The organism is Rhodococcus sp. 06-235-1A (assembly GCF_002258785.1).
GTDB lineage: Bacteria > Actinomycetota > Actinomycetes > Mycobacteriales > Mycobacteriaceae > Rhodococcoides.
The window spans coordinates 115343-230685 of the sequence record NZ_NOYI01000011.1 but is presented as its reverse complement, the minus strand read 5'-3'; the positions used below and the strand labels follow the sequence as shown (position 1 = coordinate 230685).

Genomic DNA, 115343 nt, shown 5'->3' with positions numbered 1-115343 from the left:
CGGGTACGCAGTGCCTCGCGGATCCCGATCTTCGCGGGCGGAACTGGCGAAGAGTTGGGGACCATCGCACGTGCCTCTCTCAGTGGTAGATGCTTGTTCATCGTATGCCCCTGACCGTCGAGTCGAGGCGTGCCAGAGCGTCCGACATCACGGCTTCGTCACCGCGGTTCTCGAGCAGCGCACCGGGGTCGGACAGGCTCTCACCCTCGGCCAACGTCAGAGCAGTGCGATCAACTCGGTCGAGCGGGTTGTTCGATAGCCATCGTTCGACGAGATCAGCAAGCGGCGTAGGCACACCGGGGGTGATGACGTCCAGCCGGGGCGCGTCAGGCCTGGTCTTTTCCAGCCACCGTCGGTACTCGTCCGATCGGCGGTCGACTTTGCCGTCGTCGAGCAGGGGCATGTCGACCCAACGGGACTCGGCAAAGTCACGCGGGTACGCCCCCGAGATGAGCCGATAGACCATTGCGCCCACTGACCACAGGTCGCACAGTGCCGTTTGATGGCCGAGTCCGCGCCCCGGGAGGATCTGTTCGATCGCGGCGTAGTTGTACGTGCCGGTGAAGGTGGAGTCCATGTCGGTGAACCCTGCTTGATCGAATGCGCGGGTCGCTCCGGCGATACCGAAGTCGGTGAGCACAGCGTGAGGTTCTCCATTGATCAAGTCGACAAGGACGTTGGCAGGCTTGATGTCGAGGTGCAGGAAGCCGGCGCGGTGCGTCACGAGCAGAGCTTCCAGCGTCTGGTGGATCAACTCCAGCAGTGGGAGTATCGGCACCTCGTTACCCCATCGGTCCTCCACGTACTTCTTCATATCGCCCAGCGGGTAGTGCCTCATGACGATGAACGGTCTCTCGGAATCGTCGTCCAGCTGCACGTCTTGTCCACTGACTATGTCGACGACATGGTGCCGACCCAACGGAATGAGCCGAGCGAGAACGTCGCGTTCGAGCCCTTTCAACGCTGGCTGCTTCGCCGGCGCAAACGCAGGATCGATTTTCCCGATCTTGGCTACGAAGTATTCCTCCCGAGTCGTTTGGTCTTCGTCCTCACGCTCTTTTCTGGTGCACAGCCAGAGGTCGTACCACCGTGTTCGAGCGTCCGGGAGTGGTTCCACGAGCTGGAATTTGTCCCCGTCAGTCGTTCGGAGGACGTATCCGGGTCCGACACCGTTCGTCGGTTCGGAGTCCGGGTCGACGAGTGTCTCCGGCTCGTCGAGAACATCGTCACGGGCGTTGGTCGGGGATTGCCAGCGCCCCCGAATGTCGTCGGCTTGTTTCTCGAAGACGTCGGTGAAGAACGCGCGGCGTTGATCGGCCGCGGGCTTCTTCCATCCCCTCTGCTTTTCCAGGAAGTGTGGAACAGCGTGCACAGAGTCGTTGATCTTCTCAGCCAGTTCGTTGTTCGCGTCGATGCTGTCCTTGCGGACCCGCGCGTCATGACCGGTGGTGCCGCCGACGAACTTCGCGGTCAACGGCACCAGATCGATGCTGGCGAGCACGATGAACAACAGGATGCGCACTGCCCAGATAGTGGTTCCGTGTTCTCCGGAGGCAAGTGAGGACAGCGCGACGATCCGACGCAGTAGCCCGTTCTGGCTGGTGTCAGCCGCGCTGGGTACCGGTACAGCGTTGACCTGTTCGCTGACCAGAATCTGTGCTTGGCATGTATCGATGGCCTGCTGTGTCAGGTCAGTGCTCGTCGGTCCTTGGCCGCACGCTTGCAACTGATCGGGAGTGAAGCCTGATGGTTTGAGTATCACCGTGTAGTCCTGGCGCGCAGCGACTGCTCGCTGAAGCGCTTCGTTTGCTCTCGCGACGGCTGCGGAGGCCTCTTGCCCTTCTGCGCCGAGCCCCGGGATGCCGGTTCCCGTCTCGCAGTCCGGTGCCGGGTTTGATTCGCACTTGAGCACGCGATTCGCGTCCTCGACCTGTTTCGTCGCGGCATCGACCGAGGCCGTGAGACGGTCGACGGCTGTGTTCGGGTACTCGATTTGCTCTTTGTACCTCTGCTCTGCCGATGCCTTGGCATCGAGCCGAGCCTGGTTGTACTCGTTCTGCTGCCGGACTGCTGCAGCATTGTTGTCTCGATCGACCTGCGCTGAGATCTCGTCGTCGAAAAGCGTCAGCTCAACGCCCTCGGCCATCAAGATCGCGATGCCCGCGGCGAGGAGGAAGCGCACGAAGAACAGGCTGAATTTGCTCTGCCACCGCGACGAGGTAAGCGGCCGGGAAACGATCAGGCGGTCGACGTTGAACACGACGATCGTCCACACCACTCCGATGGCAATCACCAGCGCCAGCGGCAGATTCGAGTAGCCAGTGGTAGCGAGCAGCACTGCGGAAATGCCTGAGATGATCGAGGTCACGATGACCGACATCCCCAGGCTGCAGTACCAGTTGAGCTCCGCTTTTTCCTTGATGTGCATCCAGTTGGCACCGCAGCAACCGAGTAGAAAGCGTGCGATGGGGCCGGGCCGAGTGATCGTGTCCGGTCGGGTGGGGGTTGTCATGGCCGTGGCCTTTCCGAATGCTGCTGAACGCCGACGGGATCGGCATCACGATGGTCGCAGGTGTTGAAGTAGCTAGAAGTCATCCGCGTCGGCCGCTCTGCACGAGAAACAACAGAGGTAGGAGATCCACGCTGACCAGAACGAGGAACAGTCCCACCACGACGAGCCAGACCGGGCCCGCGTTCTCGGAGTTCCACAGCAGGGATCCGAATGCCTCGAGGTGCGGGAGAAGCCCATTGCTTGAGCGCGTGGGTGGGTGCTCGAGGGTGAGTTGGTCGACGCTCGATTCGACCAGCAGCATGCCCTGACAGCGGTCGGAATCGTAGGGCGTCAACTCGGTCGTCTGTTTCGGGTAGCCGCACGTTGCAAGTTGGACTGCGTCAAAGGGGGCAGGCACTGGAAAGACGGTGTACTCGGCAAGCCGTCGCTGGGCCGAGGTGCGCTCAGCGATGACATCAGACAGTTCTTTGCTCGCCGACTCCGCCCTCGGGACCACCGACACGTTGCCTGTACCACTTGAGCAGTCGGGCGTCGTTCTCTCGCACAACGCTATTCGCCGGGCTTCGACCTCATGGATCTCGAGACCGGAGACTGCGTCCTGCAGGCTGTCTCGCATCTGCTCGGGTTGCGCCAGTTGCTCGGCGTACATCCTCGACGCGACATCGCGGTTGGCTTCTCGGCTGCGGTACCACTCGTTCAAGTCGTCTTGTTGATGCATCGCCACGTTCACCGCGACCTGAGAGCGAACCTCTTGCCCGAAGATCGCCATCCCGAACACCCAGGAACCCGTCCCGGCAGTGAGCACGCTCACGGACGCCATGACGGCCACACTGACGAGATGCGATCCGGTTCGTCGCGACCGCGCGAACACCGTGGACGCCACGGTCGCCACCACGAGGCGGCGATACGAAAAGTAGAGGGCGGCAACAACGACGCTGACGATCGATGCCCACACAGGACCCATGTCGGCAAGCCCTGCAATGATCGTCGCGCTGAGCGCGACGATCATTGTCGAGAACAAACCCGCTACTCCGACGCTCTGCAGCAGAGTCCATGTACCAACGGGCGCAGTACGTACGTACGTCGGGCCGGCGCACCACACGAGCGCCTGGGAGAAACGACTCGGCCCGTACTGGCCGCTCAATTCATCACCCCCTCGCTCGACTTCGCCGCCGACCGACCCGTCCGGATAGACCGTTGGCTCCTCGTCGTCGTAGGACGTCACGCTGCTTTCCCCGCTCATTGCGCTGCCCGATCGGTAGTCCGTAACTGCGGCCGACTATCGGCCATCCGCGCTGCGAGCACGGCGACACCCGAGCTGCGCTCGGACGCACGTGGGACACGCCGCGCTGCGATCGTCGGATGCTCGCAGCGCGCCTCGACAACACGGTTTGATCCACGAAGACGGATCAGATCGTCACAGCTGCAGTACAGTTCGGCGCTCACACCGACGCCGGAGGCAACGACCTGAACGACTCGAACGCCGGCAGCCCGGAGCGCGCGTGCAAGCGGTGCGAAGATGTGGTCCCCGGACGCGATGATCACCTCATCGTGTTGGTGAGCCACCCTCTCCACATCCACCGAATCGAGCAACGCGAGGTCCGCGGCATCCGGCGCGGACGTGACACCGATACGCCGAGCGTTCGCCGGGACGGCGAAGAATGCCGGCGCGGCATGTCGCCAGGCTGCGGCGACCGTAATCTGGTCACGCTCTCCGACGCCCACATCGGTGACGTAGTCCCCCCACCAGGCGGAGCATCGGACAGCGGAAACGTCGCCGGACACCATGTTCTCGATGTCGAGCAAGTGCAACCTGGATGGATCGATTCGGCTAGCCCGGTCGTCGCTCATGACTTCTCCGATCTCCGTCAGGACCCGCATATACGGGGTCTGACAATGATCAAACTGGAGGAGAGGCGACGACAACAGAATCGGTGCGTCCCCTTTGCCCGGGAACCATGAATGCAACTACAGAACAACTGTTTGGCCGATGTCAACGGCTCAAGCTCTGCACGCCGAGTCCCACGATATCTCGCGAGGTCGGTGGGGTAACCGCGTTTCCGCACATCCGAACATTTCGCTGCTTGGTTCCCCCGCGTAGAACGTACGTCGACGCGAATCCCATTGCTCCTTTGAGTTCCGTTACGTCGAGCATTCTCAACACAGGTCTTCGACAGCGATCGGTCGGCGTGTGGGCTTTCGATGGTGAGCAGCAGCTGGGACGACCAGGCCGTGGTGGTTGCCCGATGCGGTCACGGTGCAGAGAGCGTCGCTGACCGATCGTGCTGTCGAACCTCCGCCCCGTAGCTCTGCGATGAACGGGGTGATCACCGCGTGGTGGCGGCCGCCGGCGGACACGGTCGACAGCGCCTCTGACGTTCGATGATTCTTCGATTGGCCCCGTAACACCGACACGAAGGGCTCTAGTGCCGGGACCTGCCCCTCAGACGGCCGTGATCTTGCCGGCCGGTAGTCGAACAGCGTGCCGTCGCCTTCTCTCGCGTCCTCGGTCTGCGGCCGTGCCCAGTAGCGGTCGATGCCGGCCTGAATTCGTGCGATCGTTTTCGGCTTCAGGGGACGAGTGCGATCCCCTATTCGCTGGCCAGTCTTGGTCCAGTCGATGATGGTCGATGCAGGCAGCCAGTCGGGCTCGAGCACGGTATCGGCACACGCACGTGCGGGCATCGATAGGAGTACTGGCTGCGGTACTTGCCCACAGCCAGCGCTGGGTTCTTCCAGGCCTGCAGCGCACGCACGGGCCCGCAGCGAGAGCAGGTTGCCGGTGGACGGACCACGGTCTCGAAGTCAAGTGCCCGGTTGCCGGCCTTCCAGAAGCGGAGCTTGGTGTCCCGAAAGTCCAGGCAGATGAGGCGATGTTCGGAACCGAGGGCGTGCATCGCCGCGATCCATGGCCTGTAGAGAGGCCATGCGTAAATCTCGACGACGTTCCCGACGAAAACCAATTCGTATCGGTGGTACTCGGTGAACCGGACGACGTCCCACATCGTCGCCCTCGACCGCTGTACGGCCTCGGACGGCAGGTCGTCTGACAGTAACGAGATCTGCGCGGCGAGGCGTTTGTCGCCGCGAGCATTGGAGTGCCAGGTGCATTCAGGGCTGAACCATCCGATTGTCGTGCGCCTACCCGGCGCTCGGTTCGACATCGACAGGCCGGGTTTGTTCTGGCCTGCGCGAGCGCTGGCTCTGCAGGGTTGGCAAGTGTGGACGGCCGTGTGGAACATGCCGATGGACCAGCCGGCAGAGGAGCGCCAAGAGCTAGTGGACAGTGCCGTTGACCACTTCGTCGATCAGGTCGGTGGACTCCCCCATCTCGTGGTTGGCAAGTCGGTCGGCACCCTCGCCGCAGGATGGGTCGCTGACCACAGCGTTTCTGGCTCTGGACAACCGTCCACTTGCGCGTGTTAGTCATGCTGGAGAGGATGGCGTCGAGTACGGCCGACTTGAAAGCAAAGAGTGCCAAAGAGTTCACAGGAAGCTCGACTAGTACATCGAGCACGCACTCCGACACGTCGATCGCCGAGACCGTGGGTCTCCATAGGTCGGAATCCCCGCTCCGCCACGGACCCGCAGCTTCGGACCGAGTCAGGGACAACTGCATTCCCCAGCATGCGAACGCCGGGCTGATGCTACGCTGCGCGGCACGATCACGACGAGCCCCACATACGGCGTCGCGCAATTGCTTTGATGCGGGCCACCATGACCGGACTGAGTCCGCGACCGAACACGCTGCCGGGGTCGCGGTCGCGGTCGCGGTCGCGGTCGCGGTCGCGGTCGCGGTCGCGGTCGCGAATCATGACGATATCGCGGTAGAACTCTCGGGATGTCATGCCGAACCGGGCGCGGATGTCCTTGTCCGGTCCGCCGCCGTGGTTCACCCACCGCAACGCGTAGTCGATCATCGAGTGGTCGCGCTCGGAATACTCGGCTTTGGAGTTGCTGCCGGTGTTCGGTGATCTGAATTCGGGGCGTTCTGCCATCATTGTCACCCGTCGATCCCCTGTCGTCGATGATGGCCGGGCCGGGCCTTGCCAGGGCGGCAGTTCCTCAATCTATGTGAACTTCCTTACCCTGGCGTGCTCTCTACGTCCGTTGCTACTGGTACTCCGCCTTCCGCAGTCAGCGTAGCCACTGACAGTCCGAAGGCATCAACGATCGTTCCGATCGAGCCTGTCGAACCATACCGGCGAGGAAAGGTCAGGTTCCACGAAGGCGATCCAGGTGATGGATTCGGTGCTACGGCCCGACGACCTGGACCGGCCAAAGTGGCGGGCACCGGTTCTCGGGATCGGCTACAGCCCCGCCGAATCTACGACAGCAGATCTAATCGAGCAGCACCGTGAGGTTGCGTTTGACGACGAGGCGTATTCGCCGCCCCGCATTTCGCGGTGATCGCTGCGGCGTAGACCAAACCGCCCCGGCAGGAGTTGTGGGGCGCGCCAGCCAGGTCCGGTGGGCGCACGCGATGTATGTGGCAGGTGCGAAATCCATGCCGCGTCGAACTCGTAACCAGCAGCGCGCGTCCGGCCGCGTAAAGATGTCTTATCTGACATGGTCGGCGTGGAGGTTTCGTCTGCCGGACGGCACAACGTGCCAACTTGACGATGTTTTTTGTATGTGGGATATGCCCGCGAGCGTTCAGGTAATGGAGGTGATCAACAAGTGCGGCTTACCGGCCCGGTTTGGCATACGGCGGTCGCAAAGGAGCGAACTCAGCGCTCTTCAGCTTACGTACGCATATATATGCTATGTCACCTGTGAGGCGCTTGTTGATAGGACGATATCGAACCGTGCGGAAGTCCATCCGGACGCTATCGTTTCCCGACCACCAGGGGGAATTGAGTTGTTCGGCATTTCGATAAAATCGACAATGAGGGATTTACGCACACCGAAAACGCTATCCGTCTCCAGATATTTGTCGCCCTGCACGAAAATGTGAGTTGCCAGCGTTCTTTTTCCTGGGGCGGTCACCATGAAGTGCAAATGACTCGCCCGCATGGGAGAGCGACGCGTTGCTTCGAGTAACTGCCCTACCGGTCCGTCGCACGGGATCGGATACGGAGTAGGAGTCAAGCCCCAAAAACTATACCTGCCTTCATCATCCGCGAGCAGATGTGCGCGACCTGCTACACGTCGGTCGGGATACTGCACGTCGTACAGTCCGTTCTCGTCGGCTTCCCACACTTCGATTCGTGCGCCTGGAACAGGCGAGCCGTCCGTCGACGTGATTCGACCCTCTATCCAGCAAGGTCTCCCTGGTGCACCGCCGGAGATGTCACCACCAAGTTCTACGAGCGGGGAGTTTTCAACATAGAATGGACCGAAAACAGTTGCTTCGGTGGCACTACTATGGGCTTCGTTGTTCACCATGACAGTTTGCATGGATACTCCGAGGACATCGGAGAGTAGGATGAATTCTTGTCGATCGGAATCGGTAGCATGGCCGACCTCGGTAAGGAATTCGATAGCGACACGCCACTCTTTTTCAGTCAGCCGGACCTCGCGCACGAACTCGTGTAAGTGTCGAGTTAGCCTAGTCATCAAGAGTTTGAGTCGTGAATTTTGGGCATTATTGAAACTAGATAGTGCCGTCTGGGTCAATTGCGATTCGCGGCGTTGCTGTTCGTGGCCGTCTGAGTATTCTTGATTTGATTCGGTCACTGCAAAAATGCCTTTGCGGTCGGAGGTTTGCCTGACCAGGCGTGCGATAGAAGTGTTGTCAGGTCAGACACGGAAACTGGGCGTGGCGTCACGGCGGGAATGAGGCAAGCGATTTCGTTAGCAGCGCGCTCTATGTCGGACTTGGAGAACCCGATTTCGCGTAGATTGCGAGGCGCACCGATTTCGGATCTCAGCGATTCAAGACCCTCCAGCGCCGACGCGGCTTTTAACGCCGCTGCGATACGCGTTTCGGCCTCAGGCACAGCAGGACCGAGCAACGCCAACACGTAGGGTAATACCACCGCGTGGGTACTGGCGTGGGGAAGTCCATAGGTACCTCCCAGCAGATGACAGATCTTGTGATGTAGACCGGAACCGGCCGAGGAGAAGGCCGTGGCGGACAGGTAAGAACCGAGCATTGCGCTCTCCCTACCTGACCGTGACTTTCCGAGACTCTGTTTGATGTCAGGCAGTGCTTGGTTCAACAGATGTATCCCCTCAGCCGCCAGAGCATCAGCAATCGGGTTGACATTTGGCGACCACATCGAATCGACGCAGTGGGCTAGAGCGTTGAGACCGGACACCATTGACGTGTCGACCGGAAGCGACAACGTCAACTTTGGATCGTAGACAATGGTGGCGGGCAGTACGTTGATGTCCGTCCCGGTGCTCTTGCGCTCGCTGTCAGTGATTCCCCACATCGGTGTGGCTTCAGATCCGGCGTAGGTTGTCGGCACCGCAATTATCGTTGTGCAGGTTTCGAGCGCGATTGCTTTGGCCAAGCCGGTGCTCGATCCTCCGCCGATACTCACTATCAGGTCAATTTCGTGTTCTATCGCGGCGGCCGTTGCCGTGGTGACGTTCTGGCGGGGTACGTGCGGGGCGATGTCGTCCCACCGCAGTCTTATTTCGGGACCGGGCGTGAGCTGCCGCGAGCGAACCATGTCGCGTCCGCTGGCGACTATCATAATCGACTTGGCGTCGAGTCGAATGAATTCTTCTGCAAGATGCTGTTGGGCGTAACCCCATCCGAACAGAACTCGTTGCGGCTGGCTTGTGTACACGAATGCAGGCATCAGCGGACTACCAGGTTTTCATCGAGTTCGGCGTCGTATCCATAGAGCCATGCGTTTTGCAGGAGGGGGTCTGCGGTTTCGAGTCGCAAGTCGCGAAGCTGCTGATCGTGACCGTCGGGAAGGTGGTTCGTGTCTTTACGTGAACGGCTCAGTTCTTGAATCCTGGTGGTGCGAGGGCGGCGGATATTCTCGTAGTGGAACAGGGCTTGCTCCGGATCCGAGAGATTGCCGACCAGACAGTGAGCCAAGGCGGCCGCATCTTCGATAGCTTGGGCCGAGCCTTGCGCGAGAAATGGAAACATCGGGTGTGCGGCATCACCTAGGAGAGTCATCCGCTTGGTCGTCCACCGATCGAGTGGGGCTCGATCCAGCAATGCCCATCGGCCAGGATTTCTGACCGAGGAGATCAGGTCGATCAAACGTGGATCCCAACCGTCGAATTCTGCCAAGAATTCGTCGACAGTCGAGGTCGCATTCCAGTCTTCATCGAACATGCCCGCTGCGGGTGCGACGGCGATAATGTTTATCATCGAGCCGGCGGAAACAGGGTAGTGCACAAGATGGCGTCCTGGCCCGATCCATAGCGTTTGCACCGGCCGCCGGGTGAACATCGGAGCCTCCTGAGCCGGAACGAGGGCGCGAAATGCGCACAGTCCCGAGTATTCAGCCGGGGTCGGTGTGGCAATCAGTCCGCGGATGGTGGAGTGAATTCCATCTGCACCGACTACGATGTCTGCCTTCTCGAAGGAACCGTCCTGGAATCGCAATCGCAGCGCGTCACCTCGTTCTTCGACATCGATCAGTCGAGAGGACAACCGAATCATGTGGTCGGGTATGGCGTTTCGTAAAGTTTGAAGAAGGTCGGCTCGGTGGGTCACATACGACCGCTCGCCGTACAACTTGGCACAGCGGTCTGCCATGTTTTCCGCCGAGAGCACACGCCCGTCCTCCCATCGACGGAATTCCCAACCGATGTCGAGTGGGACAGCGCTGTCGAGAAAGATGTCGAAGACTCCTAGCCGCCGCAGCATTCGAGCGGAGTTCGGGGAGACAACCAGACCCGCTCCTACCTCGCCCAGATGCTTGGCCTGTTCGTACACCGTTGCTGTCAGGCCCACGCGGTGGAGAAAGGCGGCAGCAGCCAGTCCGCCGATTCCTCCTCCGACGATGGCGATCCGAGGGAAGTTGTTGGAAAGCTTCATGTTGCGGCAGGTCTTTCTGTGGGTGTTTCGGTTCAGCGCTGGCGCGGCGGACGACCGCCTGTCCGGACGAGCTGTCTGTGACCACGGGTCGATGTGGACTGGGAAGCGACGACAGATCAGCTCACTTCGATTGAAACGTGGCGCTTCATTCGAACAACATGCTGATTGTCATATCGGATAGTGACGGTCCTTAGAGGAAATCGTGATCCAGCGGAGCTCGGTAAATTCTTCGAGGGCCGCTTGAGAGCCGAATCGCCCGAAACCGCTGGCTTTGAGACCGCCGAAGGGCATTTGGGCTTCGTCATGTACCGTTGCGCCGTTGATGTGGCAGATGCCCGAGCGAATTCGAGAGGCTGTCTCGAGCGCCTTGCCGACATCGCGAGTGAAGAGCGCTGCAGCCAGTCCGTAGTCTGAGTCGTTGGCCGCGGCGATGGCCTCTTCGACGCCATCGATCTCAATGATCGGAGCAATTGGCCCGAAAGATTCTTCCGAGTAGATCCGAGCGGCTGAGGTGACGCCGGTCAGGACAGTCGGAGGATAGTAGAGGCCGTCCGGACACCCACCGGCAACCACAGTTGCTCCGTGATCGACCGCATCGTCGACGAGCCTTTGGACGGTTGCTACCGCACTCTCGTGCACGATAGGCCCGAGCTGAGTGGAGGGGTCTTCTGGATCACCGACGACCAACGCTTGGGCCCGCCGAACGAGTAGATCGGTGAATTCGGCCGAGATCGAGGAGTCGACAATCAGACGCTCTGTGGACATGCAGATCTGCCCCTGGTTCATGAATGCTCCGAACGAAGCAGCAGCCGCGGCCGCTTCGAGGTCGGCGTCGGCCAGGACGATGAACGGGGCCTTTCCTCCCAGTTCGAGTACCGTTCGCGTAAGATGCTTACCTGCCGTTTCGGCAATAACGCGGCCAACTTTGGTCGATCCGGTGAAGTTCACGCATCGAACTTCGGGATGAGCGATGAGTGCTTCGACAATGTCCGCGGCATCCTCGGGGGCATTTGTCACCAGGTTCGCGGCACCGGCCGGAATGCCGGCGTCGATCAGACAATCGATGATCGCTGCGTGGGTCGCGGGTGTCTCCTCCGATGCTTTGAGAACGACAGTGTTGCCATAGGCCAGCGGCATCGCGATCGCGCGAACGCCGAGGATGATCGGAGCGTTCCAGGGTGCGATGCCTACAACTACTCCGACCGGTTCGCGCACTGCTAGAGCGGTCAGGCCAGGTACATCCGACGGAATTATCTGTCCGACAGTCGAATACACCTGTGCTGCGGCCTCACGGAGCATTCTCGCGGCGAGGTTGACGTTGAAGTGGCACCACGCTGAAGCAGCACCCATCTCCTTACCCATCATCGATGCTATTGCGTCACGGCGGTATTCGAGCAGATCGGCCGCGTTCTCCAGAACTTTGCGTCTCTCAGCGGGCGCTGTGGCGGACCAACCGGGGGCAGCCGCGGCAGCTGCGTCGACAGCTCGCCGCGCGTCCTCCGAGCTCGCAGCAGCAACCCGCGAGATTGGTCGCCCGGTGAGGCGGCGGACTTTGACGGTGTAGCGATGGCCGGTCGGCTCAGAAGCAACGCCTGCAATGTGAAGTGGAATGTTCACCACGTCGTCTTGGGTGATCATGTTCAGGTCCTTGTCTGTGAAGGGTCTGCGCGATTCTTGGGTTCGGTTGGGAAAGCATTCCGGGCGGCTGTCGGGTGATCGTGGTGATCGATACCGGTGAGGAACGACGTTATGACAGCCGAGAGATCCTTGGGGTGACTGATGTTGGGCGAGTGGAGGCAGTCCATCCACTCCGTGGTGCAATTTTCGAGCACGCGCTCTAGATGTTCGGTCCATCCAGGATCGAGAAGTAAGTCGTCCGTTCCGGCCACCAGTAAGACTGGGGTCATACACCCGGAGAGGTGCACCGGCCAGAGGTCCGCCGGCCGGGGTTGCTGAAGTGGCGCTGGTATTTCCAATCCTGGTGATGCAAGAGCGCGGTAGTGGCCTGGTTCACTGGCCCAACGCAGGCGGTCGCCAAGGTGCCGCTCGGCGGCTGGGCCGGTCCCTACCAACAGCGCGACGATGCGTTGGAGGTCTTTCTCGGTTCCATCCCAGTGGCCCAAATTACTCATCGCGAGCGGCGTGCGCCACGGACCGCCGGTACCGGCCACACTGACCACCGACCGAATACGTTGAGATGTTGCGTACGTCGCCAGCATCCGCAGCGCCACCGATCCGCCGAACGAGTTGCCTATTACGTGCACTGGCTCCTCGATCCCGACTGCGTCGAGGAACTGGATCAGATGCTCGATCCGAAAATCATAGGGATTGCGGTCGAAGAACACCGTTTTGTCGGTCCCTCCGAAACCGAGCATGTCAGGTGCGATCACGTAGTGCGTTCGCGCCAGTGTAGGAATTGACGGACCCCACGTCACCGAACTGCACCCTCCCCATGCACCGTCGTGGAGTAACACCACCGGTACCGAGTGACGAGACCCTGCAGTCAAGAATCTGGTGGAGTAGCCAGCGACCGTACAATGTTGTTCGGTGGGAGCGAATCGTGCGTCAGCGTCATCGTGCGAATGTGGTTTCGGGTTGGACGCTTTCGACACATCGCTGGGCGTTGTCATCGGGTTCCTTTGATTGGCCTGATCGCGATCGCGCCTACGACCATGAAGACCGCTGCAGCGAAAAAGATGATCTGGAAATTTCCTTCCGGCGCACCGGGCACTTGTCCGGGATCGCCGGTTGCGAGCAGGACCGTGGCCAGTGCGGGAGCGAGGAGGCTTGGAGCGAGGCTGGCGACGGTGAACAGTCCCATATTCTTGCCTGCATCTTCATCGCCCTGAGGCAGGAGCTCCGATGCAAGCGCGAGGTCGACCGCGACATACGTACCTTTACCGAGACCGTATATCGCGACTCCGAGGAAGAACGCGGTCAGAGAGTGCGCAAGTCCGGCGACGACCATCCCTGTCGCAGCCACGAGCGCAGCAACGGTCACGAATGGTTTACGGATCTGAAGGCGATCCGACAACCAGCCGGCAAACAGGTTGCTGCCTATGCTCATTGCGTTTTCCAAGAGCAACACAGCGAACATTACCGTCGCGATATTCGTCGGATCTATTCCGACCCGAGCCAAGAGAAAATAGGCTTGGTATGTCAGCAGGAAAGTTACGCCCATGAAAACTGCTAGCCGGCTGATCCACATCCACCCGAAGTCCGGATATCGTCTCGGGCTGGTCCAGAAGCTGGATGCCAACTCCCTGACCGACAGCTTCGGCACGTTGTCGCTCGGTTGCTTCCTGTCGGGCAAGACGGCGCAGAGAGCAGCGACCGCGATTCCGGCAAGAACCATCGGGGCGAGAAATCCCCACGCGGGTGATTCAGGGTTGAGCGCGATCAACCCTGACCCAACCGTGGTGGCGGCGCTTTGTCCCATACCGATGAGGCCGCCGACCCTGCCACGCTGGCGAGCAGGTATCTTGTCTGGAAGTAGCGCCGTCACTGCCGCCAGCAGCGCTTGCATGCCGGACTGGGCTATGGTCCAGCCCACCACGACCATGACGAATTCGTCAGCGAGAGTGACTACCGTCAGGCCGACAGCACCTCCAACAATTCCGACGACCATCCACGGTCTGCGCCTACCGAATTTTGATCGAGTCCGGTCCGAGAGTCGACCGAAGATTGGGTTCGCGAAGATGGCCACGGCGGCACCCACAGCCGCCACGATACTGAGAGCGGTTCCTGCGCCGTCTGGATTCATCTCGCGGATCTTGAGGGCAAGAGTGATCGCCATCGGGGTCAGGATGGCGGTCCACGCGAAGAGGTTCGCGATTACGAAGATTGCAATCTGGGCGACACTCAGCTGCTCTGCGTCTTCTGCGTCCGGTCTTAGCGCCGACTCCTCGACCGGACCGAGTCCAGATGTGTCCTTCCGCAGCGGGCGCGCGTTCAACAGAAGATCGTTTGCAGTTGCTGGTACGCGGCGAGCCCTTCAGGACCGAGTTCTCGGCCGACTCCACTGTTCTTGAAACCGCCGAAAGGTGCGGCTAAGTCGGGTCGATAGTGATTGATGCCGATGGTTCCAGTTTGCACTCGATTCGCAACTGCACGACCGCGTTTGGGGTCGTTAGTCCATACCGACCCTCCCAATCCGTAGTCGGAGTCGTTCGCGATCCAGATCGCATCATCGTCGTCCGTGTACGAGACTATCGACAGGACGGGACCGAATATTTCTTCCTGTGCGATAGTGGACCGGTTGTCTACGTCCGCGAACACTGTCGGTTCGACGAACCAACCAGGTCCATCCCCGCGCGGACGACCGCCGCCAACCACCAACCGGGCCCCCTCCTCCTTGCCCTTTGCGATGTACCGTTCGACGCGGTCCCGGTGCGATCGAGAGACCATAGGTCCGATCTGTGTCTCGGGGTCGAGCGCGTCACCGACGCGCAAAGAGGATGCGAGAGTCGCGATGGCATCGACAACTTCGGCGTAGCGCGAGCGAGGTGCGAGAATTCGCGTCCCTAGAAAGCATGTCTGCCCGTTGTTGAACAGGGTCGCCGCGAAGAGTTCCTGACCGATCCGTTCCAAGTTCAGATCGGCGTCATCCAGGACGATAGCGGCAGATTTCCCACCCAACTCCAACGTCACCGGTCGTAGCAATCGGCCACAAACCTCTCCGATCGAACGACCCGCTGCGGTCGAACCGGTGAACGCGACTTTGTCGACGTCACGGTGGCCGACAAGGTAGGCGCCGGCCTCACGCCCGCCTGGAACGACGTTGACGACACCAGCCGGAATATCTGAGGCGTGAACGGCTTCTGCGAACAGCGCGGAGTCCAGGACTGTTTCGGGCGACGGCTTGATCACGAGAGTGCAACCAGCCGCCAGAGCCGGCGCGTACTTGAAAGCCGCCAGAGTCTGAGGAAAGTTCCATGGCGCGATAGCAGCGACAACGCCCACCGGCTGCCTTCGTACCACCACGGGCCCGTTGATTCCGTCACGGTCTTCCTCGACAGGCATCCGCTCAGCAAGATCGGCGTAATAACGCAAGACGCTCACCGGGTGCATGCCCTCAAGATGTCTGGATATCGAAATGGGCATTCCATTTTGGCTGCTGACTCGATGCGCCATGTTTTCGGCGCGCTGTTCCAGCTGGTCGGCGAGGCTTCGAAGCGCCAAAGCGCGTTGTGTAGGTGCCCATGTCGACCACCCGCTGTTGTTGTCGAAGGCCATGCGCGCCGCCGACACAGCCGCGTCGATGTCAGGTTCCGACGCCTCGGGGACCGATCCTATTTGAGCGCCCGTGCTGGCGTTGGTCACCTTGATTCGGGCCTCGGTGGACGGGGCCACCCACTCCCCACCGATCGACAACCGATCGTACGTGATCAACATTCAGAGCTCCTTGAATCTCGATTGTGCTGAGGCAGCGTCATTCCGCACTGAACGGCCCCCGTAGCGGCTCCGTGCGAACTGCGTCGACCTTGGTGATCTTGCCCGCGCTCAGTTGGTAGAAGACGACGTATCTACCTTCGTAGGACTGGCCTTCGGTGAGCGGTCCGATCGGAAGGTCGGGAGCATCAGTGTGGGCAGTGAATGTGCTGGTCAGATCGACCGAGAATCCAGATCCCTCGACGTCCACGCTGTGTAGGATCAATCGCTCGGTCACTTGGGCGAACATCTTCTCGTAGAAGGCCGCCACCTCTGCCTTTCCGCGCAATGTGACCGACGGTAGGACAAGTTCCACGTTCTCGGCGTAGAACTGCGTGAACAGTCCGATTTCTCCGTTGTTGAATGCCGCTGTATAGGCGAAAAACGCTCGTTTACCGGATGAATCCAGGCTGAGGGACGTGGGTCGTTCACTCACTCCGCGGCCAGGTGCCCAAACGGCAGCGCGGAGTGCTGCTATTTTTTTCCCGCGGATCTCGTAGAAATTGAAGAACTTCACTGTCAGAGATTCGTCCGCTCGGAGTGCCCCGAAAACGAACCCGGGCGAGTCGGTGACGGCTTGGAAATCCATATCGATTTCAGCGGCGACCTGACCCGCCGTCACCACGAGTTTTTGAGGACGCATCGTTTCCAGGATTCCGTCGTGCGTCCGATGCAAAAACGCCCGGACTTCCTCGCGACCGTGGAGAGTCATGCTGGACCCGGCGAAAAGGACGTCGTCGGTGAAGAATCGGTCGACGAGAACATCGTCGTCTCCAGAGTTGAACGCCTCCATGTAGGAGGCATAGTCGAAGAGTTCCTGGTCGAGCATGTCATCTCCTCGGGCCGGCGTCGGTAGCGGTTTCGGACGAGGCGATGGCAGTCGCAGGATCTGCGGGGGGCACAATCTCGGCCACATCGGACCAACTCGTGTGGTAGAGCGGCTTGAGCCGAACCGGTATCTTCAAGGTTGCCAGAGGCCCGCGGGAAATGTCCTGCGCATCGAATAGCAAAATGTCGGTGCGGCTTTCCGAGACTGTCGCCGCCTGAATGAGGAACCCTTCCCCTTCCTCGGCGCTCGACGATTGGGGTATGAAGCACGGTTCCTGCAAGATGGTTCTCGGGTCCTCTGCTTCCCATTCAGTCGTCGTTCCGCGGTCAAGGTCGACGTGCGCGAACTTGTTTCGTACGGGACCGTCGAGCTTGAGCATCCATCCGTGCCGATATTCGGACATCTGAACTCGGTCGTCGGTACGAGGGAACTCTGCGCCTTGGAAGTTACTCAGAACCTTCACATCCGAGAGTCGGTCGCTCTTCTTGCTCATGTCCACAGTCCATCGGGTCAGCTTGGCCTGGGCCGCAGCCGGGTCTATGGGCGTGCCGTCGTAGGGGGGAAAGAAAGGGAAGACCACGTCGTTTGCAACCGGCAGGTCGATGCTGACCCTCGTGCCATCGTTGAAGGCGTTCATGACATGCGAGGCGAACTGGTTGGGTGCGGTGAACCAGCGTAGATCTTCTGCGCTTCCGCCACGTGGGAGAACTCCGATGTAGACGTCTCGCTTCGGGTCCCAGCCAAAATGCTGCTGGCCAGAGAGCATTTCGTGCATGTCTCCGATGAGTGGGAAGATCGGGAATACTGCGTAGTCCCGGGTGACGCCGAAGTCGTGCATTTCGCTGTAGTAGGGTGCCTCGAACTTGACTTCGTGGGTGATCTTCCCTTCGGGGCTGATCTCGTAGTAGGCGATGTCTTTGGTCATCAGGCCTTTCGCACCGAAGCCGAAGGCAATCATCTGACCTGTTTCTGGGTCCTTCTTGGGGTGCGCAGTGAAGGTAGGGCTGTCGAGATCGCCTCCGAAGTCCCATTCTCCGAGGGTTTCCAGTGTTATCGGGTCCATAGCGATAGGGGGACTATCCTCCTTCAACGCGAGGAGCCTCCCGTTGTGGATCAACACGTTGGTGTTGGCGACGCCACGATTGGTGTTCTTGACCGTTTCGGAGTCCTGATGAGGCAGGCGATAGCCGCCGTACAACGCTTCGCCCGCCTCTCGTTCACGGTTCAGGCGCGGAGTCTGCACGTACTTTCGTGAGAAGTCCACTCGTCCGTGATCGAACCGAAGGGCCTGTACGACGCCGTCGCCGTTAAAAGGTACCGGTTCGGGGCAGCGGGGCGGATACTTTCGGTCCGGTCCAACTTGGTAGAAGACACCATTGATTTCGGGCGGAATCTCTCCGGCGACTTCGACGTCTTCGAGAAACATCTCGAAACGATTCGGCGCGTGTAGTTCGCGACCTACAGGTACGGAAGGGAATGTGACCATCGTGCAGCTCCTGGACCGTCAGGCGAAGTAATCGCCGTGGAAGTTGAATCCGATATGGTGCGGTGCTTGCGCGCGCGCGATCTCGGTGAATGTGTGTGCGTCGAGTACCAGCAGATACGACGTTTCGATGCGTGTGTCCAATACAACTGAGAGAATTACACCGTCGTCTTCTGCTGTCGCACCTGGGCGAGCAACGTAGACGGGCTCCCCTGGGAAGCATGCTGCCTCGGACCAAACCTTGTCATTCCCGGAGGTGACGTCAATTTTCACCAGCTGGTCGAACCATTTACTGTTCGGCGTTTCGTATGCGGTCGCGAAGGCGTAGCTGTACTCCAGTCCGTTACAGTGCGCGTAATTGATCCGAGGAAACTCGCAAAGGGACGCGGAGAGGGATTTCACCGTTACGTTTGGTTTGTCGAGCGAAACTGTGTATCGACGCAGTTCTCCATGGAAGCGGGGGTTGTGGTGGGGGTCTCGAAGCTTGTCGATCTGCAACGACCATATCGATGCAGGATCATTCATTGCTACTACGTCGACGTGTATCTCGCTTCCACTCTCGTACGCGTTGCAATGATGGAAGAAGAAGAACGGTTCAGCTTCGAATCGGCCGATCAGCTCTCCGTCGTGTCGGTTGACGACGATGAAATCAGTGACGCCGCCTGAATCCCACGAAAGCGATTCGACGCCTTTACCTGTACGTATGAACTTGGCAAGGTTCATACTCAGAGGTTGCGCGGTGAGAACTACGTAGTTTTCCGTGACGGCAAAGCTGTGCATGTAGCTTGCGGTGCCGCCGGTGGGCACCGAGGCAATCAGCTCTCGCTTCGTACTGTTCGGACCCCATTTGTGGATATTGTACGTCGATTTGAGCCCTACCTGAGTAAGGGTAGCGATCATGTCTCCCGATTCACGATCGTAATGTGCATGAGAGATCGGACCGTATTGTCCACTGACGTCCTCCTCGAACTTCATGGGCCCGAGGGTTCCTAATGTTTCCGGATCGAATTCCATTGGAATCGGAGTTTCCGTCAAGGCGAAGTAACGCTCGCCCATCCGAGTGACGTTGATGTTTGGATTATCACTATTGTCGTTTTCGACGAACAAAGACATGATCCGCTTACCCAGCGTCCGACAGGGATCCGTACCCATCGACATTGAGCGATGCAGTTCTTTGTCTTGACGTGTGCGCTTGTACACGTTCGTCTCCAAGAATTTGCTGGCGTACGACACGCGTCCGCCTTGGAAGCTGAAGCAGTTCAACATCGAAAGCCCGTCGAACCAGTGCCCCATGGTCTTGACCCCCGATTTACTCTGGTAATCGAGCAGTGCGGGGGTTACCCGAATCAGTCGACCGGTCAACCACTCGGGAATATCACCGTGCACCGGAATGCTGTCCACGCGAACTTCGTCTTCCATTGATGCGAAACCCTGACGATGGTCGGAAGAGGACGATGCGGTGTCGGTGCCGTTATGCGTACGGGTCTCGGCGGAAACCATGGCGTGCTCCTTAGGCGTAGCCCGAAAATGAAGGGGTCGAATGATGGGACCGCACGCTCAGGCCCTGCGTCAATCAGCTGGAGCGCCGCTGCAGAGCCATCGAGGTGCGGTTTCAACCCAGGTTGATACAGCGCCCGCGTGCCTCCAGGCCGAGCGATGGAATGTGATGTCGTTCACAACAAAAGTTCACAAAGTGATTTACATCACAGTCCATCAGGGATTGTGGAGTCGAGCAGCTTCTCCAGATTCGAGCTGAGTACGTCGAGGATCGCGTTGACTCCTGCGGCCGGCAGAGGTCCCAGTACGATCTCTTGGCGGGCGAGCGCGAGGGGTGCCATCTCTCCAGTGAGACGAGTACCGGCCGGCGACAGGCAGAAGTGTGCAGCGCTTTCGGCCGAGTCCACAGTTCGATCGATCAAACCACGGGTGAGCAATTGGTGCACAGCGCGGCTGACGCTGGCCTTATCTACGCCACACAGCCTTCCTAGCTCGGCAACTCCCTGCGATTCGGATTGAGAGTCGAGAACACGAAGGATGCGCAATTCTGTACGCCTGAGGCCGTACGGAACGCCAATGCCATTGTCTGTAGCTCGATTTGTCAGTTCAGCAAGCCTGCCCAGACGCACCATTACCAAGTGTGAGATACCGTGAGGGTGTGCGCCACTGGACCGGTCGATGAGGCGCGACAATGGCTTCGATTTCAAAGTCGTTGCCCCACGAGCGCCAAATCTCTTGTGTACCGCTTGAGGTGTCACACCGAGGGCTTTCGCGAGTTGCGTCCAGGTAGCTCCAGCATCAATTGCCGTCTCGATGGACTCATCGCGATATTGTTCAAACATCGGAATGCATTCCCGTAACAGTGCCCCGCGGACAGCAACCTCGGCGAGGGCAGCGTGGATGGTTTCGTTCTCGAAGGACTTCTTGGCGGTCCTCGAGCCTGAGTCTGTGGGACCGTCCGGTTCGCTCATACAAGCACCTCCTCATCCGAGCTGCGGTTCGGACGTCCCTGATCCGTCTCCATTGTGGCACCGCGATCGCTGACTGCACGGAGATTTAGGTCTGCGAAGTTGCGAATCAGACCAGGACATACCCCCGAGGTCATGGTGAAGTCTGCCTTTCCGCTGGTAAGAAGTAGATCTATCGGACGATAGGGTTGTCGTCCGAGGTGCCGGGTAGCGTCAGCGATGCTGGTGTGATCATGGGCACGTAGGAGCCCGGTCGCGAGTTCCGCAAGTCGCCCGTTCCGGACCCGGTACGGACACGTGATGCGTCGCCGCCGAACGTGACATCGCGGACGTAGCGGATCTTGTTCTCGATGCCTCGATGCGCGGGCATCCATTCCGCTTATCATTGTGGGAAGGGAAGCATCATGTCGAGGTCTTCTTCGAGATAGGCGAACTCGAAGGACTCCTTAGCCTTCGTTCTTTCACAGTGCGTCGCATTCTGGCGACTTGCCCGATGTGGGACAGTCGGACGCAGCGAGTACTTCGCCGTAGAGACCGCGAGGAGCGAGGCAATGGGTGTCAAATGCCATGCCGGCTGCGCGGCTCGTGTCCATACCCACTCGTCGAGCGTCTCCAGCTCAGACCACTCAACACGCGGCTATGCCGGCACTTGACGAGCTCCATCACCTGCATTTTCGTTGTCTAACGTTGATCGGCGTGTATCTGTCTGTACTGCCCGGCAAAAAAGATGAGTGGATCCGAATCTCCGAGATCGCAATGCCATGCAGTGGCCTCGGCGATGACTACATCGTGATCGCCAGCGATATGAACGGAACGCACTGAGCATTCGATCCAGGCCAGACCATCCGCAAGTGCCGGGTGCCCCATCGGAGTTCTCGTCCACGTAGAACAGGCGAATCGATCGTCGCATCGAGCAGAGAACGTTCGGGCAACACGTTCTTGGTCAGCGGCCAACAGCGACACGCAGAAACTGCCTATGCTCGCAATGGTGGCCCACGACGAGCTCGATCGCGCGGGACAGAACAGCAACATCGTCGGCGAGAGTGACACCGACGTCAGCGAGTTCACCGCGAACCCGCAGTCCTGGCCAGGACCGCCAGCGGTGATCAGCGCAACGCCGGTCGCATAGTTGCTCATGGCGGTTCGGAAGGACCGCTTCGGATCGATCTTGGTAATGGTGTCAGCCATGTGGGGATTCCCCGATTTCTGTTCGTATTGGATTGTCAAGCGTCGAGATGCGGCTTTCGACTGCGACCCAACTGGTTTCAGCTCCTCGCCGGAACGGGTTTCGTGTTGCGCGCCGTATCCGGCCGCGTTCACACGTCGCAGGGTTGTTGTCTACCTCAATACGCTCCGCTGTAACGCCTGAATTTCGCCCACTGAAACTCGCGTTGTGTCGACCGCAGCTGAACAGGACTATTCAAGGCCACACGAAAGGATTTACATGGACATCGAATTCGGAATCTTCGACTCGTTCGATCTGGGTACCGGCACCCCAGAGGCTGTGCTCGACGATCGCCTGAAACTTGCGGTAGAGGCGGAACGTTTGGGTATCGACCGCTATCACGTCACCGAACACCACGGCACGCCCTTGTCGGTTTGTCCGTCGCCGAACATATTCCTCTCGGCGCTGACGCAGAGAACTACGCGGATGCGGATAGGGGCGCTGGTGTATGTGCTTCCCGCCTACGATCCCGTCCGGCTTGCAGAGGAGCTCGCCGTGATCGACCAGCTATCTCATGGTCGCCTCGACTTCGGAGTCGGACGGGGGGTGTCGCCGTATGAACTCAAGTATCTGGGTGTCGATCCGGATATATCACTGCCGGTCTACGTCGAGACTCTCGCTGCGATCACCACTGCGTTCACCACAGGCCGCTTCAACCATCGTGGCCCCCACCTTCGAGACATCGACGTCGAGCTGCCTATGCTGCCCCGGCAGCGTCCCTATCCTCCACTGTGGTACGCGTCGAGTAACATTGCGACCGCTGAATGGGCGGGAAGCAATGCAGTCAATTTCGTCGGACGTTGGAACGACGGCGAATTTCTCAAAGGTGCCGAAACATATTGGTCGGCATGGAAATCACGGGACACCGAACTCGCACTCAATGCATCGTCAGACACTGTGCCCAGGGTCGGTATCAATCCGACACTCGTTATCGCGGGGACCGAGGAGGAAGCCAATGCACTGTTCATGCGCCATCAGACTCGGTTCCGAGAACATGTCGTCCTTCGGTGGCACGAAAACGACGATCACCGGGTCGACAACTTCGCAGACCCGGTGTTCGGCCTCAAATCGGGCAATGCAGTAGTCGGAACGGTTGATTCGGTCATCGAGCAACTTCTGATTCAGTTCTCGTCCGGAATGTTCAACTACTTGGAACCGATGATCTATTTCGGGGACATGGATTTCGCAGCATCGCTGCGTAATCTCGAGCTGTACTCACAAGAAGTCATTCCCGCGCTGAAAGCGCATCTCCAGTCCTACCTATCCGTTCCAAGCAGCAGGACCCCTGCGTAGTTGATTTGACGCAGCGGTCCGTCACGTCACGTCACGTCACGTCAGCGAAGCCTGAAGAATTTGGACGCTCGACTTGGGCAGCATGATCATGTCGAGATCCACCGAACTCGACGACGTTTGAACGAGTCGCTGCCCCCCAGAACTCCGGGGTGGCATAACAGTTCGAGTGCAGATCCGCGTGCAAACGATCAATGTTTCGTGTTCACTGTCTACACAACAGGGCTCGCATGAACTGCGCATGCCCGGATGTATAGAAGTGGTGGGAGACGAAGCATGACCGAGACATCTGGAACAGCAAGAACATTCGCGATCCTCGATCTATTTTTACGGTCGACGGACTCGTTGACCTTATCTGCAGTCAGTGAACTCACAGGCTTGCCTCGGCCCACCGCACACAGGTACCTGAAAGACCTGGTGTCTTGGGGCGGTCTCGATAAAACAGCGGACGGACGGTATCGCGTAGGACCTAAGATGTGGATGCTTGGATCCGTCAGTGATTGGGAGCGCTCGATCCGGCAGGAATCCCGCCCTCTAGTCTCTGCTCTGGCGCAAGGCCTTCATCAGGCTGTTGCGCTGACGACTCTTCATCAGAGCAAGATCGTTTGCGTAGATAGGGCATGGGGTTCCACTCCATCCATCTACCTGGTACAGCCGGGAGAGGAGGTACCGCTACCGCCCAGCAGTGCAGGGAGAATATTGCTGTCGGGGCTCGCTGAACCGCAGCTATCGGGGGCATTCAAAGAGCTGGACGAAACGTGCGCGGCGCGGGTAAGTTGCAATTCTTACACTGGTACCCCGACGCCAGTTTACGATTCGGAGAAACTTCGGACCATGGTCGACGAAGCTCGGGATAAAGGTTTCTCCATTGCAGCCGGAGAGCTTCGACCGGGACAGACTTCGTTGTCGGTGCTCGTCAATGTCCCCCGGATGGAAGTGAACCTTGCGCTGTCGTTACTGACTCCCACATGCAAGGAAGTCTCTGCAGTCAACTTTCTTCCTTACCTGAAAGACGCCGCAGCGGTCCTCGCAAAAAAGCTTGGCCGGCTCAGCAGGCAGTAAGCTCGAGCTGACCGCTTTGATGATGGCCACCGCCCGTCAGCATCTATGCGACCGCGCCCCCGGGACCACTGCGATGCTCTCGGTGGCCTCCACCGTCGGCATCGGAATCGGTTACCCCATCGCGAGACTGCTTGTTCAATTCAGCGGCGTACCCGCCGCCTACTTTCTCAGTCATCGTTTCCGTCGCAGCATTGATCGCAGCGTTCGTCGCACTCCCCATCCCAGCGCGTCCCCCATCCCAGCGCGTCTGCACCAGCAGAGAAAAAGTCGGTGAATGGACGGGAGCGCTACTTCTGTCAGGATCAAGGAACTCAAAGCCCAGGTCTCAACCGAGATCTCGCCGATCGCACGTCCGCACGAGATCTCCATCGTCCCCGAGCTTCCGAAGACTCGCTCCGGCAGGATCATGCGACGCCTGCTCCGCGACGTCGCCGAAGGACGCGAACTCGGCGACGTCTCCACCCTCGTCGACCCCAAGGTCTTCGAGTCCATCAAGAAAGGCCGCTGAACTGCCTCGAAAGTCGGCTTTATCGAGAAACCGAAGCAGTGTCAGTTCTTGGCTGCTTTGTACTCGCGGCGGCGGCGGTGCAGGATCGGTTCGGTGTACCCGTTGGGCTGGCTGGTGCCCTGGAAGATCACGTCGCTAGAACGCCTTGTACTCGGCCTTGTCGTAATCCGGTCCGGCGTGCTCACCGTGCCAGGCGTCGACCTTGCCCTGGATTTCATCGCGCACTCCGACGAGAGTCTTGTTCTTCGGAGCCAGATCGGTGATGACCGATTCGGCACCACTCCAGAACTTCTCGGGATCTACGCCGGTGCCCGGAAGTGCTTCGTTCTGCACGAAGTCGTACAGCACCTTGGCAACCTGAAGACCACCAACACGAACACATCCTGACACCTGTTGTTCTCCTCCGACTTTCGACGAGCTGGCCCGTACGAAACAGCACTTCGGCCCTGCTCCGAGTCTTTTCGATGCAGAGCCAAAGTGAAGACATGACTAGTTGGTGGCTGTCGTGGTGTCGGTATTCGACGTTTCTGCGACAACGGCGGCCACTGTGGTCACCGGTGGGGTTCTCCGGAGTAATTGGCGCAGGACAACAACGATAGCGAGCGCCACGATGGTTGCGATTGTCAGGAGTGCTATCGCGGAGGCAGGATCGCCTGTCCGGGACTCGGCGATGCCGAACAGATTCGGCCCGAAGAATCCACCGAGAAGCCCGATGGAGTTGATCATGGCCAAGCCTGCAGCCGACTGAACACCGCTTATTCGGCTCATGGCTACCGACCAGAGGACCGGGGCCGTACCGGTGACGAAGAACTGCATGACTGCGAGCGCGATCAGACTCACCACGTGACCGGAATTTGCGGCGACGAAGGTCGAGATAGCCGCGCCGACCATGGCCACTGCGACGAAGCGGATTGGGTTGCCGTACTGACGAAAGAGTCTGGGGTAGATCAGAACACCGATCAACGCACCGACCGCAGGAAGTCCGGAGATGGCACCGATGGCGAGAGTTCCCGACACTCCGGAGGCCTCGACAATGCTCGGCATGAAAAAAGTGATGCCGTACACGCAGAGTTGGGTGACGAAATAGATGACAGCGATCGAAAGCAGCACACCACTGGAGAACACCGATCCGAGCGCCTGTCGGACAGAGTGTTTTTCTTCACCGACGACGGTGGTCTTGGCGAGGAGTGCTTCCTTTTCGTCTTCGGTGAGCCAGCGAGCGTCCTTGGGGCCGTTGGGCAGGTAGAACCACAGGAAGAACCCGAACAGAATAGTGGGGATTCCTTCGAGCAGAAGCAGCCACTGCCAGCCGTAGAGACCCAGCGCGCCATCGAGGGTCATGATCGCACCACCGAGAGGGCTGCCGAACACGGTGGCAATCTGTGGGGCGACGAGAAGCATTCCGACAGCGACGGCGCGGTCTCGGGCTGCGAACCACAGCGTGAAGTAGAAAAGCATTCCGGGGTAGAAGCCGGCTTCGGCGACACCGAGCAGGAACCTCATGATGTAAAAGCTGGTTTCTCCTTGTACGAAAAGCGTCAGGGTCGAGATGAGACCCCAGGAGATGACGATGCGGCTGATCCATCGACGCGCACCAAATTTGTGCAACATCAGATTGCTGGGTATCTCGAGAACGCAATAGGCGATGAAGAACAGGCCCGCGCCGAAGCCGAACGCCGCGGCAGAGATTCCCAGGTCGGCATCGAGTCGCGTCTTGGCCAGGGCGATGTTCGTTCGATCGAGGAAATTCAACACGTAGGCGAACATCAGCACCGGGATGAGTCGGAACCACACCTTCTGGGTGGCTGACTTGTACAAACGCTCGATCGCGTCCAACGGAATCGGGGTGGTCATTCGAGGTCCTCTCGCGGGCGGAAGCATCCACAGGATTCGGCCGGTAGATGTGCTCGCATGTGACGTCGCTACCAACGGTCGTCACTGCGTGGTGTACGTCACGATATTGTGCGAGACTCCGCTGCGTGAGGGTATTTATTACCACTGTCGGGACGTACTCGGTAGTGATAACTGACTCCATATCGGCAATTTCTGACCGACGTCACCCGCGTGCTCAAACGGTCACATGCATTTCTAGGCAACTGAATGCAACTGCTCTCTTAATGAACTCATACACCCTTCAACCGGATTTGGTAGATAAAGTTGCTATGCACAACTGGCGGCGCACCTGCTTAGAGTGATCGGTATGTCGTGCGTCACAAGTTTCAGTAGTGAGTATCGACACCCATCGAGAGAATGAGGCTGTAGTGGATATTCGTCGGATCGTCACAGGTCACGACGCGGAGAAGGTGTCTGTGATCGCGGAGGACGACGTTCTCGAGCCCGTCGCGCCTGCGGCTCTCGCGGGACTCGATTTCTTCCCGATCTGGGCCACAGACCGCGAAGGTCGGCACGTCTCCCCGGACAGTGCCGGATCGGTACCTTACTGGCCCGAGTCGGGTGGTACCCGTTTCCTATTGGTGCGGTGGGCACCGTTGTCCGCGGTACCGGAACCGTCCGGTGATATCGACATGCTCAACGCTGACGCAGAGCGTCAGCTACCCGGCCTGATGGGAGCGTTCGAGCCCGAGAATCCAGGCTTTCACACCTCCGACTCCGTCGACTACGGACTGTGCCTCGAAGGCGAGATGTGGCTTCGGCTCGATAACGACACCGAGCAGAAGATCCTCCCCGGTACCTGTGTGGTTCAGCGAGGAACGCGGCACAAATGGGAGAACAGAAGCGAAAGCCCGGCGACCATGCTGTTCGTGCTAGTCGGGGCGGACCGCACCGGCGTACGAGCCAGTGTATGACGCGAAGCCGCCGGGCCGTCAGTTCGCCGGCGACGAGCCGAGGACACTGGTCAGGGAGTGCAGTCGGACTGCGACCTGTAGCGACAGAGCGTTGTCGGGTTGTTGCCACTGTTCGCCGATCACTGCGCTGACCCGGTCGAGTCGTTTGATCAGAGTGTTCATGTGGACGTGTAGCGCTTTGGAGGTTTTGGTGAGGTTCGCGGAGTTCTCGAAATAGGCCGCCAAGGTGCCGACGAGGTCGGTGCCGCGCCGGGTGTCGTAGTCGATCAGTTCGCCGATGTTGTCGGCGAGAAGAGTTGTCAGATCCTCGGCGCGGGCGGGGTCGAACAGCGTCGCATAGAGCCCAAGATGCGCGCTCGTCGTGCCGCGATCGTCGATTCCACTGGCGCGCAGGATTTTCAGGCACCGTGACGCGATGGTGAACGGCCGAGTCAGCGACTCGTTCAGTCCGGTGATCGGTGTCGCGCACACCAGGATGGGTTCGTGCAGCGTTGCCCGCAGACGCCGCTGAATGGCAGCTGCGGCACCGTCGAGGTCATCGGTGACGATCAGCATCGTCGCGACTCCGAAGTACTCCCCCGCCAGGCCGCTCCACTCCGCGGAAAAAGTATGCAGGCGTCGGGTCAAATCGAGGGATCGCCGCGAAACGCCTTCCGCAACCACGAGTGCTGTGAACATTTCCACCTGTACGTGTCGAGATGCCGCGCGGGCCGCCAGTTCGGCGGGGATGGGCCGCACCGTGGTAATCACCTCTGTGAGAAGTTCTCCTCGTACGCGTTCCTCGGCTTCGACCACCGCGTTCTGCTTGAGTGTCATCAGACCCAGGATCTGCGACGCCCGTTCGAGGGTGCGTTGTTCGACGGCGCTCGGGGTGTGCAGGTGAGAGAGAACCACCGCGCCGAGGTAGGTGTCACCGGCCAGAATCGCAACGAGACTGTGGAACTGCGGTAACGGAGCTGCGTCGCCGTCTTGAACTGTCGCGCATCGTCCGGTTCTGCGGCTATCGGACAGTGCGTCACTCAGGCCGTCGGACGGTGCATCGGCTTTGCCGCGCACATTGTCGGTGGTGACCAGCAGATGATCGTCCCGGTCGTAGATCGCGACGCGGCCTCCGAGAGACGCCACCAACAAGTGCGCTACTTCTCGCGCACCACCCCCGGTGAGTACGACTCGCGTCAAGGCCTCGTGGACGGCGGCGGAGCGCTCGATGGTGGCGTACGCGTCCTGTAGATCCTTGAGGGCCTGCGTGCTTTCCTCGTACAGGCGGGCGTTCTGCAGCGCGATCGCGGCGTGGTCTGCGAAAGCACTGAGCAGCGCGACCTCGTCAATGTCGAATGGTCGCTCGACTCGATCCGCGGCGTAGAGAATTCCGAACACTCGCGTTCCGTCGCGGAGCGGCACCCCCAGCAGCGCCACGATGCCCTCGGCTCGAAGTACAGCATCGAAGCCGGCGTCGTGCATCAGCGTGTCGTCCGTGAGGTAATTACGGACCCAGAACGCCGATTGACTTTCCACCACGCGCCCACCCACACCGGTGTTGCCCGGCACGTGAGCGGTCCTGAACTCCGGCGACAGTGACCCTTCGACTGCACGCAAAGTCAGTTGCGAGTGCGGATCATCGAACACCGACAGGTACGTCACGTCGGTGCCGACGAGTTCGTGAGCATGTCGCACGATCGACGACAGAACGGTGTCGACATCGCCGAGCGCGGTGAGAGCCCGTGCGGTGGCATACAGGCTTGCCAGTTCGCGTTCGCGGCGCTGGCGGTGCTCGACGGCTTCCGACATCGACTGAGTCGGATTCGAGGTTGCGATCGCCTCGGCAGCATTGGGGTCGTTGTGCTTACTTTCCACACCGCTGACGGTACAGAAGTGGTATTTCCCACCCTCATGGTTCGGGCAATGCAGCGGTACTTTTCGCTGACCCACAAAGTGTCTTACTTCACATTTGTTGTGTGGTGTGTTGCCAATCACGAGGCCCGAGGAGTTCACAGCATGAACAAGATTCGTATTCCGATCGCTGCCGCCGTCGCAGTGTCCTGCTTGATGCTCGCGGCGTGTGGCAGTTCCACCAACCCCAACGCAGCGACATCGAGCGAGTCGCAGGACGGACCGATCGTTATCGGTGCGGCCGTCGCGACCTCGGGCTTCATGACCTCGTTCGACGAACCGGACATGGCCGGGTTCAAGATCGCGATGGACGAGGTCAACGCAGCCGGCGGTATCGACGGACGACAGATCGAGCTCATCCAGGAAGACACCACCTCGACCGCGGCAGGAGCGAAGAAGGCCGCGGAGACGCTCATCGATCAGGGAGCACGGATTCTGCTGACCAGCGCAAACTTCGATGTCGGGTCCCCAGCCGGTATTGCAGCGCAAGACCAGGGCATCCTCAACGTCAGCATCGGTGCCGCATCCCCGAAGTACGGCGCGCAGGGAATCGGTCCTCAGGCATACACCGTGGCACCGGCGACCTACCTCGAAGGGGCAACGCTCGCGCAGCTTGCGAAGGAAAAAGGCTGGACCACCCCATTCCTGCTCGACGACAAGTCACTGGACTACTCCACCGAGGTCTGCCAAGGTTTCCGGGATCATGCCGCTGACCTGGGCCTGCAGACGCAGGAAGACTCGTTCAACAATTCCGACCAGTCGATCGCCTCGCAGATCACCAAGATCAAATCCTCCGGGGCCACCGCGATCGCACTGTGCTCCTACACCCCGGGCGGGGCCACTGCAGTACGCCAGCTCCGTGCTGCAGGCATCGATCTGCCGATCCTTTCCGGAATCGGCATGGCCGGCACCTACTGGCTCGACGCAGTCCCCGACCTGAGCAACTTCTACACCGCCTCCACCGCCTCGATATACGGGGACGACCCGAACCCGAAGGTCAACGACTTCATCACCGCGTTCACCGAGGCCACGGGCGCGGGACCGGCCACCGACGCCGCAGTGGGCGGGTACTCGGCCGGAGAGATGATCTTCGACGCCATCGAGAAGGCAGGCGGAAGCACCGACGGTGCGGCGCTGTCCGACCAACTGGACACTCTCACCGACGAGCCCCTGCTGGCGGGATCGACGACCTTCACCCCGGAACTGCACATACCGGCGGATCGCCCACTGGCGATCATCGAGTACACCGCAGGAAAACCCGCGTACACCGAGACCCTCCCCGTCGAGGGCACCGTCGATCTTCACCTCGGCAATTGACCATGATGAGCACCACCACCGGCTCGACCACCGAAGCCAGCAGTGCCAGCCTGGCTGTCCGCGACGTCAGCGTGACATTCTCCGGACTCAAGGCATTGTCCGGCGTCGACTTCGAGGTCGCGCCAGGAGAGCTCCTCGGCCTCATCGGACCCAACGGAGCAGGCAAGACCACCCTGGTCAACGTCATCAGCGGATTTCAACGACCCACCACCGGCTCGGTGCACCTCGGCGGAATCGACGCCACCACCATGTCTGCTACCCAACGAGCGCACAACGGCCTGGCACGGACCTTTCAAGGCGTGCGACTCTTCGATCACCTCACCGTCGAGGAGAACATCGAAGTTGCAGCCCTCAGCCGAGCAGGCCGAAAAAAGGCCCGCGCTCACGCGGCCGAGGCGCTCGCGGTGCTGGGACTGGCAGATCGGGCACACACCACGGCCGGAAGCCTGCCCTACGGCGACCAACGCCGCCTCGCCATCGCACGCTGCCTGGCGATGGAACCGCAGTTGATCCTGATGGACGAACCCGCAGCAGGACTCAATGAACACGAGACCATCGAACTCGGCGACGCCATCGACTCGATCCGTCGAACCCACAACCCGGCCATCGTGCTCATCGAACACGACGTGGCTCTGGTGATGCGTCTGAGTGACCGCATTCTTGTTCTAGCGCAGGGGGCACCGTTGGCGCTCGGTACACCGGCGCAGATCCGCGACAACCCCGAGGTCATCGCGGCGTATCTAGGAGTGGACGATGCTGAAAGTTGAGGACCTGTCCGTCACCTACGGACCCGTCGCCGCCGTGCGGGGAATCAGTTTCACCTGCGACGAAGGTGAAATCGTCACCATTGTCGGTGCCAACGGAGCAGGCAAATCAAGTGCTTTGCTTGCTGTGGCAGGCGGACTGCGCAGCGGGGTGAGCGGCACCGTCACCTTGAACGGCACCTCTCTTCTGGGCTTGGCACCGGAAACCCGCGTCGCACGCGGACTTGCCCTCGTACCCGAACGCCGCCGCATCCTGGCCAGCCTCACCGTGCGAGAGAACCTTCAGGTAGCCACGGCATCGCGCCGGAACAAACCCGCAGCCCACCGCCAGATCGGCGAGATGATGGATCGTTTCCCCATCCTCGCCTCCCGGGCCGGCGGACCGGCAGGGCTGCTGTCGGGCGGTGAACAGCAACAGCTGGCGATCGCCAGAGCGCTGCTCGCCAAACCCACGATCCTCTTGCTCGACGAACCTTCACTTGGTTTGGCACCCAAAGTGATCGACGACATCTTCGCGCTGCTTGCCGAGCTTCGACGGGATGGAATCGGAGTCGTTCTGGTCGAACAGAACGCCCGGCGCGCAGCGGCGATCGCAGACCGCGCACTGCTCCTGCGTCAAGGCTCCATCACGGCTGAAGAGGACCACAACCACGTCGGAGCTCTCGACGCCTACTTCGGGCTCTCCGCACACACCGAGGACCACCCCTGATGACAACGTTCGTTCAAAGCGGCATCGACGCGCTCAGCCTCGGTGCGCTCTACGCCCTGTTCTCGCTCAGCGTCGCAGTCATCTTCGGTGTCGCCAGAATCGTCAACTTCGCCAACGGCGAACTGATGACCGTCGCCGGATACACGATGGTCCTCGTCGTCGGCCTCTACTGGCCTATCGTGCTCGTGGCAGCGGTACTGGTGACAGTCCTTGCGGCGCTGGCCATGGACTCGCTGGTCTTCCGGTGGGTGCGAGCGGCACACCCGACCACCCTGCTCATCGTCTCGTTCGCCGTCAGCTACTTCATGCAGAACGGCGTTCTGATGATCGAAGGCAGTCGACCCAAAACACTCGACTTCGGCGCAGCACTGATCAACAGCATCTCCATCGGCGGCATCAGAGTCAGCGTGTTCAACCTGGTGACCATCGGTGCCACCGTCGTGATAGTTGCCACATTGACCCTGCTGTTCAACAAAACCGGCGTCGGACGCCAACTACGCGCCGCATCCGAAGACTTCGCTATGGCACGTCTGCTCGGAGTCAAAGCCAACCGCGTCATCGCCTACGCCTTCGCCATCAGCGGCACCCTGGCCGCAGTGGCCGGAGTCCTACTGACCGTGAGCACCGCCACCGTCACCCCCGACTTCGGCGTGCAACCGGTCATCATCGCCTTCATCGCAGTAGTGATCGGCGGCATCGGGTCCCTCTCCGGAGCAGCTCTCGGCGGCCTCCTGCTCGGCATCGTGACGGTAATACTGCAAACCGTGCTCCCGGATTCGCTCGAGGTCTACCGCGACGCGTTCGTCTTCGTCCTCGTCATCGCCATGCTGCTCGCCCGGCCCCAAGGTCTACTCCCCCCCGCCTTCGCGAAGGAACGTGTCTGATGAACACAGCTCAACTCGCCACCCGCCGGCTGACGAGCCGCATTTGGCCTGCCCTCGGTCTGTGCATCGGTGTGTCCGCCGTGTCCCTGGCCTTGGCCGGTCACAGCCCCGGCCTCGACCAAGTCCTCATCATCGCCCTGGTCAACCTCATCATGGTGGTGGGCCTGTCGGTGTTCGTCGGCAACTCCGGTGTCGTCTCGTTCGGCCAAGTGAGCTTCATGGCCATCGGTGCCTACATCTGCGGCATGTTCACCATCCCGCACATCGCCAAAGGCGTCATCATTCCGAATGCACCCTCCGTGTTCCAGAACACCACTCTGACAACGACGGTCGCGGTTCTGCTCGGAGGAGTGGTCGCCGCGATCGTGGCCTACATCGTCTCGATCCCCCTCATGCGCTTGACCGGAATCGGTGCCTCCATCGGCACCCTGGCGCTGCTGCTCATCGTGCACACATTCTTCGCAAACTGGAAACCCGGATCGAGCGGCGGCGGAAACCTCACCCGCATACCCACCGACACCAACGTCAACATGATGCTCGGGTGGGCACTGATCGCCATCATCGTTGCCTTCCTCTACCAACAAACCCGCTTCGGGCTGCGCGTGCGTGCGGCCCGCGAAGACGAAGTCGCCGCCCGGGCCGTCGGAATCAACGTTGCACGGGAACGCAGACTCGCCTTCACCCTCAGCGCGTTGATGTTCGGCATCGCCGGCGGCCTCTACGGCCACTCGGTCGGCAGCTTCTCAGCCAACGACTTCTTCCTGTCGGTCACCTTCATCACCCTCGCAATGCTCGTGTTCGGCGGAAGTAGAAGCCTGTTCGGTGCCGTAGCAGGAACAGCGGCGGTTTCAGCGGTCTCCTACGTCATCGAACAATGGCAAGGCGGTGGTGATGTTCTCGGACTGTCGATCAGCCTTCCCGCCGGCACACGCGAACTCGTCGTAGCCGCAGTCCTGATACTCGTCCTGCTGCTCCGGCCCGACGGCATCACCGGCGGCCGTGAACTACCCCTGCCCCGCATCGGCCCGTTCAAGCGACCACGCCCCGGACCCGTCGATTCGGTTCCACCCACCACCGCAGCAGCTACGCAATCCAGGCCCGTCGAACACTCGTGACTATCGACGCAAGGGGTGTGCGTAATTCACACCACGGAGTCCATCGAGGGTCAAAACTTTCCATCGCGCCAGGAGGCGCACGGTCGATATCGTGATCCAGAACACGACAGCAGAGTGAAGCGACGCAGACCATCGCGTCGCCACATCGAACGCCGCCAATCGAGAGGACACCATGAGCCAGTCCGGATTCTACGACCGACCCGACCACATCGAGGGACTCACGGTCGTCGTCGTCGGGGCAGGCTTGATGGGACACTCCATAGCCGGTGTCTTCGCTGCCGCCGGCGCGGCAGTGACAGTGTTCGATGCCTCCGAGCAAACCCTGCAACTGGTGCCCGAACGTGTACGGGCGCAACTGATCAACCTCGGACACGACGGCAACGCCGCAGACCGGATCCGTCTGGCATCGACGCTCGAGGACGCAGTGACCGGTGCCGACCTGGCCATCGAAGCAGTCCCGGAAATCCTCGAACTCAAGCAGAAACTGTTCGCCGACCTCGGAACACTCCTGCCTCGCGCTGTCCTCGCCACCAACACCTCGGTGTTCAAGATCAGCGACGTCGCACGCGACACGGTCGACCCGCAGCGCGTGGTAGGAACGCACTGGTTCAATCCGCCGCACCTGGTACCCCTGGTGGAGGTGGTGCACGGCGAGAGCACCGCGGTCGACACCGCACAATGGATCTTCGACATCCTCACCGGCGCAGGGAAAGTCCCCGTCCACGTCCGCAAGGACATCCCCGGGTTCATCGGCAACCGCCTCCAGCACGCAATGTGGCGAGAAGCGATCTCACTGGTCGCAGAAGGCGTGTGCGACGCCGAAACCGTCGACCTCGTAGCACGCAACAGTTTCGGACTTCGCCTAGCCGTAATGGGACCGCTGGAAAACGCAGACTACGTCGGACTCGACCTGGCCGCCGCGGTACACAACTACCTCTTCCCCAGTCTCAACAACGACGATCACGCTTCACCGCTGCTGTCCACACTCATCGCCGAGGGTCATTTGGGAGCGAAGACCGGATCCGGATTGCTCACCTGGACGCCGGAAAGCCGGCAAGCCGCCGCCGATCGGCTCGAACACCACCTCATCGCAGCCACGCACACCACGCATCCCTGAACCACCCCGCGACGAACACCGGAACCGGTCGAACACACAGCCCTGATCGGCTCCGGCGGCGAGCCGACCGAAAGGCGACCAGCTCATGACAACCACAACACCGAAACCCGATCGCTCTCAACCCATCTGGGCACCGGATCCTGATCAAGCGCGCGCCTCGACACTGGCCGACTTCTCCTCCTTCGCCGACGAACGCTTCGCCGCAGGCGTGAGAAACCCACTCGACTACACCGGCCTGTGGACGTGGTCGACAGAGCACATCGCCGACTTCTGGGAAGCAGTCTGGACCTTTTTCGGCATCCACTCCCACACCCCCTACACCAGCGCACTTACCGAAGAAACCATGCCCGGCGCGCAATGGTTCTCCGGATCCACCGTCAACTACGCCGAATACGCACTGACCAACGAACACACCGACTCACCCGCCCTGATCTGCATCCAGGAAGACGGGCGAGAAACCACCGTCACCTGGACCGAGCTGCGCTCACGCGTCGCCGCGCTGGCAGTGACCCTGCGTCAACACAATGTCACCAAGGGCGACCGCGTCGTCGGCTACCTTCCCCCCGGCCAACATGCCGTCATCGGATTCCTCGCTGCGGCCTCCATCGGCGCGATCTGGTCCCAATGCGCGCAGGACTTCGCCGCGACCGCGGTCATCGACCGGTTCGGACAACTCGAACCCACCGTCCTCGTCGCCGCAGACGGATACAGCTACAACGGACGCCACTACGACCGCCGCGACGAACTGGCCACGATTCGACGGGGTCTGCCCACCGTCGGACACACCATCGTCGTGGACCATCACACACCGGACGCCTTCGCCGGCGAGGAGTACACCGACGTCATCCGGTGGAACGAGGCCGTGGACTTCGACGCAGTTCCGAACTTCACCCCAGTTCCGTTCGATCACCCCCTGTGGGTTCTGTTCTCCTCTGGGACAACAGGATTACCCAAGGGCATCGTGCACAGTCACGGCGGAGTTCTGCTCTCGCTGTTGTCCCTACTCGGCCTGCACATGGATCTGCGGACCGGTGATCGACTGTTCTGGTACACCAGCACCAACTGGATGATGTGGAACGTCGTGGTGTCCTCACTACTGACCGGTGCCACCGCTGTCATCTACGACGGCAGCCCCACGTTCCCGGATGCCGGCACACTCTGGCGCATCGCAGACACCCACGACGTCACCTTTCTGGGCACCAGCCCCGGCCACCTGCAAGCATGCGAACGGGCGGCGCTGGTACCCAAGGACAACTTCGATCTGAGCTCCCTGCGCACCATCGGCTCGACCGGATCGACACTGCCGGCAGCGTCATACCACTGGGTCCACGACAACGTCGGTGCCCACATTCAGTTGTCCTCCACCACCGGGGGCACCGACGCCGTCACTGCATTCGCCTGCAGCGCGCCCACCACGCCGGTCTGGCCAGGAGAGCTCAGCGCCCGCGGCCTCGGTATCGCCATGGAGGCATGGGACGGCAACGGCCACCCGCTCATCGGTGAAGTCGGCGAACTCGTCATCACCAAACCAGTCCCCTCGATGCCGGTGTTCTTCTGGAACGACCCGGACGGGCAGCGCTACCACGACGCATACTTCGCTCACTATCCCGGCGTGTGGCGTCACGGAGACTGGGTTGCCATCACCACCGACGGAAGTGTGGTCATGAACGGACGTTCCGACTCCACACTCAACCGTCACGGCGTGCGGTTGGGAAGCTCCGAGATATACCAGGCAGTGGAGAAGCTTCCCCAGATCGTGGAATCGCTGATCGTCGGCGTCGACGAAAGCGAAGGCAGCTACTGGATGCCGCTGTTCGTCGTCCTCGCCGACGGCATCGAACTCGACGACAACCTTGTCACCGAAATCAGGACGATCATCCGCACCCAAGCATCGCCACGACACGTCCCGGACGAGGTCATCGCTGTGCGATCCCTCCCCCACACCCGCACGGGAAAGAAAATCGAAGTCCCCCTCAAACGCATCCTGCAGGGCGCAGCCCGCGACGACGTTCTCAGCATCGATTCGATCGATGACGCCGCTGCTGTTGACCAGTTCGTCACCCTCGGCAACGCTCGCCGCTCCGCACTCGCAACACCCACCACCCTGTAATCGAAAGGCACACCCGTGACACGAGAAGCAGTCATCGTCTCCACCGCTCGCACGCCGATCGGCAAGGCCTACCGCGGAGCCTTCAACAACACCTCACCACAGGAACTCGCCGCCCACGCAATCACCGCCGCGGTCGAACGTGCCGGCGTCGATCCAGCCGAAATCGACGACGTCGTACTGGGATGCGCCATGCAAGAAGGCGCATCCGGACTCAACATCGCACGCCAGGCAGCACTTCGAGCCTCGCTACCGGTGACCGTCCCCGGAATGACCATCGACCGCCAATGCTCGTCCGGGCTGATGGCCATCGCCACCGCAGCCAAGCAGATCATCGTCGACGGAATGGCAGTCGCGATCGGCGGCGGCGTCGAATCTATCTCCCTCGTCCAGAACGAGAACGCGAACACCTACCGTGCACGTGACCCCTGGTTGAGCGAGCACCTACCCCAGACCTACATGCCGATGCTCGAGACGGCCGAAATCGTCGCTCAACGATACGGAATCAGCCGCGACGCACAGGACCAATTCGCATGGCAATCCCAACACCGCACTGCTGCGGCTCAAGAAGCCGGCCGTTTCGACGCCGAAATCATTCCCACCACCGCCGTCCAGATCGTCACCGACACCGAATCCGGTACGACCACCGAGGAGTCGGTGACCCTCGAACTCGACGAAGGCAATCGGCCCTCCACCACTCTCGACGGACTGCGCACCCTGCGGACCGTCCTCGCAGACGGTGCCGTCACCGACCACGCGAGCGTCACTGCCGGCAATTCTTCTCAGCTCTCCGACGGGGCATCGGCGTCGGTACTCATGGACAGCGCAGAGGCCTCGCGCCGAGGGCTCGACGTTCTGGGAACCTACCGAGGTATGGCTGTCGCGGGGTGCAGTCCCGAAGAAATGGGTATCGGCCCGATCTTCGCCATACCCAAGCTCCTTCGACAGCACGGATTGAAGATCGACGACATCGACCTGTGGGAACTCAACGAAGCCTTCGCATCTCAAGCCCTGTACTGCCGCGACTTCCTCGGCATCGACCCCGAGCGCTTCAACGTCGATGGTGGCGCGATCTCGATCGGACACCCCTACGGTATGACGGGAGCCCGCGCTGTCGGGCACGCGTTGATCGAAGGCCGTCGACGCGGAAACAGATTCGTCGTGGTCACCATGTGCATCGGCGGCGGCATGGGGGCAGCAGGCCTGTTCGAAATTTGACACGTCGCCGGAACACGCGTCGGTACTGTACTGCAGCACAATATATTCGAGGAGAATACGGACGTGACGAGGGTCGGAGTCATCGGCGGCGGAACAATGGGAGCAGGTATCGCGGAAGTCGTAGCCCGGGCCGGCGATCCAGTTCTGGTGCTCGAACGAGGCACGGAGGCGGCGTCGGCAGCATCGCAGCGGATCGACACCTCGCTCGCCCGCGCGGTGAAAAGTGGGCGGCTCACCCGGGCCGCTGCGGCCGACGCCCGCAGCCTCGTCACGGTAACCCTGGACCTCGGCGAGTTCGCGGACCGTGACCTGGTGATAGAGGCCGCACCCGAAATCGAGCAGCTCAAAGTAGAATTCTTCACACGTCTGGACGGTATCGTCTCCGACACAACAATTCTGGCGACCAACACCTCCTCGATCCCGGTCATTCGCATCGCCAATGCGACATCTCGGCCCGAGCGTGTGGTCGGTGTCCACTTCTTCAACCCCGTCCCCATCCTTCCGCTTGTGGAGATAGTGGCGAGCTTGCGGACCTCAGCCGATATCATCGCGGACGTAACAGACTATGCCGCGAACCGTCTGGGCAAGAACGTAATTCGGTCGGGAGATCGCGCCGGATTCATCGTCAACGCTCTTTTGATGCCCTACCTCGTCTCGGCTATACGAATGCTCGAGTCGGGTTTCGCGACCGCAGACGACATCGATAGCGGCATGGTCAATGGCTGCGCGCACCCGATGGGCCCTCTTCGGCTCAGTGACACCGTCGGACTCGATGTTGTACTGGCTGTCACTGAGTCTCTCTACGAGGAATTCAAAGAACCCCAACATGCCGCGCCGCCGCTGCTGCGCAGGATGGTCGACGCCGGACGCCTGGGCCGCAAAAGTGGCCAAGGCTTCTACACCTACTGATCTGGACCGTCACGACACCGAGTGACCGACAAACTCCCGCGCTCACAGCCATTGGAGCTTAGAGAAGTCAACGATGGCGCGGCCCCAAAGCGTGGCGCTGCGGTGTGGGTGGTCAAGCTTTCAGATTCGATCGACTCGGCGGAGAACGGCTCGCTGTAGTCCGCAGATCGACCGATCGCGTCCCACTAGGTGCTTCCTCGATCTGACGTTGAGAGTGATATTGCGCCAGGTCCACCGCGTTCGCACCGACATGCTAAAAATTTCTTCGACTCTCCTTGCACGGCCTCCGCCTCCCGATGACATCGCGGAGGTGGTGCGTACTCGCCGGACCCCGCACGGTACGTCATCGGCCAGGTGATCTACGTCATCGGCGGTGCCGCATGAAGATCCTGGCGGCTGTGAGAAGACTGGGCATCTGCAGTGAAGGGTGGATGTGAGCGCGGCCTGGTTGGGACAAGTCTTCGTCACGTCGTCCATCATGGACGGCGGTCGAGGACCGGTTCCCGTCCGCCGAGCACACAGCACCTACCGGTAACGAATCGGTCCTACAATTCGCTGCACACACTGGGTTACGCACTTGGTCGACAGGGTGCTCGATACCCATGGTGCAGTCGATGACGTCTTTGACCACACGATATCCCCCCAGTTGGCTTAGACGGCCGAACGCGGCCAACCATGCGCACTCACTCACCGGCGGTCCCGGGAGCCCGCCTGCAGCGCGCTGTCCTACCAATCAGCCGACCTGTCTAGATAATCGTTGAATAGTAGCTGCTACCGTCGGTTACGTGCATAAAATTAGGGACATTCCCTGATTCGAACAGAGTGGCGGTGCATGTCATGAACATCTTGAAACAGATCACGCTCAACGGGGGCGAAGTCATATCGGACAGGTGGGAATGGCGAGGTGTACGCGCATTCGTGGCGCGTAACCGCGAACCCGGCGCTTTGGATGCATGGGCACGGGCGCAGGACTACCTCGCGGTAGCCGATGCCTTTGGTCTGTCGTGGCCCACGTCCTTCGATACCGTTTGCAGACGTCTCCGACGACTCGGCGACGAAAACCCGCACACTGTCGCCGAATACATCATGCTGGCGCAGCAAGTACTCGCTGCTGCTTGCAATGAGTATCGGATCTCGGCACACCGGGACGGTGGCGCACCCCGGCACGACCAGGTCTCACGTGTCTCGGCAGTGACGCCGGACGCCCTGCCGCAGCACTACGAGCTGCGCGACTGAGGCTGACAGAATCTCTAATAGACGACGACTTGGTTCTTGCCCCGGCGTTTCGCCTCGTACATTGCGGCGTCCGCTCGCGCGAGCAGGGCGTTAACCGCGGACTGTCGATTATTCGGATCCGGCGATCGACCGAGGTGTGCGACGCCGACGGAGACCGAAATCGGTGTACGCACAGATGCTTGACGCACCACTTCACACAGCCGCTCCGCAGCCGACACCGACGCACCACGAGTCATGACGAACACGGCCGCGAACTCTTCCCCGCCGAGCCTCGCTGTCACAGCTGGAGCCGGAAACACCGAGGCGATGCGTTCGGCAGTCAGTCTGATTACTTCGTCGCCGTGGCCGTGGCCGTGGCGATCGTTGATTTCCTTGAAATCGTCGAGATCGATCATTACGGCAGTGAGAATTGCCGACTCTGTCACGACAACACCATCCTCGATCCCGAAATACAATCCTCCGGTGGATGACTCGATCGCGGTGAACAGGCCCCGACGATTGCGAAGTCCCGTGAGCGAATCGTAAAAAGCGTTGGTTGCATCGCGCCGCAGGAGCAAGATCAGTGTCTGCGTCAACACCGGTGCCGCGAACAGCACCAGGAGGACAACGACAAAATACGCGTTAGCGTGGGCAGTATCCTCTGGCGCGGTGAACAACGCTGCCAAATACAGACGTAGGGACACCGCGAACGCCCACACCTGATGGATCAGCAATGCTTTCGGGCCATGAAATGCCGCAATATAACTGCCGACTACGCCCAGCAGAGCTGAACACGGCAATACCTTCACCGGGTCTTCGACGAGCGCCAACAACACTGCGGCCACTCCGACATCGGCGTAGACGATGAATGCAACCGATAGTGCCCACGCGGGCCAGGGACCGCGTACCCATAGTGCGCCCACTGCGAGGGTCGAGGCCGCAGCCATCACGACCACGATGCGACCGAGCGTGGTTGTGGCCAGATCTCCGGCACTCAGAACCGACACGCATACCAGTCCGTACATCCAGCACATGGCACCGATGAGAACCCGCGCAATACGCAAACCAGGAGCGGAGCGGAAATAGTCGACGATCCAATCGTAATCGATCGACTGCGACCACCATTGGATTAGGGACTTCACACGGAGGCTCTATCTTTCTGCTGTGACACAGTACAGCTGCCCCGGTCAGCTGCTGACGTGGTGCGATGTTGTGTTCAGTGCAGTGAACCACGACCACTGTTTGTTCTCCAAGCAACCGGCAGCATGTCGCTCGACCTCGGAGGACCGACACTCGCGGCTCGGACACCTGTGTCTCCCCTGTGGGTCTGTCCCGGTCGACCGGTCTCGGTCGAGGCGAAAAGCGAGGCGAGGGGCCCCAAGCTTCGTTCGGTGCCTCCACTGTTTCCCGTGAGCGAACTACCCTCCCTGCAAGCCCAACGGGCCCTCCGCGGCGATATCGCCCTTGATGCAAGCACCCCGGTTGATCCAGGGAAAGTCGGCGTGTCCGAATCTCACCTATACACCGGACATGCAACGGGGGTCAGTGTTTGCGTGGATTGGAGGCGAACCTGGATATGCCTCCGAGAACGGGCTTTCGGCCCGGGCTGTCACAGCTGCACTCAGACCTGCACCCGTTCCGCATTCAGTGATGGGGCCAGCATGTCTTTCAGGCCCTCTCCCTCGACGTCGAGGTTCGGAAGGGCGCGGTCGAGCCACTTCGGGAGCCACCACATCTTGTCTCCGACGATGGCCATGACGGCCGGGACGATCATCATTCGCACCAGGAATGCGTCGGCGAGAATTCCGACGGCCAAAGCAAATCCGATGGTCTTGATGATCACCTGGTCGGTCAGTGCGAAGCCCGCGAAGACGCCGAACATGATGATCGCGGCAGCGACGACGACACGCGCACTGTGTTGGAAGCCGATGATGACGGCTTGTCTCGCGGGGGTGCCGTGAACGTACGCCTCACGCATGCGGCTGACGAGGAACACCTCGTAGTCCATGGCGAGGCCGAACAAGATGCCGGTCAGCAGCAGCGGCAGGATGAATACGACGGGCGACTGGGTGTCGACGCCGATGAGGTTCGCCAGCCAGCCCCACTGGAACACCGCAACCGTGGCTCCGAGCGAGATTCCAACGGACAGCAGGAAGCCCAGAGCTGCTTTGAGTGGAACCAGAATGGAACGGAACACCAGCATCAGCAAGATGAAGGCGAGTCCGACGACCACCGCGAGGTACAGCGGAAACACCGAGGTCAACTCGTCGGCGATGTCGACTCCGACGGCGGTCTGGCCGGTGACGAGTACGCGTGCCCCGGTCTCGGTGGGCAGGTCGGACATGGTGTCGCGGATGGTCGAGACCAGTTCTTTGGTCGCAGCGTCCGAGGGAGCGCTGTTCGGGATGATCTGGATGGTGGTGAATCCGACGGCGGTGAGCTGAGGTTCCAGGACTTCCGCGGCGGGTGGGACAACTGCGGCGACGTCGGTTCCGATTCCCTGCAGCCGCTCGACGACGGTGTTCACCGCTGCAACGGGATTGGCTGCGTCGAGGGTGTCGACGACCACGACGAGGGGTCCGTTGGCGCCGGGTCCGAAGTTCTCGGCGATGGTGTCGAACGCGACGCGGTTGTCACTTCCGGTGGGGGCGGTGCCGTCGTCGGGAAGTGCCAATTGCATCGACGCGATGGGCAACGACACGACCGCTGCGACGAGGAGTCCGGCGACGAGGGCTGGCCACTTGAACTTGCTGACGCCTTCGACCCAACGCTGGCCGTTGGTACGTGCCGACGTGTCCTCGGGATCGATCGTCTTCAGTCCCTTGATCTTTCCGCCGAGAACTTTCTTCCCCGCGAAACCGAGGATCGCCGGTAGAAGAGTCAGTGCGACGAGTACGGCGATGAAGACCATGAAGGCGCCGCCGACGCCCATCTGGGTGAGGAAGCCGATGCCGCACACGGAGAGACCTGCCAGGGCGATGATGACGGTGAGGCCGGCGAAGATGACTGCCGAACCCGCGGTCCCGACGGCTTTGCCTGCGGCCTCTTCGAGCGAATGGCCCTGTTTCACTTCGCTTTGGTAGCGGGACATGATGAACAAGGCGTAGTCGATGCCGACAGCGAGACCGAGCATGGTGCCCAATGCCGATGTGACCGAGCTGAGTTCGACGAAGGCTCCCAGCACGGTGATTCCCATGATGCCGATCCCGACGCCGATGAGGGCGGTCAGTAGCGGCATGCCTGCGGCGACGAGCGAGCCGAAAGTGATGGCGAGGACGATGACTGCGACTCCGATGCCGATCAGTTCGCCGAGCGGAACCTCACCCACGGCAGTGACGGCGTCTCCACCGACTGCCACCGTCAGTCCGGCGTTCTCGCCTACGTCCTTGGCCTGCTCGAGTGCAGTTCTGTCTGCGTCGACGAGTTCGACTGCCGGCACGTCGTAGGTGACGGTGGCGTAGGCGGCCCGGCCGTTCTCGGAGATGGTTCCGGTGGTGAACGGATCCGCGACGCCGGCGACGTGCTCTGCCTGCGCGGCAGCGAGGGCGTCGCCGACGGTTGCCTGGTTGGCCGGGTCGGTCAGGGACTGTCCCTCGGGGGCCTCGAACACGATGCGGGCCGTGGCACCGTCGGCGGATTCACCGCTGCGTTCGGAGATCAGCGAGAACGCTTCGGTGGATTCGATGCCGTCGAGCTCGAAAGAGTCCGAGGTCTGGGTGTTCAGCGTGAATGCGCCCAGCACTCCGAGGAGCAGCAGTCCCACCCAGATTCCCGCGACGAGTTTGCGATGCAGGAAGGACCAGCGGCCCAGCCTGAACAATTGCCATGCCATGGGTGGCGCACCTTTCGATTGGAAGCGATCTCTGACTGAGAAGCGTAAACCTACTTGGTAGTGACTACTGCATTTAATCGCGTGACGGTGGTCACTACCGATTCGGTGTGGGCTGCTACATTGCTGCACATGGGGTTACGTGAAGTGCATGCCGCTCAAACGCGGGAGTTGATACTCGACGCTGCGTTCTCACTGTTCCTCGAGCGCGGATACGACAAAACGACTATGGAAGAGATCGCCGCAACCGCAGACATCGGCACGACGACGCTGTATCGCTACTACCCGAGCAAAGACCTTCTGGTCGTGGGACCGTTGGAGCTCAACGGGCAGATGGCGAACGAACTGCGGTCACGGCCGGACGACGAGCTGTTGGATACCGCTCTCGGACATGCTCTTCGGGTATTGCTGTTCACTCCTCGGGCGGGGGTCGAGAGGCTGTCGCAGATTCAGCGGGTTCTCGAAGCCACCCCGTCGTTGAAGGCGCGGTTGTTCGAGCAGTATGTCAACGAGCGAGTTCTGCTGGAGCAAGCTGTTGCGGAGCGTTTGGGGCGAGCACCGGACGATCTGTACTGCAAGGCGGCTGCTCGCATGACGACAATGGTGCTGGAATTGGTCAGTGAAGTCAGGCCAATGCGCGTGATGGGCGACGACCTGGCGTCTTTACCTCACATCATGAAAAACATGGAAACAATCATGCAACTGCTCGATGCGAACCCGCCGCCCTTTCCGCGCATCTGACTTCAGCTCGCTACGGGCCCTAATCGACCAACTCCATGCCACGTGGGTCAAATGTGTGCTGATACCGCATCACCAACACGGGGCAGAATAACGTCTGTGAGACGGATGGACTCGGGCCGTGGTTGCAGCGTTCTGCGATACGAGAGTGATGCCGGTGTGACGCAGGCCGTGGACGTGTAACCGGAAACAAGGACTGACCTCCGGCATGGCCGACGCAGCATCCGGAGACTCTAGTGCGGCGCGCCTGAAGTAGTTGGGCGATCGTATTTGGTTGAATTACTAATGCGCGCCGCACCGTTGTTGATTGCCGATCCCGACCGTGCCCAGCTCGAGAAGTGGGTGCGATCGACGACGGCGAAGGCCGGGTTGGTCCAGCGCGCGAGGATCGTTCTGCTGGCCGCCGATGGCGTGGCACATGCGGAGATCGCGCGGCGGTTCTCGATTTCGCGTCAGACGGTGATCAATTGGCGCGCGCGGTACGAGCAGTTCGGGGTCGACAGACTGTTCGATGAAGAGCGCTCGGGTCGGCTTCGCACCCTCGACCGCGAGAATTTGATCTCGGTGACGTTGACGCCGCCACCGGCGAAGTACGGCGTCACGCATGGAGTTCGAGATTGCTCGCCGATCATTTGAAGATCGGGCACGCTACCGTCGCGCGGGTGTGGCGGGAGCACGGCGTTCAGCCATGGCGCAGTGAGACATTCAAGTTCTCGACCGATCCGGAGTTGGTCGCGAAAGTCACCGACATCGTCGGCCTCTATCTCGAACCGCCCGAGAACGCGATCGTGTTGTGCGTGAATGAGAAGTCGCAGATTCAGGCGTTGGACCGCACCGCACCGACGTTGCCGATGCAGATCGGGATACCCGAGCGACAGACCCACGACTACGTCCGCAACAGCACGACGACACTGTTCGCGGCACTTGAGGTGGCGACCGGCAAGGTCACCGGAATCTGCAAACCGCGTCACCGTCATCAAGAATTTCTGGTGTTCCTCAAACACGTCGCGCGGGCTTACCCGGGTCAGGAGCTTCACTTGGTGATGGACAACTACGCCACGCACAAGAAGCAGGAGGTACGAGAGTGGCTAGCCGACAATCCGCGCATCACAGTGCATTTCACGCCCACTTCGGCGTCGTGGATGAATCTGGTGGAGGTCTGGTTCGGGATCATCGAACGACAAGCGATCCATCGCGGAACCTTCCGCAACGTCCGTGATCTCACCGCCAAGATTCGTGCGTTCATCAACGGCTGGAACCCACGCGCTCAGCCATTCGTCTGGACCAAAACTGCGGAGCAGATCTTGAAGAAGGCCAACCGCCCAACAACTTCAAACGCGGACCACTAGTGACATGACGCGGCCGATCTCTGAACGACTGGCACCTCATGCTGAAGCCCGATGGTCAGTGGCCTGCGGTGTCCACCCAGAGTGCACGCAGGCGTTCGGCCAGCCTCCTCGCTGCCGCAGTCGAATCGGAATCGATCTGAGAGGCCAGTGCCATTCCGACGGTGCAATCCGAACCGACCTCGACCACCTGTTCTACCATCGAGGGATGGGTTGGTCGCAGCAAATACGACCGACTGTGCGGCGTCCGCCACCGAACCCTGTACGCCCGCCGAAATCACGTCCCAGTACGGCCGGAACGGAGGTGGAAGCATCTCGACCTCCATCTCCGCAGCATTCGATGTCGCCGCACCTCCGGGATCGGCAGCGATCACCGAGATGCCGTTGACTTTCAATTTTTCAGCCAGATCGTTGGTGTGCACCAGATGCATCGCTTTCGCTCTGCCGGTGACGGCCATTCCGTAGTACGGGCCCACAGCATCGATATCGGCGAAGTCCATCGACGATGCGCTGATAGCCGCTGAAGTGATGTTCACGATCCGGCTCGGGGCCGCTCGGGTGAGCACCCCTATCAGTGCGTCGGTCAGGATCATCGGCGCAATGTGGTTCAGCATCAGGCTCCGTTCGATGCCGTCCTTTGTCTCCAAACGGTCCACGTACATTCCGCCGACGTTGTTGACCAGCACATCCAACGGACCCTCCGCGGCGATACTGGCTCCCAACGCTGGGACGTCGTTGATCGAGGACATGTCGGCCTGGGCAAATCGGACCTCTGCTCCGGGCACCTCGGACCTGATCCGTGTCACGGCTGCCTCGCCGCGACCAGCGTCTCGGCCGACCACCGTCACCGCATGCCCTACACGGGCAAGGCCGAGTGCTGTTTCGAGTCCGATCCACCGGTGCCAGCTGTGATCAGTGACTTTTTACGTGCTTGCATGGTTTTGTTGCTCCTCGATGAGTTGTGGACTTTTCGAACTTCGATCCGGCGCACTCACGTGCTCCGTCTCCATCGTTATCCGCATCCACGGCTCGGTGCAGATGCCAACCGAACCGAAAAGGGTTCGGTTGGTGGTGATTCCGGGGTTATTCATCATCGCGGCATTGGCAGTGATACCCCTGTCGTCAGTGTTCTTCCGATCGTCGACGTACACGCCTTACAGGCCTGTCGGCAATATAGCTGACATGTCAGCAAAAAGCGATCCGGGTGACGCCAGGCGTCCAGATTTCTGGTCGGCAGTCAGATTCTTTCGAGCTGCCGGTCCATTCCCGCCTTTGCTGTCGAGCTCATCACCGACATGCAATCGCGTCATGCGAGCGGAAGTCGAGCCACTCTCGACCTCGACGCGGTTCCCAGGCCGCCGACGCCGCGGCCGAACCACACCACGGTCACGGCCGGTATCCCCCGATCGCGATCCCGGGCGGTATCGATGAAGCCGGTCGGCTACCGGCGACGTGCACGGTTCTCGGGGTCCCTCTGTGCAGCAACGGATTTCCCGTCGAGCCGCATGGTTCTCGAAGGCGCAGCGCCGACGTCACCGCGCGGTCGCACGAGATCCGGCACCGACATCGACCGTGCTGGAATCGCATTGGCGAGCAACTGCCAACCTTCTCGCTCACCCTGGCGTTCGTCGTCGGGTCGTGATGTCCCTCGGCAAGCTCCCAGGCGCAGTTGGGGTCGCTGCTCACAAGGGACATCACTCGTTAAAGCCATTAGGCGAGTCGAGGGGCCCCGCCTCCACCTCATCGGCCGCACCTCAGTTGAAATCGAGCACTGCCGATCACGGTACGAGGTGGGAGCTAGGTCCTACTGCGGCCATCGATTGCGCCAAGACGTGTTCAAAGGTGTCGGCGTAGTCGGTTTCGATCCACACCTGTTGTGCAGCCATGCCGCAGGCGAACGCGGCCCCCACGATGGCAGCAGGGCGGGGATCTCCTGGAGACGAATCGAGTCGCGCACGAACAGCGGCGATCAATGGACGCTGCATCTGAGACATCTTGTCCAGGTATCGAGCCGTCAAACTCGGGGTGCTCCGCACGATCCGATCGATTGCGAGGTCAGCGGAATCGTGGGCTCCCTGCCCACCTCCGACGGCGATGTCACGAAGCACATGTTCGAGCGAGACCCAGATCGGTTCGCTGTCGGGCAGTGCCGCGAAAAGCTCCGCCATGCGATCGTCCATGTCCTCGAACTTACCCATCACCAGGTCGTCCTTGGATGAGAAATAGCGAAAGAACGAACGCTCGGACATTCCCGCCGCGACGGCAATCTCTTCGACCTTCGTCTGCTGGTAGCCCTGTTTCGAAAACAAATCGATACCTATGTCGATCAGTTCGGCGCGCACCGCGGGAAAGTCGAAAGGCTTCGGTAGACAATTTGTCCAGACTGCTTCGGAGCGAGGGGACCAAGTCGCAGCTACCGCGCGAAACGTCGCTTCGCTCGCCGACCTCATCGAGACCTACGGCGATCTGGTACATCCGATCGAACTCGGCGTCACCGACCGTACTGCCGTGGGCGCGGCGATAGCGGACGTGCACAAGAGGTTCGGGCGGATCGACGTCGTCGTGAACAACGCGGGGTACGGGTTCAACGGCGCTGTCGAAGAAACCAGTCAACAACAACTGCGCGATCAACTCTAGACCAATTTCTTCGGCGTCGCGCACGTAACCCAGCACGTTGTGCCCATCATGCGAGAGCAACGGTCCGGCCACATCATTCAAGTCTCATCGGTGGGTGGGGTACTTGCCTTTCGCCGACTACGGGGCATACAACGCCAGCAAATGGGCAGTGGAGGGGTTCAGTGATGCGTTGTCTCAGGAGGTTGCAGGTTTCGGGATCAAAGTGACATTGCTCGAGCCCGGATCTTTCTCCACCGAAGTCGGTAGCTCGTCGGCTGTATATGCAGACCCGATACCCGCCTACGACGACATGCGCGCACAGCAGCAGGAGCAAGGCGGGAACACCGTCAGCGCGACACCCGACGGAGTCGGCGAGGCGCTACTGAGCATCGTCGACAGCGACGACCCGCCCTTGCGGGCATTTCTGGGCCGACTCGGTGTCGACTACGTCCCGCACGTCTACAGCGCGCGACTCGAGCAGTCGAAGGAATGGGCACCCGTGGCCATTGCCGCCGGCGAAAGCGGGGCGGCACACATGAACACCTCGATCACTGTCGTCGATGCCGGCGGCACCGCGGTATCGCGGCAGGCGACGATCGCGGCACCGGCGCACCAGATCTTCGACCTCGTTGCCGATCCGCACCGTCGCCCCGAACTGGACGGGTCGGGAACTGTTCGCGATACTCCGGTATCCGGCCCCCACCGCCTCAGCACGGACGCGGTATTCAGGGTCGGGATGCGCAAGTACCGCAACAATTACACCAGCACCTTGACAGTGACCGAGTTCGAGACCAACCAGACCATCGAGTGGCAACACAGCCTCGGCCAGCGTTGGCGGTGGGAGTTCGAGCCGGTGACACCCACCATTACCCGCGTCACCGAAACGTGGGACTACGGTGACGCAAAGTTGCCTCTCATGCTGAAGCTGTTTCGATGGCCCACCCTCAATGCCGCCGCGATCGAAAACACTCTGCGTGAGCTCGAAGCACGGTTCGCACCCGGCCCGAAATAGCCGCCGGACACCGATCTACGAGTACTCAGCCATCCAACGCAACTAAGGATCAAGGCTCGATACCGGCGAAAGTAAGCACCGTGCGACGGCGGCCACCGTCGGAAACACATGCTCTGTCCTACGACATGAGTCGTGTAGCAGTTGGAAGTGCCACCTCTATGCGGCGGCCTTGAAACGAGGCTGCAGCATGTTTTTCGTCGAACTGCTTGATCCATCGCCGACAGCCGCCAGCAGATGTTGTGCTTACTGCCCACATACGGACGGCTATGCCTGAAAACGTCGCTCGCCTCCCTCCCGCGACGTCGATGCGACTTCCATCCGCCGTTCGATGTAAATGCTCCGTTGTGGAGCAAATTGGATGTGACATCATTCTCTGCCGAACCAAGTGCGAAATCTACTGTTCACCGCTGTCGACAACCGAGCGCCCCCGCCCTCGAACGCCCAAGGAAATCCACAATCCACACCCCTGCTGCCCCCGACAGAGTCAGCAGGAGCGCTCAGGACTCCGAGTTGGTCGGAACGGCACTCCTGCCGCGCCCGACACCAGTCACGGATTTCGACCTCGTACTGCAGCGATCGGCACCGACATTGCGTGATCTCGTCCCCCGTATTCGGCGTGTTGCCGGCAGACGAGGAAGCAGTGAGCGCGATGCGATAGCCACATGGAATAGTAGACCACAGGACTTACATTCCGTCACCTACAACGTATAGGGTGTGTCATACCGTCACCCCAAGGCTGCTCACCATGCTCGCCAACGACCCACTTTCACCAAGGAATCAGCGCAATGCACCCAACGTTTCACCCGGGCGGTTACCGCCGGCGATTGACTCGTCTCCTCGTACCTGTCGTTGCCGCAGCAGCGGCGTTCCTGGTCGTAGCGCCCGCGCAGGCCGAAGCGCCCGAGCAGGTATCGTCCGCATCAGAATTCGGACCGGATTTCATGTGGGGCACGGCGTCGTCAGGATTTCAATCCGAGGGCACGGCGCGCGACAGCAACTGGACACGGTACGTCGATCGAGGGTTGACGGAAGAACCCATTGGCGACACGGTCGATTTCTTCAACCGGTACCGGGAAGACATTCAGTTGGCCGCAGGTCTCGGCACCAAGGTGTACCGGATAAGCGTCGAGTGGTCCCGTGTGCAACCGACGCCAGAGTCATGGGATGAATCTGGGCTCGCATTCTACGACAGCGTTGTCCAGACCATCGTCGATGCTGGCATGCAACCAATGATTACGCTCGATCACTGGGTATACCCCGGATGGGAGGTCGACCGTGGCGGCTGGAAGAACCCGAGCATGGTCGCCGACTGGCTCGCAAACGCAACCAAGGTCGTCGACCGCTTCGCGCCGTACAACCCGATATGGATAACCATCAACGAACCCACCTCGTACACCGTTCAAGAAGCTCGGTTCGGGGGCATCGGAGTGGCTGACATTCCGATGATGTTCGATCGACTGTCGCAAGCGCACAATGCAATTTACGATCACATCCACCTCGCGCAGCCGGGCGCTATGGTCTCGAGTAATGTCGCATACATTCCCGGAATCAACGCTGCGCTCGACACTCAATTCATCGATAAGGTGGCAGATAAGCTTGATTTCGTGGGAATCGATTATTATGTCGGTCTGTCCGTGCAGAATCCGAACCTTGTCGAGCCGCTGCTGACGGCCGAGATGTGGAACGCGCCGACCGAGCCGGAGGGCGTCTACTACGCCCTACGCCACTACTCGAAAAAGTTTCCCAACCTGCCGCTGTTCATCGTCGAGACAGGCTTGTACACAGAAGGTGGTTCGCGGCCCGACGGGTATCGATCCGACGACGCGCTGCGCGACAGCGTGTACTGGGTGCAACGAGCCAAAATGGACGGTATGAATGTCGTCGGTTACAACTACTGGAGTTTGACGGACAACTACGAGTGGGGCAGTTACACACCTCGAATGGGCCTGTACGCGGTCGACGTCCAGTCCGACCCCACCCTCTCGCGGCGTCCGACGGCTGCAGTCCCCGCCTATCGAGAGGTGATCGCGAACAACGGCGTCGGAGCTGACTACCGCCCCACGAGAGCGCCCGCGCAGTGCTCACTGGTGGACCCTTTGCCCAGTTGCACCGAACCTGTTTCGGTCCCCGGTCGCTGACTGCACCGATCGACGTCCATCCGATCCGCTCCGCCCACCGCACAGCCCCGGGGGGCCGACCATCCAGCGTCACATGATCGTCCACTGGCCATTCATCATGGATATTTCCGCAACCTATACCGCGTAACGTACGACTTCACCGGTATCGATTCGATTGCCGGACCAACATCGGGGATGGCTATGAACAGTGCTATATCGGTCGACGCTTTGAAGCAGAGCAGCACCGAGCAACTACTCGTGTTGTTCGCCACTCTGGGAAGTCCCACCATCGAAGAAATGAACGGCGAGTACCCGGCGACGCTACTTGCACAACCGAACGTATTCGCTTCTGCGCTGGGTGCCGTTTCGGTGGGAAACCCACTGGCCCCGTGGCAAGCTAAGGCATTCCGACCCGTGGACCGCGCAACAGGTCGCGGATACAATACTTTTCGTCGGTCGAACCAAATCGTACAGCGAAATCCGATGCTGACACAGATGGCACCGTCTCGCTATGATCAGAAGCCTGCGTACACGTTGATCTATCGGGCCTTCAACTCGATCTGTGGCCGGATCAACATGGTCGACGAGATTCGTCGAATCCGTGAAGGCTTCTACCTCGGCATAGGAACCTGCGGCATCACCGATCGTCAGCGTCACCTACCACGGCCGTTTCTTCTGCAGGGCCCAGATCGTGTTTATCGTGGTGATATCGGCACGATGAACGTTGGTTTCGTTCCCGGTCGCAAGGAAATTCCTTCCATGTGACAACTCTTCCTCAGCTCTACGACGGAACGGTAATATCCGAATCGGGTGTATACCGACAGCACGGCGCGACGCGGCGATTATCCAACGCGTGCGTTCGTGAACCGAGCACGGGCACCGTCAGCGCCGGTGCCCGTGCTTGCACTGAGGCATCAAGTCATGTGTGCGCGGAGTTGCCACAGCATTGCATGCGTCCACATGTCGGTTTATCGACCCTGTGCGGTGTCCTAAAGAAATCGAATAACAAAACGCAATCTGGTTAAACTTGACCAATCGACTCGCGTTCACGGCACTGCCCGAATTGGGATGTGCATCACTGAAATAACCGTTAACAGACCGCGGCCGAACACGATAAGTGAGTGGGTGAATCCGAGCCTGTCTTAATTGTCGCGATGGGAGAATACCAATATGCCAAACGTTAGGTCTTTTTTCGCAGCCAGATCTGCGAGTTGGCGGCGCTCTATAACAATCGTCGGAACGGCATTGATGCTCGCATTAGGCTTCGGATCACAGCCTGCGTATGCAAATCAAGAAACGAACCTCGCCCGTTACACCGACGCTGGCGGATACCAAGAACTGTGGGTCCCATCCTCGATGGGTGATATCAAGGTGCAAGTACGATGGGCTTCACGAGGCGGAACAGCGTCACTGTACCTTCTCGATGGGTTGCGAGCCCGTAATGACAGAAATGCGTGGAGCTTCGAGACCAACGCAATGGACCAGTTCGCCCGGGACAATCTGACATTGGTCATGCCGGTCGGTGGACAGTCGAGTTTCTATTCCGACTGGTACAACAAAAGTAACTTCAACAACCAGCAGGGCACTTACAAGTGGGAAACGTTTTTGACGAGCGAACTGCCGACGTATCTGTCGCGTTTCGGAGTGGACCGCACGATCAGCGGCATAATGGGACCTTCTATGGGTGGCACCGCAGCAATGACCTTGGCCGCATACCACCGCGACCAGTTTCGGTTTGCTGGTTCACTTTCTGGTTACCTCAATACGTCTGCAATCGGTATGCGCGAAGCAATCCGCGTGTCGATGCTCGATGCGGGTGGGTTCAACTCTGATGCTATGTGGGGATTTCCTTGGGACGAGGCGTGGTTACGCAATGATCCATTCGTGTCAGCCTCACAAATGCGAGGATTATCGATGTATGTTTCGACAGGGAACGGACTGCCCGGCCAATTCGACCATCCTCGCACACCCGTGGACTATTTCAATACAGCAACAGGAATGGGTTTGGAATTCTTGTCGTTTGCTCAGACCATGGCTTATCGGATTCGCATGACGACCCTCGGTATCGATGCCACGTTCAGGTTCAATTCGGGAATACACTCGTGGCCCTATTGGTCGGCCGAGTTGTGGAAGGCACGCCCGCAGATACTCACCGCTCTGAACGCGTGGTGAGCTGCAAGAGTGCCCGGCCAATTCGACCATCCTCGCACACCACGTGGACTACCTGAACTGCTGCGCCGCAGAGTCGTGAAACACCGGAACCGGACACTCGAATGAGGTGCCGCATCGTTCTACGGCATTGACGTCAGTGCTACGAGACCGCCGTTGGTGTCGCTGGGATAGGTCACATCGATATCTATTACTAGCCAACTCGATACCGCAATCGCGGCACGGTGTGGTGGGGTTCCGGCACACCCGGAATGGCCGGACGCGCGCAAAACAGTCTGCGTTTCGCTGACCGCTTATTCGCATTGACGACCGGAAAATGCGGTGAGATCGACTGCGTTCGCCATTGCCTCGTATCCGGCGGGGTTAGGGTGCAGGTTGTCGGGTCCTGCATAGCGGGGATCCAGAACGTCGGGATTGCGTTGGTCTCGGAGCGCGGCATCGAAATCTACTACGCTGTCCGCCAGTGTTTGCGTCCTGATCCATTCATTTATTTGCAGACGAACCGGGTTGGCGAGTGGCACCGTGAGGACGCCATCGAGTAATGCATTACTGGCAGGAAGTAGTGTTCCGAGGTGTACCGCGATATCAGCTGCACGTAGACGAGTGATGATATTCGTATATCCAGCAATGATCTGTTCGAAGCTGGCGCCAATCGGAATGCCTAGGTCATTGATACCACCGAGCAGGATGACGTCACGGACACCCGCTTTGTCGATGACGTCGCGTTGAAGTCGGGACACCATGCTGTCCGAATATTGTGGGATCAATCCGCTGGCGATAACTCGATTACCCGAAATACCGGCGTTTACTACCGAGATGGGAAGATCGTTGGAGTCGATTCGGCGCTGAAGGTAGTCGGGATACCTCGCGTTTCGGTCGACGACCGACGGATCTTGAGGAAAACCGAGGTAATAGTTGCTTCCGACGAAACCGTCGGTAATCGAGTCACCGAACGCGACCAGGGATGAAGTGGAACCAGGCGCGAGTACATCCACTCCGGACGCGAGTAGCATCGTCGTCGTCGACGAGCTCAGCGGAGTGCCCGATATGGTGTTCGTATGATCGCCGGATCCGGGCGGGCTGTAGAAACTAGTGGTGTTTCCTGTGAAGTGTTCGGTCGGGAACACAGCGAGACCTGGAATGTAGACACTGATCGACAGCTGTTCAGTGGCCTCGACATCGAGTTCAACGGGGTCGCTCACCAGATCGGAACCCGCAGCCAGTGTTGCTGACTGCTCGCCTTCGAAGCGTAGTTCGCGAAGACTATCTGGCTTGATGGATGCGCCGGAATCTTGTTTCGCTATTGTTGCACGCTCGAAGGAGAGCGGAATCGGGCGATAACGGTTACTCAGGTGCACCCGAAGAGTGGATCCTCCGAGATGTGGAGAGACCGTCATACGGAAAGTTTGGTTTGCGACCGCAAATGTCGGGTTGAGCGAACTGTCGACAACGCTCGCCGAGTCAGACGGGCTCGCTGCCCAGCTAGCAACCCACTGTCGATCCATGCACAGCGCTGGTTCAGCGGTTGCACGGCCGGGATCGCTCATCAAAAATGTGGCGGCGAAGGCAGCGGCCAGCAAAATCAAGGACCCGCGGATCCTCAGGCGGAGTGTCATGCGAGGCTTTCCTGCTAATCGGCTCGAACGGCTGTCAATGGTCAGGTGGATGGGGTGTTCGTGGACTGGAGTGCCGATTCGAGCCTGGTGATACTGCCTACTCGAACACAAGCGACCGTCCGCAGGGTAGGTCGATTGGGGTCATCGACGGTCATCCCAGCGCCAAAAATACAGGGTGTAGCCGGCGGAATGTAGGTAAACCGTTATTTTGGCCGAACGCGCGCCCAGCTCTGAAAAAAGGACGGACGCGTTATCGGGGCTTGGTTGGATCGATTTCGTGTCGGATGCGACGGGAGATGCGCGTAAGCACTTCGACTTCATGGTCGGTGAGTTGGTCTACGAAAAGTCGACGGACGAGTGTCAGGTGCCCGGCTGCGGCATCCTTCATCAACTGTCGACCAACGACCGTGACCCGGACGACGGTGCCGCGGCCGTCGCCGTCGCAGTCGTACCGTTCGATGAGCCCCCGTTTTTCCATCCGCCGCAACAGGTGCGCGACCCGGCTGGTGTCCCAGCCGACAATGCCGCCCAACTCCTTGGGTCGAATGCCTTCTTCCGGTCCCTCGGACAGTGGACCCAGTAACTCGAATTCGGCGCGCGACAGGCCCGCACCCGCGAGTTGCACGTCGATCTCGCGGTCGATCCGCCTCCACATATCGACCTGCCCCCGCCACATCGGTGCTTCCGTTTCGTTAAGCCAGTTCGGATCGGACACTGGTCGATCATAGTTCACTGACGCATCAGCTTGTTTTCCGAAGCGGCAGATGGCAAAATAGGTGACGCGTCAGCTAAAATGTCCGAGTTAAAGCGAGGAGGAGTCATCATGACCAAAATCGGAAGCACCCGTCCCGGGCGGAACGGACAACAAGTTGCACAGTGGGTGTACGACCATGCCCTCGAACGATCCGACGCCGAGTACGTGCTGATCGATCTACAACAGGTCGACCTACCTCATCTCGATGAATTCATGCCGCCGTCGATGGGTCCCTACCAGTACGAGCACCAAGAAGTGGGCCCAAGTCGTCTCGGAACTCGATGGTTTCATCATCGTCACCCCCGAGTACAACCACAGCATCCCCGGGGTCCTGAAGAACGCACTCGACTACCTCTACGCAGAGTGGAACAACAAGAGCGTCGGATTCGTCTCCTACGGATCGGCCGGTGGCACCCGTGCGGCCGAACACCTGCGCTCGATCGCCGGAGAACTTCAGCTGGCCGACGTACGACAGCAGGTAACCCTCACCCTCTCAGACGATTTCGAGAACTACAGCACCTTCACGCCCGGGGAACGACACCTGGCACCGCTGTCCGTCCTGTTCGGCCAGGTCGAGGCCTGGGCCGACGCCCTTGCGCCCTTGCGCTGACACCCACCTCGCAACGAAAGAGAAGTACGGTGAATACACCATCGCTGGCAGCCGGCCGATCCATTTCACGAGTGGAGTCGCCTCGCACCCTCGGACCCGACGCACAGGTCGACAACAAGGCTTTGATCTTCGATCCGAGCGACCCCACCCTCACCGATCCCTTCTTGTTCTTCGGCGAAGACTGGTTCTCCACCCCGGGTTTCGAGTGGCATCCTCACCGGGGAGTCGAAACGGTCACGATGGTCGTCGACGGCGTCCTCGAACACGGAGACAACAAGGGACATGCTGGAGCCCTGGAAGCCGACGACATCCAGTGGATGACCGCGGGCCGCGGAATCATCCACCGAGAGCTCGCGTACCGCAACGAACGTGCACATGTTCTGCAGCTCTGGCTGAATCTGTCTGCCGCAGACAAGATGACCGACACCAACTACCAGAACCTGGTCGCCGCACAACGACCTCGTATCGAACGCCCCGGCGTGATCATCGACGTTATCTCCGGCACGGTGGAAGGGCGTACCGGACCGGCCCACAACCACGTCGCGGTACAGGCGGTGATCATCACCATCGAACCCGGCACCCGAACCGACTATGCACTGCCTGGGAACCATCGAGCATTCGTACACGTACTCTCCGGCAGCGCCGACGTCAGCGGGCACCGTCTGGACACCGGCCGCACCGCATGGTCGGAACCCTTGCCCTCAGAACGCGCCGCCGACGCGACCGCACGAGCGAGCTCGCTCTACCTGAGCACACCCGACGGGGACACCACGACACGACTGATGATCTTCAGCGGTGCCCCGTTGAACGAACCCATCGCCCTCGGGGGTCCGTTCGTGATGAACACCAAAGTCGAAATTACTAAGGCCTTCAACGACTTCCACGCCGGCAAGTTCGGGCCAATCCCCCGGCTCATGCGACTGAGCTGACTTCTCCAACCGAACGAAAGAGACCGACCACCATCATGAATATCTTCCTCTGGATCCTCGCCGCAGTCCTCGCGATAGCCTTCCTCGGCGCAGGTGGCATGAAACTCATCAGGACGCGGGCCCAACTCTCCGCGGCGGGCATGGGCTACGTCGACGACCTTTCCGATACTGCGGTCAAAGCTATCGGTGCCGTCGAAGTGCTTGGCGCATTCGGACTGATCCTGCCGCCGGTGTTCGGCATCGCGGTGATCCTGACCCCCCTCGCAGCCACCGGCCTGAGCATCACCATGCTTGCCGCGCTGGCAGTCCACATCCGCCGACGAGAGTTCACCGCCCTACCGGGACCGATAGTCCTCGGCCTGCTCAGTGCGGTCCTCGCTGCATTCCGATTCGGACCGCACGGCTTCTGACTCGCACCATCGACGAATCCGGGCACCGGTGGCAAAACCGACTGTGGGAACGCTCGATCCGCGATGTCAAGGTCGTGAAGCCTCGCACCGACCATGCACGCTGCTCGTACCGATGAATCTTGATATCGCTCTGCGGTGTGATTGAGGTCGCCGTTCGGGAACCCACTCCCATCGACGTTCGGCCAGGCGTGGTTGACAGAGACGGGAAGCCGACAGGTTTCTTCGACGTGTATAGGTTCTCCCAAGATGCGACTTGGCCGGGCAGTTTCAGGAGAGCAAGGCGATCAGATCGTCGTACGAGTCGGACTTTAGCCGTCGCGCGGCGCGCCATCGTGCTCGATCGGCGACGTGATGCGCAGCATTTCACGCTCTTGCGGTGCTGCTCTTCGACGCGCGGACTCGGGCTGCCTCGTCCACTGCGGTGACGTTCGTCTTCACTGATGAGTTCGTCATGATCAACACTCTTATGTGGCATGGTTTTCTTCGATCGGAATGGAGGTGGTTTCGGTACTCGTGTCAGCGGCGGTGGAGAGTGCGCGGCGGGCGCTGCGGCCGAGGCGAGTGTGATTGAAGATGAGATTGAGTGCGAAGGCTGCCAGTGCCGCGAGCGTTATCCCGCTGCTGAGGATGATCTGAGCTGATGATGGAAACTGGGTGAACATGCCCGGTACGAACGTAGGCAGCATACCGACGCCGACAGCAACGGACGCGATGGTCATGTTGATCGGATCGGACAGGTCGACCTGCCGCAGGGTGTTGATTCCTACGACTGCAATGACCGAGAACAATATGAGACCAACACCTCCCACGACCGGTGCCGGTAGGCCGGCGACGAAAGCGCCCAACTTGGGAATCGAGCCCAGCACGATCAGGATGACACCGCTGACCGCCGTGACGTGGCGGTTGTAGACGCGTGTTGCGGCAACGGCACCGACGTTGTTGGTGTACACGGTATCTATGAATGCATTGAACACCGCACCTAGAATTCCCGAAACACTGTCGCCAGCAAGCCCGCGAGCTAGATCGCTCCGCGAGATCGGTTTTCCGGTGATCTCTCCGAGCGCAAGAATACTCGCGGTCGATTCCGCGAAGATCACAACCATGACGACCGTCATTGCTACTACTGCGGTAAGCGGGAATTGTGGTGCGCCGAAGTGAAAGGGCGACGGTATACCGACCCACGACGCGTCACTCACCGATGCCAGATCGTAGAGCCCGAGGGGAATCGAAATCACAGCGCCGACCAATAGTGCGATGAGTATGCCCAGTTGACGCCACAGATTCCGGCCGAGGCATAGAAAGCCGACAGCGACGAGCAGGATCAGCGCGGCAAGTCCAATGTTGGTCGGCGACCCGAAGTCGCTCGCAGACGGGTCGTTTCCGACGATCAGCCCGCCTGCTACACCAATCAGTGACAGACCGACCACGGTCAGAACAGATCCGGTCACCAGGGCTGGGAAGTAGCGCAACAACCCAGAGAATATCCATGCCAATGGGATGCCGATGATGCCGCCGATCAGCATGGATCCGTATACGGCGGGCATTCCATACTCGGACGCAATGAGAATCATTGGCGCTAACGCTGCGAAGGATCCCCCGCAGATGATCGGTAGTCGGATGCCGACAAGTTTTCCGATTCCGAGGCTCTGCATCACCGTTATTACACCGGAAATGAGAAGATCGGCGCAGATCAGCATGGCTGTGGTCTGCGTGTCCAGACCGACAGCTGCGCCGAATATGAGTGGCACGCTGATGCACCCGGCATACATGATGAGTACGTGCTGCAGCCCGAAAGCGAGCAGCCTCGGGGTAGGTAAGCGTATGTCCACAGCGTGGGTCATGGGGGTGCTCCAGATGTCGAGGTATTCAGGACTTTTATTCTTGAGGGAAATATTTAATTGGCGATGTTTATTCTGTTACGATCCCGCCGTCCAGGTTTCTGTTCTGTAACCGTCCGTGGTGTTCCAGGCATGGCGAGCACGACGGTCGCGAATAAATTCCACGCGTCGGAACCCATCCGTTGCCAGTCGATGCGGGCCGCCCACCCGTCCTGGGGCCGCAGCAACAATGCACCGCCATCGTGCACAGCGTGTCGCAATTGAGCCGCGAGTGTGGCATCAGTCCGCGCGACGAGATGTGCCTCGCCCGCTCAGCCAGATCCGGCTAGACGCTCTTCCTGCGCGAGCTATGCAGCACAGAACCTCGATCTCGATCGATCGGGGTTCACGAGTCCTGTGATCCTCGACCCGGTGCGCAGTCGAGGATGACTTTCCTGAAGCGGTCGCTCTTATCGAAACCCTCGAATGCGTTCTGCGAGTGGGTGATCGGCCCGATTCGAGTGCACGGGAGGTTCGACGTCGTGTTTGACGCAGAAGGCGGCGAAAGCGGGGCGAGCTCGTTGGGGCTGCCCATCGCGGATCCGACGATGGTGATCGAGCGGCGAGACAGATTCGTCAGGTCGAGATCGGTGTGGCGCGCCGCCGACGGCTCCGATGACGACGAGTCGCCCACTGGGCTTTAGTGCGTCGAGGGGCCGTGCGAACGTCGCTGCTCTGACGTGTCCTGGTAGTAAGGCACCGTGGGTGAATGCCCAGTCGGCACAGAGTTGACACGCCGCGCGGGCACAGCGATTTCGAACGGATTGGCTGCCGAGGAGATCGACGTCCAACCCACTGTCGCGTCACTACGGTCGAACACGCTGCAAGCCGGCTTCACTTCGACGACAATGCTCGAACTACAGGCACCCCCGGTTTCATCGCAGAGTGCCCGATGCAGGTTGGACGAGATCCCCGATCGTGTTGTTGCACAAGTGTCGGTACCAGCCGCATGATCATCGGCGCACCGACGATGGCCATCGTCAGTCTGGGTTGGCAACGACGGCACTCAGGTGGATGTATCACCCTTTGCAGATCAGCTCACGGTGGCTTCATTTCCCGCAGCATCCGTCGCCGAATTCAAGGGGCAAGGCTGACTGAACACAGTCGGTTGCTGTAATTCGCTATCACGGTGGCGAGTTCGTCGGTCGCCGACAACTGCGGCGCGTGATCGGAATCCAGAGAGAAAATCTCTACACCGTGTGAAATTTCCTGCATGCGGCGTTGAGCCGAGAGCGGAACGGATCGGTCGTCGAGGGCCTCGATGTACAACTTCGGGATGGACCCGTATCGGGTGGTTGTCCACGTCGGGGTGATCAGTCGTGCGGACTCCTGTTGCGGGCGAAGGCGGCGCGATGCATCCGCTGCCGCCGCCGGATCTGCACGCTGAAAGAACACCGTTGAGCCCACGTCTACGGGCACGGTGCTGATTCTACCTTCGGCAGTGAATTCGAGATCGGCGGTGATACCGACAGTGGAAGGTAACTCCACGTCGGCACAGATATCGTCGAACGATCGTCCCGAGGGGAGCATCATCCCGGCAACGAACACGACCCCGGCAACGTGATCGTGCAGTCGCTCCGCGACCTGGGTTGCGACGACTCCGCCGCCCGAGTGACCGACAATGACGAGCGGGCCGTCAAAGCCTGCGATGTCGGCAATGACCGAGTCTGTGAGCATCTCAAGGGTGATCGGTACGTCGGGGTCGATCGCATTACCGACTCCGGGCAGTGCCACTGCGTACGGACGATGTCCTGCAGTGCTCAGTCGGTCGATGATGCTGTCCCATACCCACGGGCCCGCCCACGCCCCGTGGATCAGGACGATGACTGCACCGCTCATACCTGGCTACTTTGCGCTGCGAGAACTCGGGCTGCCTCGCGCACCGCGGTGACGTTCGCCTTTCCCTGGCGGGAGCCGGCAAGTTTGGCGGTGATGTGATCGCGGACCAGGATCGGCTCGTAGGCGAGACCGTCGGCGGCGTCAAGATGGCTCGGCAGTGTGGAGATCGTGGCGTCGATGTTCCCGTCGTGGAAGTACGCCACCGAGCGCCGGCGCTGGATAGTACCCTCGACGATCGGCGGCTTGACGCGGTGCAGCGTGGACATCCAGCGATCGTTGGTCAGGCGCGCGGTGAGATCGCCGAGGTTGACCAGCAGTGCTCCATCGATGGGCTCAACGTCATGCCAGGTACCGTCGCTGGCGAGTACCTGAAGACCTGGGACCTGGTCCGCCCAGAGTACGGTCACGAATCCGAAGTCGGTGTGCTCGCCCATTCCAGTGAGATCGCCGTCGAGCGTGATCGTGCCTTCAGGCAGTGCGTAGTTGTTCATGCGCAGCACGTCGACCGAATGGTCGGCGTGGACATCGAAGTATTCGTTGTCCAGTTGCAGGGCGTCAGTAAACACCGCTGTCAAAGTTCGTGCTACGCGTGCGGCATGTTGGTAATAGGTTTCCACTGCGGCGCGGAAACCCTCGACGTCCGGCCAGAGGTTGAGGCCGTAATCGTCCTCGGACAGACTCAAGTGCGGGAAGGAACGAGCTTCTGTGCCGACATTGAAAGCCTCGAAGAAATCGTTCATCCTTGTGGCCGATTCGATGCCCAAACTCAAGCTCAGAGACTCGCTCTTGGGGGGACTATAACCCCGGTTGGTGCCGTCGACGCGGTATCGCTTCTTCGTCTCGAGCGGGAGCGAAAAGAACGCGTCGACCGCGCCTGCCAACCCGGACAAGACTTCCTGGGGGATGCCGTGTCCGAGGATCTGAACGAACCCGACCGTCGAACATGCGGCATCCATCTGCGAGCTGACCTCGGAGCGTTCGGTTGTCGTGCCCGCTGACGTGTACGCGGTGATGTCGATGACGGGAACCGTGAAGGTAGGGCGTTCGATACTGCGTGGCATTGCTTCTCCGCTTCGTACTGTAGTGGGCCTGTCGAACCGCAGTTCGCGTTAGATAACATTGAACACAGTAATATTTAATTCCATGTGTTTATTCTGTTACGTTATGCTCACCGCCGCCTAGGCCGCACTCTCGATGTCGTCAAGCGGACCGTCCACCGCATGTAATTGCCGGATTTGGTAGCGTCCGGGAGTGGACGACGACCAGCGAGACCTCGCCCGATTGCTGGGAGCGTCGATACGCGCCGCGCGCCGCGCTATCCAGCTGACCTTGACCGATGTGGCCGCGAGATCGCAACTGTCACAACCGTTTCTGAGTCAGATCGAGAACGGTAACGTCATGCCGAGCGTCATCAATCTGCACCGAATTGCCCAAGTGCTCGGCACGACGGCCCACGATCTCCTCGAACAAGGTACACGCGTGGACGCGACAGTGATCCATGTCGACGATTCGTCGTCGTACTCTCTCGGTCCAGGAGCTGTGATGCGTTTCTGTACGGCGGGTTCTCGTTCCATGGCATGCAACGAAGTGATAGCCGATCCTCGCAGTGCCGCCGAATCGCCCACCTCCCATAACGGTGAAGAACTCCTCTACGTGATCTCCGGACGCATTCGATTCGTCATCGACGACGCTGAGCACACCCTCGAACCCGGAAGCACGATCTACTACACCGCATCGTCGCCGCACCAATGGTTCAACGACACCGAGGACACTGCGAAATTTCTGTTCATCTGCACACCACCCGGGTTCTGAATTCCTTCCCACAGCGGGCGAAGTACCTGTCGTCGAGAACGCTTCATGCGATCACACACTCATTTCGTCGGCGATGCCGAACTGCGGAACAGAGGTCACCTATTACTCCGTTAGCTGTTGACGGTTGGCCGCCTTGGGCTCGCGGCGGTCGGTGCGTTGACGCGGGTGTCCGAGTCATCGCCGCATCCCGGAGCGGTTCGTGACAAAATCAGGTCTGGGCCGATCGCCGGGCGTTCAGTTGAGAAGATCACCCAACGCTCCGGTTACGGACTGCTCTACCAGCTGCAAGTGCGCGCGCGCAGTCTGCTCGGCAAGTATCGCATCGCCTGAGGAGTACGAATCGAGCAACGTGAGGTGATCGTCTCGGGCACGTTCGTCGACTCGGGTACTAGCCACCCCTAGGCGTACGTACCTATCCGATGTGAGCCACAGCTGCCGGAGAATACGTTCGGTCAGTGGCCCCAATGCCGGTTCCAGTAACGCTCGGTGAAATTCGCGGTGCGCGGCCAGAAACTTATTCACATCAGAGCCGACGTGGCGGTCCATGTCGTCGAATGCGGCCACGGCCAACCGGATGTGAAGCTCGGTGCGGCTGGCTGCACTCTGCCGCATCAGGGGCGGCTCGATTGAACGCCGGAGTGTGTACACCTCACCGAGCTCGGTCATCGAGACACCGGCCACTCTCGTGCGTCGGCGCGGCGACGACACTACGAATCCTTCGGATGCAAGTGTGCGCAGGGCTTCACGGACGGGGATGGTGGATACACCGAACTGCGCCTGGAGATCACGGGGCAGCAGCACTTGTCCCGGTTTCAACGTGCCGTCGAGGATCATGGCGCGTACGAGATCGGTGATGTCGCGGCCGAGCCCTTGGGAAAGCGCAGTGGTGCTCACGTCTGTCACGAGGCCCAGTCCTCTCCGATCGTCGCTTGGCCGGATGTACGGCCGTCGTTCGATGATAGTGCTCGCTCTTTATCGCTCCGAGGGCGTGCGGGTGGCGCGTGCGAGTGCGACGACGATCGATTCGTAGGTGCGTCCCGTCGCATGTTCCAACCCGACCTCGCATGTTCGGTTGGACGACGTCACTGCCGCGCTACCTGCCAGGATTACCTCGGCAGCCTCTGCGCGTGTGGCCGACTCGGTGAGCTCGGGATGTAGAAACCCGCGATCGCCCGCGAAGCCGCAGCATGTGGTCGAGGCCGGAACGTCGACGGTCTCGGCGAGGGCGGCCGCGATCGTCATAAGATCAGCACCGAGTTCGAGGGTGCGTGCTGAGCAGGTGGGGTGGACCGCCATCGATGACAACGGCGCGCTCACGCGCAAAGTCGGCAGGAGGTGCTTCGCCGCCCACGTCAGAGAGTCCACGATCTGTAGTCGAGTGTGGTGCATGCGGCGTTTCTCGTCCAGGTATGGCAAAATCTCGCGGCTCACTCCCAACGTGCACGAGGTTGCATCCACCACGATGGGAAGCCGCCCCTGCTCGCTCCACCGCCAGAGATCGTCGACGAGTTGTCGTGCTGTGTACGTATTGGCGTCGGTATAACCCTTGGAATGCCACACTGTGGCGCAGCATGTCCCGGCTACGTCGTCGGGAATCCAGACGGGCTTCCCTGCCCGGGCCGAAACTTCGGTGAGCGCGGCCACGACATGCTCGTCGTCGCCGTTCGGCGATGGCCCGAAGATCCGATTGATGCACGCTGGAAGATACACCGCGTGCGCCCCCGAACGGGTTGTCGAGGGCATCGACGGGGCAGCTGTAGGCATGGCGTCGATCCATGACGGCACCAGTTCGTTGCCGACTGCTCGTCTGGCCAGCGCCGTCAACACTGTCATTCGACGGGTTCCCATCCTTGCACCGATGCGCAACGTCGTCCGAGCGACGCGTTCGACGAGTGACCAATGCCGCGCCATCGAAACTGCTACCCGGGAGGCGTGGGGTGTGTTGGACGCTGTCCGGAAGTCTTTCATCAGTGCTCCGGTGTCGATACCGACCGGACATGCCGCAGCGCACGAGCTGTCACCGGCGCAGGTCTGCACGGCGTCGTACTCGTATTGCCGCAGAAGGGTGTCCAACGTCGGTGAGCCGTGCGGGTGACGCTCCATCTCGCGGCGGAGCGAAATGCGTTGACGCGGAGTGGTGGTGATGTCGCGGCTTGGGCATACCTGCTCGCAGAAGCCGCATTCGAAGCAGGCGTCCGCGATCGTCTCGATCGCAGGCATGGTCTTGAGATTGGACATGTTGGCTGTATTGTCGCGGTTGAGCATCACTCCGGGCGCAAGAACCATGTGCGGATCTGCCAAACTCTTGATCTTCCACATCAGATCGACGACCGCGCGGCCCCATTCCAGTTCAAGGAACGGTGTCATGTTCCGGCCCGTTCCGTGCTCTGCTTTCAATGAGCCGTCGAAGCGGTCGACGACCAGATGCGCGAGGTCGTCCATGAATGCTTCGTAGCGAGTTCGGTCGGCTGCCGAGCTTGCGTCCAGCGCGAGAATGAAGTGCAGGTTTCCGGCGGATGCGTGGCCCGCGACTCCAGGCGGGTAACCGTAGTGGCCTTGCAAGGCTGCTATGGCGCGACTGGCCTCGGCCAGGTGTTCGGGTCTGACACATACGTCCTCGACGATCAGAGTCGTACCGGGAGGTCGGCTTGCGCCGAGACCGGCCATGAGACTGCCGCGTACCCACCAATAGAATTCGGCGAGATCGTCGTCGGAGGTGAACTCGGCAGACTCAAGCAAGACGAGACCATCGACGATCGATTGGGCGCGCGACTGTACTTCGGCCACGGATCGAGTGTCGGCGGCACGGAACTCGACGAGGAGCGAGGCACACCGGTCTGTCAGTGTTGCCCACGAAGCAGGAGCGCGCGGTTTGTCGGCGGACAAACGTAGGGTCGGCGCGTCCATCAACTCGACGGCTCTGGCACCTGCTGCGACGAAGTGCTCGACGGCGTCGGCTGCACCTCGAAGATCGGGGAACAGCAGCAGTGCCGTCGTGTGCAGAGCCCCAAGTTGAACAGTGTCGAAAACCACCTCGGCAATGAACGCGAGGGTTCCTTCCGAACCGATGACGAGTCGACGAAAGATTTCCAGCGGCGAGTCGGCATCGAGGAATGCCACGAGGCGATATCCGTTGGTGTTCTTGATCTCGTATTTGTGCCGCAGACGTGTTGCGAGTTCGGTGTCGGCTCGAATACGGTCACGGATCGTCAGCAGCCCGGCGGCGAGCTCGGGTGCGGCGTCATGGAATCGACGTTCGGCATCCGGGGCTGCTGTGTCGACAGTTGTGCCGTTGGGCAGCACCAGAGTCATCGAGCGAACGGTGGCGTACGAACTGTGGGCAGTACCGGCGGCCATTCCGCTGGCATTGTTGGACACGACGCCTCCCACGCATGCAACGTTGCTGCTCGCAGGATCGGGCCCGAGGACCCGTTGGTGTTTCTTGAGGGCGGCGTTGATGTGGCCGATGATCGCGCCCGGTCGTGCCCGTACGGTCTTACCGTCGTCGAGGATCTCGAATCCGCCCCAATGCTTGCGAACGTCGACGAGAAGGTCGTCGGTCTGCGATTGTCCGGATAAACTGGTTCCCGCAGCCCGAAAGACCACCGACCGACGGTGCGTATGTGCGTACGCGAGTACACCGATCACGGTATCGAGGTCTTCGGCAACGACCACGGCACTGGGAATCATTCGGTAGGGGCTTGCATCGCTTGCGTAGCGGGCGAGGTCGAGTACCTCGCCGAGTACCTGATCGCCGAGAGTCTCGACAAGTTCGGCGACCAAAGCAGCCGATGCTGCGCCGTGTACCCGATCAGGAAAATTTCGTCGATCTGTCCCGTGATCTGTGTGCGGGCCCAGTCCGGCGCGTGCTTGTATCGAGCGCAGAACTTTCAACGAGATCGGCGGCATCAGAGTCTTCCTGAAGTCGGGTGCGGGGCAGGGATACGAACGGTGTTCCGCAAAGTGCCGAGATGAGTGATGGACAGTTCGATCAGATCCCCGTCGGCTAGATATTCCGGGGGTGTTCTACCCATTCCGACTCCAGCAGGGGTTCCGGTGACGATGAGGTCGCCGGCCTCGAAGCGGAGATACTGACTGAGGCGGAAGACGAGCTCGGGCACCGTGAAAATCATGTCTGCGGTTGTTCCATCTTGTTTGGTTTCGCCATTGACCGTCAAGTGGACACGTAAGGCGGACAGGTCTGTGACCTCGTCAGGAGTGGCCAGCCACGGGCCGAGCGGGCAGGCTGTAGGGAAAGATTTTCCGGGCAACCACTGTCCGCCTCCCCCGAGCTGCAAGTCTCGCTCCGAGACGTCGTTGGCGGCGACATATCCACCGATCACTCTGGCAGCCTCATCGAGCGACGACAACTCGAAAGCGGTTCGGCCGATCACCACTCCGAGTTCGGCTTCCCAGTCTCCGCGCCGGGCAGTGCGGGGCAATACGACATCATCGGTCGATCCGCATACGGAGTTGGGAGCCTTGGCGAAGACGATAGGTTGTGTCGGGCAGTCCATTCCCGTTTCTTCGGCGTGATCGCGGTAGTTCAGACCTACCGCGTAAATCGCCGACGGTCGCGTGATCGGAGGGCCGAGTCGAATACCCTTCAGGTCTATGACCGGGACGGAACCCGATGCCGCGGCGGTAAGTTCGGCGATCGGTAGGTCTCCGAGGAACTCGCCGGTGACGTCCCCCACCAGCGATGACAGATCCGCAGCCTTGTCGCTCGACAACATCATTCCGGGCCGTTCACGGCCGGCAGGGCCGAATCTCACGAAGCGCATCAGGCAAAGTCCCGGTCGCCGGAACCGAACGCAGCAGCGTGACTGGCGACTGCTTTATCGTTGTGTTGTCTCATGTGTCCACTCCCGCAGTGTCGGTAGCAACCAGTTGAGGTTGTTGCTTGTGCATGGTCAATCGATTCTGCGTTGTGCGAGCAGGTTTTCGACCTGTAGTGGGCGGGCGGTCTGGTTTACGACCAGCTACGGACGGGGAGAGCTCGAAGCGGAGGTCGCTATGCGACGAGACCGAGGCGGTCGGCCCCATCGACGGTGCTCATCCATCCCCTGCGCAGCCCCGCGGCGACCGGTACGTCACCACCAAGCAAACGCGGGCTGGCGGCGGCGTACCGGTCGGCTGGGGGGATCGGTGCACAGCAGATTGTCACAGCGCTATCAAAGAATCTCGGTTGAGGTCTGCTATGCGCGCATAACCGTTGATGCCCATGGTCAAGTCAGTTTCAGCCAGGATGCTGCGAAGTACGTGCACGACCCCATCCGTACCTGCGATAGGGAGACCGTACGCGTACGGACGTCCGATTCCCACCGCCGTCGCGCCCAACGCCAGTGCCTTGACCACATCCACTCCGCTGCGGACGCCGGAATCGAAAAGGACCGGTAATCCGTCGGCTGCATCCACCACGGCGGGCAAAAATTCGAGAGCAGGTGCATTGTTGACTTGACGGCCGCCGTGGTTGGTTACATAGATTCCATCGAGGCCGGCGTCTCGGGAACGGCGAGCGTCGTCGGGATGACAGATCCCCTTGACCATCACAGGCAACTTCGTCAGGGACTTGATCCATTCCACCTCCGTCCAACTCAACGTTGGATTCGTGAAAATGCTCATCCAATGGACAATCGCCGCGTTCAGATCCTCCTCCGGCGGCTTACTCAATCGGGATCTGAAGACCGGATCCGAGAAATATGTTTCCAAGCACAAGCCTCGGTACTGCGGTATTGTTCCTTGCGCTAAATCCCGAGGGCGCCATCCCTGGGCGCGCGTGTCGGCGGTGAGGGCAATTGCTGTGTAGCCGGCAGCCTCCACACGGCGGACGAGACTTTCAGTGAGTTCACGATCACTGGATGTGTACAGCTGAAAGAACCCTGGAGTACCGCCGAATTCTTTCGCAACTACTTCCAAAGGGTCCATGGATAGGGTCGCCGACATCATAGGGACGCCTGTCTCCGACGCCGCGCGTGCCACTGCGAGATCGCCGTGCATGTCTTCCGACATGACTCCGATGACCCCGATGGGCGCAAGGAATATCGGCGTGGGGAACGTGCGCCCGAAGACTTCGATCGATAGATCGCGATCGGCGGCGTCATTGAGCATCCGAGGGACAATTCCCCACTTCTCCTCAAATACCGAAACATTTTGTCGCTGGGTGTGCTCATCACCGGCACCGCCGAAAACATAATCGACCACCTTGGGGTCGAGCAGGTCGAGTGCTTGCCTCTCGAGATCAGCGTATTTGAAGGGCAGCGATTGGGGGGACGTGGGGCTTTCGGAACCTGTGCGATAAAAGGTTTTCTGGTACTCGCCGTAATTAGCCATGCGTCGACTTTCTGTGAATTCCAAAGGGTCGATGTTCGATAGAAGGATCGATAGGCTTCGTCTATTTGAAAAAGGTCAAAAGATTGCAACGGGGTTGGTCGCCGCCGAGGTGACGCCCACCATTTTCCATGGTAGAAGGGCGAAGAATAGTTTCCAGCGCTCGACCTCTCGGCATTTGTCTACCGCCTCGGTGAGGTCCATGTTGTCGATCAGCCACAGCCCCAGGGCTACGATTCCGATGGAGTGGATCGGCCTGAACAGATCCCAGTCGTCGTATCCGGATGGTTGGACGTCTTGCACGGTATCGGAGCCGAGTGCGGAGACGCCCCGGTCATGCAAGAACGGGAGGCAGCTGGCATGTAAGCCCGCGCCCGGCGGAACTGGGGTGTCCGCGCTGGATACCGGGGCCGGTCCGTTGGCCCGTATCTTTGCCACATGGCCGGTATGCACCAGCAGTACGTCACCGGGTTCTACGGTGACCCCTTGTCGCTTCTCGGCGGCGAGGAGATCATCCGGGGTTATGGCATAGGAGGTTTCGAGCCACTGGACACCGTGCAGTCCGCAGATATCCAGTATGACAGCTGAGCTGACGATTCCATGCTCGGCTTGGTGGATGGACAACGCTTGCGAGCCGTCGATCGAATTGGTCTCGGATGCGTCGAATCCATTGTAGTTTCGACCTTTCCATGCGTAATGTCCGAGCCCATCCAAGTGCGTGTTCGAGCCATGGGCTTCAATGCCGATAAAATCGGTCACCGCATCTGCTTGGACCTTTTGATTCGCAATGTGTGACACCTCGCCGAGCTGCATGAAGCGTTGGATATTTCCCATTCCCGCACCCAGTGGGTCCGGGTTGTTGGGATCCAGGTTCTGCGAGAGCGAGATCACCTGGCCGCTGCTGATCAGAGCAGCGGCTTTCTTACGGACCTCGGGTGTGATGAAGTTCAACGTGCCGAGTCTGTCGTTCTCGCCCCATCGGCCCCAGTTCGACAGCGAATCGTAGTAGCCGAGGACTGTGTCTTTGGATGGAAAATCGAAGTCGGTCATTTTTTTCAGCACTTCGCTCTCTGTGTCGATACTGTGGGTATTCGTGCGGGTATTCGTGCGGGTATTCGGTCGGCCGAATTTACGTTTCCAGGCTGCGTTCGAGCCCCAAAAGCGGTGCGAGCTGAGACTGGGCCGAGATGTCGGCAGCGGGTCAGCCTGTCCATCCGTGGAGGAATTCGAGTAACTCATGGTTGACCACGTCGGGTCGTTCTTCGTGGCACAGGTGGCCGCAGCGCGGAATGGCCACTGTGCGTACGTTCGTGCCCATCGATTGCCAGATGGCCGCGACGTCGTACGCGCCGCCCACCGCCGCGAAGTCTTCACCCCACATACTCAGAAGAGGGCATTGTATGAGGGTGTCGAGGTCTTGCTCGTCCTGCGCGACGTCCTCCGCTGCAGCGCGGTAATCCGCACAAGAACCCCGGACTGTTCCGGGCTGCTGGTAGGCCCGCACGTAGACGTCGATCTCTGCGGGCGTGAGCATTTCCGGGTTGTACGACCACGTGCGGTAGAAGTAGGTCAGGAATTCGCGTTCTTTTCCTGCAATCAAGGTTTCGGGTAGATCGGGAACCGCGAGGAATGTGAAGAACCAGTAGCCGGCGTTTGCTTTGGCCACGTCGTAGGTCTCTGCCACGATGCGAGTGGGAATGTTGTCCATCACCACCAGTCGATCGAGCTTGTCGGGGTGATCCTTCGCGAATCTGGTGCCCACGCGGGAGCCGCGATCATGTGTTACCAGGGCGATCTTCTCGTGTCCGAGTGCGTCCATTATGGCGACGACGTCGGCTGCCATGGTTCGCTTGTCGTAGCCGGTGGCGGGTTTGTCCGTTGCTCCGTATCCACGCAGGTCCGGAGCGATCACTGTGTACGTCTTTGCCAGGACTGCGATCTGTTTTCGCCACCCGAACCAGGTCTCGGGGAATCCGTGGAGTAAGTAGACGGGTGGTCCGGAGCCTGCGGTCACCACGTGGTGCGCGATGCCGTTCGCGGTGATCGTGTGGTGCTCGAGCGTCACGTCTCCGAATGCGTCCGCTTCTTCGACAGTAGCCATCTGTACTTTCTACTTTATATACTTTGATGGGTCAAGGAAGCATGCAGTTGCCAGCCGGGCGTCCAATCCTGAGGTCTCTCGGTTCACGTGGGGACGGGCGTCTGCAGGGCGTGTCAAGTCGAATTGCTCGACTTCTAATTGCAGTGATGTGGGCTTCGGCGGCAGGACGCACTGACCGGCTTCAGCGGGACGCGGTCGATCGATTCGCGTCTACACGTGCCATCGAGCGAAGGCGACGTGCGCGGCATCGCGGGAACCCCGGGGGCAATGCTTGCGTAACGGGGCCTGCCCGCTCGGTGCCGGACGCCGGCGGTCGGGCGACCCGAAGTCCGATTTTCCGTGAGTGCCGGACGCTCCTTGCCGATGTACTTGCGGCGGAAGTGTGTACGGTTCAACATGATTGACTGTCGCGTTGCGTCGGCAGAGCATCGAAAGGAAGTGGGCAGGGTACGCGCAATTCTCCGTCTCGAGCTCGGGTCGGACAAGCTCATATGTTCTCGACGAGCGGCGTCCCTGTGTGCTTGAGGTCGGCTCGACGAATTTTGCCCGTGTGTGTTTTGGGGAGTGCGTCGATCACATATACGGTTCGCGGACGCTTGTATGCGGCGAGACGATCCCGCGTGAACGCGATCAACTCCTCCGGTGTGGCCGTTGTGCCGTCGCGAAGCGAGACATAAGCGGTGACGGCTTCGCCCTGATAATTGTCGGGTTGGCCGACGACTGCGACTTCGAAGACTGCGGGATGCTCGTAAAGGGTGTCTTCCACTTCCCGTGGCCACACCTTGTAGCCGGAGACGTTGATTTGATCTTTGAGTCGATCGACGAGATACACCCAGCCTAGGTCGTCGATGATCGCGACATCGCCTGTGCGTAAACGACCTTCGGGCATTGTGCTGGCGGAAGCGGACGGGTTTCGCCAGTAACCTGTTACGACTTGGGGGCCACGGATCTCGAGCTCGCCCGCGGTTCCGGCTGGAGTAGGTTGACCGTTCGGGTCGACTGTCCGCAGGCTCACACGAGGTAGTGGAACCCCCACCGACAGGGATCCACTGGGGCCATGGACGGGGGCCCGGCGGCCTGGCGGCACTGCAATCACGCCGGCTGTGGTCTCGGTCATTCCGTAGGCGTTGTGAATGTAGCATCCGAACCGCTTCTCGAACTGCTCGACCGTGGACGGGGGTATAGGTGCGCCGCCCGAATAGAGGGCTTTGATGGACGCGAACTCTGTGTTGCTTACTCCCGGGACCTGAGAGAGCGCGTTGAAGGCCGTAATCGAACCGATCGTGTACGTAACGGCGTGTTCGACGAACGCATCCAATGTGACGGCTGCGTTGAATCGATTGGCGAAAACGAGAAGGCAGTTTCGTACGAGGGAAAGCGCTGCATTCAGGGTCGCACCAGTGATGTGAAACAGCGGCGCGATCGCGAAGACGACGTCACCGTCCTTCACCCCTGCGACTTCACCGAAGTCGGCGGCGGTGGCAAAGAGATTCGCGTGCGAGATCAGCGCGCCTTTGGGCGGACCCGTCGTTCCCGATGTGTAGGCCAACAGCGCGAGGTCTTTCCCGGTGACATCGTACTGGGCGGGGTGCCGGTGCTCGTTGGCCTGAATCAAACCGATCAGATCGTCCTCCGGCCTCGGTGACAAACGCTGCCGACGTGCGAATACACGGGGGTCGTTGCGGCTTTGATAATCGAGACCGGACGTGCTGAGAACGAACTGCACACTGCTTGCGCGAAGCGCAGGGCCGATGAGATCGAGATCGGCCTCGTCGCAGACGAGAGCCATCGGCTCAGCATCATCGATGATCACCCGTAATTCTCGACCACGGTACATCGGATTGAGCACCAGCGGCACTGCACCGATCTTCCACAGGGCAAGAAGGACCACCGCATACTGTGGCACGTTCTGAAGGTAGATACCCACTCGCTCGCCCCGAGAAACACCCCTGTCTTCCAGAACGGCCCCCAGCGAGTCGGACGCGGAATCGACCTCTGCTGCAGTGGCAACGAAATCGAAATAGGCGAGCGCAGGTTGCTGCGGGCACCGCCGCACACGTTCACGCCAAGCGCTGATGACGGTTTGTTCTGATTGCGCTTGTCCGTAAGACATAGGAGCTCCGGTCGTCTCTGGTGTTCGATGTATACCGACCGATCACTCGCTCGGTGTGCCAGAAGAAGTGTTGCGGAGCACATTCGAAGTGTCAATACGCCGACGACTGGGCGTCGGCGACCGCCGCACACATCTGCGTGTATGGCGTCGCGAATGCCCACTGTGGGCAGACTTGTCGCGCGAGCGAATGATCTTGGGACGATGTCCCATCCGCGAGCGGGCATTGACCGCCGGCAGGAGATGTGTCACGCTGACCGAAAGAGCGACCGAGCGTTCGCTCGGTACCGGATGAGGAGACGACGATGGCCATCGACCTGACCTACGAACCCGAGGTCCAGACGTTGATCGAGAAGACTCGCAATTTCACGCGTGACTACGTGGTGCCACTCGAGGACCGGTATCTCGGTAACATCGCCGACGCCGGCGGCGACGAACTGCGGATCACGATGCAGGCGGACGCCAAACGTGCCGGGGTCTTCGCTCCCCACGCCCCGGTCGAATTCGGTGGGCACGGATTGAACATGAGCGACAGAGCGCCGGTGTTCGAGGAAGCGGGTTACTCACTCTTCGGTCCTATTGCACTCAATCTCGCAGCGCCCGACGAAGGCAACGTGCACATGCTCGCCCATATCGCGTCGCCGATGCAGCGAGAACAATTTCTTGCGCCCCTCGCGCGAGGAGAACTGCGGTCCGCCTTCGCGATGACGGAACCAGCGCCAGGTGCCGGCTCTGATCCCTCTGCTTTGACGACGAAGGCAGTCAGAGCAGAGGGGGGCTGGAAGATCAGCGGCCACAAGTGGTTGATCACCGGAGCCGATGGAGCCGGATTCTTCATCATCATGGCCCGAACTTCGGGTCAGCCCGGTAATCGCGGCGGGGCGACGATGTTCCTTGCGCCCGCCGACTCCGCGGGGATCGAGGTCGGCCGACACATCGGCACGCTGGACAAGGCGATGATCGGCGGGCACTGCGAAGTGTTCTTCGACAACCTGTTCGTGCCGGACGAGAACGTACTCGGAGCGGTGGACGAGGGCTTCTCCTATGCGCAGGTACGACTGGGGCCCGCGCGCATGACCCACGTGATGCGATGGCTCGGTGCCGCGCGTCGAGCCCACGACATCGCGGTCCTGCGTGTCGCGCAAAGGGCAGGGTTCGGTAGCAAGCTCGGAGACCTCGGAATGGTGCAAAAAATGGTTGCCGACAACGAGATCGACATCGCAGCTACCCGCGCACTCCTGACGAACGCATGTTTCCTTCTCGACCGGGGAAGCGAGGCCGGGAACGAAACCTCCATTGCCAAGACGTACGGTGCCGAAGCGGTGTTCCGCATCGTCGATCGAGCAATACAGATGTGCGGTGGAATCGGCGTCTCCGACGACCTACCTCTCGCCAGGCTCTCCCGCGAGGTCCGGCCGTTCAGGGTCTACGACGGCCCATCAGAGGTGCACCGGTGGGCGATCGCGAAGCGTGCTGTGGGACAAGCAAAGCGAGCTGTGAACAACAATGTGCACGCGACGTCTCAGGCGCACGCATGAACGAGCTCGCGGGGATGAACACGCGCGCCTTGACGCAATTCCTACTCGACAGCGGAGTCGAGTTACACGGGGACTTGCGGGTCGAATCGATCAGTGGTGGCCGATCGAACCTCACGTTCAGAGCGTACGACGATAACTCGTCCTGGGTTGTACGCAGACCGCCGACCAGTGGACTGACACCGTCTGCGCATGACATGGCTCGAGAGTGGGCGGTCACCCGTGCGCTCGAACCCACCGATGTGCCCGTCGCTGCTGCCGTCGCATTCGATCGAGACGGGACAGTCCTCGGAGCACCGATGACGATCGTCGGCTTCGAACGAGGACGCGTCATCCGTTCGCAGGCCGATCTCGAAGATCTCTCCGATGCACAGATCAACGCAAATGCCAGTGAGCTGGTGCGCGTCCTTGCCCGACTGCATGCGGTGGACTACCGCGCAGTCGGACTGGCCGATTTCGGCCGCCCCGATGGGTTCGCTGCGCGGCAGGTGGCCACGTGGAATCGCCAATGGCAGCGTGTGAAAACTCGAGAACTAGCCGACGTCGACAGGTTGCACGCCGCATTGGCTGCGTCCGTGCCTCCGCGGTCTGCGGCGTCGATCGTCCACGGCGACTTTCGAGTGGACAACACAATTCTTGTCCAAAACGACGTCACATCGGTTGCAGCGGTGGTGGATTGGGAAATGTCGACAATCGGCGATCCGTTGACTGATGTCGCACTGATGTGCGCCTACCGGCAACCGATTTTCGACGCCGTGCTGGGCGTCAAGGCCGCGTGGACAAGCCCGCGGTATCCCTCCCCGAACGACCTCGCTGAGCAATATGTCCGCGAGTCCGGGCGAGAACTCGAACACTGGAACTTCTACGTAGCGCTCGCGAACTTCAAACTCGGTGTTATCGGCGAAGGAATTACCCACCGAGCCTTGGCGGGATCGGACTCGGGCAACGGAGCCGGAGACGCCGCCGATGTGACAGGCGAGTTCATCGCAACAGGCCTGCGTGCGTTGGCTCGCTGAAAAGCGGGGCCGGAAATCTTGAAGTAGCTTCCACCGCCTGTCATCACGTCATATTTCGTTGCCCTGGAACAGCTCACGCAACTCCGGTCCAAATGGTTGCTTCCATCCGCGCGAGTGTGGCGGAGTAGCTTCCTCGTCCGCCGTACCCACCCAGTTCGCGATGACATCGAGCAACTACAACTTCTGATTGTCGGTCGTGTCGGCGGTCGAATGTGCTGCTTCGGCCCGAGTATCGGGCCCCGCCCATGAGGCCGGTAATCGCTTCGTACGCGCCGTCGCTGCAAAGCGCCTTCGAATACCTGAAGTGCTGCCTTTGCTGCGCACCGCCGGCGTGGCCAGATCTCGCTCGTTGCAGCCACTCTGGTTCCGGGGATGACCGATTCGCTGGAGTCGAGCGCGTCGGACATGCATCCGCGGAGCAGTAGACCTCCGGCCAACGCGCGCGATCCCTGCTGTTCGGTGATCACCCCGGCCGAAAACGAGTGGCTTCGGTGATCATCGTGAGCGAACCGTATTCCACGTCCTGCATGTCTGCTGCGAGCTCGATGGGTGAACTCTTCCAGAGTGAAATAACGTTCTATTCCTGGCTGATTGCATCATTTCTCAATGCCCGAACGGGGCACTGGTTCGGCCCGGCTTCTCGATGTGATGCATCCGCCAAAAGGCGGGGATACCCGTAAACGGACGTGTTCACCTGCTCGTCGGCGCTATCGGTCGCAGTAGCACACTCACCTCGCACACAGGGCGCGTCACTAGTCGACGGTGAGTATCACCTTCCCTACGGTGTCGGACGAATCGAGAAGATCATGCGCATCGCCCGCCGCCGTGATCGGCAATCTGGTGTGCACGACCGGCACGACCCGACCCGCTGTAATCAACGGCCACAATCCCGCTGTAACCGCCGACACGACATCGGCTTTGCTCGAAGGTCCGGTGAGTGGTCTCCCCCGCAAACTGGCTGCCGCCACCGATCCCCGCTTGGCGAGCAAACTTCCGATGTCGAGTTCGCCGGCTCGTCCTCCTTGCATCCCGATCACGACCAATTGCCCGTCGAATGCCAGAGCGTCGACGTTCCGCTTCAAGTACTCCCCGCCCATGTTGTCGAGAATGATATCCGCTCCTCCCCGCGGACCCGTTGCGATCATCACCTCGACAAAGTCATCGGTTCGGTAATTGATCGTGAACTCGGCACCGAGTTCACGACACTTGTCGAGCTTGTAAGCCGATCCGGCCGTCACCGCGACCCTCGCACCGAGCGCGGTAGCAACCTGAATGGCATGGGTGCCGATACCGCTGGCACCACCATGGATCAGCAACAACTGCCCCGGGCCGAGACCTGCAGACATGACCAGGTTCGACCAGACCGTGCACGCTACCTCCGGCAACGCGGCTGCATCGACCACACTGACCCCGGCGGGTACCTTTAGTACTTGGGCCGCTGGGACCGCTACCTTCTCGGCGTACCCCCCTCCTGACAACAGAGCGCAGACTTCGTCTCCGACGCTCCACCGCGATACCCCCACGCCCACTTCGGCAATGGTTCCCGAGCATTCGAGTCCCAGTATCTCCGAGGCACCTGGCGGGGGTGGGTAGTTGCCCTGCCGTTGCATCACGTCGGCTCTGTTGACCGCGGCGGCGGCAACGTCGATCACCACCTCACCCGGAGCTGGTCGAGGGTCCCGATACTTCGCCCACTGCAGGACATCCGGTCCTCCGTGGGCGTGCATGGTCACTGCGTACATGTAGGTCTTTCTGTCGATGTCAGTGGACAACCCAGAGCAGTCGCCCTGGGTTGTGTCGAGCCGCGATGGGTCCGATCTCGCCGATGGCGTACAACGCTATCCGAGGTGTGTCCGGCGTTAGGCCCGGCGGAGCACATCGATCAACGACCAGCCATCGATGACGTATCAGTGGCCGGACATGCCACCGTCGACCGGTAGCGTGATTCCGGTTATATACGACGAGGCATTACTGGCAAGGAACAGCACCGCTGCGTCGAGTTCGTGTTGCAGGCCCAGTCGCCCCAGTGTCGATGTTTGTGCCACAAATTGCGTGAGCAGCTCATTGGGAATCGATGCGGTCATCTCGCTCTCGAAGTATCCTGGAGCGATCGCGTTCACGCGAATGCCTCGTCGCCCGGACCATTGTTGGGACAAATCTCTGGTCAGGCCGATGACCGCGGCCTTGCTGGCGGAGTAGGCAGCTTGTGGCGCATAGGATTTGATCAGACCCAAAACACTTGCGATGTTCACGATGGCCGAACCCGGTGACATCACCCGGGCGCACGCCTGCGCCATCCAATAGGTCCCCATCAGGTTCACATCGATGACGGCACGAAACTGCTCTTCGGTTTCCCGCAGCGCAGGTACTGCCGTTCCTATTCCTGCATTGTTGACCAGTACGTCGACTCGTCCGAATGTATCCATGGCTTCCGCAACCAAGGCAGTGCACGCCTGCTTGTTGGACACGTCCGTTGTGACGATGAGGACTTCACGTCCAGCCACGGTAATCTCGGCGGCAAGGTCCGCCAACTGCTCCTGTCTGCGGGCAGCAAGGACGACGGCAGCGCCGGCGTCGCTGAGCGCCCGTGCGAAACCGCGCCCGAGGCCCGAACTCGAGCCCGTGATGATTGCGACTCGTCCCGCGAGGCCGAAACGCTCCACTGCTGAGTTCATGCAAGCCCTTTCGGTTGCGTGTTGTTCTGGTCGTGTCAGTCAGGTCGTACCATCGGCGCGTGGGCGCTGACGGTGTTCGCACAGACATCGAAGCGTTGAGCAACTATTGATGGTTACACCGATTCTCGGTTGGAGTGTGTGGTGTTTCTATGAATCATTGCCACGCTGATCAGGGCGACAATGGAAAGCGCCACGATGTATGCGGAGAATCGCCACCAGTTGTCGCTGTCGCCGTTGATGAGACTGACCATGATGACCGGGGTTGCGCCGCCGACAATTGTGGCGATCTGATATCCGAGGGATGCTCCCGAGTAGCGCAGGGCAGCCGGGAATATCTCGCTGAAAAGTGCAGCTTGGGGTCCATAACTGATACTGATCAACGCCGAGGCAAGAACGATCGAGATCCAGATGGGGAGGGTGTTGTCCGGGGTCGCCTGGCTGAAGATCCACCACATGGGGAACGCCCACAGTCCGAGAAGCGTGATCCCGATCGTGTATACCCTCACCCGGCCGTAGATATCCGATGCCAGCGCCGAGAGCGGCATGAGTACTACCTGTACCGCGGCACCCGCCAGGATCGGCAGAAGGACCTGAGAGGTCGAAATTCCCAGCACAACGTCCGCATACTGAAGCGAGGCAATGATCGTCGAATAGAAAATCGCGTTGATGACGACGAAAGTTCCTGCTGCCTGAATAATGGTGGAACCATTGTTGCGAATCACCTGTATCACGGGTGAACTCTGTTTCGGCGCATTCAGCATCGCCTTTTCGGCGTTTCGAAACGACGGTGTCTCTTCGAGGTACTTGTGGATGTACAGGCCGACTGCGAGCATGAGAATGCTCAGCAGGAACGGGACCCGCCATCCCCAACTCAAAAAGGTTTCGTTGTCCATTGCATTGGACAGCAACAGGAACACGAGGTTTCCGGTCAGCACCCCTACCGGCACTCCGATCTGGGCGAAACTTCCGTAGAAGCCGCGTCTGTTCTCGGGTGCGTATTCGGTGGCGAGCAGCATTGCGCCGCCCCACTGCGCACCCAACGCCAATCCTTGCGCAATACGCAAGAGGACAAGGAAAGCGGGTGCCACCCAGATGATTTCGGTGTCCGGCGTCAGACCGATCATGAACGTTGCGCAGGCCATCAACACGATGGCCGCCACGAGGACCGGTTTGCGTCCGATTTTGTCGCCGAAGTGTCCGGCCACCACTCCGCCGAACGGCCGGGCAACGAACGCAACCGCCACGCTGGCGAACGAGTTGATAGCAGACAGGACCGGGTCGCCGGTGTAGAAGAATGTCTTGTTGAACACGAGGGCGGCGGCGGTACCGTATATGAAGAAGTCGTACCACTCGAGCGACGATGCAAGTGCGGCCGCCATCGACGCCCGGCGCGCATCTTTGAGATGCGTCACTGGTGCAGCCAGAGTCTTTGATGTCATTCTGCAACTGTGACCTGTATCTCTACGCCACGGAAGGTAGCGACCACTTTTCTGTGACTCGGCCACAGGGAAAGTGGTGGCCCCTACTAGTCACTAGGGGGTGACGAAGAGCTACGCAGCCCCCAAGCAGAGGTGCTCTGGCCGCAACGACCCCGGAAAGAGTGATCCAAACGCCCAGCTCCACGTCGACGACGCTGTCGACTAGCCCGAAACCTCTGATGAACATTGTCATCCGTGATGAACGGGCAACGGGGTACGCTGTGATCGGACCATGGTGGCCCGGAGACTTGTAGACGAGGTGCCGCCCGTACGCACAACCGTCGAACACGAGCGAGGTCGGTGAAGCTGGTGAGTCCGCGAGAATCGATCGAGAGAGAGCGTGAAGCTGTGCACACGTTCGCGATGAAGATCGAGGAATCACTCCAGGTGATCTCCGATCGTGCAGCCTCACGTGTGTGCGAACAGGTCCCCAGCTACCGCAACAACGCGGACTCCACACTGCGCGAGGATGTAGCAGCTCACTGTCACTACGTTTTCAAAACCTTTGTTCGGAGCTTGATGGAGCAGCGGCCATCCCGGCGGGCGGAGTTCGAAGTGGCCGCAACCTACTCGATGCGCCGCGTTACTCAAAACATTCCACTCGCAGACTTCCTACAAGCGTTCCGAATCAGTCAGATGACATTGTGGGAAATGATCCTCGAGTTGACCGCAGATCACCCAGAACTGAGTGCGGCCGCAACAGCATCGGTCCAGTACGTCATGCAGGTCATCGAGGCCGGGAGCACAGCAGCAGCGGAGAGCTATATCGAGGCCCAACAATACCTACTCGCCGACGCCGACCGGGCAGCACGCGATCTGGTGGAGGACCTCCTGGCCGGACGGCCACCTGCAATGGGAATCAGGCAGGATTCGCTGCGCGACGCAGGATTCGTCCAATCCTCCAAAATCGTTGTAGGTGTTGGGGGAACCGTCGACGACACCGGTGACAAGCGAGTGATCGCGCGAGCACTCGGCCAAGCGGCACAGGCCGGTGCACAGGGCGTGGTGACGATTCGTGGCACCGAAATCGTCGGCATCTTCCCCGTCTCCGACCAGGGAAGTTCGAGCCTGCTCGCCCGGCTACGCCCGGTGCTGCAGGCCATGAACCAGAACGGCCTGCAGGTGTCTTTCGGTACCAGTACCGTCCACGAAAGTCTCGACGACGTACCGAAGGCATACAGAGAGGCCGCAATGGCTCGATCGTCGAGATACGCGGTGCCAGGCGTTCATTCATTGGAAAGCTTGAGCGCGTTCGAGTACCTGGTCACACGGGCCGACGAAACCGCGCGAAGGCTGATCACTCCAAGAATTCACCGTTTCGTAGAAGAAGACGACGACGCCGACGGCCTGTACATCGTGACGTTGGTCGCGTATGTGGAATCCAACCTGAATGCAAAAGCTACAGCCGCGAAAATATACGTCCATAGCAACACCGCATATGCCCGGTTGGACCGAATTGCGGAGCGAACGGGCAAAGACATGCGCAACTTCGCCGACGTACTGGATTTGCTGGTTGCCGTAAGACTGTTGGCTCCGAGGCGAGCATCGTTCCAATTTCCAGCCGGGGCCGGCGGACGCTTCACCACCAGCGGTTAGGACACCCCCTGGAGGTCCGCGTCGAACGTATCGATCATATTGCCGACAGCCTTCGTACGGTTCGGCATCGACGACGGCTGCACAGAAATGCAGGGCGCAGCCTTAATGAGGCAGTCATAATCGGGTGATGCGCTCGAAGCCGAAGATTCTCGATGCGACGCTCGGGCTGATCGCCGAGTCCGGCTTCGAGGACGTCACCATCGCGGCGGTGGCACGGGCTGCGGGCGTGACGAGGCAGACGGTGTATTCGATTTTCACCACGCGTGAGGACATGATCTCTGAGGCCATGGTCGGTCTCGTCGTCGACGTCATCGGCGGGATACGGGAGAAGTCCGATCAGGCCGAGACGCCGACGGAGTTCGTCGTCGAGACAATTGTGGCTGCCCGCAGTCTCATTCGCCGAGAACCAGTGCTCAATTCGTTGATGCGTTCGGGTAATGGGAATCCGTTGTTCGATCCGGACATGATGGATCGAGCAGCACCGGTGGTGCGTCAGTTCCTCGACGGCTACATCGAACGCAATCCCGAATTCGATTCGACGAAGTTCGACGGGGTCGAGGCCATGTTCGCGCGGAACGGTCTGTCGGTCATTCTGTTCGACGACCCGACGATTCACGACGACGGCGGTCTACGGGCATACCTCAGACGGTGGTTGGTGCCGCTTCTGGCCCTGGACTGACCCTGGTAAATTTGACACTGCTGTCCCCTTCTGTCTAGTTTTGCATCGCGCGTACACGTGACACAGGTCTCGCGGGCGCTGCAGCACCTTGGGGGGTACGTGTCGAACTTGAATCGCCGATCGTTTTTCGGTGCAAGCGCTGTGGCAGGCTTGGCTCGCCTCGGTCGAGTTCCGGACGAATCCGTTGCCGCCGATCCTGCAGGGTGCAGTGTTGCCCAACCATTTCGGGCTGCAGCTAATCGTCGGGTACGGCGGCGAAGCTGCGGCGTTTCTGATGGACCGGTTCGCCGACGTCCCCGTGGCAGCATGCGCGTTCGGCTGATCGTCCATCACTGGCGCTGGCGGGCGGTACGAGACTTCGTGCGCCGCAACCGCTCCGCCAGGGCACTGGATGTCGAGCAACGCGCCGCAGACTACGTCGCAGTAGCCGAAGCGTTCGGGCTCACCTGGCCGCAGGAGGAACATCGCGTCCACGCCGTGCTTCGCAGTTTCGACGACCCGGATGTCGCTGCAGTGAGCGCTGCGATGGTTGCACGTAAAGATGCGGCGGAGCTGGTTTCGGTCACTGCGTTGCGAGCCCGTCCCACCGACCAAGGGACGGCTCCACCCGGCTACAGTCGCGGCGTCGAATAGACGCCGTGATCGAGACGAATGGCCCGCAGATCGTCCCCATCCGATAGCCCGCACGTGCGACGGTGAGGCTCAGAATTACGAACCGTTTCCCGCCGTTCCGGTGACGGTGCCATGACCGGGGCAAAAAAGTTGTACCAGGCCTAGCGGCCGCAACTCTCGTCTCCGAGCACCATCAAATCGATAACGAAACGACACGTGGTCCTCCTCGGTGCACGACTGGGCGGCTCGGTGTCTGCGTGCACCTGTTCGGCCTTGCATTCGCGTCGCGATTCAATGGCGTCGCGCACCCATGCCTCGGGTCAGAAGGTCGTCGACGAACCTGCGTGTGAGTGTGTCAGTGCGAGACCCGACCATCACGACGACCGACCGCTGCAGCGGAGGGTGGAGCGCCCTGGCGATGCCGGTGAACCGGGCAGGGAGTGCGGTGGTCGGGACGAGAGCCAGGCCCAGACCGGCATGGGCAAGTTGCGCTGCTGTAGTAGCACTTCGAGTGTGAGTGACCGCCTCGAGGTTGACATCGTGCGATGCCGCAACAGTGTCTAACCAGGCCCGCAAACCGTTGGCTGGGTGGTAGTGAACGATTGGCTTGTCGGCAAGCTCCGTCCACGAGATGTCCTGCTTGTCTTCAAGATCGAGGCCCTCCGGTACGACCACCACGATGTCCTCCGTGCCGAGCTCGTCGGTGTTTGCGGGCAGACGAGCAGGGGCAGGGCCGAGCGCGATGTCGACGTCACCATTGTCGATCGCCTCAGCCATCGCATCCGCGCTGGTGAACTCGGTCAGATCCAGTCCGATGTGCGGGTACTTTCTGGTCCACTTCCGCAAGGTCGGCGCGAGGAGCGGGACGGTCATGCTTTCGGCGCATGCCAGTCGGACGCGGCCCTCACTACCCTCCGCCACCGCTCGCCCGGTCCGCAGAACACGCTCGGCCGCCGTCAGTGCGGTCCGTGCGTCGGTGAGTACAGCACGACCGGTGGGTGTGGGACGGACCCCTCGAGGAAGGCGTTCCAGCAGCGGGGAGCCGATCTCAGCTTCCAACGACGCAAGCTGATGAGACAGCGCGGGTTGAGAGAGATGCAGCTGCGCTGCTCCCGCGGTGACGGAGCCGGCGTCCACGACGGCGACGAAGCATTCGAGGGATCGGAGGGTCGGCATCGATCGAGGGTATGCGACGACGGGAGTCCGGCACCGTTAGCTGGAATCTTCGGTCATGAAGCGGCTGATCGTCTGCACGAGAAGCGTGCTGAAGAAAATGCCGATGATAGTGAGAATCACGCCGGAACGAATGTCGCCGTCGATGAAGTTGGTGACGGCGACGAAGAAGGAGATCGCAGCCATGATGATGCCTGCGGTCATTCTGACCCTGGGGTCGATGTTCATGTGTGTCAGTTCCTTTCAAGAAATATTGGTGCGCGAGGGCAGGCGCGATTCGGTCAGCCGCTCTGCACGATTCCGGTTTGCTGGAGGAAGGTGAGGTTGTCTTCGAGGTGCCAGTCTTCGACGATGCGACTGTCGCCGACGTGTTGGATATCGATCGCGCCGAACTCGACCTGTTGCCCGGCACCCTCGCGGCCGTCGTACGTCCCGGTGAAATGACCTCGGAAGACCAACCGCGCTGTAAAGGTGTCGCCGGTGACGTTAAGATCGGCGAGTTCGCAAGTCAGATCGGGCACCGCGGTACGGAACGCCGTCGACGCCGCAGCTGGGCCGGTAGGGCCCTGAGGTCGGCCCGACGGCAGCGTGTTGTCGACGAAACCGGGGTCCACCGCACGGTCGAGGTACGCCGAATCGCCCGTATCCCAGAACGTATACAGCGTCTGCGCGAGCCGCACCACCTGTCGTGTGCGGTCAGTGACCGGTGCGTCGCCGACGTCCACCGTCCCGGGTGCGACGAGGTCGGCCGAGGAGTCCACCAGGGGCGGGGCGTCAGCTGTATCGGTCGGGTCGGTCGCGCAAGACGCAACGGTCAGCGCCGACGCAGCCACCGCGGCGACGATCAGTGTTTGCCTCACGCCAGTCGCCCTCCCCCGTCGACATGAAGGGTGACGCCGGTGACGAAGGTGTTCGTCAACAACGACAGCGCCGCGGCCGCGATGTCGGACGGTTGCCCGACTCTGCCCACGGGGTTGGCACACGCGGTGTCCGCGAACAACGTGTCCTTGCCGGAACCCATCGAATCCCAAGCCCCCGAATCCACGATTCCGGGTGAGAGAGCGTTGACGCGGAGGGGTGCGAGTTCCACCGCGAGCGCTTCTGCGAGGAACGCCACTGCTCCGTTCGTCGTGGCCATCACCGATAGGCCCAGTGCTGGTTTCCACGCGGCGACGCCGGAGAAGAACAGGAATGACCCGCCACCTTGCAGGTACGGGGCGAAGTGCTTTGCCAGCAGAATCGGACCGATGACTTTTGCGTCGAACGCATGACGCACCGCTGCGCCGTCCAGGTCCGCGACCGGCCCGTTCGCGTGATCAGCCGTGAGACTGACAACATGGTCGACCGGCCCGACGGCCACCGCCGCCTGCGCGATGGACGGTCCGTCCGCGAGGTCGATCACCACCGCGCTCGCGCGAGGACCCAACTCCGCTGTCGCCGCATCGAGCGGCTCACGTCGGCGGCCGGCGAGGACCACCTCGCCGCCGCTGTCGAGAACAGCCGACGCTATCGCCCGACCGATTCCCGACGCTCCGCTGACTAGAAGTACGCGCATACAGATCGTCCTTTCGTTTCGTGTGCTCCTCTCAGTGAAACAAGAACTTGACCGTCGAACAATCGATAGTTTCACTATGTTTCATTAGCTATATCGATGCCTACCATGGCCCTGGGGTCGATGATCCGGTCGAAGTCGTCGCCGTCGATGTATCCCGTCGCCAGGGCGGCGTCGCGCAGTGTGCTGTCGTCGGCCAGCGCGCGGTGGGCGATGGCCGCCGCTTTCTCGTAGCCGATGATCGGTGAAAGTGCGGTGACGAGCATCAGTGACCGGCTGACGTACCCGGCGATGGTGTCGCGGTTCAACTCGATTCCACTGACGCAGTAATCTGTGAATTTGGTGCACATGTCGGCCATGATCGTTGCCGAGTGGAGCACATTGTCGATGACGATCGGCCGCATGGCGTTGAGCTCGAAGTTGCCCTGGCTGCCGGCGAACGCCACAGCGGTATCGTCGGCGAGTACCTGGATACAGACCATCACCATCGCCTCGCACTGAGTGGGATTGACCTTCCCAGGCATGATCGAACTACCCGGTTCGTTCGCAGGCAAGATCAGCTCCGCCAGTCCGGCCCGTGGGCCCGACGCGGACCACCGAATGTCATTGGCTATCTTCAGCAACACCACGGCCAGCGAGCGCAGCGCAGCGCTTGCCGCGACCATCGCATCGAGCCCACCGAGCGCCGCGAACTTGTTCTCCGCCGACACGTAGGGCAGACCGGTCTGGACAGCGATCTGCACGGCCGCGGCGACGCCGAACCCGTCGGGTGCGTTCAGGCCGGTACCGACTGCGGTGCCGCCCATCGCCAACTGGTACAGCGCTTGCAGACTCGCATCGACACGGTCGATTCCTTGACGGATCTGCGACGCGTATCCGGACCATTCCTGCCCGACGGTGAGCGGAACCGCGTCCTCGAGGTGGGTGCGCCCGACCTTGATTATGTCGCGCCACCGGACTGCGTTCTCCTGCACCGCAGTGTGCAGTGTTCGCACGGCCGGAAGCAGCCGGTCGGAGATCGCCGCGACGGTCGCAATGTGCATCGCGGTGGGAAAAGTGTCGTTGCTCGATTGCCCCATGTTGACGTGGTCGTTCGGGTGGATCGGCGTCTTCGATCCCAGTTCGCCTCCGGTGAGCTGAATGCACCTGTTGCTGATGACCTCATTGACGTTCATGTTGGACTGGGTGCCCGAACCGGTCTGCCAGACGAACAGCGGGAAGTGGTCGTCGAGCCGTCCGTCGATGACCTCCTCGCACACACCCACAATGAGATCGCGTTGCCACCCCTGCAACCGGCCCGCGTCCCCGTTCACAACGGCAGCAGCCTTCTTGACGCGTCCGTACGCGCGGTATACCGCTGACGGCATGCGGTCGTCTCCGATGGAGAAGTGCTGCAGGGACCGCTGGGTCTGCGCGCCCCAGTAACGATCTGCGGGCACATCGATACTGCCCATCGAATCGCTCTCGCTGCGCATCCCGGTCGCGGTGATTCCGATGGGAAAATCGGTGACCTCGGGATCTCCCGAGCAGTCCGAGTTACTCATCGGCCGGCCTCCATTTCGGACGCGAGATCCAGTGGCGGGTACTGCGGCGTCCACATCGCCTCGCGCACAGCGGCATCGAGATCGCCGTGAACTTTGGTCGCCACTCCGTCGCTTGCGGCGGCGCGTGCCACCGCTGCGGCGACAATCGCCGACGATGCGCGCAGGTCCTCGACCGGAGGAAGTAGCGATGCGCCTCGTGCGCCTACGTCGACCTGCTCCGCGACGGCATTTGCGGCCGCGAGGAGCATTCCGTCGGTCACCCGTGACGCACCGGCGACGATGGTGCCCAACCCGAGCCCGGGATAGAGCAAAGCATTGTTTCCCTGCCCGATGTGGTAGGTCACGCCATCGCGTTCCACCGGATCGGCCGGAATTCCGGTCGCCACCAACGCATTACCGTCGGACCACGCGATGGCATCGCGCGGTATCACTTCGATGCGGCTCGTCGGGTTCGACAACGGGAGCAGGACAGGGCGCTCCACCCCGGCACACAACGCTCGGACCACATCCTCGGTGAAAGCCCCGGCGACGGTCGAGGTCCCGATCAGGATGGTGGGGTGAACCGACTCGACGACGGACAGCAGGTCCACCGTTCCGCCCGCATCGGTCACCTCCGCTGCCGGCCTCGCGTAGGGCTGTTGGTAGTCGGGGAGATGGTCCATGTCGTCGGTGACCAGCCCGTCCTTGTCGATCAACCATACCCGTGCTCGCGCCTGCTCAAGCGTCAGACCGTCGGCCACCATGGCTGCCGAAATCTGATCGGCCATACCGGTGCCCGCGGTACCCGCACCGAACACGACAAGGCGTTGGTCGGCAAAACGCCCACCGGTGACCTTCATGCCGGACATGACCGCGGCCATGACGATGGCACCGGTGCCCTGCATGTCGTCGTTGAAAATCCGGTGCCTCTCGCCGTGCTCGATCAGGATCCGCCGCGCATTCGACGGTCCGAAATCCTCGAAATGCAACAGCGCGTGGGGAAACAGATCGCTCGCGACGTCGAGATAGGTGTCGATCAGTTCGTCGTACTTCTCACCGCGAACACGTTCGTGCCTGTTGCCGAGGTAGGCCGGATCGTCGAGCAGCTCCTGATTGTCGGTGCCCACATCGAGATTGACCGCGATAACGCGATGGGGATCGATGCCCGCGGCCGCGGTGTAGATGGCCAGCTTGCCGACCGCGATGTCGGTACCGTTGACGCCCCAGTCCCCGATCCCCAGGATTTCTTCGGCGTCGGAACACACGATGAGGTCGACATCGTCGGGACCGAGGCCCAGTGTCTCGAACGAAGCCCGCACATCGCCGATCTGGTCGACCGAAAGGTACAGTGCACGCGATCGTCGGTATTCGTGGCTCCACTGCTCGATGGCGTCGCCGATGGTCGGGTCGTAGACCACGGGCAGCAGCTCGGCGAGGTGGTCGGTCAGCAGTCGGAAATACAATGTCTCGTTTCGATCGTGTAATGCGTTGAGATACACGTACTTTGCGAGGTCGTCCGGCTGCGAGCCCAGCTGCTGATACGAGCGTGCGGCTTGTGCCTCCACAGTCTCCACCGATGCCGGTAGCCTCCCCGTCAACCCGAGTGCGCGGCGTTGCTCGCTGGTGAAGGCGGTGCCGCGATTGAGGTGGGCATCACGCAAGACGTGCTGTCCGTTGTCCATGTCGAAAATCCTTGTCGTTGTGGTGTCAGTGGCTGCGGCCGGGTAGGCCGCTGATGGGCGCAGGATCGCGGTCGACCCAGGTCGCGGTGTCCGGGTGGTCCAGAGTCCATTGCGCGATCTGATCCTTGCGCGCCCACCAGGCATCGCCGCGCTCGCGGAGCCGGGAAAGGATGCGGTCGAGTACCCGCACGCGCGATGCATGACCCGAGAGTCGCTCGTGGAGCCCGATGACCATCATCGTGCGCCGGTGCGCGCCTTCGGAATAGAGCTGATCGAACTCGTCGACGAGCTGTTGCTCGTAGTCGGCCGGTGAGAAACCGGGAAAGTCGAAGCTGGCAATGTCGTTGAGGTGCACCGAGTACGGCACCGTGGCGAACGGTTCACCGTTGATCCGTTGCAGAAATGGCTCATCCGCCGACAGGTCGTCGATATGATACTGAAACCCTTGCTCTTGCAGGACCTCCAACGTGTTCACCCCGGGGCGGATCCAGTAGTTGTTGTAGCCGGTCGGACGGGTTCCTGTGGCTTCTTCGATCGCCTGGACGCTGCTGGCGATCCACGCGGCCTCGTCGGCGCGGGAGAGTTGATATTGCCGTTCCCACCGACGTCCGTGCGCGCCCGCCTCGTGCCCGCGGGCCACGATCTCGGCGGCAACATCGGGATGCCGACGAACCGCATCGCCGATCATGAACGACGTCATCGCAATCGCATGTTTGTCCAGCAGATCCAAGATCCGCGGCACCCCTTCTCGAGCACCGTATTCGTAGAAGCTGTTCTGTCCCAGATCGGGAAATCCTGGCAGCACCGGCTCGGTGATCGGGCCGCCCGCACCGCTAATTGGTTGCCCTCCCGCTTCGAATTGCATGGAGACGGTGACTGCCAATTGCGCTCCGTCGGGCCAGAATTGAGTAGCCATGGTGTCCTTCGTTGTGTTCCGTATGCCGACTCGGCTGAGCATGCCCGGCCGGACGAAGACGAATGAAATGGTTGATGACACCCGATACAGCGCAGATCGCGCAGCAGAAAGTCCCGTCGGAATATAGATTTTTCGACGCTGCGAGATTCGGATTGTTTATGGGCACCGCTGAGTGCAGGTTCGGTGCGCGAATCTTTCGTTTTCTCTCGGCTTGCCATAAACGTACTGCATGGGACTCGTTCCCCAGTAGGTCCCAAATGGGCGGCCTCCCCAAAGCCGTCGGCTTCCGTTCCCGCAGGTGAAGCCCGTGAACCACAAATCTCCACACAGCTCGGCGACCACATAATTGCGCCGCAATTCTCCTCACCTGCGAACGAATTTCGTGCCTGGTGGTGCCAATTAGCTGAACCCACTGCGGTACAACGGAAGAAAGAATTCGGCATCACCGAAGCAACCGAAGGAACACATGACACCCGTCGATTCCACCTCGATTCCCGCTGTCCTGAACAACGCCATACGCGGTTCCGTTCTGAGTCCGGGATCCGCGGCCTACACCGCCGAAGTCGCCGGTTTCAATGTTGCGGTGTCGCATTCACCGGCCGCGGTCGTCGTGGCCGAGGACGCCGACGACGTCGCGGCAGCAGTCCAGGTGGCCGCATCGGCCGGGTTGACGGTCGCGGTCAAATGCACCGGTCACGGTGCACATGCCACGGACGAAGCCACCGTAATGGTGTCCACACGTCTGATGACCACTCTGCGTATCGATCCGGATTCCCGCACCGCCACCATCGGCGCGGGAGTCCTGTGGCAGCAGGTACTCGACGCCGCCGCCGCCTTCGGTCTCGGAGCGCCGTCCGGATCATCCACCGCGGCAGGTGCTGTCGGATACACACTCGGAGGGGGTTTGAGTCCACTGGGTCGCACCATCGGATTTGCCGCCGACCTCGTGCACTCGTTCGAAATCGTCACTGCTGACGGGCGTATCAGCCGAATCAACGAGCATTCCGACAGCGACTTGTTCTGGGCGTTGCGCGGTAGCGGCGGTGGTGGCTACGGCATCGTGACCGAGATGGTGATCGCCCTGTTGCCGATACACACGGTGTACGGCGGCGGCATGTTCTTCGACGTCTCCGACGCCCGGGCGGTTCTCAACACGTGGCGATCGTGGACACGGACAGTTCCGGAATCTGTGTCGACATCCGTTGCCCTGCTGCATTTACCGTCCGAACCAGCACTGCCGATGCAACTGCGCAGCCGCACCGTCCTGCACCTGCGATACGCTTATGTCGGGTCAGCGGAACTCGGACCCGAACTCCTTGAGCCCATGCGGTCAAGTGCAGAACCGATCATGGACACGGTGACGACGATGCCACTGACTGCGGTGGCGTCGATCCACATGGATCCTGTAGAACCCTTACCGGTGATCGAGCGAGGAACATTGTTGACGGACATGACCGAACAGACCATCGAAGCTGTCCTCGCGGCCATCGATTTACCCATTGCCACAGTTGAATTGAGGCTGATGGGTGGAGCGTTGGATCGGCCGTCACGCTCTCCCAGTTCAGTAGGCGGACGGGGAGCCGCGTACTGTCTATTCCTGATCGGCGTTGCCGACTCGTCCATCGCGGCAGACCTGCCCGGTGTGCTCGATCGGTTTCTTTTTCGCTTCGAGGAGGATTCCGCCGGGCGCGCGTTTCTCAATCTCGCGGGCACCGGTTCGATGGACCTGGTCCGCGCGGGGTGGAGCACAGCGGAACTCCAGCGTTTTCAGTCGCTTCGGAACTCAGTCGACCCGCAAGGTGTGTTCATGCCGTCCGCCCGTTGGTGACGCGCGCTGTCCGTGACAGCCACCGCGACAAAGGCCCGGCGTCATTTCGCGTATCGATGGGTTGGGCTTCGCCGTGGGATGTGAAAGGCGTTTGGGAGGGTGATCGTAGCGGCTCAAGCGGTGTCGGTCACGACGTCAGGCGGACGGCTTCGGTGGCAGCTCGGGCATGGCCACTCCGCACGGTTCGTCGATCCTGATCGACGGGAGATACGCCATCTGCCCAGCGTTTCGCGCCGATGTTTCGTAGCCCGTTCGATGTCGGAATGAACAATATTACTGTCCGCGGATGCCCGACCTCTCGCTGCAAAGGCCACGCCCTCTCGCGGACAACGATGTCGGATAAAACATGGGCGTCGAGATCGTGCGGTATTGCGACGTCCAAGGGCATCGACGCGTATTTGGTTGGCCTCGCGCTACACCCTGCACCTGCCTTCAGCGTCAACCAGCATCGAACTAGGCGCTGATCGCCGCGCGCCGCTTTCTCGCCGGAGCCAACGCGGAACCCAGTCCTCTCCTCCGGAACGGGTGCTCGCGCTCCAGGGCACCGACGACACCTCGCTGCGCAACCTGGTCGCCGCCGGGTTCCGTGTCGCCTGCAAACGCCCGAACTGGTCGTGGTTTGTATCAGCAAGGCGGTCCGCCATTCCGGTCTAGTCAATAGTCGAAGCATAAACGCCACTACCTCGGGCGGGCGGCTGATCACAATCTTTCATCGAACCGGCTTGGCCACCCGGCCCCGAGCTTCGGCAGTCGCGGCTCGCATCGGCTCTTCCACCGCTAGTGCACAGCTGGCTCACAGGGACCTTGCAGGATCGGGCTATAACCTTCGTGGCATGACGATCGACATACCTCGCCAATCGCCCACCTCCCCCCGCAAACGAATCCGCTTGGCATTCGCCTCGGCCCTACTCGTCGGCGGTCTCGCCCTCAGCGGCTGCGCTGCAGACACCACCACCACCGCAACGACAACCGCGACCACCTCGCAGAGCGCCGAGTCCACCTCATCATCCGCCTCAGCGACCACCACCGCCGAAACCATCTCGTCCACCGCCGACGCCGCCGAAGCGTTCCTGGCCACGCTGTCGGAGGAGCAGCGCGACACCGTCCTCTACTCCTACGACGACGAGACCAAGACCACGTCGTGGTCGAACTTCCCGGTCACGTTCGTCGACCGCGCCGGTGTGAACCTGTCCGACCTCACCGACGAACAGAAAACAGCAGCACTCGCCGTGCTCGAAAGCCTGCTCAGCGACGATGCCTACGCCACCGTCAGCGGAATCATGGGCGGCGACGAATACCTGCACGAGAACAGCAACTCCACCGAAGAGTCGTTGGGCCAGTACTACATTGCGTTCTTCGGCGACCCGTCCGACACCAGCGCCTGGGAGGTCCAATTCGGCGGTCACCACCTCGGCATCAACGCCACCCTCGACGGCTCGTCCGACGCCATCACGTTCGCCCCGACGCACCTGGGCATCCAACCGGCCGAATACACCGACGCTGACGGTAACGACGTACAACCGTTCGACGGCATCTACACCGATGCGTTCGCGTTCTACGACAGCCTGACCGACGAGCAGAAAGCCACCCTGTACCAGGGCGACACTGTGGCGAACATGGTCTGCGCACCCGGCAGCACCTGCGACTACCCCACCGGCACCGGCCTTTCCGGCGCCGACCTCACCGACGAACAGAAGCAACTGCTCCTCGACGTCATCGCCAACTGGGCCGGCATGGCCGACGAAGAAACGACGGACGCCGCACTCGCCGAGATCGAATCCACTCTCAACACCACCTACGTGAACTGGTCCGGCGCAACAACCTACGACATGACGCAAGGCGACGGCATCTACTTCCAAGTCTCCGGACCGAACGTCTACGTCGAGTTCGCCGCACAGCAAGGATCGGCGGGCGCCGACGTCACCGGCGTCACCACATCCGGCTGGGGCCACGTGCATACCATCTACCGAGATCCCACCAACGACTACGCGAACAGCGCGACTCAGCAAGCAGCAACGGGTATGGGCGGCGGACCCACCGGTGGCACTCCGCCGGCAGGCGGCACCCCACCCGGCGGCGTCGCAGGCTCCTGATCCCCCCCTCGCAGCGAGCTTTTGTCTCGACGTCCGGTAGCCGACGAGACGCCGGTGCGAACATAGGGCCCAGCGAACACATTGCCGGACTCCTGTCCTCGGACACGGATTCTGCGATGCCCTGCACTTCTGTTCCAGTCGACGTGCACGCACGTTCGATGCACGCGGTGTCTCAAGCGCTTGGATTGAGCCAGCCGCCCAACACCACACAGGCGACGGCCGGCCACATCTACGGTTCGAGGTCACCGATGCCCTCGGAACCACAGTTCGGACTCGAATTGCTCTTCCAGTTCGGCGCGGGCACGACGGACCTCGCTCAGCTGCCGCGCAAGGGTTTTCAGCACGAAGTTCGATTTCTCCGCCCCCGGCACGAGCACGGTCGGCTCGGCCAGTGCAGTGATAATCGAGTCCGCGATCTTGTAGCCGATGGGCGGTGCCGACCGTTTCGCGACCCGTCGCAGTGCCGCCGGGGTTGCTGCGGCGAACCCGACCGGGCCACCGAACTCGGCCAGCAGTGCCAGGGCGACGGGGCGGTACAGGTGTTTGCCGATGGCCCGTTCGAGGGCGGGGTGCACCGAGAGCAGTACCGATCGGATGCGGCTCGTGATGCGGTTCTCCTCGGTGGCCAGGTCCGCGTCGAATCCGGCGAGCATTCGCAGGCCTTCGACGATGTCGTCGTCTTGGGTGACGGGTACAAGGTGTCGGGCAGTGTGCGGGCGGCGTCGGCGATGATGAAGGCATCGCGGGCGTCGGTTTTCGCCTGCCCTGGATACAGTGCCGCGATGCGGCGCATCCGCAGGCCGGGCAGGTAGGCGACGTCGATGGCGCTGTCGCGGGCCACCGCGATCGGTAATGCTCCGATGTTGCGGGGTTGGTCGACCACCATCAGCACCGACCCGTGTGCCGCGAGCTCGGCGAAGAGTGCGCGGAGCATCGCTTCGTCCTGCGGCAGGTCTCGGCTGAGTATCCGGCGAGGTACGCGCGCCAGGTATCGGAGCTGGTCAGCTCGGCTACTTTCGCGGTGATCGAGGTGTGCAGTGATGCCGCCAGCTCGCGGCGTGCTTCGGCTTTGTCCGCTGCGCTGGTCTTGGTTCGTGCGGCCATGACTGGTGCCTCTCCCCCGCGACCGGTCCCCCGGCCTGCTCTGCCAATTTCTTTTCGCCGTCATCTGGCGTGAGGAGATACAGCAGCGCACGGGGACGACGGGGCAACGCCGCGGCCGGACAGTTTCCGTGGGCGCGTAGCGACTGCTCTACGAAAAGTGTTCGGAGCCTTCGGTCGTAGCGCAGCGGAGCGAGGGGTTGAGGCGGCGGGCACGGGTGATGCAGTATCGCCGGGAGCCAGATGTGCGACAAGAAATTCGATCTCTTCTCCGGTGCGGAGCGCAGCGAAGCTCGATTCGGGGGACGCCCGCAGGGTGGCCGGCACCGCCGACAGGCGGGATGCATCACGCGCGTCGACGCCGGCGGGGTGGCCACCTCCCACCTGTGGAGCTCGCGCGGTGATTGTGCGGGAGCGACGGAGGCTGAACACATTCAGTGTCGCGGTACCCTGATCGGCCAACTCATCGGCTAATGGAGTCCGGAAACAAGAAAGGCACCTCGCGGGGCTTGTAATCCCGTTGAGGTGCCTCTCCGCCGCAAACCACCTGGCAAGAGCCAATATTGTCGCGTCGAAACGTTTGATACCGACGACTCACGTACCAATGCGCGTCGAGACCCGGATACGAACCGCGGTGAGCGTATTCCCCTCGGTGTCGACTTAGCCTGCCACTCACGCAGGCGCGGCAGTCCGAGGCTTTCCGTGCAAGGGACTGTCGCCCCTGTGGCCGGGAGTCAGGCTACGTATGCCCCGGTGGCCTGTGACCAGTGGATGGTTCCGTTGAAAAAAGTGCTGTACTTGCTGCCGTCGGGGTTGGTGACCTCGGGTCCACTCGGGAACGACAGCGCACTCTGTGCGCCGCCGAGGCTGACGTAGAGGTCTCGTATTTCGCCGCACACCTGGTGGGGCGAGGGCCAGAAAGACGTGCACTCAGCGGCAACGGTTGTGACGGAGGAGGATCCGGTACTTGGCGCGGCCTGTGCGGTGGCGAGGCCGGTGACGGCGGCTGCGCCGATGATGCCCGCGACGACGAGTCCGCGGGTGCCTGCCGTGAGGGTCGATCGAGTCATGGATGGGGCCCGTTCTCTCGAAGACGTTTCGGAGGATGCGTGACACACGCCCGCTGTTTCTTGACAGCTACTGCAAGGACTGCGGTGGGCGCGGAGCCGACGCTAGCAGACCTGGCCGCACGTTGTGGGGTAAGTCGTGGTCGAACGGATTTGTCACGAAACATACCAATGGTTCACCGCTTCAAGCCTTTTCACCATGCCTAGCGAGTATTGCGCTTGAGTCTTGTGCCCGAAACGGGGAACCGGGTCTACTAGCCCGCAGGGAGACGACCGCATGGTTTGTTCTATGGACTTTCTTTACGGTTCGTGTTGTCAGGCTTGGGATTGTCGTTGAGGATGCTGTCAGCGGCCCGATCGGAACCGCTTCTCCGTGAACGAAGGACATCCATGACGACGATTTCGTCGAGATCTCTGCGGCCACCACGCCGAGGTATCCGTTCAGCGTCCAGGTCGCTGTTCACCGCCGGCACCGTGGCACTGGTGTTGGTCTCCGGCACCGCTGGTGCGTTGGCGCAACCGAGCACCACCCCGGCGGCCCCGACACCGTCCGGCAACCCGGAATCGGCGTCGGTGCAGCAGGCACCCGCACCGGTCGACCCGTGTGCGACACCGACCACCACAGCACCGACCACCACGACCATGGCACCGCCGACCACCACGACCACTACCGCGGTCCCGACACCGTCGTGCACAACCGTGCCCGCCGTACCGCCGGCAGCGACGTCGACCACCATTCCCGCGCCCGCGGCGCAGGCCCCCGCGGTTGCACCCGCACCCGCACCGGAGTCACCGACTCCAGCACCGGAGCCGGCACCCGCGCTCGCAGACGCTCCGACTCCGGCGGAACCGTCTGCCGTCGAACCGGTCGAACCCGAGAACGACGACCTGTCGTCCAAGACCGCCGAACCTGATCCGGACTGGGCACCGACCGAAGACCCGAACGCCACCGTCGTCCCCGGTGAAATGCGGTCGGACCGTGAAGAGATCCCGGCACCGTTCACCAAGGAAGATGCGGACAAGGCCGAAACCATGGAAGCCCGCCAGCGCATGTCACGTGCTGCAGCAGGCTGCCAGACCTATTGGCCATCGCCTTACGAGGTGTGCGGTGTCATCCGCGACAAGTACAACTCCCTCGGCGGACCGGGAAGCTTCCTCTCTTTCCCCAACTCCCCCGAGTACACCAACCCCGACGGCTACGGCAAACGCACCCAATTCCTCAACGGCCCCATCTACTGGTCCGCCGCCACCGGCGCACACCCCGTCGTCAACAGCTTCCTCAACCGCTGGGGAGTTCATCGCTACGAGGCTGGTTTTCTCCGGTACCCAACCACCGACGAGATCGTGCATTCGAACGGAGTGGGGCGGCATCAGGAATTCCAAGGCGGTGCTATATACGTAGCGTTTCAAAACGCAGTCGGGTCCGCTATCGGCGGCGTCATACGAGACAAGTGGAATAGCGCAGGCGGTTACGCCGGACCCCTGGGATACCCCAGCTCAGACGAGCTCCCGGTGAACAAGAATAACGGCCGATACAACAACTTCGTCAACGGGACCATCACCTGGTCACAACCCACCGGTGCTCGTCTACTTTTCGGCGCTGTACGTGACGTGTGGGCCCGAGATGGCCGCGAAGATGGGCACTTTGGATATCCCTTGAGCGACGAGCTTGTCTCGTCCGACGGCATTGGACATTGGGTTCGTTTCGAGTCGGGCGATTACATCTACTCGACAGTCGTTACCGGAGCGTGGCGCGTCCCATGGAAAGTCTTTCAAATATGGGAGCATCTCGGAAACGAGCTGGGTGCATTGGGGTACCCGACTGCCCTGCCACGATTCTCCCCGGCTCCCGGAATTGATCTTCGTCAGCTATTCCAGCGGGGAGAAGTCACTATTGGGTCTGACGGTTACGCCTACTACAGGCATTACTAACGGTAAGAAAGAGATAACAAAATGCGTCTTAAAGTACTTTTTGTAATCGCTCTCATCGCGACGTCCATGATTTCAGCACCACCGGATAAGGCTTCAGCTCAGACAGTAAACAACACATACGACATTGTCATGGAAGCTTCGGATCAAGATGGGCAACTTGCTCTTCTTCGCCGTGGATACTGGGACGGGTTGAATGGTGCAGGCGCAGACAAAATCTTGCGCAAACACAACATAGATAACCACAATCTGTTCGCATCTACTCTCCTTCAGCCAGGTGGAGGCATACAAGAACAGCCGCCAAGCGGGACCGTCTACCAGTATTATCAGCCTATAGGCAGGACAGAATGCGATTGGGTAGTCGGACCTTTCGGCAAAGGGTGTGAAACCTATGAGCAAGATACTATTAAGCTTGTGGTTGACTACCGTCCTTCATCTTTCCCAACCGAAAATAATACGTATGGAGTTGTAACGATGCACTGCACAAAGGATGGGAAGATTGACTGCGAACCCTGGGTCAACTCGGTAATCGAGTACCCGGCAAAGGGAAAGTGGCCGTACGCAATCAACTAGCTGAGCATCACGGATTTTTCTGCGCCGCCGCAGCTCTCATTGCGGCGGCGCGCCGTTGGTACTCAACTATCGTCAGCTTTCTCAATCCAGGGACTACGCCTTTTTCTTCGGCCTCGCAACCATCCGCCACGAAGCCGGATGCATAGCTAATAGGTTCGTGCTCCAAGCAAACCCAGTCCACCATAATATGCTGCGGTGTTGGATCGCGAACCAGTCCTGGATGCCCAGATGACAAGACACGCGGAAATGAAGATTCGTCGATGATCGCGATATCAGTATCGGGCCCGTCATATTCCACCGGAAGACCGGCCACGAGGTCCGACAACTTGATTCCACTGCTGTTCATCAGACAAGTATGCCAACTACATGACTACAGCGGCAGGTGGCGTGAGAGCCCTACTCGTCACGAGAGGTGGCTGTGGAAGTGAGGTGACGGTAGAGCGTGGCGCGGCCGATTCCGAGGACGGAGGCGATTTCCGTCTTCGGTGTTCCGTCGGCGAGCATGCGTCGGATGTGGCGGGCTTTGCCGGGGTCGATCTTGGGTGATTGTCCGCCGATGCGGCCGCGGGCTCGTGCGGCGGCGAGGCCTGCCATTGTGCGTTCTTGGACGAGGTCTCGTTCAAATTCGGCGAGTGAGCCAAAGATGTTGTAGGTCAGTCGTCCTCCGACTGTGGAGGTGTCGATTCCTTCAGTGATGCTGCGGAGTGATGCGCCTTTGGTTTCGATGAGGTGGCTCAGGGAGCGGCCGAGTCGGTCGAGTCGCCACACTGCGACGACGTCGCCGGCGCGGACGCTGTCGAGGAGCAGCTGCAGCTGTGGTCGATCCTTGTCCGCTCCGGACGCGACTTCTTCCCAGACCCGGAAGCAGCCGGCGGCCGTCAGTGCGTCTCTCTGTAGATCCAGCGACTGATCGGTGGTCGAAACCCTCATGTATCCCAAAATGGCGCTCACGAGGATGACTGTCTCAGAAACGGCAGACAAGCCACAGGCGACGCGTCAGGGCGTGAGACAGGTTTCTGAGACACATCACGATCTGGTCTCGAATGTCGCGCTGTCGAGTGCAGACGGGTCCTGTCCCCCTGCTGGGGACAGCACCGGCGGTCTGCGATCGCACGGCTCGTTTGGGCCGCTCCCGTGTCTCACGAATCGGTGCCCCAGAAACGAACGTCTTCGATGCGCGTTGATGCGTGTGACAGGAGGAGCGACGGCGTGGGGCGTCAGCGTCTGAAACCGCGATCGGGCCTGCGTGACTCGGTGTCTACGAACGGGGTGAACCAATTGTCGGGCGCGAGATTGGCTGCACCGGGAAACGGTTCGAGGTCGTTGTCGAACAACGTCAGCACATCGTGGTCCTGGAACAGAAAGTCCAGCGGACCTTCCCAGTCGTCGTCGTTGTCGTGCGCGGCGATGCTGCCGACCAAATCCATACGGCGATCGGACTCGTCGGTTGCCATTGCCCGTGCTCGGCCGAGGATCAGGTGCAGCGCCATTTCCTCCCCGGTGCAGACCGGATCGGGGTCGATACCGGCCTGTGCCTCGAGTGCGAGGTCGTCGAAGCAGCGGGCCTGCTCACGCCACCATGCCGCCGGCTGCGTCCATGTCGCAGGCGGGAAGTCGTTGAGGATCGACGAGCCGTGCGATGCCGACTCGGGGCGTCGGTGTACCTCTTCGATCGCGTCGTAGACATCGTCGGCCAGAGTCCACGCTGCGACTTCGACGAACCGGCGTTGCCGGGCCGTCAGTTCGATCACCAGATCCTCGAACACCGGATCGCCGTCGATATCTGCGGACAGGTCCGGTTCCGCATCGGGGGAGGAGGGGGCATCGCCCCGTCGAGGAGTTCCGGACCCGAAGTTCACCGGAATGACCACACCGTCACCGCTGCCGTCTCGACCGGGAGGGGCGTCGTCCGCGCCGATGCTACTGCTGTCGGTTCCGTCTGTGGGATGTCGACCGTCGTCACCTGTACCGCGCGAATCCATGGCCGAACCCTAAGAGGCCTACGGCCGCCACCGGGCTCCGCCACACCGCAGGACAATCGATCGATACGACGGAACGACACAGGCTGGTGACGACGCGCCTTCGCATGGCTCGTCTGCCGCTTCGGCCGGATCGCTTGAGAGGCGCGCCTTGCGGGTTTGGGTGAGGAGGGGACGAGCACTCGACACGAAGACGGATCGCGCCTAGAACGACCAACGCTGAACTCGCACTTGTGCAACAGAACGGCGGAGGTGAACGACTGCAAAGGCAACTAGGACAGCTGCGCCTGCAACCGAGCTCCATGTAGGTCTGTTCACGCCTGTGGCAGCCAGGGCGGCCGCGCCACTAGCCATGATCAGATTTGCGCAGACGTCCACCCCCTCTGTTTGCTTGTTGGCGATCGTGCAGGCGCAGTACTCGCGGTTAGGGCTCAAAACAACGAAGCTTTTGTAGACGGCACCCGACCCGTAGAAAGCTGCAAGGCCCCACAGAAGGAAAGCTGCTGACGGCTGACCGACGGCAGCCCACACTCCGACAGCGAAGTCGAGCAAAATAATCGCGATCGCGGTTGTTTGAGACCCGGCTCTTATCGTGACTAGGCGAAAATTACCTGTCTTTGCTGCTCCTGCGGTCAGCAGTTGCCCGGCCGCGATGAAGCAAAAGAGCGTGGCAAGGATCTGGAGAACAAGCATTCTCGGGGACTAACCTTTGTCGTATGTACCGACGCGACTTGGGTCGACCCATCGCACGACGATCTTAAGCAGAGTATCCGGTGGTGATTCCTTCCATGGCTCCAAGGACACTTTGTGGGTGCTTCCCTCTGGGCCTGGCACGACACCGCCCGACTCTTCTAGGTAGGTGCGCCACGCGGCGAGTGTCCTTACACTTATCTCTTCGCGCGCCTGTTCAGGGGTGAGCTCTTCGATAATTAGTTGGCCAATGTCACTCATGACGGCAACCTCTCTTGGCGTGAAGCATGAGGATGAGGGTGGATGGCTCGATCAACAGGGGGCAAGTTCCGAATAGCAGAATTTGTTGGTCTGCGAGCCATAGAGAGCCGGCCTACCCGGCATCAATAACAGGCGCTCACGATAGCCACGCTTTCGGCCCAGCACGTCCCAGCCAAGTCCATTGCAAGCCAGCTCGGAATCACCACCCGGCAGGTGTACCGAATACGCTCCCGCACAGCGTGAATCAATGCGCGTGTCGCCGGTCAGACTGCCCGGTGGTGCCAACCCCGTTACTGTCGGCGCGGTCAACCGCGGTTGATCGTTGACGCGTCTCGACTTGCGTCGCTCAACGCGAAGGCTTCTCGCCGCAGGAAATGTCTTGACTGGCGAGAAGGTCGGCAAGAACGACCGCGCGTGCCGCATAGGCCAAGATTTCGGCAGGTAGCGGTGGACCATCGAGGGTTCGGATTCGCATGGTTGTCAGTATGGCGTTCGGTACCGACAAGTTGCTGTCCCGCAACGCTTCCGATGAGGGTTCACGGGTCACTGGGGTGTCCATGGCATGCATACCTCGCGCATTCTCGACCGGTGCATGTGCGGTGGCCGTAACGCGCCTCGGCCCAAACCGCCTGTTTCAACTGTTGGCCTGCCCTGCAGACAGATCCGTGGGCTCAGGCGACCGAGGTGGCCGTTCGGATGAAGATGGCCGGCCGACCAGGCATCGATATCGACGGGCTGCACTTCCCATCTCAGCACCTGCCCCTCGCCCTGGCTGCGCTTCTTCCCGATCGCATCGATCAAAGCCAGGGTTGCGCTCACCCGGTCGATGTCGCCGACACCTCTCCAGAGCACAGTCCGCGTGGAAGTCAGCAGCAGCGGCATTTGGCGTGCGCGATACCGACCCTGCCGGTCGGAGATGACCGACGGTCGGTACCTCGCGAGTTGCTCGAGCGCACGGTGGTCGGGGCGGCCGCTCCAGTGATGGATCTCCGGCGCGTCGGCAAGGTCTTCGGGATAGGCGTATGTCGCGCACCAATGCCAGTCGTCGCCTCCCCCCAGAGTGCACCGAGCGAGTGGTAAATCCAGATCGGCGGGCACCTCGTCGGGGCCGGCGGCTTCGAGGTACTGTCCGCGGTCCCGAGCAGCGGCTTTTTCGTCTTCCCACATCTCGGATGCGAGCAAGCCATCGAGGCTCGTCGCCCACGGAGCTGCATGCGCAAGTCCAACCGCCAGGTGTGCTTTCACCTCGAACGGCCTCATCACGTCAGCGCTTCCATTACTTCCAGCGCCTCGTCACGGCGCTCTTGCAGATGGGTTCGCCAGTCGAGCTCTTTCGGCTCGTCGCCTGCGAGAAGGGTCCGCTCGAATCTGGTGCGGACGAGGCCGTGTCCGATAGCTGTACGCCCGCCGATGGTTCCGGACTCGACGAACCTGCCAACGACGTCGGAGAAGAAGGCCACGTCCAGATCGGTTGCGCGATCGAGACGCAAGAAGGACTCGAATCGCGTACCGGCAGGCAGCGTTTCGATCTCGTAACGCATCAGGGAGCTACCGTCGACGGTGGCTGCGTCGGTTCGGGCGACTGCGGGGAAGTCATGATCGGTGGAATCATCGAACCGGCTGTACCGTTCGAGCGCCATGGTGTCGAATTGGCTCAGGACAGCACGGTCGGGTGCGGGACGGCTCATGAGGTGGTCGGTTTCGAGGACGTGCGGGATCACTTTGCCCACGCGGAGACAGCCGTCGATCATTCGACCGCCGCCGCTGCCGCCGAAGACGCTGACCTGTGGATTCAATGTACGGAGCCGGTGGAGCCGTTCGCCGGACAGGGGCTCTCCGGTGACCTTGGTCAGGCTGCCCCCGTTCCGAAGTGTGTGTGCTGCAGACAAGCTGAGAAGCCCTTCGTATGCGAGGGCGTCCCGTAATAGCTCCTCTCCGATCCGCCGGAGCGCCCCTCGGAAGGAGTTGCCGGACACAATCGGAACCAAGGCTGCGGAACCGTTGGGCTGCAGTATTTTTTCGCGCCGGAACAAGGTCGTTGTGGTGGCGCTGTGTTCACCGCGGTGCGAGATCGCCGAGACCGCTATGATGTCGAGGTGCCAGCGCAGGGTCGAGGTCACTTCTGCCTCCTGGGCGATGTAAGAGTCGCTGTGGTGGACCGGCGCGCTTGAACAGCTTCGGCCACGATCCGTGTTCGGAGTACGAGGGCGGTGGTGTTTTCCCGTAAGAGGGTCAGGACCGGTATCGATTCCTCGCGTAGAAGGACCGATAGTTCGAGGCGTTGTTCTTTCGTCGACGGCGCTGACTCGAGATCGGTTGCCACGGTGCTCCACCATCGATCGAGGTCGGCTCCGCCGGTGTATGTCGCGACCCGGACTCGGTCTGGCAGGTGGTGGTCCCAGTACAGCTCTCTCCGGCGTCCCACCCACCCGTTGTCCCAGTTGATTCCGTAGTGCAGCAGCAGCAACAGTCGTTCGGCTATTGCTGCGGCACCGGTGACGGGCGGCAGGAAGGTCGCTGCGTCCAGCCAGGTTCGGGTCGGTGTCGTAGCTCTGGTCGGGGTCATGCCGTGCCTCTGGTTGACGTTGAAGCCGTCGCTGCGAGGTCGAGGTACACAGGACGCTCTCGCCACGGATCGAGGCTGCCCCAATCCTCGAACACAGACGTCCACGTTCGATGCGGAATGTTCTTGAGCGTGCTGAATGCCGGTGCTGCGCGCGCAAGGGCGGCCAGGGAGAACCCTCGCCGTCGCAATCGCACGACTGCGCTCAGTCGTTCCGCGTCGTGCTCTGTCCATGGAAGCGCGACGTCGTCGACGGCGACCCGACCCCACCGTGCATGAGGAAGAATGTGCTTGCGCCCAGGACGTAACGGAACCACGACGGCGGACGTCGGAGAGATCGCTTGTCCCAGAACGCGACGTAAGCGGGTCTTCGACAATTTCGTGACGCGCAGTGGATCACTGGTGACCAGCAGGAGGTCCGAGCGAAGTGCCGTTGTCGTGTACACCCAAACGCAGACTCGACACATCGTAGGAGCCGCAACGTCTACCCACCCGTCGAACCCGGTGAACGTTCTCGACACAGTCTCACGCACTCGCCGTCCGGAACCTTCTGTCGCGCCACCGCACCGCGCGCACGCGGAGTCACCTGAAACGCTGGCTGGTGGCCACGAAACCGCAGATTCTGTTGCGGCCTCGTAGGCGGTCGTCACAACGTCGAGCGCTGGACTGCCCCTTGATAGTTCGGCCATATCTGCACTCTAACGGCGCGACCGGACACTACGAACAGGCCAACTTTCACCGGCACAGTCCAACTCACCAAGGACTCGGGCCGGGCGCTGGTACGTGCCGGCCGACGTTGGCAGGAAAGTCGTCGGCGAGCAGAGCAGCCAGCTCAACGAACGCGCGTTGTGCAGGCTTGCCCAGTAACTCAAGATCGATGGTGTCGCCTTCGGCAAGGTGGTCGTCGTACGGGACGACCTGGACGGCGCGAGTGCGTTCTGCGAAGTAGGACTTGAGTTGCTCGACATCGAGGGCCGTCGAGCCCTTCCGTGATTCGTTGATGACGACAACGGTGCGTTTGACCAGGTCGTCGAAGCCGTGTCGCGACAGCCATTCGAGGGTCGCCCCAGCGCTGCGCGCTCCGTCCTTGGCCGCGGAGGAGACCAGGACCAATGCGTCGGCTTCTTTGAGGACGCCTGCCATGGCCGAGTTCATGAGACCGGTGCCGCAATCGGTCAAGATGATGTTGTAGAACTGTTCGAGGATGCGCAATGCGGCGGTGTAGTCGCGCTCGTTGAATGCTTCGGAAACGGACGGATCACGCTCGCTTGCAAGAACTTCGAGCCTGCTTCGCGCTTGCGAGGTGTAGCTCCGTACGTCGGAGTAGCTGTGTACTTCTTTGTCCGCGAGCAAGTCTCGCACTGTGCGGTCACTGTCTCGGTGAATGCGGTAGACGAGCGTCCCGAAATCTGGGTTGGCGTCATAGGCAATGACGCGGTCGCCCCGCAGTGCTGCGAAGGTCGATCCAAGCCCTATTGTCGTGGTTGTTTTTCCGACCCCGCCCTTCATGGACAGGACTGCGATCTTGTAGTTTCCTCGAACCGGTTGCCGTACGCGGCGCAGGAGCTGCTCGTACTCGAGTTCAGCCGGCGACTGGCCGGGATTGGCTGAACCGAAGGAGAGTCGGTAGAGCCATCGTCGCCAACCTTTGCTCGGTGGCAGTTGCGCACGGCGGATCAGCTCCAGTTCGTCGATCGACCGCGGAGGGGCAACAGCTGCTGTCGGCCTTGCTGTCGGAATTGCTGTCGGCACTGGTTCTACCAACTGAACGGGCTGCGAGGTGAAGGGGCGATGAGCTGTCACTGCCGGAGAGTCGGGGGCGCTTGTTGGCTCCGGGTGAGATGTCGGTGCTGAACTGTCGACCGACTTGTTGGTGTGCCATTGCTCAACAGCGGGTGCGGAGCCGCCCTGCCCTGGCCAGGCCGAGGGCCGGTCCGGCATTGATGCCTGACCATCGTTGACGCGCGGCGGCCGTGAGGCCGGCTCCGAGGTGGGTCGATGAGCACCAGAATTGGGCTGGCTCGCCGAGGGGGAGCTGCTGGGTGCGGCGCTGGGCCGGTCTCTCTGCGCGAATTCAGATGCGACTCTGGACCGGGCTTGGGATACGTTTTTTAACACGTTTTCGTCAACGTTGTCGGCTGCGATCCTGGGTGCGTCGATCGGAACGAATTCGCTGGCTAGAGGCTGTTCACGGGCGGGTTCTGGCTGGCCTGCACCCGAGTCCTGGACGAGGTCACCGTCCTGCCCATCGTGGCGATCTTCCGACCCCCCTTCCGGCTCGGAATCGGTCGACTGATCGGTCGCTTTGTTCGCCGCCGACGGATCGACTACCCACCGGGGCAACGCGCTGCCTGGGTCGGACTCTGTGGGACTCATCGGTCGCCACCTCTTCCTCTTGCTCATTCAACGGACGATATCCGGGCGAACATAACACCGGCACCGGACACCTCGAACACCCCGAAAACTGCTGCCGAGCGGCCCCACGGACCGCCGTTGTGTAACCAGTAATTCCGCCTGTTCGGGTAGCAGCTTCTGCTACGTCCAGTCTGAAGTGTCCGTGTTCCGACTATCGTTGTGACGGTGCGTAGCAACGATTTCGACGGCCTCGATCTCACTCGACTGCGGTCCCTTCGATCCTCGCGGCATGACATTTCGACGATCGTCGATCGCGTGGCCGAACACCTCGACGAATTCGATGGGTACGTCGCATTCAGCGGTGGAAAAGATTCCGTCGTTGCTGTCGATCTCGCCCGACAGGCGGACCCAGATGTCCCGGTAGCCTTTTTCGATTCCGGTCTCGAATACCCCGAGACCTACGCCTACGTCGAGCAGATTGCGACGAGGCTGGGACTGGACCTGCACATCATTCGCGCTGAACCAACGCTGCTGACAGTGATGGCCCGGACCGGGGAATGGGACCACGGCGGTAGCCCGTCGGCTCATGTACCCGCACGAGGCTTCGAGACCTTGATTGCCCAGCCTGCCCGGGCTGCGCACACCAAGTTCGGTGACGGGGAGGTCTGGGGCGTGCGGGCAGACGAATCCAGGAAAGGCACCGGCAGGTGGTCGATGTACTACTCCGCTCTCGCACGTGAGATCAGCGAGCGCTGCCAAGGCCCGAACTGCTGCAGCAACAAAGCGGAGCAGCGTCGACACCACGGGGGGACGGTTCACCGCACCGATGGAACTGTGGCCTATGGGCCGGTGTGGGACTGGGCCGCGGACGATGTTCTGGCCTATTCGCATCAGCACGACCTTCCGAGCAACCCTGTCTACGCCAAACTGGCCGCGCTGGGCGCACCTGCAGCGAATCTGCGGGTTTCACACATTCTCGACGGAAATTTCCTCGAATCGGGCAGGGTCACTCGTCTGCGTCGAGGTTGGCCGAGCCTGTTCGAGGAGATCACCGCAGTGCTCCCTCGAATACGCGAGTTCGTGTAGATCGCCATATCGACTGTGCGCGTGTAGCATTCCTGGTACTGAGATTGCACAGGGTGAGTCGGAGGCACACCACACGGTGGCCTCCGACTTCTTTGCATCAGGACCAAACGACCTCTTGTCGGCCGATCGGCGCTAGCTCAGGCGTAGGTTCATGAGGTCTGAACTTTCCGGGTTGAGCTCCAACAACAGGCGATACCCCGGCCCTGTCCGCTCGGTCTCGTCGGGCAGGTTCAGCATTCGACCCACCAGATCGTCTCTGCCGATCTCGTGAGCGAATTGTTCGGCGCTCGCGAGGCGCTGAGCGTAACGCGCCTCATCGCGGGCGTCGAGAAATTTCCTCATCGTGTACATGCCGTAGGCGGCCTGCTCGGCTTCGCGAGACGGAAGCGGGTGGGTCATTGCTTCGAAGGCATCGTCGGTGAGCGGCGATCTGTTTCCCTCCATGTGGTGAAGGTTCTCGGCCACCTGCCGCACAGTCGGAGCCGCGCCCGAAGGCCCGGAGTGAAGTAGATACGCCCAAGGGGTCGAGTGCACGAGATACCGCGGGATATAGCGCTTGTTTCGGCGGGTAGCAGCTGAGATGAGAGCTGGCGGGAAGACTGATGTGGATGGGTTCTCATAAATTTCTTTGACCTTCTGCGCCGCGGAGACTGCGCACCCCCAATCCAACGAGCCCCACATCGGATACGGAACGTGCCCGCCGTGCACCGCCCTGAGGTTGCGTGCGATCGCGTCGTTGTACTGGCCCTTTACGAGAAATCTATCTTCGGGCCACCCGTTGAAGAAGACATACAACGGAGTTGCACCGTCGAGCCTGCTCTTCAAAATCAGGGTCTCGTACTGCTTGACTTTCCCAACTGAGTGTCCGAGCTGCTCATAGCGGTTGAATTTGTGGCTGGCGCGTTTTGCTTGAATACGAAGCTTGATCCACCGCTCGTCGGCCGAAGAACCGATCCACCACTCCCAATCCGCACCGTTACCCGCCTCGACCGCCTTGGCGTATTTCGTCACTCTCAGCGACGGAATACGCTGTTGAAGCTTGATCAAGTTGAGGTCGGTGAGCGTCTCTTCTCCAGGTCCGATACCGCCTGCAATTCCCGTCTCCATCAGATCCCAGGTATCCGAGGCTGCTTCATTCATCGCGTGGACCATGTAATTGGCACTGAAGTGTGTACTCATCCCGGGGCCGACTTCAGGCGGTCTTGCGGTCGCGTCGCGATCGCAGTTCGTCGATCCCGGCGACCTTGTCGCTTTCCGCAGCAAATACAGGGAGCGCACGGATATCGGCAGCCACGTCCGCGACTGTATGTCCGATCGCGATGCCGAACACGCCCTGCCCACCGTGTAGCAAGTCCACTATCTCGTCGTCAGATGTGCACTCGTACACCGAAATACCGTCGCAGAGCAGGGTTACAGATGCCAGACCCTGGGCATCACGCGCACGCAGGCACTCGATCGCAATGCGTACATTCTGCAAAGACACTCCGGCCTCGAGGAGACGACGAATCACTTTGACCACCACGATGTCGGAGAAGACATACAGCCTTTGCGATCCAGAACCGGATGCAGTGCGGATCGACGGTGACACAAGCCCTGTACGGGCCCAGTAGTCGAGCTGGCGGTACGTTACCCCAGTCACTTGCTGGACCTGGGGCGATTTGTACCCCAGACACCCGTTCACGGCGTCGGCGGCGGTGCCGTTCGAGGTCTTGAAAAGCCCCGGCACGATGTCCTCGAACGAACCCTGTTCGCTGCAGCTCACAACTCGCACACACCCTTTATTCGATCGTTCGATGAACGATACCGCTCGGCATCGCTTTCCTTTCTCTCCCGGCCAGCGGGCAACCTCTGCACGTTCGGCCCGCACCGTTACTCGTTGGACAAACCGAGCAGCCATCCGATGAACGGCGTAAGACGAGGAACACCGAACCTAAAGAGCAGAACCACCGCGAGGAAGACGACTATCGTGACCCGCTTGGATCGGAGCTCCGTGAAGGAACGGATCGCTATAGCGGCAGTAACTGCCACTACCAGGGAGCAGAAGTTCAGCACGTCGTCGCCGCTCATCCGAGCAAACCTGCCGATGCAATCGGGGTGAGTGGGGTCATTTCATGGGGCGTGATGCTGTTCATCGCCGCACCGTAACGATTGTGGCACCGATGGCGGAGGTCTTGAACGGAACGTAGAATTCCCCGAATAGGGGAATTCTACGAAGCTTGATCCCACGGGCGTGTCGGACAGTGTTCGGCCACTACCATCGCCGTGCTGACGTTCAGCATTCGCGATCTCCCGCGCTTCCGGTGGCCGTGAACCCGGATCTAGCGCATACCTGCGCCCTGGCAATCACTGCCATACAACCTGTTTCGCAGATGTCATGTGCCTGCCGCGTTACCTTTTGAGCAGTCCTGAGAACCGAGGGCCATGGGTGCAGGTCGGCCGCGGAATCAGCCTGCGAGAATCACGTTCATCGCATTCAGGAGCGCGCCGACAGCCGGGATTCGGGTCGAGCTCGCCGCACGCAACGAACGTGTGACGGCCGGCTCGGTCGGCAGATACCGCACCCCGGCCGTTCGGACTCGCGCGGTGTCCGGAACCAGCGCGACGGCCAGACCTGCTTCGACAAGCGCCAGTTGGGTCGAATAGTCGGACACCTCGTAGCGGATCGTCGGTTCGACTCCAGCTTCGCGCAATGCGTGCACGAGCGCGGAGTGCGCATCCGACCCTGATGGGCATACCGTCCAGATCGATTCCGTTTCGCCGGAGAGGGTTGCCATCTCACGGCTGTCCTCGATCGGTACCGCGAGGTGTACATCCTCGGTGTGGAGCGTGTGGACGTCGATACCTGCGGGGACCGTCGCCGGCCGATGGTCCCAGGACTCGAAGACGACGAGATCGAGGGTGCGGTGCTGGAGACGGTCGAGCAGATCGATTCCTTCTCCGTCGACGACCTCGGGGCGCAGCAGTGGATACGTGCGAGCAAGGTCTGCCAGAGCTGGGACCACCAGCCGACGTAATGCACTTGCGACCGCGCCTACTCTCAGCGCTCCGGCGACGTCGGTGTCGATCGAGGCAAGGTCGTCTTCTGCGGCTTCGGCGAGAGCGGACATGGCGGCCGCACGTGTCGCCAGTGCGCGACCGGCGGGGGTCAGCCGTATCGACCTTCCCTCTCTCTCGACCAGGGTGGTGCCGGCTTCCTTCTCCAACTTGCGGATGTGTTGCGACACTCCGGGTCCGGTGAGGTGTAAAGATTCTGCAGCTCTAGTGACCGAACCTTGTTCGGCTACTGCGGCGAAAACTTTCATCCGATCCCACGACAACATATAAGTGATACTACTGTTTTAGCGGTAGAACTGGCTAGTGGACTTATCGGTTTGTAACTGATTGCCTTGACCAGGTGACCAGAACCGCGATACCGAGAGCTGACGCCGCCGATCGGGGGGTGAGCGGGAATGCGGCGCTGGTCATCGCCGGTGCCGCGTCGCTGTCGCTATCCGCAACCTCGCGCTCCGACGGGAGGGGTCCCCAATCGCGACGGTCTGCCATGGAACTGCGGCGTTGCTTGCCGACACCGCATCCGGAGCAACGTGGCCGTATGCGGCCCTGACGATGACGAGCTTCTCGGACCAAGAGGAAGCCGATGTAGGACTACTCGGCACGCTCCCTTTCACCATCGAGCAAGAAATCCGGCGCCGGGGCGGCACGTACACCGCAGGACACCCCTGGCAGCAGCACATCGAAATCACCGACACACTCATCACAGGACAGAACCCCGCCTCCACCGCGGCGGTCGCAGAACAGCTGGCCCACCGAACCGCAACTTCCTCGACCTCGGCTATCCGTTCGGGGCTTCGCTAAGCCGACGTGCATGCAAATCGAATATCCACGGACGAACAAGGGCCGCTGGTCGGTGACCTACCAGGAGAGCCGGAAGCTCCTCAGATCATTCGATTCGATGGTGTCGCCGTCCCACACGAATCGATCGTCGGGAAGTTCGACGTGTTCGGTCAGATTGTCGAGGCGAAGCGACTGGCCGTGCTCGCGGCTGCTCAGGCCCGCGACGAGGCCGGTTCCATCGTCGATGACCACTGTCGTAGTGAGTCCAGGGGGCGATGTCAGCTCGGTCGACCAGGCCGGACGGCCAGCGTGGTCGATCGCCGTCGGGCCCTGGGTGACGTGCTGAGGTGGTGTGCGGCGGCGCAGGAGTGATCGCGGGCCGAAGAGATCTCGCGGGGTGAACAGTGCGCCGAGGCGGATCAGGCTGGCGGTGTGCTGGTGAACCATCTGTCCATCGATGCGGGCGACGGGCACCGTGTCGGTGGAGCTCGACGATGCGTAGACGATCTCACCGTTGCGTTCGACCCACCAGCGGTCACCGCGGCCGTAGCGGAACTCGAAATGGTCGTCGACGAAGCCTGTGTCGGTCTCACCGACGACATGCAATGAGCCGATCCGAACTTTCCTATCCAATAACCGCTTTCGCAATCTCTACCAGGCTTGATGCACACACACGCGTGACAACCAAGCTTCATGCATCGCCAACCACTCAGGACCGACCGACAGGTTTTTTTATGATGGAAATCTTTACTTTTCCTAAGCAAGACCGGGAAGTTTGGTTAAGGATTCTGAGAGCGGCCCAATGCGATCCGCTTACCCCCAGTAGAGAGGGAATCCATGACGACTTCGCTCACGCCCATGCGCCATCCACGGCGTCGAACCCATTCCGCGACAAGATCATTGTTCACATCCGGCGCGGTGGCATTGATGCTGATATCAGGCGCTGGGAGCGCCTTGGCGCAACCGGTTACTACCCCGTTGCCGACCCCGTCGGCGGCTCCAGATGCGGCGACCGTCGAGCGTGCGCCGGCACCGGCCGAGCTGTGCGTGTCGACGCCCACGACTTCACCGTCCGCGACAACGAGCCCTGCCCCAACGACCGACGATGCCGCCCCCGCCGCATGTGACGCGGTAGATGCGGCACCTACAGTGTCCACGGTTGCACCGAGCCCGCCGACGTCCGCTCCCACCACTACCCCGCCAGCAGCAGCACCGGCGACTACGACCTCAGCAACACCTTCGGGCGAGAAAATCCCGTACACCGGGCTACCTACCGAGAACCCCAACAGCACAATCATTCCCGGTCAGATGCGATCGGACCGGGAGGAATGGCCGGAGCCGTTCACCAAAGAAGACGCCGACCGGGCCGAGGTTCGTGAATTCGAGCTCCAGCAGCGACAAAGTGCCGCGCGCGGGCCTGCGCCGGGACCTGATTGTCAGCAGTACTGGCCCTCGGACAAGTGGGTCTGCGGCGCAATTCGCGACAAGTACAACTCACTCGGAGCTCAGTTCAGCTTCCTGCTGTGGCCAACATCTGACGAACTGGTCAACCCCGACGGGTTCGGCCGCCGACAGACCTTCCAGAACGGCCCGATCTACTGGTCCGCCGCGTCCGGAGCGCACCCCGTAGCGAACCACTTCTTCGCCGCCTGGCAGCGAAACGGGTGGGAAGCCGGCCCGCTGAAGTACCCGACCACCGACGAGATCGTGAACGCCGACGGGCTGGGGCGCAGGCAGGAGTTCCAGGGCGGCACGGTCTACTGGAAGCTGAATGAGGCGTACTTCGTCGGCGGCGCTATCCGGGATCGGTGGGCTGCACTCGGATCCGAGGCACAGAGCGGCATTCTCGGCTATCCGACATCGGACGAGACGCTGCTGCCTGATGGTCAAGGCCGAATGAACCGCTTCGAGAGTGGAGTTATCTACTGGCATCCCAATTTCGGTGCTCACGAAGTGGGTGGCCTGACCCTCGCCCTCTGGGCAATCTCGGGATACGAAGCGGGGCAGTACGGATACCCGACAACAGCGCAATACCTCAATCCCGCCGGTGACCTTGTCCAAGGGTTCAGCAACGGCGAAATCAATCTGACCCAGCTCATGCGGAATGCAGGCAACATCGCGATCGCCGGCAAACAGGTCAACAACATCCTCGCCGAATCATTGAGGCAGTATGCCGAGCGAAACGGCTTCGACCTCGACGAGGTCCTCGGCGAGGGCTCAGGAACTGCGCGGCGCGCGTCGAACGACGGAGGCGTGAGCGTCCCGGCCGGCTACGTCTACGACACGAGCTTGGGGAGTTTGAACGACTACTGCACCAATTCGCCCGATCAGTTCCCGTCGCCGGGTGACAACGCTGACTTCAGTGGGGCCTGTGCACGGCACGATATGTGCTACGAAGCCAATGACGGCAACGATGATGCGATGGCGCAGTGCAACACTGAGCTGCGAGAGAATCTGCTGACAGTGTGCCGAAATGTGTACACGGGTACGTTCGATCCTCGTCGTAGTGCGTGCACAAC

General features: G+C 60.9%; 102 protein-coding genes and 5 pseudogenes (1 of these 107 cut by a window edge). 40 read left to right on the top strand and 67 right to left on the bottom strand.

The features are described 5' to 3' along the window. Positions 1 to 97: 97 nt before the first annotated feature. The 19 genes from CH275_RS10335 to CH275_RS30375 all read right to left on the bottom strand — a co-directional run bounded on the left by CH275_RS10335 (position 98) and on the right by CH275_RS30375 (position 21813). Positions 98 to 2512: a DUF4407 domain-containing protein gene (locus CH275_RS10335; protein ID WP_094677758.1), complete on the bottom strand. Its 2415-nt coding sequence runs from the start codon at positions 2510 to 2512 to the stop codon at positions 98 to 100. 79 nt (positions 2513 to 2591) lie between these two features. Further along, positions 2592 to 3737, bottom strand: coding sequence for a DUF4407 domain-containing protein (locus CH275_RS10330; RefSeq protein WP_179276094.1), 1146 nt, complete (start codon positions 3735 to 3737; stop codon positions 2592 to 2594). 14 nt (positions 3738 to 3751) lie between these two features. Then, the gene (locus tag CH275_RS10325; RefSeq protein ID WP_179276093.1) at positions 3752 to 4363 is read right to left on the bottom strand and encodes an NYN domain-containing protein; all 612 of its coding nucleotides are present in this window, start codon (positions 4361 to 4363) and stop codon (positions 3752 to 3754) included. A 306-nt stretch (positions 4364 to 4669) separates the two neighbouring features. Continuing rightward, the gene (locus CH275_RS10320) at positions 4670 to 5197 is read right to left on the bottom strand and encodes a hypothetical protein (protein WP_143546748.1); all 528 of its coding nucleotides are present in this window, start codon (positions 5195 to 5197) and stop codon (positions 4670 to 4672) included. 591 nt (positions 5198 to 5788) lie between these two features. Next, positions 5789 to 5917 carry a hypothetical protein gene (locus tag CH275_RS29970; protein WP_256990961.1) on the bottom strand — a complete coding sequence of 43 codons (129 nt, stop codon included), beginning with the start codon at positions 5915 to 5917 and terminating at the stop codon, positions 5789 to 5791. A gap of 260 nt (positions 5918 to 6177) precedes the next feature. Further along, complete coding sequence (locus CH275_RS10310; protein ID WP_143546747.1) at positions 6178 to 6519, bottom strand: DUF3263 domain-containing protein; 342 nt, start codon at positions 6517 to 6519, stop codon at positions 6178 to 6180. A 757-nt stretch (positions 6520 to 7276) separates the two neighbouring features. Next, positions 7277 to 8191, bottom strand: coding sequence for a dioxygenase family protein (locus CH275_RS10305; protein ID WP_256990960.1), 915 nt, complete (start codon positions 8189 to 8191; stop codon positions 7277 to 7279). After that, positions 8188 to 9267: a maleylacetate reductase gene (locus CH275_RS10300; RefSeq protein ID WP_094677744.1), complete on the bottom strand. Its 1080-nt coding sequence runs from the start codon at positions 9265 to 9267 to the stop codon at positions 8188 to 8190. The genes CH275_RS10305 and CH275_RS10300 overlap by 4 nt, the downstream gene beginning before the upstream one ends. Beyond that, the gene (locus tag CH275_RS10295) at positions 9267 to 10469 is read right to left on the bottom strand and encodes an FAD-dependent monooxygenase (RefSeq protein WP_094677742.1); all 1203 of its coding nucleotides are present in this window, start codon (positions 10467 to 10469) and stop codon (positions 9267 to 9269) included. Before CH275_RS10295 ends, CH275_RS10300 begins: the two co-directional genes overlap by 1 nt. Positions 10470 to 10637: 168 nt before the next feature. Continuing rightward, positions 10638 to 12107: an aldehyde dehydrogenase gene (locus CH275_RS10290; RefSeq protein ID WP_094677740.1), complete on the bottom strand. Its 1470-nt coding sequence runs from the start codon at positions 12105 to 12107 to the stop codon at positions 10638 to 10640. A gap of 2 nt (positions 12108 to 12109) precedes the next feature. Next, complete coding sequence (locus CH275_RS10285) at positions 12110 to 13099, bottom strand: alpha/beta fold hydrolase (RefSeq protein ID WP_094677738.1); 990 nt, start codon at positions 13097 to 13099, stop codon at positions 12110 to 12112. Then, positions 13096 to 14424: an MFS transporter gene (locus CH275_RS10280; RefSeq protein ID WP_179276091.1), complete on the bottom strand. Its 1329-nt coding sequence runs from the start codon at positions 14422 to 14424 to the stop codon at positions 13096 to 13098. Before CH275_RS10280 ends, CH275_RS10285 begins: the two co-directional genes overlap by 4 nt. After that, positions 14421 to 15863, bottom strand: coding sequence for an aldehyde dehydrogenase (locus tag CH275_RS10275; RefSeq protein WP_094677734.1), 1443 nt, complete (start codon positions 15861 to 15863; stop codon positions 14421 to 14423). Before CH275_RS10275 ends, CH275_RS10280 begins: the two co-directional genes overlap by 4 nt. A 37-nt stretch (positions 15864 to 15900) precedes the next feature. After that, entirely contained in the window at positions 15901 to 16728 is an 828-nt protein-coding gene (locus CH275_RS10270) for a nuclear transport factor 2 family protein (RefSeq protein WP_179276090.1), read from the bottom strand. 1 nt (position 16729) lies between these two features. Beyond that, entirely contained in the window at positions 16730 to 18214 is a 1485-nt protein-coding gene (locus CH275_RS10265; protein WP_094677730.1) for a carotenoid oxygenase family protein, read from the bottom strand. 18 nt (positions 18215 to 18232) lie between these two features. Further along, a complete protein-coding gene (locus tag CH275_RS10260) occupies positions 18233 to 19711 on the bottom strand; it encodes a carotenoid oxygenase family protein (protein WP_094677728.1) in 1479 nt (492 codons plus the stop codon). 203 nt (positions 19712 to 19914) lie between these two features. Next, complete coding sequence (locus tag CH275_RS10255; protein ID WP_094677726.1) at positions 19915 to 20679, bottom strand: MarR family winged helix-turn-helix transcriptional regulator; 765 nt, start codon at positions 20677 to 20679, stop codon at positions 19915 to 19917. A gap of 169 nt (positions 20680 to 20848) precedes the next feature. Continuing rightward, the gene (locus CH275_RS10250) at positions 20849 to 21046 is read right to left on the bottom strand and encodes a hypothetical protein (protein WP_094677724.1); all 198 of its coding nucleotides are present in this window, start codon (positions 21044 to 21046) and stop codon (positions 20849 to 20851) included. Between the two features lie 311 nt (positions 21047 to 21357). Further along, on the bottom strand, positions 21358 to 21813 hold the full coding sequence (locus tag CH275_RS30375; protein ID WP_373453697.1) for a flavin reductase family protein: 456 nt from the start codon (positions 21811 to 21813) through the stop codon (positions 21358 to 21360). 256 nt (positions 21814 to 22069) lie between these two features. Here CH275_RS30375 and CH275_RS10240 point away from each other — a divergent pair, with 256 nt between their 5' ends. The 3 genes and pseudogenes from CH275_RS10240 to CH275_RS10230 all read left to right on the top strand — a co-directional run. Next, complete coding sequence (locus tag CH275_RS10240; protein WP_143546745.1) at positions 22070 to 23194, top strand: LLM class flavin-dependent oxidoreductase; 1125 nt, start codon at positions 22070 to 22072, stop codon at positions 23192 to 23194. 246 nt (positions 23195 to 23440) lie between these two features. Beyond that, positions 23441 to 24253 carry an IclR family transcriptional regulator gene (locus CH275_RS10235; RefSeq protein ID WP_094677718.1) on the top strand — a complete coding sequence of 271 codons (813 nt, stop codon included), beginning with the start codon at positions 23441 to 23443 and terminating at the stop codon, positions 24251 to 24253. A 301-nt stretch (positions 24254 to 24554) separates the two neighbouring features. Continuing rightward, positions 24555 to 24761, top strand: a pseudogene (locus CH275_RS10230) (AMP-binding enzyme); the annotation flags it as partial. Between the two features lie 138 nt (positions 24762 to 24899). Here CH275_RS10230 and CH275_RS10225 read toward each other — a convergent pair. Both CH275_RS10225 and CH275_RS10220 read right to left on the bottom strand, forming a co-directional pair. Beyond that, positions 24900 to 25151: pseudogene (locus tag CH275_RS10225) on the bottom strand (malate synthase G); the annotation flags it as partial. A 99-nt stretch (positions 25152 to 25250) separates the two neighbouring features. Continuing rightward, complete coding sequence (locus tag CH275_RS10220) at positions 25251 to 26615, bottom strand: MFS transporter (protein ID WP_179276086.1); 1365 nt, start codon at positions 26613 to 26615, stop codon at positions 25251 to 25253. 407 nt (positions 26616 to 27022) lie between these two features. Between CH275_RS10220 and CH275_RS10215 the strand changes: the two genes are divergently transcribed. Then, complete coding sequence (locus tag CH275_RS10215) at positions 27023 to 27568, top strand: cupin domain-containing protein (protein WP_094677714.1); 546 nt, start codon at positions 27023 to 27025, stop codon at positions 27566 to 27568. An 18-nt stretch (positions 27569 to 27586) separates the two neighbouring features. Here CH275_RS10215 and CH275_RS10210 read toward each other — a convergent pair whose 3' ends face one another. Beyond that, positions 27587 to 29422, bottom strand: a complete 1836-nt coding sequence (locus CH275_RS10210; protein WP_218828773.1) for a helix-turn-helix domain-containing protein — start codon at positions 29420 to 29422, stop codon at positions 27587 to 27589. 141 nt (positions 29423 to 29563) lie between these two features. Here CH275_RS10210 and CH275_RS10205 point away from each other — a divergent pair, with 141 nt between their 5' ends. The 10 genes from CH275_RS10205 to CH275_RS10160 all read left to right on the top strand — a co-directional run bounded on the left by CH275_RS10205 (position 29564) and on the right by CH275_RS10160 (position 40834). Further along, entirely contained in the window at positions 29564 to 30775 is a 1212-nt protein-coding gene (locus CH275_RS10205) for an ABC transporter substrate-binding protein (protein ID WP_179276085.1), read from the top strand. Between the two features lie 2 nt (positions 30776 to 30777). Beyond that, positions 30778 to 31542, top strand: coding sequence for an ABC transporter ATP-binding protein (locus CH275_RS10200; RefSeq protein WP_256990958.1), 765 nt, complete (start codon positions 30778 to 30780; stop codon positions 31540 to 31542). Next, entirely contained in the window at positions 31529 to 32248 is a 720-nt protein-coding gene (locus tag CH275_RS10195) for an ABC transporter ATP-binding protein (RefSeq protein ID WP_094656162.1), read from the top strand. The genes CH275_RS10200 and CH275_RS10195 overlap by 14 nt, the downstream gene beginning before the upstream one ends. Continuing rightward, complete coding sequence (locus CH275_RS10190; protein WP_094677710.1) at positions 32248 to 33132, top strand: branched-chain amino acid ABC transporter permease; 885 nt, start codon at positions 32248 to 32250, stop codon at positions 33130 to 33132. The genes CH275_RS10195 and CH275_RS10190 overlap by 1 nt, the downstream gene beginning before the upstream one ends. Continuing rightward, positions 33132 to 34247, top strand: a complete 1116-nt coding sequence (locus tag CH275_RS10185) for a branched-chain amino acid ABC transporter permease (protein ID WP_094677708.1) — start codon at positions 33132 to 33134, stop codon at positions 34245 to 34247. Before CH275_RS10190 ends, CH275_RS10185 begins: the two co-directional genes overlap by 1 nt. Positions 34248 to 34419: 172 nt before the next feature. Continuing rightward, positions 34420 to 35364, top strand: coding sequence for a 3-hydroxyacyl-CoA dehydrogenase family protein (locus CH275_RS10180; protein WP_094677706.1), 945 nt, complete (start codon positions 34420 to 34422; stop codon positions 35362 to 35364). Positions 35365 to 35449: 85 nt separating this feature from the next. After that, positions 35450 to 37474, top strand: coding sequence for an acetoacetate--CoA ligase (locus CH275_RS10175; RefSeq protein WP_094677704.1), 2025 nt, complete (start codon positions 35450 to 35452; stop codon positions 37472 to 37474). 15 nt (positions 37475 to 37489) lie between these two features. Beyond that, complete coding sequence (locus CH275_RS10170) at positions 37490 to 38689, top strand: acetyl-CoA C-acyltransferase (RefSeq protein WP_094677702.1); 1200 nt, start codon at positions 37490 to 37492, stop codon at positions 38687 to 38689. Positions 38690 to 38752: 63 nt separating this feature from the next. Further along, on the top strand, positions 38753 to 39598 hold the full coding sequence (locus CH275_RS10165; protein ID WP_094677700.1) for a 3-hydroxybutyryl-CoA dehydrogenase: 846 nt from the start codon (positions 38753 to 38755) through the stop codon (positions 39596 to 39598). Between the two features lie 837 nt (positions 39599 to 40435). Continuing rightward, on the top strand, positions 40436 to 40834 hold the full coding sequence (locus tag CH275_RS10160; RefSeq protein WP_094677698.1) for a hypothetical protein: 399 nt from the start codon (positions 40436 to 40438) through the stop codon (positions 40832 to 40834). A 14-nt stretch (positions 40835 to 40848) separates the two neighbouring features. On the opposite strand, the gene CH275_RS10155 is transcribed toward CH275_RS10160, so the two are convergent. Continuing rightward, complete coding sequence (locus tag CH275_RS10155; protein WP_179276084.1) at positions 40849 to 41658, bottom strand: GGDEF domain-containing protein; 810 nt, start codon at positions 41656 to 41658, stop codon at positions 40849 to 40851. Positions 41659 to 42434: 776 nt separating this feature from the next. Beyond that, positions 42435 to 44645 carry an MMPL family transporter gene (locus CH275_RS10150; RefSeq protein ID WP_094677694.1) on the bottom strand — a complete coding sequence of 737 codons (2211 nt, stop codon included), beginning with the start codon at positions 44643 to 44645 and terminating at the stop codon, positions 42435 to 42437. 81 nt (positions 44646 to 44726) lie between these two features. Between CH275_RS10150 and CH275_RS10145 the strand changes: the two genes are divergently transcribed. Together CH275_RS10145 and CH275_RS10140 are read left to right on the top strand one after the other, a co-directional pair. Further along, on the top strand, positions 44727 to 45383 hold the full coding sequence (locus CH275_RS10145; protein ID WP_256990957.1) for a TetR/AcrR family transcriptional regulator: 657 nt from the start codon (positions 44727 to 44729) through the stop codon (positions 45381 to 45383). Between the two features lie 282 nt (positions 45384 to 45665). Then, positions 45666 to 46729: pseudogene (locus tag CH275_RS10140) on the top strand (IS630 family transposase). Here the strand turns inward: CH275_RS10140 and CH275_RS10135 are convergent. Beyond that, a complete protein-coding gene (locus CH275_RS10135) occupies positions 46726 to 47568 on the bottom strand; it encodes an SDR family NAD(P)-dependent oxidoreductase (protein WP_256990964.1) in 843 nt (280 codons plus the stop codon). The pseudogene CH275_RS10140 and the gene CH275_RS10135 sit on opposite strands and share 4 nt — an antisense overlap. A 9-nt stretch (positions 47569 to 47577) precedes the next feature. Between CH275_RS10135 and CH275_RS29180 the strand changes: the two genes are divergently transcribed. After that, entirely contained in the window at positions 47578 to 47907 is a 330-nt protein-coding gene (locus CH275_RS29180; RefSeq protein ID WP_143546743.1) for a hypothetical protein, read from the top strand. 597 nt (positions 47908 to 48504) lie between these two features. On the opposite strand, the gene CH275_RS10125 is transcribed toward CH275_RS29180, so the two are convergent. Next, a complete protein-coding gene (locus CH275_RS10125) occupies positions 48505 to 49035 on the bottom strand; it encodes a TetR/AcrR family transcriptional regulator (protein WP_179276083.1) in 531 nt (176 codons plus the stop codon). A gap of 10 nt (positions 49036 to 49045) precedes the next feature. Between CH275_RS10125 and CH275_RS30370 the strand changes: the two are divergent. The 5 genes and pseudogenes from CH275_RS30370 to CH275_RS10100 form a co-directional block, all read left to right on the top strand. Continuing rightward, positions 49046 to 49847 (top strand): annotated as a pseudogene (locus CH275_RS30370) (SDR family NAD(P)-dependent oxidoreductase); the annotation flags it as partial. Between the two features lie 30 nt (positions 49848 to 49877). Further along, positions 49878 to 50354, top strand: a complete 477-nt coding sequence (locus CH275_RS30365) for an SRPBCC family protein (protein WP_094677797.1) — start codon at positions 49878 to 49880, stop codon at positions 50352 to 50354. 785 nt (positions 50355 to 51139) lie between these two features. Next, positions 51140 to 52492 (top strand): family 1 glycosylhydrolase, encoded by a 1353-nt coding sequence (locus tag CH275_RS10110; protein WP_094677687.1) that lies wholly within the window; start codon positions 51140 to 51142, stop codon positions 52490 to 52492. Positions 52493 to 52672: 180 nt separating this feature from the next. Further along, positions 52673 to 53236, top strand: coding sequence for a hypothetical protein (locus tag CH275_RS10105; protein WP_094677685.1), 564 nt, complete (start codon positions 52673 to 52675; stop codon positions 53234 to 53236). Between the two features lie 405 nt (positions 53237 to 53641). After that, positions 53642 to 54643 (top strand): alpha/beta hydrolase, encoded by a 1002-nt coding sequence (locus tag CH275_RS10100; protein WP_256990956.1) that lies wholly within the window; start codon positions 53642 to 53644, stop codon positions 54641 to 54643. Positions 54644 to 54933: 290 nt separating this feature from the next. Here the strand turns inward: CH275_RS10100 and CH275_RS10095 are convergent, their stop codons facing one another. Then, entirely contained in the window at positions 54934 to 56256 is a 1323-nt protein-coding gene (locus CH275_RS10095; protein ID WP_256990955.1) for a GDSL-type esterase/lipase family protein, read from the bottom strand. Between the two features lie 250 nt (positions 56257 to 56506). Then, entirely contained in the window at positions 56507 to 56971 is a 465-nt protein-coding gene (locus tag CH275_RS10090; protein ID WP_094677681.1) for a MarR family winged helix-turn-helix transcriptional regulator, read from the bottom strand. A 244-nt stretch (positions 56972 to 57215) separates the two neighbouring features. On the opposite strand from CH275_RS10090, the gene CH275_RS10085 reads away from it, so the two are divergent. Genes CH275_RS10085 through CH275_RS10075 form a run of 3 tightly spaced genes read left to right on the top strand, consistent with a single transcriptional unit; the run spans position 57216 to position 58959 of the window. Next, the gene (locus CH275_RS10085; RefSeq protein ID WP_306436942.1) at positions 57216 to 57620 is read left to right on the top strand and encodes an NADPH-dependent FMN reductase; all 405 of its coding nucleotides are present in this window, start codon (positions 57216 to 57218) and stop codon (positions 57618 to 57620) included. Between the two features lie 29 nt (positions 57621 to 57649). After that, positions 57650 to 58549: a pirin family protein gene (locus tag CH275_RS10080; protein ID WP_094677679.1), complete on the top strand. Its 900-nt coding sequence runs from the start codon at positions 57650 to 57652 to the stop codon at positions 58547 to 58549. A gap of 35 nt (positions 58550 to 58584) precedes the next feature. Continuing rightward, positions 58585 to 58959 carry a DoxX family protein gene (locus tag CH275_RS10075; protein WP_094677676.1) on the top strand — a complete coding sequence of 125 codons (375 nt, stop codon included), beginning with the start codon at positions 58585 to 58587 and terminating at the stop codon, positions 58957 to 58959. A gap of 464 nt (positions 58960 to 59423) precedes the next feature. Here the strand turns inward: CH275_RS10075 and CH275_RS10070 are convergent, their stop codons facing one another. Next, the gene (locus tag CH275_RS10070) at positions 59424 to 60800 is read right to left on the bottom strand and encodes a uracil-xanthine permease family protein (protein ID WP_094677674.1); all 1377 of its coding nucleotides are present in this window, start codon (positions 60798 to 60800) and stop codon (positions 59424 to 59426) included. 518 nt (positions 60801 to 61318) lie between these two features. Here CH275_RS10070 and CH275_RS29455 point away from each other — a divergent pair. Beyond that, positions 61319 to 61480 (top strand): hypothetical protein, encoded by a 162-nt coding sequence (locus tag CH275_RS29455; RefSeq protein WP_179276082.1) that lies wholly within the window; start codon positions 61319 to 61321, stop codon positions 61478 to 61480. Positions 61481 to 61913: 433 nt separating this feature from the next. On the opposite strand, the gene CH275_RS10060 is transcribed toward CH275_RS29455, so the two are convergent. Both CH275_RS10060 and CH275_RS10055 read right to left on the bottom strand, forming a co-directional pair. Then, the gene (locus CH275_RS10060) at positions 61914 to 62675 is read right to left on the bottom strand and encodes an alpha/beta fold hydrolase (protein WP_094677670.1); all 762 of its coding nucleotides are present in this window, start codon (positions 62673 to 62675) and stop codon (positions 61914 to 61916) included. Continuing rightward, positions 62672 to 63736 carry an isopenicillin N synthase family dioxygenase gene (locus CH275_RS10055; RefSeq protein ID WP_094677668.1) on the bottom strand — a complete coding sequence of 355 codons (1065 nt, stop codon included), beginning with the start codon at positions 63734 to 63736 and terminating at the stop codon, positions 62672 to 62674. The genes CH275_RS10060 and CH275_RS10055 overlap by 4 nt, the downstream gene beginning before the upstream one ends. A gap of 190 nt (positions 63737 to 63926) precedes the next feature. Between CH275_RS10055 and CH275_RS10050 the strand changes: the two genes are divergently transcribed. Further along, positions 63927 to 64487, top strand: a complete 561-nt coding sequence (locus CH275_RS10050) for a helix-turn-helix domain-containing protein (RefSeq protein ID WP_094677666.1) — start codon at positions 63927 to 63929, stop codon at positions 64485 to 64487. Between the two features lie 234 nt (positions 64488 to 64721). Here the strand turns inward: CH275_RS10050 and CH275_RS10045 are convergent, their stop codons facing one another. The 7 genes from CH275_RS10045 to CH275_RS10015 form a co-directional block, all read right to left on the bottom strand. Continuing rightward, on the bottom strand, positions 64722 to 65390 hold the full coding sequence (locus tag CH275_RS10045; RefSeq protein WP_094677664.1) for a GntR family transcriptional regulator: 669 nt from the start codon (positions 65388 to 65390) through the stop codon (positions 64722 to 64724). 69 nt (positions 65391 to 65459) lie between these two features. Further along, positions 65460 to 68396, bottom strand: coding sequence for an FAD-binding and (Fe-S)-binding domain-containing protein (locus tag CH275_RS10040; RefSeq protein ID WP_094677662.1), 2937 nt, complete (start codon positions 68394 to 68396; stop codon positions 65460 to 65462). Then, complete coding sequence (locus tag CH275_RS10035) at positions 68396 to 69271, bottom strand: fumarylacetoacetate hydrolase family protein (protein WP_094677660.1); 876 nt, start codon at positions 69269 to 69271, stop codon at positions 68396 to 68398. The genes CH275_RS10040 and CH275_RS10035 overlap by 1 nt, the downstream gene beginning before the upstream one ends. Positions 69272 to 69650: 379 nt before the next feature. Then, positions 69651 to 70820 carry an alpha-hydroxy-acid oxidizing protein gene (locus CH275_RS10030; protein ID WP_094677658.1) on the bottom strand — a complete coding sequence of 390 codons (1170 nt, stop codon included), beginning with the start codon at positions 70818 to 70820 and terminating at the stop codon, positions 69651 to 69653. Between the two features lie 75 nt (positions 70821 to 70895). Then, positions 70896 to 72056 (bottom strand): cyclase family protein, encoded by a 1161-nt coding sequence (locus CH275_RS10025; RefSeq protein ID WP_094677656.1) that lies wholly within the window; start codon positions 72054 to 72056, stop codon positions 70896 to 70898. Further along, positions 72019 to 72918 carry an alpha/beta fold hydrolase gene (locus CH275_RS10020; protein ID WP_094656130.1) on the bottom strand — a complete coding sequence of 300 codons (900 nt, stop codon included), beginning with the start codon at positions 72916 to 72918 and terminating at the stop codon, positions 72019 to 72021. The genes CH275_RS10025 and CH275_RS10020 overlap by 38 nt, the downstream gene beginning before the upstream one ends. A gap of 487 nt (positions 72919 to 73405) precedes the next feature. Continuing rightward, positions 73406 to 75031 (bottom strand): class I adenylate-forming enzyme family protein, encoded by a 1626-nt coding sequence (locus CH275_RS10015; RefSeq protein WP_094677654.1) that lies wholly within the window; start codon positions 75029 to 75031, stop codon positions 73406 to 73408. Positions 75032 to 75333: 302 nt separating this feature from the next. Between CH275_RS10015 and CH275_RS10010 the strand changes: the two genes are divergently transcribed. Further along, positions 75334 to 76566 (top strand): acyl-CoA dehydrogenase family protein, encoded by a 1233-nt coding sequence (locus tag CH275_RS10010; RefSeq protein ID WP_094677652.1) that lies wholly within the window; start codon positions 75334 to 75336, stop codon positions 76564 to 76566. After that, a complete protein-coding gene (locus tag CH275_RS10005) occupies positions 76563 to 77579 on the top strand; it encodes a phosphotransferase family protein (RefSeq protein ID WP_094656127.1) in 1017 nt (338 codons plus the stop codon). Before CH275_RS10010 ends, CH275_RS10005 begins: the two co-directional genes overlap by 4 nt. A 752-nt stretch (positions 77580 to 78331) precedes the next feature. Here the strand turns inward: CH275_RS10005 and CH275_RS10000 are convergent. From CH275_RS10000 to CH275_RS09990, 3 genes are all read right to left on the bottom strand, one after another. After that, on the bottom strand, positions 78332 to 79321 hold the full coding sequence (locus CH275_RS10000; protein WP_094677650.1) for an NAD(P)H-quinone oxidoreductase: 990 nt from the start codon (positions 79319 to 79321) through the stop codon (positions 78332 to 78334). Between the two features lie 165 nt (positions 79322 to 79486). Beyond that, positions 79487 to 80254 (bottom strand): SDR family NAD(P)-dependent oxidoreductase, encoded by a 768-nt coding sequence (locus tag CH275_RS09995; RefSeq protein ID WP_094656125.1) that lies wholly within the window; start codon positions 80252 to 80254, stop codon positions 79487 to 79489. A gap of 113 nt (positions 80255 to 80367) precedes the next feature. Beyond that, the gene (locus CH275_RS09990; RefSeq protein ID WP_094656124.1) at positions 80368 to 81693 is read right to left on the bottom strand and encodes an MFS transporter; all 1326 of its coding nucleotides are present in this window, start codon (positions 81691 to 81693) and stop codon (positions 80368 to 80370) included. A 675-nt stretch (positions 81694 to 82368) separates the two neighbouring features. On the opposite strand from CH275_RS09990, the gene CH275_RS09985 reads away from it, so the two are divergent. The 4 genes from CH275_RS09985 to CH275_RS09970 all read left to right on the top strand — a co-directional run bounded on the left by CH275_RS09985 (position 82369) and on the right by CH275_RS09970 (position 84640). After that, positions 82369 to 83328, top strand: coding sequence for a PucR family transcriptional regulator (locus CH275_RS09985; protein ID WP_179276081.1), 960 nt, complete (start codon positions 82369 to 82371; stop codon positions 83326 to 83328). A 127-nt stretch (positions 83329 to 83455) separates the two neighbouring features. After that, on the top strand, positions 83456 to 84007 hold the full coding sequence (locus CH275_RS09980; protein WP_094677646.1) for a TetR/AcrR family transcriptional regulator: 552 nt from the start codon (positions 83456 to 83458) through the stop codon (positions 84005 to 84007). Positions 84008 to 84137: 130 nt separating this feature from the next. Further along, complete coding sequence (locus tag CH275_RS09975; RefSeq protein ID WP_094677644.1) at positions 84138 to 84329, top strand: hypothetical protein; 192 nt, start codon at positions 84138 to 84140, stop codon at positions 84327 to 84329. Next, positions 84314 to 84640: a hypothetical protein gene (locus CH275_RS09970; RefSeq protein WP_094677642.1), complete on the top strand. Its 327-nt coding sequence runs from the start codon at positions 84314 to 84316 to the stop codon at positions 84638 to 84640. The genes CH275_RS09975 and CH275_RS09970 overlap by 16 nt, the downstream gene beginning before the upstream one ends. Before the next feature lie 270 nt (positions 84641 to 84910). On the opposite strand, the gene CH275_RS09965 is transcribed toward CH275_RS09970, so the two are convergent. The 7 genes from CH275_RS09965 to CH275_RS09935 all read right to left on the bottom strand — a co-directional run bounded on the left by CH275_RS09965 (position 84911) and on the right by CH275_RS09935 (position 91432). Beyond that, positions 84911 to 85795 (bottom strand): LysR family transcriptional regulator, encoded by an 885-nt coding sequence (locus CH275_RS09965; RefSeq protein ID WP_094677640.1) that lies wholly within the window; start codon positions 85793 to 85795, stop codon positions 84911 to 84913. Positions 85796 to 85831: 36 nt separating this feature from the next. Continuing rightward, positions 85832 to 86020 (bottom strand): hypothetical protein, encoded by a 189-nt coding sequence (locus CH275_RS09960; RefSeq protein ID WP_094677638.1) that lies wholly within the window; start codon positions 86018 to 86020, stop codon positions 85832 to 85834. A 53-nt stretch (positions 86021 to 86073) separates the two neighbouring features. Continuing rightward, positions 86074 to 86652: an ester cyclase gene (locus CH275_RS09955; RefSeq protein WP_256990954.1), complete on the bottom strand. Its 579-nt coding sequence runs from the start codon at positions 86650 to 86652 to the stop codon at positions 86074 to 86076. Beyond that, positions 86649 to 87347 carry an SDR family oxidoreductase gene (locus CH275_RS09950; RefSeq protein ID WP_094677636.1) on the bottom strand — a complete coding sequence of 233 codons (699 nt, stop codon included), beginning with the start codon at positions 87345 to 87347 and terminating at the stop codon, positions 86649 to 86651. The genes CH275_RS09955 and CH275_RS09950 overlap by 4 nt, the downstream gene beginning before the upstream one ends. A 74-nt stretch (positions 87348 to 87421) precedes the next feature. Next, positions 87422 to 88888, bottom strand: coding sequence for a class II fumarate hydratase (gene fumC, locus CH275_RS09945; RefSeq protein WP_094677634.1), 1467 nt, complete (start codon positions 88886 to 88888; stop codon positions 87422 to 87424). After that, positions 88885 to 90549: an NAD-dependent malic enzyme gene (locus CH275_RS09940; RefSeq protein ID WP_094677632.1), complete on the bottom strand. Its 1665-nt coding sequence runs from the start codon at positions 90547 to 90549 to the stop codon at positions 88885 to 88887. Before CH275_RS09940 ends, fumC begins: the two co-directional genes overlap by 4 nt. 25 nt (positions 90550 to 90574) lie before the next feature. Beyond that, the gene (locus CH275_RS09935; RefSeq protein WP_179276080.1) at positions 90575 to 91432 is read right to left on the bottom strand and encodes a polysaccharide deacetylase family protein; all 858 of its coding nucleotides are present in this window, start codon (positions 91430 to 91432) and stop codon (positions 90575 to 90577) included. Between the two features lie 499 nt (positions 91433 to 91931). On the opposite strand from CH275_RS09935, the gene CH275_RS09930 reads away from it, so the two are divergent. Together CH275_RS09930 and CH275_RS09925 are read left to right on the top strand one after the other, a co-directional pair. Beyond that, on the top strand, positions 91932 to 93293 hold the full coding sequence (locus tag CH275_RS09930; RefSeq protein ID WP_094677628.1) for an FAD-binding oxidoreductase: 1362 nt from the start codon (positions 91932 to 91934) through the stop codon (positions 93291 to 93293). Between the two features lie 833 nt (positions 93294 to 94126). Then, positions 94127 to 95386 carry a DUF3500 domain-containing protein gene (locus CH275_RS09925; protein WP_094677626.1) on the top strand — a complete coding sequence of 420 codons (1260 nt, stop codon included), beginning with the start codon at positions 94127 to 94129 and terminating at the stop codon, positions 95384 to 95386. A gap of 242 nt (positions 95387 to 95628) precedes the next feature. Here CH275_RS09925 and CH275_RS29960 read toward each other — a convergent pair whose 3' ends face one another. From CH275_RS29960 to CH275_RS09905, 4 genes and pseudogenes are all read right to left on the bottom strand, one after another. Beyond that, positions 95629 to 96039 (bottom strand): hypothetical protein, encoded by a 411-nt coding sequence (locus CH275_RS29960; protein WP_256990953.1) that lies wholly within the window; start codon positions 96037 to 96039, stop codon positions 95629 to 95631. An 83-nt stretch (positions 96040 to 96122) separates the two neighbouring features. Beyond that, positions 96123 to 96320: pseudogene (locus CH275_RS30360) on the bottom strand (IS110 family transposase); the annotation flags it as partial. Further along, the gene (locus CH275_RS09915; protein WP_094677622.1) at positions 96272 to 96490 is read right to left on the bottom strand and encodes a hypothetical protein; all 219 of its coding nucleotides are present in this window, start codon (positions 96488 to 96490) and stop codon (positions 96272 to 96274) included. The pseudogene CH275_RS30360 and the gene CH275_RS09915, both read right to left, overlap by 49 nt. A gap of 731 nt (positions 96491 to 97221) precedes the next feature. Next, on the bottom strand, positions 97222 to 97557 hold the full coding sequence (locus CH275_RS09905) for an LGFP repeat-containing protein (RefSeq protein WP_094677618.1): 336 nt from the start codon (positions 97555 to 97557) through the stop codon (positions 97222 to 97224). Between the two features lie 387 nt (positions 97558 to 97944). On the opposite strand from CH275_RS09905, the gene CH275_RS29955 reads away from it, so the two are divergent. Continuing rightward, positions 97945 to 99486, top strand: coding sequence for an LGFP repeat-containing protein (locus tag CH275_RS29955; RefSeq protein ID WP_256990952.1), 1542 nt, complete (start codon positions 97945 to 97947; stop codon positions 99484 to 99486). Between the two features lie 577 nt (positions 99487 to 100063). On the opposite strand, the gene CH275_RS29170 is transcribed toward CH275_RS29955, so the two are convergent. The 4 genes from CH275_RS29170 to CH275_RS09880 all read right to left on the bottom strand — a co-directional run bounded on the left by CH275_RS29170 (position 100064) and on the right by CH275_RS09880 (position 102728). Beyond that, positions 100064 to 100402 carry a hypothetical protein gene (locus CH275_RS29170; RefSeq protein WP_143546739.1) on the bottom strand — a complete coding sequence of 113 codons (339 nt, stop codon included), beginning with the start codon at positions 100400 to 100402 and terminating at the stop codon, positions 100064 to 100066. A 50-nt stretch (positions 100403 to 100452) separates the two neighbouring features. Then, positions 100453 to 101007 carry a recombinase family protein gene (locus CH275_RS09890; RefSeq protein WP_218828772.1) on the bottom strand — a complete coding sequence of 185 codons (555 nt, stop codon included), beginning with the start codon at positions 101005 to 101007 and terminating at the stop codon, positions 100453 to 100455. Between the two features lie 266 nt (positions 101008 to 101273). Beyond that, positions 101274 to 102038 carry a hypothetical protein gene (locus CH275_RS09885; RefSeq protein WP_256990951.1) on the bottom strand — a complete coding sequence of 255 codons (765 nt, stop codon included), beginning with the start codon at positions 102036 to 102038 and terminating at the stop codon, positions 101274 to 101276. Between the two features lie 201 nt (positions 102039 to 102239). Further along, positions 102240 to 102728, bottom strand: a complete 489-nt coding sequence (locus CH275_RS09880; RefSeq protein WP_094677610.1) for a hypothetical protein — start codon at positions 102726 to 102728, stop codon at positions 102240 to 102242. Positions 102729 to 103127: 399 nt separating this feature from the next. On the opposite strand from CH275_RS09880, the gene CH275_RS30355 reads away from it, so the two are divergent. Next, positions 103128 to 103229 carry a helix-turn-helix domain-containing protein gene (locus CH275_RS30355; RefSeq protein WP_373453696.1) on the top strand — a complete coding sequence of 34 codons (102 nt, stop codon included), beginning with the start codon at positions 103128 to 103130 and terminating at the stop codon, positions 103227 to 103229. A 300-nt stretch (positions 103230 to 103529) separates the two neighbouring features. Here the strand turns inward: CH275_RS30355 and CH275_RS09870 are convergent, their stop codons facing one another. The 5 genes from CH275_RS09870 to CH275_RS29950 all read right to left on the bottom strand — a co-directional run bounded on the left by CH275_RS09870 (position 103530) and on the right by CH275_RS29950 (position 107352). After that, the gene (locus CH275_RS09870; protein WP_094677606.1) at positions 103530 to 104246 is read right to left on the bottom strand and encodes a hypothetical protein; all 717 of its coding nucleotides are present in this window, start codon (positions 104244 to 104246) and stop codon (positions 103530 to 103532) included. Further along, a complete protein-coding gene (locus CH275_RS09865; protein WP_094677604.1) occupies positions 104246 to 105106 on the bottom strand; it encodes an RAMP superfamily CRISPR-associated protein in 861 nt (286 codons plus the stop codon). The genes CH275_RS09870 and CH275_RS09865 overlap by 1 nt, the downstream gene beginning before the upstream one ends. Then, positions 105103 to 105552: a hypothetical protein gene (locus CH275_RS09860; RefSeq protein ID WP_094677602.1), complete on the bottom strand. Its 450-nt coding sequence runs from the start codon at positions 105550 to 105552 to the stop codon at positions 105103 to 105105. The genes CH275_RS09865 and CH275_RS09860 overlap by 4 nt, the downstream gene beginning before the upstream one ends. Further along, on the bottom strand, positions 105549 to 105995 hold the full coding sequence (locus tag CH275_RS09855) for a hypothetical protein (RefSeq protein ID WP_094677600.1): 447 nt from the start codon (positions 105993 to 105995) through the stop codon (positions 105549 to 105551). The genes CH275_RS09860 and CH275_RS09855 overlap by 4 nt, the downstream gene beginning before the upstream one ends. A gap of 307 nt (positions 105996 to 106302) precedes the next feature. After that, complete coding sequence (locus tag CH275_RS29950) at positions 106303 to 107352, bottom strand: MinD/ParA family ATP-binding protein (protein WP_256990950.1); 1050 nt, start codon at positions 107350 to 107352, stop codon at positions 106303 to 106305. 771 nt (positions 107353 to 108123) lie between these two features. Between CH275_RS29950 and CH275_RS09845 the strand changes: the two genes are divergently transcribed. Continuing rightward, on the top strand, positions 108124 to 108990 hold the full coding sequence (locus tag CH275_RS09845) for a phosphoadenosine phosphosulfate reductase domain-containing protein (protein ID WP_094677596.1): 867 nt from the start codon (positions 108124 to 108126) through the stop codon (positions 108988 to 108990). Between the two features lie 132 nt (positions 108991 to 109122). Here the strand turns inward: CH275_RS09845 and CH275_RS09840 are convergent, their stop codons facing one another. The 4 genes from CH275_RS09840 to CH275_RS09825 form a co-directional block, all read right to left on the bottom strand. After that, the gene (locus CH275_RS09840; protein ID WP_143546738.1) at positions 109123 to 110130 is read right to left on the bottom strand and encodes a DUF6615 family protein; all 1008 of its coding nucleotides are present in this window, start codon (positions 110128 to 110130) and stop codon (positions 109123 to 109125) included. Between the two features lie 52 nt (positions 110131 to 110182). Beyond that, positions 110183 to 110857 (bottom strand): MerR family transcriptional regulator, encoded by a 675-nt coding sequence (locus tag CH275_RS09835; protein WP_373453695.1) that lies wholly within the window; start codon positions 110855 to 110857, stop codon positions 110183 to 110185. A 2-nt stretch (positions 110858 to 110859) separates the two neighbouring features. After that, positions 110860 to 111057 carry a hypothetical protein gene (locus tag CH275_RS29450; protein ID WP_094677590.1) on the bottom strand — a complete coding sequence of 66 codons (198 nt, stop codon included), beginning with the start codon at positions 111055 to 111057 and terminating at the stop codon, positions 110860 to 110862. 377 nt (positions 111058 to 111434) lie between these two features. After that, the gene (locus tag CH275_RS09825; protein ID WP_176460259.1) at positions 111435 to 112292 is read right to left on the bottom strand and encodes a LysR family transcriptional regulator; all 858 of its coding nucleotides are present in this window, start codon (positions 112290 to 112292) and stop codon (positions 111435 to 111437) included. 253 nt (positions 112293 to 112545) lie between these two features. On the opposite strand from CH275_RS09825, the gene CH275_RS09820 reads away from it, so the two are divergent. After that, entirely contained in the window at positions 112546 to 112845 is a 300-nt protein-coding gene (locus CH275_RS09820) for a hypothetical protein (RefSeq protein ID WP_094677588.1), read from the top strand. Between the two features lie 57 nt (positions 112846 to 112902). Here the strand turns inward: CH275_RS09820 and CH275_RS09815 are convergent, their stop codons facing one another. Further along, positions 112903 to 113430, bottom strand: a complete 528-nt coding sequence (locus tag CH275_RS09815) for a hypothetical protein (protein WP_094677586.1) — start codon at positions 113428 to 113430, stop codon at positions 112903 to 112905. A gap of 173 nt (positions 113431 to 113603) precedes the next feature. Continuing rightward, the gene (locus CH275_RS29945; RefSeq protein ID WP_256990948.1) at positions 113604 to 114122 is read right to left on the bottom strand and encodes a hypothetical protein; all 519 of its coding nucleotides are present in this window, start codon (positions 114120 to 114122) and stop codon (positions 113604 to 113606) included. 10 nt (positions 114123 to 114132) lie between these two features. On the opposite strand from CH275_RS29945, the gene CH275_RS09810 reads away from it, so the two are divergent. Then, positions 114133 to 115343 carry the 5' portion of a hypothetical protein gene (locus tag CH275_RS09810; RefSeq protein ID WP_256990947.1) on the top strand. 58 nt of this gene lie beyond the right edge of the window, so 1211 of the gene's 1269 nt are visible here — the first part of the coding sequence; it begins with the start codon at positions 114133 to 114135; its stop codon lies off the right edge, out of view.

What these genes read in the sequence shown, in the direction of transcription:
- CH275_RS10335 (WP_094677758.1), bottom strand. Translation starts at nt 2,512, where the DNA reads ATGACAACCCCCACCCGACCGGACACGATCACTCGGCCCGGCCCCATC.
- CH275_RS10325 (WP_179276093.1), bottom strand. Translation starts at nt 4,363, where the DNA reads ATGAGCGACGACCGGGCTAGCCGAATCGATCCATCCAGGTTGCACTTG.
- CH275_RS10320 (WP_143546748.1), bottom strand. Translation starts at nt 5,197, where the DNA reads ATGCCCGCACGTGCGTGTGCCGATACCGTGCTCGAGCCCGACTGGCTG.
- CH275_RS10300 (WP_094677744.1), bottom strand. Translation starts at nt 9,267, where the DNA reads ATGCCTGCATTCGTGTACACAAGCCAGCCGCAACGAGTTCTGTTCGGA.
- CH275_RS10295 (WP_094677742.1), bottom strand. Translation starts at nt 10,469, where the DNA reads ATGAAGCTTTCCAACAACTTCCCTCGGATCGCCATCGTCGGAGGAGGA.
- CH275_RS10290 (WP_094677740.1), bottom strand. Translation starts at nt 12,107, where the DNA reads ATGATCACCCAAGACGACGTGGTGAACATTCCACTTCACATTGCAGGC.
- CH275_RS10285 (WP_094677738.1), bottom strand. Translation starts at nt 13,099, where the DNA reads ATGACAACGCCCAGCGATGTGTCGAAAGCGTCCAACCCGAAACCACAT.
- CH275_RS10275 (WP_094677734.1), bottom strand. Translation starts at nt 15,863, where the DNA reads ATGTTGATCACGTACGATCGGTTGTCGATCGGTGGGGAGTGGGTGGCC.
- CH275_RS10270 (WP_179276090.1), bottom strand. Translation starts at nt 16,728, where the DNA reads ATGCTCGACCAGGAACTCTTCGACTATGCCTCCTACATGGAGGCGTTC.
- CH275_RS10265 (WP_094677730.1), bottom strand. Translation starts at nt 18,214, where the DNA reads ATGGTCACATTCCCTTCCGTACCTGTAGGTCGCGAACTACACGCGCCG.
- CH275_RS10260 (WP_094677728.1), bottom strand. Translation starts at nt 19,711, where the DNA reads ATGGTTTCCGCCGAGACCCGTACGCATAACGGCACCGACACCGCATCG.
- CH275_RS10255 (WP_094677726.1), bottom strand. Translation starts at nt 20,679, where the DNA reads ATGAGCGAACCGGACGGTCCCACAGACTCAGGCTCGAGGACCGCCAAG.
- CH275_RS10250 (WP_094677724.1), bottom strand. Translation starts at nt 21,046, where the DNA reads ATGCCCGCGCATCGAGGCATCGAGAACAAGATCCGCTACGTCCGCGAT.
- CH275_RS30375 (WP_373453697.1), bottom strand. Translation starts at nt 21,813, where the DNA reads ATGAGCAACTATGCGACCGGCGTTGCGCTGATCACCGCTGGCGGTCCT.
- CH275_RS10235 (WP_094677718.1), top strand. Translation starts at nt 23,441, where the DNA reads ATGTATAGAAGTGGTGGGAGACGAAGCATGACCGAGACATCTGGAACA.
- CH275_RS10220 (WP_179276086.1), bottom strand. Translation starts at nt 26,615, where the DNA reads ATGACCACCCCGATTCCGTTGGACGCGATCGAGCGTTTGTACAAGTCA.
- CH275_RS10205 (WP_179276085.1), top strand. Translation starts at nt 29,564, where the DNA reads ATGAACAAGATTCGTATTCCGATCGCTGCCGCCGTCGCAGTGTCCTGC.
- CH275_RS10200 (WP_256990958.1), top strand. Translation starts at nt 30,778, where the DNA reads ATGATGAGCACCACCACCGGCTCGACCACCGAAGCCAGCAGTGCCAGC.
- CH275_RS10195 (WP_094656162.1), top strand. Translation starts at nt 31,529, where the DNA reads ATGCTGAAAGTTGAGGACCTGTCCGTCACCTACGGACCCGTCGCCGCC.
- CH275_RS10190 (WP_094677710.1), top strand. Translation starts at nt 32,248, where the DNA reads ATGACAACGTTCGTTCAAAGCGGCATCGACGCGCTCAGCCTCGGTGCG.
- CH275_RS10185 (WP_094677708.1), top strand. Translation starts at nt 33,132, where the DNA reads ATGAACACAGCTCAACTCGCCACCCGCCGGCTGACGAGCCGCATTTGG.
- CH275_RS10180 (WP_094677706.1), top strand. Translation starts at nt 34,420, where the DNA reads ATGAGCCAGTCCGGATTCTACGACCGACCCGACCACATCGAGGGACTC.
- CH275_RS10175 (WP_094677704.1), top strand. Translation starts at nt 35,450, where the DNA reads ATGACAACCACAACACCGAAACCCGATCGCTCTCAACCCATCTGGGCA.
- CH275_RS10160 (WP_094677698.1), top strand. Translation starts at nt 40,436, where the DNA reads ATGAACATCTTGAAACAGATCACGCTCAACGGGGGCGAAGTCATATCG.
- CH275_RS10150 (WP_094677694.1), bottom strand. Translation starts at nt 44,645, where the DNA reads ATGGCATGGCAATTGTTCAGGCTGGGCCGCTGGTCCTTCCTGCATCGC.
- CH275_RS29180 (WP_143546743.1), top strand. Translation starts at nt 47,578, where the DNA reads ATGCCCTACACGGGCAAGGCCGAGTGCTGTTTCGAGTCCGATCCACCG.
- CH275_RS30365 (WP_094677797.1), top strand. Translation starts at nt 49,878, where the DNA reads ATGAACACCTCGATCACTGTCGTCGATGCCGGCGGCACCGCGGTATCG.
- CH275_RS10110 (WP_094677687.1), top strand. Translation starts at nt 51,140, where the DNA reads ATGCACCCAACGTTTCACCCGGGCGGTTACCGCCGGCGATTGACTCGT.
- CH275_RS10105 (WP_094677685.1), top strand. Translation starts at nt 52,673, where the DNA reads ATGAACAGTGCTATATCGGTCGACGCTTTGAAGCAGAGCAGCACCGAG.
- CH275_RS10100 (WP_256990956.1), top strand. Translation starts at nt 53,642, where the DNA reads ATGCCAAACGTTAGGTCTTTTTTCGCAGCCAGATCTGCGAGTTGGCGG.
- CH275_RS10095 (WP_256990955.1), bottom strand. Translation starts at nt 56,256, where the DNA reads ATGACACTCCGCCTGAGGATCCGCGGGTCCTTGATTTTGCTGGCCGCT.
- CH275_RS10085 (WP_306436942.1), top strand. Translation starts at nt 57,216, where the DNA reads ATGAATTCATGCCGCCGTCGATGGGTCCCTACCAGTACGAGCACCAAG.
- CH275_RS10075 (WP_094677676.1), top strand. Translation starts at nt 58,585, where the DNA reads ATGAATATCTTCCTCTGGATCCTCGCCGCAGTCCTCGCGATAGCCTTC.
- CH275_RS10070 (WP_094677674.1), bottom strand. Translation starts at nt 60,800, where the DNA reads ATGACCCACGCTGTGGACATACGCTTACCTACCCCGAGGCTGCTCGCT.
- CH275_RS10060 (WP_094677670.1), bottom strand. Translation starts at nt 62,675, where the DNA reads ATGAGCGGTGCAGTCATCGTCCTGATCCACGGGGCGTGGGCGGGCCCG.
- CH275_RS10055 (WP_094677668.1), bottom strand. Translation starts at nt 63,736, where the DNA reads ATGCCACGCAGTATCGAACGCCCTACCTTCACGGTTCCCGTCATCGAC.
- CH275_RS10040 (WP_094677662.1), bottom strand. Translation starts at nt 68,396, where the DNA reads ATGCCGCCGATCTCGTTGAAAGTTCTGCGCTCGATACAAGCACGCGCC.
- CH275_RS10035 (WP_094677660.1), bottom strand. Translation starts at nt 69,271, where the DNA reads ATGCGCTTCGTGAGATTCGGCCCTGCCGGCCGTGAACGGCCCGGAATG.
- CH275_RS10030 (WP_094677658.1), bottom strand. Translation starts at nt 70,820, where the DNA reads ATGGCTAATTACGGCGAGTACCAGAAAACCTTTTATCGCACAGGTTCC.
- CH275_RS10025 (WP_094677656.1), bottom strand. Translation starts at nt 72,056, where the DNA reads ATGAGTTACTCGAATTCCTCCACGGATGGACAGGCTGACCCGCTGCCG.
- CH275_RS10020 (WP_094656130.1), bottom strand. Translation starts at nt 72,918, where the DNA reads ATGGCTACTGTCGAAGAAGCGGACGCATTCGGAGACGTGACGCTCGAG.
- CH275_RS10015 (WP_094677654.1), bottom strand. Translation starts at nt 75,031, where the DNA reads ATGTCTTACGGACAAGCGCAATCAGAACAAACCGTCATCAGCGCTTGG.
- CH275_RS10010 (WP_094677652.1), top strand. Translation starts at nt 75,334, where the DNA reads ATGGCCATCGACCTGACCTACGAACCCGAGGTCCAGACGTTGATCGAG.
- CH275_RS10005 (WP_094656127.1), top strand. Translation starts at nt 76,563, where the DNA reads ATGAACGAGCTCGCGGGGATGAACACGCGCGCCTTGACGCAATTCCTA.
- CH275_RS10000 (WP_094677650.1), bottom strand. Translation starts at nt 79,321, where the DNA reads ATGTACGCAGTGACCATGCACGCCCACGGAGGACCGGATGTCCTGCAG.
- CH275_RS09995 (WP_094656125.1), bottom strand. Translation starts at nt 80,254, where the DNA reads ATGAACTCAGCAGTGGAGCGTTTCGGCCTCGCGGGACGAGTCGCAATC.
- CH275_RS09990 (WP_094656124.1), bottom strand. Translation starts at nt 81,693, where the DNA reads ATGACATCAAAGACTCTGGCTGCACCAGTGACGCATCTCAAAGATGCG.
- CH275_RS09985 (WP_179276081.1), top strand. Translation starts at nt 82,369, where the DNA reads ATGACATTGTGGGAAATGATCCTCGAGTTGACCGCAGATCACCCAGAA.
- CH275_RS09980 (WP_094677646.1), top strand. Translation starts at nt 83,456, where the DNA reads ATGCGCTCGAAGCCGAAGATTCTCGATGCGACGCTCGGGCTGATCGCC.
- CH275_RS09970 (WP_094677642.1), top strand. Translation starts at nt 84,314, where the DNA reads ATGCGCGTTCGGCTGATCGTCCATCACTGGCGCTGGCGGGCGGTACGA.
- CH275_RS09965 (WP_094677640.1), bottom strand. Translation starts at nt 85,795, where the DNA reads ATGCCGACCCTCCGATCCCTCGAATGCTTCGTCGCCGTCGTGGACGCC.
- CH275_RS09960 (WP_094677638.1), bottom strand. Translation starts at nt 86,020, where the DNA reads ATGAACATCGACCCCAGGGTCAGAATGACCGCAGGCATCATCATGGCT.
- CH275_RS09950 (WP_094677636.1), bottom strand. Translation starts at nt 87,347, where the DNA reads ATGCGCGTACTTCTAGTCAGCGGAGCGTCGGGAATCGGTCGGGCGATA.
- fumC (WP_094677634.1), bottom strand. Translation starts at nt 88,888, where the DNA reads ATGAGTAACTCGGACTGCTCGGGAGATCCCGAGGTCACCGATTTTCCC.
- CH275_RS09940 (WP_094677632.1), bottom strand. Translation starts at nt 90,549, where the DNA reads ATGGACAACGGACAGCACGTCTTGCGTGATGCCCACCTCAATCGCGGC.
- CH275_RS09930 (WP_094677628.1), top strand. Translation starts at nt 91,932, where the DNA reads ATGACACCCGTCGATTCCACCTCGATTCCCGCTGTCCTGAACAACGCC.
- CH275_RS09925 (WP_094677626.1), top strand. Translation starts at nt 94,127, where the DNA reads ATGACGATCGACATACCTCGCCAATCGCCCACCTCCCCCCGCAAACGA.
- CH275_RS29960 (WP_256990953.1), bottom strand. Translation starts at nt 96,039, where the DNA reads ATGCTCGCCGGATTCGACGCGGACCTGGCCACCGAGGAGAACCGCATC.
- CH275_RS09915 (WP_094677622.1), bottom strand. Translation starts at nt 96,490, where the DNA reads ATGGCCGCACGAACCAAGACCAGCGCAGCGGACAAAGCCGAAGCACGC.
- CH275_RS09905 (WP_094677618.1), bottom strand. Translation starts at nt 97,557, where the DNA reads ATGACTCGATCGACCCTCACGGCAGGCACCCGCGGACTCGTCGTCGCG.
- CH275_RS29955 (WP_256990952.1), top strand. Translation starts at nt 97,945, where the DNA reads ATGACGACGATTTCGTCGAGATCTCTGCGGCCACCACGCCGAGGTATC.
- CH275_RS29170 (WP_143546739.1), bottom strand. Translation starts at nt 100,402, where the DNA reads ATGAACAGCAGTGGAATCAAGTTGTCGGACCTCGTGGCCGGTCTTCCG.
- CH275_RS09885 (WP_256990951.1), bottom strand. Translation starts at nt 102,038, where the DNA reads ATGGATTCGCGCGGTACAGGTGACGACGGTCGACATCCCACAGACGGA.
- CH275_RS09880 (WP_094677610.1), bottom strand. Translation starts at nt 102,728, where the DNA reads ATGCTTGTTCTCCAGATCCTTGCCACGCTCTTTTGCTTCATCGCGGCC.
- CH275_RS09870 (WP_094677606.1), bottom strand. Translation starts at nt 104,246, where the DNA reads ATGAGGCCGTTCGAGGTGAAAGCACACCTGGCGGTTGGACTTGCGCAT.
- CH275_RS09860 (WP_094677602.1), bottom strand. Translation starts at nt 105,552, where the DNA reads ATGACCCCGACCAGAGCTACGACACCGACCCGAACCTGGCTGGACGCA.
- CH275_RS09840 (WP_143546738.1), bottom strand. Translation starts at nt 110,130, where the DNA reads ATGAATGAAGCAGCCTCGGATACCTGGGATCTGATGGAGACGGGAATT.
- CH275_RS29450 (WP_094677590.1), bottom strand. Translation starts at nt 111,057, where the DNA reads ATGAGCGGCGACGACGTGCTGAACTTCTGCTCCCTGGTAGTGGCAGTT.
- CH275_RS09825 (WP_176460259.1), bottom strand. Translation starts at nt 112,292, where the DNA reads ATGAAAGTTTTCGCCGCAGTAGCCGAACAAGGTTCGGTCACTAGAGCT.
- CH275_RS29945 (WP_256990948.1), bottom strand. Translation starts at nt 114,122, where the DNA reads ATGATTGTGCTGTTGGGGTTCTCGGTAGGTAGCCCGGTGTACGGGATT.